At 68.8% G+C, this 115343-nt stretch carries 95 protein-coding genes and 3 pseudogenes (1 of these 98 cut by a window edge); 43 read left to right on the top strand and 55 right to left on the bottom strand.

What is annotated here, in order from left to right:
- From ACZ5ZX_RS23365 to ACZ5ZX_RS23355, 3 genes are all read right to left on the bottom strand, one after another.
- Positions 1-179, bottom strand: the 5' portion of a protein-coding gene (locus ACZ5ZX_RS23365) for a hypothetical protein (RefSeq protein ID WP_044850563.1). The gene continues 118 nt to the left of window position 1, outside the view; the window shows 179 of its 297 coding nt (coding positions 1-179); its start codon is at positions 177-179; the stop codon falls past the left edge of the window.
- Complete coding sequence (locus ACZ5ZX_RS23360; protein ID WP_037305788.1) at positions 176-646, bottom strand: Asp23/Gls24 family envelope stress response protein; 471 nt, start codon at positions 644-646, stop codon at positions 176-178. The genes ACZ5ZX_RS23365 and ACZ5ZX_RS23360 overlap by 4 nt, the downstream gene beginning before the upstream one ends.
- 142 nt (positions 647-788) lie before the next feature.
- The gene (locus ACZ5ZX_RS23355; protein WP_465504109.1) at positions 789-1115 is read right to left on the bottom strand and encodes a WGxxGxxG family protein; all 327 of its coding nucleotides are present in this window, start codon (positions 1113-1115) and stop codon (positions 789-791) included.
- A gap of 170 nt (positions 1116-1285) precedes the next feature.
- Here ACZ5ZX_RS23355 and ACZ5ZX_RS23350 point away from each other — a divergent pair, with 170 nt between their 5' ends.
- Positions 1286-1837, top strand: a complete 552-nt coding sequence (locus ACZ5ZX_RS23350) for a hypothetical protein (protein WP_465504108.1) — start codon at positions 1286-1288, stop codon at positions 1835-1837.
- 120 nt (positions 1838-1957) lie between these two features.
- On the opposite strand, the gene ACZ5ZX_RS23345 is transcribed toward ACZ5ZX_RS23350, so the two are convergent.
- From ACZ5ZX_RS23345 to ACZ5ZX_RS23325, 5 genes are all read right to left on the bottom strand, one after another.
- On the bottom strand, positions 1958-3556 hold the full coding sequence (locus ACZ5ZX_RS23345; protein ID WP_465504107.1) for an ABC transporter substrate-binding protein: 1599 nt from the start codon (positions 3554-3556) through the stop codon (positions 1958-1960).
- Positions 3557-3566: 10 nt separating this feature from the next.
- On the bottom strand, positions 3567-4469 hold the full coding sequence (locus ACZ5ZX_RS23340; protein ID WP_465504106.1) for a serine hydrolase: 903 nt from the start codon (positions 4467-4469) through the stop codon (positions 3567-3569).
- Positions 4466-5854 carry a serine hydrolase gene (locus tag ACZ5ZX_RS23335; protein WP_465504105.1) on the bottom strand — a complete coding sequence of 463 codons (1389 nt, stop codon included), beginning with the start codon at positions 5852-5854 and terminating at the stop codon, positions 4466-4468. Before ACZ5ZX_RS23335 ends, ACZ5ZX_RS23340 begins: the two co-directional genes overlap by 4 nt.
- A 121-nt stretch (positions 5855-5975) precedes the next feature.
- Positions 5976-7610, bottom strand: a complete 1635-nt coding sequence (locus ACZ5ZX_RS23330; protein ID WP_465504104.1) for a PucR family transcriptional regulator — start codon at positions 7608-7610, stop codon at positions 5976-5978.
- A gap of 173 nt (positions 7611-7783) precedes the next feature.
- A complete protein-coding gene (locus tag ACZ5ZX_RS23325) occupies positions 7784-9343 on the bottom strand; it encodes a sigma-70 family RNA polymerase sigma factor (protein WP_465504103.1) in 1560 nt (519 codons plus the stop codon).
- A gap of 368 nt (positions 9344-9711) precedes the next feature.
- On the opposite strand from ACZ5ZX_RS23325, the gene ACZ5ZX_RS23320 reads away from it, so the two are divergent.
- The 6 genes and pseudogenes from ACZ5ZX_RS23320 (at position 9712) to ACZ5ZX_RS23295 (ending at position 14844) form a co-directional block, all read left to right on the top strand.
- Positions 9712-10590 carry a VOC family protein gene (locus ACZ5ZX_RS23320; protein ID WP_465504102.1) on the top strand — a complete coding sequence of 293 codons (879 nt, stop codon included), beginning with the start codon at positions 9712-9714 and terminating at the stop codon, positions 10588-10590.
- 3 nt (positions 10591-10593) lie between these two features.
- Positions 10594-11004 (top strand): annotated as a pseudogene (locus tag ACZ5ZX_RS23315) (carboxylesterase family protein); the annotation flags it as partial.
- 67 nt (positions 11005-11071) lie between these two features.
- A complete protein-coding gene (locus tag ACZ5ZX_RS23310) occupies positions 11072-11830 on the top strand; it encodes a carboxylesterase family protein (protein ID WP_465504101.1) in 759 nt (252 codons plus the stop codon).
- A 20-nt stretch (positions 11831-11850) separates the two neighbouring features.
- Positions 11851-12834: an Lrp/AsnC family transcriptional regulator gene (locus tag ACZ5ZX_RS23305; RefSeq protein WP_465504193.1), complete on the top strand. Its 984-nt coding sequence runs from the start codon at positions 11851-11853 to the stop codon at positions 12832-12834.
- A 199-nt stretch (positions 12835-13033) separates the two neighbouring features.
- Complete coding sequence (locus tag ACZ5ZX_RS23300; protein WP_465504100.1) at positions 13034-13483, top strand: hypothetical protein; 450 nt, start codon at positions 13034-13036, stop codon at positions 13481-13483.
- A 188-nt stretch (positions 13484-13671) separates the two neighbouring features.
- Complete coding sequence (locus ACZ5ZX_RS23295) at positions 13672-14844, top strand: hypothetical protein (protein ID WP_465504099.1); 1173 nt, start codon at positions 13672-13674, stop codon at positions 14842-14844.
- A 185-nt stretch (positions 14845-15029) separates the two neighbouring features.
- Here the strand turns inward: ACZ5ZX_RS23295 and ACZ5ZX_RS23290 are convergent, their stop codons facing one another.
- Positions 15030-15302, bottom strand: a complete 273-nt coding sequence (locus ACZ5ZX_RS23290) for a GlsB/YeaQ/YmgE family stress response membrane protein (protein WP_037305678.1) — start codon at positions 15300-15302, stop codon at positions 15030-15032.
- A 296-nt stretch (positions 15303-15598) separates the two neighbouring features.
- On the opposite strand from ACZ5ZX_RS23290, the gene ACZ5ZX_RS23285 reads away from it, so the two are divergent.
- Together ACZ5ZX_RS23285 and ACZ5ZX_RS23280 are read left to right on the top strand one after the other, a co-directional pair.
- Positions 15599-15844, top strand: a complete 246-nt coding sequence (locus ACZ5ZX_RS23285) for a hypothetical protein (protein WP_465504098.1) — start codon at positions 15599-15601, stop codon at positions 15842-15844.
- A 212-nt stretch (positions 15845-16056) separates the two neighbouring features.
- Positions 16057-16296, top strand: a complete 240-nt coding sequence (locus ACZ5ZX_RS23280; protein ID WP_465504097.1) for a beta-ketoacyl synthase N-terminal-like domain-containing protein — start codon at positions 16057-16059, stop codon at positions 16294-16296.
- A gap of 38 nt (positions 16297-16334) precedes the next feature.
- Here ACZ5ZX_RS23280 and ACZ5ZX_RS23275 read toward each other — a convergent pair whose 3' ends face one another.
- Both ACZ5ZX_RS23275 and ACZ5ZX_RS23270 read right to left on the bottom strand, forming a co-directional pair.
- Positions 16335-16556 (bottom strand): hypothetical protein, encoded by a 222-nt coding sequence (locus tag ACZ5ZX_RS23275; protein WP_465504096.1) that lies wholly within the window; start codon positions 16554-16556, stop codon positions 16335-16337.
- A 118-nt stretch (positions 16557-16674) separates the two neighbouring features.
- The gene (locus ACZ5ZX_RS23270) at positions 16675-17274 is read right to left on the bottom strand and encodes a hypothetical protein (protein ID WP_465504095.1); all 600 of its coding nucleotides are present in this window, start codon (positions 17272-17274) and stop codon (positions 16675-16677) included.
- Between the two features lie 683 nt (positions 17275-17957).
- Here ACZ5ZX_RS23270 and ACZ5ZX_RS23265 point away from each other — a divergent pair.
- Positions 17958-18290 (top strand): ankyrin repeat domain-containing protein, encoded by a 333-nt coding sequence (locus ACZ5ZX_RS23265; RefSeq protein ID WP_465504094.1) that lies wholly within the window; start codon positions 17958-17960, stop codon positions 18288-18290.
- Between the two features lie 242 nt (positions 18291-18532).
- The gene (locus ACZ5ZX_RS23260) at positions 18533-18934 is read left to right on the top strand and encodes a nuclear transport factor 2 family protein (protein ID WP_465504093.1); all 402 of its coding nucleotides are present in this window, start codon (positions 18533-18535) and stop codon (positions 18932-18934) included.
- Between the two features lie 131 nt (positions 18935-19065).
- On the opposite strand, the gene ACZ5ZX_RS23255 is transcribed toward ACZ5ZX_RS23260, so the two are convergent.
- Positions 19066-30021: a hypothetical protein gene (locus ACZ5ZX_RS23255; RefSeq protein WP_465504092.1), complete on the bottom strand. Its 10956-nt coding sequence runs from the start codon at positions 30019-30021 to the stop codon at positions 19066-19068.
- 119 nt (positions 30022-30140) lie between these two features.
- The gene (locus ACZ5ZX_RS23250) at positions 30141-30806 is read right to left on the bottom strand and encodes a helix-turn-helix domain-containing protein (protein ID WP_465504091.1); all 666 of its coding nucleotides are present in this window, start codon (positions 30804-30806) and stop codon (positions 30141-30143) included.
- 306 nt (positions 30807-31112) lie between these two features.
- Here ACZ5ZX_RS23250 and ACZ5ZX_RS23245 point away from each other — a divergent pair, with 306 nt between their 5' ends.
- The 3 genes from ACZ5ZX_RS23245 (at position 31113) to ACZ5ZX_RS23235 (ending at position 34808) form a co-directional block, all read left to right on the top strand.
- The gene (locus tag ACZ5ZX_RS23245; protein ID WP_465504090.1) at positions 31113-31379 is read left to right on the top strand and encodes a hypothetical protein; all 267 of its coding nucleotides are present in this window, start codon (positions 31113-31115) and stop codon (positions 31377-31379) included.
- Positions 31380-31559: 180 nt separating this feature from the next.
- Positions 31560-32951 carry a protein kinase domain-containing protein gene (locus ACZ5ZX_RS23240; RefSeq protein ID WP_465504089.1) on the top strand — a complete coding sequence of 464 codons (1392 nt, stop codon included), beginning with the start codon at positions 31560-31562 and terminating at the stop codon, positions 32949-32951.
- Between the two features lie 174 nt (positions 32952-33125).
- Positions 33126-34808, top strand: coding sequence for a hypothetical protein (locus ACZ5ZX_RS23235; RefSeq protein WP_465504088.1), 1683 nt, complete (start codon positions 33126-33128; stop codon positions 34806-34808).
- Positions 34809-34964: 156 nt separating this feature from the next.
- Here ACZ5ZX_RS23235 and ACZ5ZX_RS23230 read toward each other — a convergent pair whose 3' ends face one another.
- The gene (locus tag ACZ5ZX_RS23230; RefSeq protein WP_465504087.1) at positions 34965-35423 is read right to left on the bottom strand and encodes a tetratricopeptide repeat protein; all 459 of its coding nucleotides are present in this window, start codon (positions 35421-35423) and stop codon (positions 34965-34967) included.
- 439 nt (positions 35424-35862) lie between these two features.
- Complete coding sequence (locus ACZ5ZX_RS23225; protein WP_465504192.1) at positions 35863-37074, bottom strand: MFS transporter; 1212 nt, start codon at positions 37072-37074, stop codon at positions 35863-35865.
- A gap of 349 nt (positions 37075-37423) precedes the next feature.
- Between ACZ5ZX_RS23225 and ACZ5ZX_RS23220 the strand changes: the two genes are divergently transcribed.
- From ACZ5ZX_RS23220 to narI, 4 genes are read left to right on the top strand one after another with little or no spacing between them, the layout of a single operon-like run.
- Positions 37424-41125, top strand: coding sequence for a nitrate reductase subunit alpha (locus tag ACZ5ZX_RS23220; protein WP_465504086.1), 3702 nt, complete (start codon positions 37424-37426; stop codon positions 41123-41125).
- Position 41126: 1 nt separating this feature from the next.
- Positions 41127-42752 (top strand): nitrate reductase subunit beta, encoded by a 1626-nt coding sequence (gene narH / locus ACZ5ZX_RS23215; RefSeq protein ID WP_465504085.1) that lies wholly within the window; start codon positions 41127-41129, stop codon positions 42750-42752.
- Positions 42749-43468 carry a nitrate reductase molybdenum cofactor assembly chaperone gene (gene narJ, locus ACZ5ZX_RS23210; protein ID WP_465504084.1) on the top strand — a complete coding sequence of 240 codons (720 nt, stop codon included), beginning with the start codon at positions 42749-42751 and terminating at the stop codon, positions 43466-43468. The genes narH and narJ overlap by 4 nt, the downstream gene beginning before the upstream one ends.
- Positions 43465-44205, top strand: coding sequence for a respiratory nitrate reductase subunit gamma (gene narI, locus ACZ5ZX_RS23205; protein ID WP_465504083.1), 741 nt, complete (start codon positions 43465-43467; stop codon positions 44203-44205). The genes narJ and narI overlap by 4 nt, the downstream gene beginning before the upstream one ends.
- An 84-nt stretch (positions 44206-44289) precedes the next feature.
- Here narI and ACZ5ZX_RS23200 read toward each other — a convergent pair whose 3' ends face one another.
- Both ACZ5ZX_RS23200 and ACZ5ZX_RS23195 read right to left on the bottom strand, forming a co-directional pair.
- Positions 44290-44460 carry a hypothetical protein gene (locus tag ACZ5ZX_RS23200; RefSeq protein ID WP_465504082.1) on the bottom strand — a complete coding sequence of 57 codons (171 nt, stop codon included), beginning with the start codon at positions 44458-44460 and terminating at the stop codon, positions 44290-44292.
- A gap of 697 nt (positions 44461-45157) precedes the next feature.
- On the bottom strand, positions 45158-46354 hold the full coding sequence (locus tag ACZ5ZX_RS23195) for a globin domain-containing protein (RefSeq protein WP_465504081.1): 1197 nt from the start codon (positions 46352-46354) through the stop codon (positions 45158-45160).
- 443 nt (positions 46355-46797) lie between these two features.
- Between ACZ5ZX_RS23195 and ACZ5ZX_RS23190 the strand changes: the two genes are divergently transcribed.
- The 4 genes and pseudogenes from ACZ5ZX_RS23190 to ACZ5ZX_RS23175 all read left to right on the top strand — a co-directional run.
- Positions 46798-47817, top strand: coding sequence for an Acg family FMN-binding oxidoreductase (locus tag ACZ5ZX_RS23190; protein WP_465504080.1), 1020 nt, complete (start codon positions 46798-46800; stop codon positions 47815-47817).
- 17 nt (positions 47818-47834) lie between these two features.
- Positions 47835-48086, top strand: coding sequence for an SHOCT domain-containing protein (locus tag ACZ5ZX_RS23185; protein WP_465504079.1), 252 nt, complete (start codon positions 47835-47837; stop codon positions 48084-48086).
- Positions 48087-48125: 39 nt separating this feature from the next.
- Positions 48126-48530, top strand: a pseudogene (locus ACZ5ZX_RS23180) (wax ester/triacylglycerol synthase domain-containing protein); the annotation flags it as partial.
- 10 nt (positions 48531-48540) lie between these two features.
- A pseudogene (locus ACZ5ZX_RS23175) lies at positions 48541-49215 on the top strand (wax ester/triacylglycerol synthase domain-containing protein); the annotation flags it as partial.
- Between the two features lie 78 nt (positions 49216-49293).
- On the opposite strand, the gene ACZ5ZX_RS23170 reads toward ACZ5ZX_RS23175, so the two are convergent.
- On the bottom strand, positions 49294-51834 hold the full coding sequence (locus ACZ5ZX_RS23170; protein WP_465504078.1) for a cation-translocating P-type ATPase: 2541 nt from the start codon (positions 51832-51834) through the stop codon (positions 49294-49296).
- A complete protein-coding gene (locus ACZ5ZX_RS23165; protein WP_465504077.1) occupies positions 51831-52733 on the bottom strand; it encodes a universal stress protein in 903 nt (300 codons plus the stop codon). The genes ACZ5ZX_RS23170 and ACZ5ZX_RS23165 overlap by 4 nt, the downstream gene beginning before the upstream one ends.
- A 973-nt stretch (positions 52734-53706) precedes the next feature.
- On the opposite strand from ACZ5ZX_RS23165, the gene ACZ5ZX_RS23160 reads away from it, so the two are divergent.
- Genes ACZ5ZX_RS23160 through ACZ5ZX_RS23145 form a run of 4 tightly spaced genes read left to right on the top strand, consistent with a single transcriptional unit; the run spans position 53707 to position 56677 of the window.
- Positions 53707-54021, top strand: coding sequence for a hypothetical protein (locus ACZ5ZX_RS23160; RefSeq protein WP_465504076.1), 315 nt, complete (start codon positions 53707-53709; stop codon positions 54019-54021).
- On the top strand, positions 54021-55715 hold the full coding sequence (locus ACZ5ZX_RS23155) for an alpha/beta hydrolase (RefSeq protein WP_465504075.1): 1695 nt from the start codon (positions 54021-54023) through the stop codon (positions 55713-55715). Before ACZ5ZX_RS23160 ends, ACZ5ZX_RS23155 begins: the two co-directional genes overlap by 1 nt.
- Positions 55716-55754: 39 nt before the next feature.
- A complete protein-coding gene (locus ACZ5ZX_RS23150) occupies positions 55755-56333 on the top strand; it encodes an LppA family lipoprotein (protein WP_465504074.1) in 579 nt (192 codons plus the stop codon).
- Positions 56330-56677, top strand: coding sequence for a hypothetical protein (locus tag ACZ5ZX_RS23145; RefSeq protein ID WP_465504073.1), 348 nt, complete (start codon positions 56330-56332; stop codon positions 56675-56677). The genes ACZ5ZX_RS23150 and ACZ5ZX_RS23145 overlap by 4 nt, the downstream gene beginning before the upstream one ends.
- A 273-nt stretch (positions 56678-56950) precedes the next feature.
- Here the strand turns inward: ACZ5ZX_RS23145 and ACZ5ZX_RS23140 are convergent, their stop codons facing one another.
- Positions 56951-58324, bottom strand: coding sequence for an MBL fold metallo-hydrolase RNA specificity domain-containing protein (locus ACZ5ZX_RS23140; RefSeq protein WP_465504072.1), 1374 nt, complete (start codon positions 58322-58324; stop codon positions 56951-56953).
- A 24-nt stretch (positions 58325-58348) separates the two neighbouring features.
- Positions 58349-59329 carry an Acg family FMN-binding oxidoreductase gene (locus tag ACZ5ZX_RS23135; RefSeq protein WP_465504071.1) on the bottom strand — a complete coding sequence of 327 codons (981 nt, stop codon included), beginning with the start codon at positions 59327-59329 and terminating at the stop codon, positions 58349-58351.
- Between the two features lie 220 nt (positions 59330-59549).
- Here ACZ5ZX_RS23135 and ACZ5ZX_RS23130 point away from each other — a divergent pair, with 220 nt between their 5' ends.
- Positions 59550-60212 (top strand): response regulator transcription factor, encoded by a 663-nt coding sequence (locus ACZ5ZX_RS23130; RefSeq protein WP_465504070.1) that lies wholly within the window; start codon positions 59550-59552, stop codon positions 60210-60212.
- Here ACZ5ZX_RS23130 and ACZ5ZX_RS23125 read toward each other — a convergent pair.
- From ACZ5ZX_RS23125 to ACZ5ZX_RS23110, 4 genes are all read right to left on the bottom strand, one after another.
- A complete protein-coding gene (locus tag ACZ5ZX_RS23125; RefSeq protein WP_465504069.1) occupies positions 60209-61930 on the bottom strand; it encodes a sensor histidine kinase in 1722 nt (573 codons plus the stop codon). The genes ACZ5ZX_RS23130 and ACZ5ZX_RS23125 overlap by 4 nt on opposite strands.
- A 98-nt stretch (positions 61931-62028) precedes the next feature.
- Positions 62029-62973, bottom strand: coding sequence for a nitroreductase family protein (locus ACZ5ZX_RS23120; RefSeq protein ID WP_465504068.1), 945 nt, complete (start codon positions 62971-62973; stop codon positions 62029-62031).
- Complete coding sequence (locus ACZ5ZX_RS23115) at positions 62957-64564, bottom strand: SulP family inorganic anion transporter (protein ID WP_465504067.1); 1608 nt, start codon at positions 64562-64564, stop codon at positions 62957-62959. The genes ACZ5ZX_RS23120 and ACZ5ZX_RS23115 overlap by 17 nt, the downstream gene beginning before the upstream one ends.
- Positions 64561-65685, bottom strand: coding sequence for a lycopene cyclase family protein (locus ACZ5ZX_RS23110; protein ID WP_465504066.1), 1125 nt, complete (start codon positions 65683-65685; stop codon positions 64561-64563). Before ACZ5ZX_RS23110 ends, ACZ5ZX_RS23115 begins: the two co-directional genes overlap by 4 nt.
- Before the next feature lie 147 nt (positions 65686-65832).
- On the opposite strand from ACZ5ZX_RS23110, the gene ACZ5ZX_RS23105 reads away from it, so the two are divergent.
- The 3 genes from ACZ5ZX_RS23105 to ACZ5ZX_RS23095 all read left to right on the top strand — a co-directional run bounded on the left by ACZ5ZX_RS23105 (position 65833) and on the right by ACZ5ZX_RS23095 (position 68056).
- A complete protein-coding gene (locus ACZ5ZX_RS23105; RefSeq protein WP_465504065.1) occupies positions 65833-66498 on the top strand; it encodes a universal stress protein in 666 nt (221 codons plus the stop codon).
- A 17-nt stretch (positions 66499-66515) separates the two neighbouring features.
- On the top strand, positions 66516-67181 hold the full coding sequence (locus ACZ5ZX_RS23100) for a CBS domain-containing protein (RefSeq protein ID WP_465504064.1): 666 nt from the start codon (positions 66516-66518) through the stop codon (positions 67179-67181).
- A gap of 293 nt (positions 67182-67474) precedes the next feature.
- Positions 67475-68056 (top strand): hypothetical protein, encoded by a 582-nt coding sequence (locus tag ACZ5ZX_RS23095; protein WP_465504063.1) that lies wholly within the window; start codon positions 67475-67477, stop codon positions 68054-68056.
- A 495-nt stretch (positions 68057-68551) separates the two neighbouring features.
- Here ACZ5ZX_RS23095 and ACZ5ZX_RS23090 read toward each other — a convergent pair whose 3' ends face one another.
- The 5 genes from ACZ5ZX_RS23090 to ACZ5ZX_RS23070 all read right to left on the bottom strand — a co-directional run bounded on the left by ACZ5ZX_RS23090 (position 68552) and on the right by ACZ5ZX_RS23070 (position 71923).
- On the bottom strand, positions 68552-69127 hold the full coding sequence (locus tag ACZ5ZX_RS23090) for a CBS domain-containing protein (protein ID WP_465504062.1): 576 nt from the start codon (positions 69125-69127) through the stop codon (positions 68552-68554).
- Between the two features lie 26 nt (positions 69128-69153).
- Entirely contained in the window at positions 69154-69531 is a 378-nt protein-coding gene (locus tag ACZ5ZX_RS23085; RefSeq protein WP_465504061.1) for a hypothetical protein, read from the bottom strand.
- A gap of 12 nt (positions 69532-69543) precedes the next feature.
- Positions 69544-70143: an Rv1733c family protein gene (locus tag ACZ5ZX_RS23080; RefSeq protein ID WP_465504060.1), complete on the bottom strand. Its 600-nt coding sequence runs from the start codon at positions 70141-70143 to the stop codon at positions 69544-69546.
- Positions 70144-70274: 131 nt separating this feature from the next.
- The gene (locus ACZ5ZX_RS23075; RefSeq protein ID WP_465504059.1) at positions 70275-71243 is read right to left on the bottom strand and encodes an Acg family FMN-binding oxidoreductase; all 969 of its coding nucleotides are present in this window, start codon (positions 71241-71243) and stop codon (positions 70275-70277) included.
- A gap of 95 nt (positions 71244-71338) precedes the next feature.
- Positions 71339-71923, bottom strand: coding sequence for an Rv1733c family protein (locus ACZ5ZX_RS23070; protein ID WP_465504058.1), 585 nt, complete (start codon positions 71921-71923; stop codon positions 71339-71341).
- Between the two features lie 143 nt (positions 71924-72066).
- On the opposite strand from ACZ5ZX_RS23070, the gene ACZ5ZX_RS23065 reads away from it, so the two are divergent.
- Positions 72067-72480 (top strand): CBS domain-containing protein, encoded by a 414-nt coding sequence (locus ACZ5ZX_RS23065; RefSeq protein ID WP_465504057.1) that lies wholly within the window; start codon positions 72067-72069, stop codon positions 72478-72480.
- Positions 72477-72953 (top strand): universal stress protein, encoded by a 477-nt coding sequence (locus tag ACZ5ZX_RS23060; protein WP_465504056.1) that lies wholly within the window; start codon positions 72477-72479, stop codon positions 72951-72953. The genes ACZ5ZX_RS23065 and ACZ5ZX_RS23060 overlap by 4 nt, the downstream gene beginning before the upstream one ends.
- Positions 72954-73235: 282 nt before the next feature.
- Here ACZ5ZX_RS23060 and ACZ5ZX_RS23055 read toward each other — a convergent pair whose 3' ends face one another.
- From ACZ5ZX_RS23055 to ACZ5ZX_RS23020, 8 genes are all read right to left on the bottom strand, one after another.
- A complete protein-coding gene (locus tag ACZ5ZX_RS23055) occupies positions 73236-74318 on the bottom strand; it encodes an acetate/propionate family kinase (protein ID WP_465504055.1) in 1083 nt (360 codons plus the stop codon).
- A 76-nt stretch (positions 74319-74394) separates the two neighbouring features.
- Positions 74395-74802 (bottom strand): Hsp20/alpha crystallin family protein, encoded by a 408-nt coding sequence (locus tag ACZ5ZX_RS23050; RefSeq protein WP_465504054.1) that lies wholly within the window; start codon positions 74800-74802, stop codon positions 74395-74397.
- Positions 74803-74831: 29 nt separating this feature from the next.
- The gene (locus ACZ5ZX_RS23045; RefSeq protein WP_465504053.1) at positions 74832-77219 is read right to left on the bottom strand and encodes a phosphoketolase family protein; all 2388 of its coding nucleotides are present in this window, start codon (positions 77217-77219) and stop codon (positions 74832-74834) included.
- Positions 77216-78115 (bottom strand): universal stress protein, encoded by a 900-nt coding sequence (locus ACZ5ZX_RS23040; protein WP_465504052.1) that lies wholly within the window; start codon positions 78113-78115, stop codon positions 77216-77218. Before ACZ5ZX_RS23040 ends, ACZ5ZX_RS23045 begins: the two co-directional genes overlap by 4 nt.
- Entirely contained in the window at positions 78112-78717 is a 606-nt protein-coding gene (locus ACZ5ZX_RS23035) for a CBS domain-containing protein (protein WP_465504051.1), read from the bottom strand. The genes ACZ5ZX_RS23040 and ACZ5ZX_RS23035 overlap by 4 nt, the downstream gene beginning before the upstream one ends.
- Positions 78718-78722: 5 nt before the next feature.
- Complete coding sequence (locus tag ACZ5ZX_RS23030; RefSeq protein WP_465504050.1) at positions 78723-79637, bottom strand: universal stress protein; 915 nt, start codon at positions 79635-79637, stop codon at positions 78723-78725.
- A complete protein-coding gene (locus tag ACZ5ZX_RS23025; RefSeq protein ID WP_465504049.1) occupies positions 79621-80157 on the bottom strand; it encodes a flavodoxin domain-containing protein in 537 nt (178 codons plus the stop codon). Before ACZ5ZX_RS23025 ends, ACZ5ZX_RS23030 begins: the two co-directional genes overlap by 17 nt.
- Positions 80158-80472: 315 nt before the next feature.
- Positions 80473-81153 (bottom strand): TetR/AcrR family transcriptional regulator, encoded by a 681-nt coding sequence (locus tag ACZ5ZX_RS23020; protein WP_465504048.1) that lies wholly within the window; start codon positions 81151-81153, stop codon positions 80473-80475.
- Between the two features lie 114 nt (positions 81154-81267).
- On the opposite strand from ACZ5ZX_RS23020, the gene ACZ5ZX_RS23015 reads away from it, so the two are divergent.
- From ACZ5ZX_RS23015 to ACZ5ZX_RS22995, 5 genes are all read left to right on the top strand, one after another.
- The gene (locus ACZ5ZX_RS23015; protein WP_465504047.1) at positions 81268-82005 is read left to right on the top strand and encodes a DUF4386 domain-containing protein; all 738 of its coding nucleotides are present in this window, start codon (positions 81268-81270) and stop codon (positions 82003-82005) included.
- A 741-nt stretch (positions 82006-82746) separates the two neighbouring features.
- Positions 82747-83532: an ArsR/SmtB family transcription factor gene (locus ACZ5ZX_RS23010; RefSeq protein WP_465504046.1), complete on the top strand. Its 786-nt coding sequence runs from the start codon at positions 82747-82749 to the stop codon at positions 83530-83532.
- A 44-nt stretch (positions 83533-83576) separates the two neighbouring features.
- Entirely contained in the window at positions 83577-84884 is a 1308-nt protein-coding gene (locus ACZ5ZX_RS23005; RefSeq protein ID WP_465504045.1) for an MFS transporter, read from the top strand.
- Between the two features lie 81 nt (positions 84885-84965).
- Positions 84966-85826, top strand: a complete 861-nt coding sequence (locus ACZ5ZX_RS23000) for a sensor histidine kinase (protein WP_465504044.1) — start codon at positions 84966-84968, stop codon at positions 85824-85826.
- Entirely contained in the window at positions 85823-86500 is a 678-nt protein-coding gene (locus tag ACZ5ZX_RS22995) for a response regulator (protein ID WP_465504043.1), read from the top strand. The genes ACZ5ZX_RS23000 and ACZ5ZX_RS22995 overlap by 4 nt, the downstream gene beginning before the upstream one ends.
- 9 nt (positions 86501-86509) lie before the next feature.
- Here the strand turns inward: ACZ5ZX_RS22995 and ACZ5ZX_RS22990 are convergent, their stop codons facing one another.
- From ACZ5ZX_RS22990 to ACZ5ZX_RS22980, 3 genes are read right to left on the bottom strand one after another with little or no spacing between them, the layout of a single operon-like run.
- Positions 86510-87157 (bottom strand): hypothetical protein, encoded by a 648-nt coding sequence (locus ACZ5ZX_RS22990; protein WP_465504042.1) that lies wholly within the window; start codon positions 87155-87157, stop codon positions 86510-86512.
- The gene (locus ACZ5ZX_RS22985; protein WP_465504041.1) at positions 87154-87891 is read right to left on the bottom strand and encodes an ABC transporter permease; all 738 of its coding nucleotides are present in this window, start codon (positions 87889-87891) and stop codon (positions 87154-87156) included. Before ACZ5ZX_RS22985 ends, ACZ5ZX_RS22990 begins: the two co-directional genes overlap by 4 nt.
- Positions 87888-88592 carry an ABC transporter ATP-binding protein gene (locus ACZ5ZX_RS22980; protein WP_465504040.1) on the bottom strand — a complete coding sequence of 235 codons (705 nt, stop codon included), beginning with the start codon at positions 88590-88592 and terminating at the stop codon, positions 87888-87890. The genes ACZ5ZX_RS22985 and ACZ5ZX_RS22980 overlap by 4 nt, the downstream gene beginning before the upstream one ends.
- Before the next feature lie 497 nt (positions 88593-89089).
- On the opposite strand from ACZ5ZX_RS22980, the gene ACZ5ZX_RS22975 reads away from it, so the two are divergent.
- Positions 89090-90151, top strand: coding sequence for a hypothetical protein (locus tag ACZ5ZX_RS22975; RefSeq protein WP_465504039.1), 1062 nt, complete (start codon positions 89090-89092; stop codon positions 90149-90151).
- Positions 90152-90645: 494 nt separating this feature from the next.
- Here ACZ5ZX_RS22975 and ACZ5ZX_RS22970 read toward each other — a convergent pair whose 3' ends face one another.
- The gene (locus ACZ5ZX_RS22970; RefSeq protein ID WP_465504038.1) at positions 90646-91434 is read right to left on the bottom strand and encodes an LLM class flavin-dependent oxidoreductase; all 789 of its coding nucleotides are present in this window, start codon (positions 91432-91434) and stop codon (positions 90646-90648) included.
- A gap of 150 nt (positions 91435-91584) precedes the next feature.
- Here ACZ5ZX_RS22970 and ACZ5ZX_RS22965 point away from each other — a divergent pair, with 150 nt between their 5' ends.
- Together ACZ5ZX_RS22965 and ACZ5ZX_RS22960 are read left to right on the top strand one after the other, a co-directional pair.
- On the top strand, positions 91585-91896 hold the full coding sequence (locus ACZ5ZX_RS22965) for a hypothetical protein (protein ID WP_465504037.1): 312 nt from the start codon (positions 91585-91587) through the stop codon (positions 91894-91896).
- A gap of 176 nt (positions 91897-92072) precedes the next feature.
- Positions 92073-92405: a hypothetical protein gene (locus tag ACZ5ZX_RS22960; RefSeq protein WP_465504036.1), complete on the top strand. Its 333-nt coding sequence runs from the start codon at positions 92073-92075 to the stop codon at positions 92403-92405.
- Positions 92406-92512: 107 nt separating this feature from the next.
- Here the strand turns inward: ACZ5ZX_RS22960 and ACZ5ZX_RS22955 are convergent, their stop codons facing one another.
- Together ACZ5ZX_RS22955 and ACZ5ZX_RS22950 are read right to left on the bottom strand one after the other, a co-directional pair.
- A complete protein-coding gene (locus ACZ5ZX_RS22955) occupies positions 92513-93976 on the bottom strand; it encodes a HEAT repeat domain-containing protein (protein ID WP_465504035.1) in 1464 nt (487 codons plus the stop codon).
- Positions 93977-94062: 86 nt separating this feature from the next.
- On the bottom strand, positions 94063-94506 hold the full coding sequence (locus tag ACZ5ZX_RS22950) for a histone-like nucleoid-structuring protein Lsr2 (protein ID WP_465504034.1): 444 nt from the start codon (positions 94504-94506) through the stop codon (positions 94063-94065).
- A gap of 179 nt (positions 94507-94685) precedes the next feature.
- Here ACZ5ZX_RS22950 and ACZ5ZX_RS22945 point away from each other — a divergent pair, with 179 nt between their 5' ends.
- Entirely contained in the window at positions 94686-95294 is a 609-nt protein-coding gene (locus tag ACZ5ZX_RS22945; RefSeq protein WP_465504033.1) for an SMI1/KNR4 family protein, read from the top strand.
- A 12-nt stretch (positions 95295-95306) separates the two neighbouring features.
- Here ACZ5ZX_RS22945 and ACZ5ZX_RS22940 read toward each other — a convergent pair whose 3' ends face one another.
- Entirely contained in the window at positions 95307-95723 is a 417-nt protein-coding gene (locus ACZ5ZX_RS22940; RefSeq protein ID WP_465504032.1) for a winged helix-turn-helix transcriptional regulator, read from the bottom strand.
- Positions 95724-95821: 98 nt separating this feature from the next.
- Here ACZ5ZX_RS22940 and ACZ5ZX_RS22935 point away from each other — a divergent pair, with 98 nt between their 5' ends.
- The gene (locus tag ACZ5ZX_RS22935) at positions 95822-96712 is read left to right on the top strand and encodes an alpha/beta fold hydrolase (protein WP_465504031.1); all 891 of its coding nucleotides are present in this window, start codon (positions 95822-95824) and stop codon (positions 96710-96712) included.
- A gap of 17 nt (positions 96713-96729) precedes the next feature.
- On the opposite strand, the gene ACZ5ZX_RS22930 is transcribed toward ACZ5ZX_RS22935, so the two are convergent.
- The 5 genes from ACZ5ZX_RS22930 to ACZ5ZX_RS22910 all read right to left on the bottom strand — a co-directional run bounded on the left by ACZ5ZX_RS22930 (position 96730) and on the right by ACZ5ZX_RS22910 (position 101773).
- Positions 96730-97122: a GNAT family N-acetyltransferase gene (locus tag ACZ5ZX_RS22930; protein WP_465504030.1), complete on the bottom strand. Its 393-nt coding sequence runs from the start codon at positions 97120-97122 to the stop codon at positions 96730-96732.
- A 92-nt stretch (positions 97123-97214) separates the two neighbouring features.
- Complete coding sequence (locus ACZ5ZX_RS22925; protein WP_465504029.1) at positions 97215-98189, bottom strand: glycine betaine ABC transporter substrate-binding protein; 975 nt, start codon at positions 98187-98189, stop codon at positions 97215-97217.
- Positions 98190-98216: 27 nt separating this feature from the next.
- Positions 98217-100625, bottom strand: a complete 2409-nt coding sequence (locus ACZ5ZX_RS22920; protein WP_465504028.1) for an ABC transporter permease subunit — start codon at positions 100623-100625, stop codon at positions 98217-98219.
- 282 nt (positions 100626-100907) lie between these two features.
- The gene (locus ACZ5ZX_RS22915; RefSeq protein WP_465504027.1) at positions 100908-101258 is read right to left on the bottom strand and encodes a hypothetical protein; all 351 of its coding nucleotides are present in this window, start codon (positions 101256-101258) and stop codon (positions 100908-100910) included.
- A 14-nt stretch (positions 101259-101272) separates the two neighbouring features.
- Positions 101273-101773: a TetR/AcrR family transcriptional regulator gene (locus ACZ5ZX_RS22910; protein WP_465504026.1), complete on the bottom strand. Its 501-nt coding sequence runs from the start codon at positions 101771-101773 to the stop codon at positions 101273-101275.
- Positions 101774-102254: 481 nt separating this feature from the next.
- Here ACZ5ZX_RS22910 and ACZ5ZX_RS22905 point away from each other — a divergent pair, with 481 nt between their 5' ends.
- On the top strand, positions 102255-102677 hold the full coding sequence (locus tag ACZ5ZX_RS22905; protein WP_465504025.1) for a hypothetical protein: 423 nt from the start codon (positions 102255-102257) through the stop codon (positions 102675-102677).
- Between the two features lie 484 nt (positions 102678-103161).
- Here ACZ5ZX_RS22905 and ACZ5ZX_RS22900 read toward each other — a convergent pair whose 3' ends face one another.
- From ACZ5ZX_RS22900 to ACZ5ZX_RS22880, 5 genes are read right to left on the bottom strand one after another with little or no spacing between them, the layout of a single operon-like run.
- A complete protein-coding gene (locus ACZ5ZX_RS22900) occupies positions 103162-104097 on the bottom strand; it encodes a TauD/TfdA family dioxygenase (protein WP_465504024.1) in 936 nt (311 codons plus the stop codon).
- Complete coding sequence (locus tag ACZ5ZX_RS22895; RefSeq protein ID WP_465504023.1) at positions 104094-105371, bottom strand: ATP-grasp domain-containing protein; 1278 nt, start codon at positions 105369-105371, stop codon at positions 104094-104096. The genes ACZ5ZX_RS22900 and ACZ5ZX_RS22895 overlap by 4 nt, the downstream gene beginning before the upstream one ends.
- Positions 105368-106639, bottom strand: a complete 1272-nt coding sequence (locus tag ACZ5ZX_RS22890; protein WP_465504022.1) for an ATP-grasp domain-containing protein — start codon at positions 106637-106639, stop codon at positions 105368-105370. The genes ACZ5ZX_RS22895 and ACZ5ZX_RS22890 overlap by 4 nt, the downstream gene beginning before the upstream one ends.
- Entirely contained in the window at positions 106636-112077 is a 5442-nt protein-coding gene (locus ACZ5ZX_RS22885; RefSeq protein ID WP_465504021.1) for a non-ribosomal peptide synthetase/MFS transporter, read from the bottom strand. Before ACZ5ZX_RS22885 ends, ACZ5ZX_RS22890 begins: the two co-directional genes overlap by 4 nt.
- Positions 112074-115112, bottom strand: a complete 3039-nt coding sequence (locus ACZ5ZX_RS22880) for a non-ribosomal peptide synthetase (RefSeq protein ID WP_465504020.1) — start codon at positions 115110-115112, stop codon at positions 112074-112076. The genes ACZ5ZX_RS22885 and ACZ5ZX_RS22880 overlap by 4 nt, the downstream gene beginning before the upstream one ends.
- Positions 115113-115343 lie beyond the last annotated feature (231 nt).

Genomic DNA, 115343 nt, shown 5'->3' with positions numbered 1-115343 from the left:
TAACGGCCGGTGACACCGATGGTGATCTCGTCGTCGCGGATACGGATCCCCGCGATCCGGCGCCCGCGCAGGAGGGTGGCGATCTCGCCGAACCGGCCGCTGTGCAGGCCCGCGACATGGGGTTGGGCCTGCACAGCGGCGGCGATGCGGTCGGCGTCGATCTCGACGCCGGGGGTCACTGGACGCGGCCGGTGTCGCTCTTGGCGTCCTCGTCCTCGTCGTCGCCGGGGATGTGCACGTCGGACACGTTGATGTTGACCTCGACGACCTCGAGCCCGGTGATCTGCTCGACCGCGCCGATGACGTTCCTGCGCACCGCGCGGGACAGATCGGCGATGGACACCCCGTATTCGACGAGGATCTGCAGGTCGACAGCGGCCTGCTTCTCGCCGACCTCGACCGACACACCCTGGCTCGCCGAGGCCGTGGCACCGGGGATGCGCTCACGGATCGCGCTGAACGCCCGGGCCGCACCGCCGCCCAGGTCGTACACGCCGGAGATCTCCCGAGTGGCCAGCCCGGCGACCTTCGCCACGACGGTATCGGCGATGGTGGTGGCACCCTTGCTCGACTCCAACGCGCCCGTGCCGGCCTTCTCGACCTGGGACGACTGGCTGGGGACCTTGGTGGCAGTCGAATTCGTCATGACTTCTCCTCGGGTCGGTTCTAGCGGTCTCGATGGAAGTTCACGCTCGCTCCATCCTTACTTCCACACCACTAGGACCCCGCCCTGAGAAGATCGTCACGACCCCATCGTGTGACACCCGTCGCTCGCGTACCGGCGGCGCTCAGGCACCCGGCGGGTTCCGGCGTGGTTCGGCGGGCGGATACGTGTTCGCCGGCGGCGCCCCCGGACCCGCGGCCGGATATCCCGCCATCGCGCCCGGTTTCGGCCCACGGCGGACCAGCCCGGCGAGGCCCAGGAGGCCGAGCAGACCCAACAGGCCCCATGAACCGTTGTCCCCGTCGGAGTCGTTCCGGTCGTTGCCGGCCTGCTGTCCTGCCTGCGTCGCGACCGCGGACGCGGATACCGCGTCCGCCGGAACCGTTCCGGTCAAGGCGATGGCTGCCGACGCCGCACATACGGAAATCAATTTCGCTGTTTTGTGGCGCATTCGAAGATCCTTCCCTCCGGTGCCGATGAGTGATCGGTCCGTGCGTACCCGCGCGGAACCCGCTCACACCCAGGATCACCCGGATTTGTCACCCACACGGGGCTTTTCGGATTAGACGGCGGCCCACCGGTCATCCGGTTTCCAGCGGCACGAGGAAAGGGAGGAAGGCAATGACGGCGGCGTTGTGGGGTCTGCTCGGACTATTCGGCCTTCTGGGCGTCTACGGGCTCGTCCGAGTCCGGCAGCGAACGGACAGCCAGGCCCGGCCTCCGGCGGCGGACGTCCTCGCCCGGTATCCCGCGCTTCGTGAACCGGCGGTGCCGAACGCCGATACCGCGCACACGCCGCTCATGATCCCGGCGGTCACCCCGGAGATGATCCTCGGCCCCGGCCGCAGGCGGGTTTCCCGGCCAGGCGGGGTCCACGCTCCCGGCTGGCCTCGCTCGCCGATGCCCCGGCCGAACCTCGCCGGAACGCGGTCCGTCGCCGCGCCGGTCTCCGACCCCGGCACTGTTCCGGCCCAGGCGGGTCCGCGGTTCGAATCCGCGGTCCCTGAAGCGACCGCCGTGGCGGAGCCGGCCGAAGCTCCGCCACGGGCGAAGCCCGCCGAGGTTTCCTCGCGAAAACAGCACAGGTTCGGGCCGCGCGATCTGCTCGATCCGGTCGTCCGCAAGGCCAAGAGGGTCAAGGAAGATCTCCGCCGGAAACGGCCGAGCCGGTGAGGTCGGACCCGGTCGCGTCCGATGTAGACGTTCCTTGAGGACCAGCACTCCCCAGAACCGGGAGTTCCCACGGAAATCCAGTACCCGATTCCGGCTGCCGGATCTGTGTCGACGCGTCGGTCAGTCGTACATCCGGATCGACGACGGCTGGAGGAAAGTGTTCGAGATCTCGAACCTCGCCTTGTTCCCGAAGGTCGGGAGCACCGAGTTCGCGAACTGGGCGACGTCCTGGCGTTCGAACAACGCCGTCTCCGCGGCCAGCCAGTCCGGGCAGCCCGCGTCCCCCGCCTGGGTGGCCGCCTTGGCGACCAGCGCGTCGTACCGCGGATTGTCGATGTGCGCGAAGTTCGTGCCCTCCGGGGGACGGCTGCCGGATACGAACGGGATCAGCTGGCTCGGCAGATTCAGGCTGACCGGTGCCATCGAGAGGTCCCAGTCGCCGGTGGCGAACATCGTCTGGCTGATCGAAGGGCTGTCCAGGCCCCTGAGCGTGACGTCGACGCCTGCCTCCTTCCAGCCCCGCTGCATCAGCTCGGCGGCCGGTGTCATGGTCGCGCCGATCTGCGTGCCGTAGATGGCGGTCAGCGCGAGACGCTTGCCCTCCCGCACCCGGATGCCGTCCTGGCCCGGTTTCCAGCCTGCCGCGTCGAGCGCGGCCTTGGCCGCGGTGAGATCGAAGCCGGGGATGTGCCCGGTGGCGGAGTCGCCGGTGCACGCCGGGGGTTCCATGGTGATCAGGCTCCGGACCGGGGCGCCGGTGTCCCGGGTCAGCACCTTGGCGACCGGGGCGAGGTCGAGTGCCTGCACCAGTGCGCGGCGCATCGCCTGGTCCGCGCCGAACCGGCCGGGCGCCTGGTTGAACCACAATTCGCCGAACGCCACGGTCGTGTCGGCGTGGAACAACCCGCGCGCCCGCAGCCGCTGCTGGTCCGGCCCGATCACCTGGGCGGCGTTGAGTTCGCCGGACAGCAGCAGGTTCGCGACGGTCGTCATGTTCGGGATGACCCGGATGACCACCTTGTCCGGCAAGCCTTTCTGCCGGGAATCGAAGGTACCCGGGCCCCAGTCGTAGTCCTTGCGCCGGGTCAGCGTGTAGTGGTCGTTCGGGACGATCTCGGACACGGTGAACATACCGGTTCCGTGCTCGCCCTTGGCCAGCGTCTTGCGGTCGGCGAGGCCCTTCGCGCAGACGATCGGGACGTTGCCGACGTTGCGCAGCAGGAACGCGTCCGGTGCCCCGCTGGTGACCCGCACGGTGCCCGCGGAATCGTCGGCGACCGCCTTCGTGCCCACCTGCACCGTGTTGCCCGCGATCGGCGACTTGTTCGCCGGGTCGCCGACGAAGTTGATGTTCGCCGCGACGTCCTTCGCGGTGAGCGGGCTCCCGTCGGGACAGGTGATGCCCTTGCGCAGCGTGAAGGACGCGGTGGTCGTGGTGGCCTCCCACCGCGCCGCGAGCCCGGCCTCGGGCTGCCCCTTGCCGTCCATGCCGAGCAACCCGTCATAGAGGTAGCGATCGATCTCGCCGGCGACCGAGAGCACGGTGAGCGCCGGGTCGAGCGTTCCCGGATCAGAAGCGACCGAATAGGTGAAAGTCTTGCCGTCGGCCAGTTTCCGGTTCGCGGCCGGATCCGTCCCGGAGGGCGCCGGGGCCGTGCACGCGCTCATGGTCAAAGCCACCACGACTGCCGTCACGGCGGTGTGCCGAGCAGTTTTCATGGGAGTTCTCCTACGGTGTCGCGTTTTCGGCGAGAAGGTGGTCGACGGCCAACCGGGCGGCGGCACCGATCGACGCGTCGACCTCGGGAAGGCGGTCGTCGAGGGAATGGGCGCGCGTGAACACCGCGACCGCGAATCGGCGGCCCTCGGGCAAGGTCACCACTCCCGCTTCGTTGCGGATGCCCGGCAGCGTCCCGGTTTTCGCGGCTATCCGCACCCCGGACGGGAATCCGGAGGACAACCGGTGCGGCCAGATCTGCTGGGCCATGATCGTCCGGACGCGTTCGCAGGCTTCGGGTTCGCCTGCCCGGTCGGTCCAGATCGCGTCGAGGAGTGCGGTCGTCTCGCGCGGCGTCGACGAGGTTTCCCTTTCCGGGTCACACATCGACAGGTTCCGCACCTGTTCTTCGGTGGCTTCGGCCAGCAGCGCGTCGATCTCGGCGAGATCGGTCCCGCCGAGTTCGGCGACCCCGATCCGGAACGAATCCTCGCAGGAGCCGATCAGGCGGGTGCGACTCAGCCCGAGATCGGCGACCGCCCGACAGATCGTCTCCTGGCCGAGCCGGTTCCAGATCAGGTCGGTCGCCGCGTTGTCGCTCATCGTGAGCATGAACCAGGCGAGGTCACGCCAGGTCATCTCGACGTCGTCGGCACAGCCCGCGGTGCCGATGCCGCCGATCCGGTACCGCGCGGTCACCTTCGTGTATTCGGTCTCGTCGAGTCGTCCCGCCACCACTTCCTTGGCATAGGCGAGCGCGATCGGGATCTTGAACACCGAGGCGAGGACCACCTGATCATCGGCGCCGGCCGACACCTCGGCACCGTCCGGCACGCCGACCTCCCTCGCGTGCAGCGACCCTTCGGCACCCGCCGCGGCGAACACGGCTTCGATCCGTTCGCGGATGTCGTTCACCGTGACACCCGCCGGTCCGCGCGTCCATTGTGGAGGAACCGCGCACGGCCGGTGCCGTCGTCGCCGACGAACTCGTGGGCCACATAGGCGCCGGGGACTTCCGGGATGACGGCGACGAAGGTTTCGCCGTGCCACGGCAGCAGTTCGACCTTGCCCGAGGGCTCGTCGAGTTCGGCGAACTCCCCCTCCGGCGTACGCCGCAGCCAGAGCCTCCCGCCCTCGGCGGTGACGACGGTGGAGACGACCCGCGACGAGTACTCCCCCACGTACCGGGAGAGATCGGCCGGGGCAGGCGCGGGATCCGGTTCGGGCAGTCGCGGGACCGTGACCCCGGCGAGTTCACTCATCAGCTTGGTGGCGATCTCGTGGTAGACCTTCAGCGTGGCCCCGCCGTTGGTCATCAACGCGAACGCGACGCCGCGCTCCACCGCGATCCGCAGGAAGGCCGACTGGCCGATCGTGCCGCCGTCGTGGCCGATCACGGTGCCGCCCTGCCAGCCGAAGTCGACCCAGCCAAGTCCCCAGTGCGTGCCCATGATGCCGAGATCCGGCACGGCGACCTGCCGCTCGCGCATCGCGCGCACCGACTCCGGCGACAGCACCTGGACGCCGTTGTCGGCCTTGCCCTCGTTCAAATGCAGGCGGGCGAAGGTCAGCAGATCGCGCGGGCGCATGATCAGCGTCGCACCGGCGGGCGCGTTGGAGCGGGCGAGCGACCAGACCTTCGTGGGCACCGGTTCGCCGCCCGGTTCCGGCAGGCTGTGGCCGACCGCGGCACGATGACGGATGGCGTCCTCGGCGCCGCAACCGGCGTGGGTCAGGCCGAGCGGGCCGATCAGCCGCTCGCGTACGCAGTCGTCCCAGCACCGGCCTCGCAGCACCTCGACGATGCGGCCGAGCACGCAGTAGCCGGCGTTGCTGTAGGAGAACCGCTCCCCCGGCGGGAACAGCTGCGGCACGTCCGACAGCAACGGGATGAGCTTCGCCACCGCGCCCTCGCCGGTCCCGGTGTCGGCGAAGACGTCGCCTTCGAACCCGCCGGTGTGACACGCCAGCTGCCGGACGGTGATCGTGGCCGCGGCGCGGGCGTCGGCGACCCGGAACTCGGGCAGGTAGTCGCGCACCGGACGGTCGAGGTCGACCAGGCCCTCGTCGACCAGCTGCATGATCAGCGTGATCGTCCAGATCTTCGAGATCGACCCGATCTGGAACACCGAGTCCGTTGTGGACTCCACCCCGGTGTTGGTGTTCACGACACCCGACGCGTGCTCGACGATCTCGCCGTCGGCGAACACCGCGATCGCGGCACCGGGAACCCGGTGCCGGCGCAGCAGGCCGGCGAAATTCTCGCGGAGCCAGGTATCGATTTCCGAAATTCTCGACATGCGCACCTCTTGTCCGGTGTGGATGGTCCGGCGTTGCGGGAATGCTAGGTCCCGGCGGGCGGTCCTTTGTTCGTCCGGACCGAGGAGAGCGGAGGGGAAAGTTCATCCGCGCGGACGGGACTCAGGCTTCTCCGGGCCGCATGCCATGAAGCAGCAAATGCAGCTGCACCATCGCCGCGAACCGGTCCCGGGGGTCGTCGAGGTCGATTCCGCCCACCTCGGCCAGCCGGCGCAACCGGTAGCGGAAGGTGCTCGGATGCACGTATGCCGCCGCCGACGCGGCGTTGGTGTCCCCGAACGAATCGAGCCAGCACCGCAACGTGTGCACGAACTGGGACTGGTGTTCGCGATCGTAGGCCAGCAGCCTCGCGATCGGCCCGGTCGCGACATCGCCGCGGGCCGCGGACAGGTCCGCCAGCTCGAGCATCAACGCGTCGACGTGCGCGTCCTCGGCCGTGAGCACCCGGTTGGAGCCGCCGTCGGCGAGCAGCACCCGCAACGCCCGGTCCGCCCCGCTGCGGGAGTCGTACAGGCCCGCACCCTCGAAGGCCGGCGGTCCGACGCCGATCACCGCCGAGACCCGGTGCCCGATTCGTTCCAGGAACGCGGTCGCGACGCGCACCGAGCGTTCCTGATGATCGCCGTGGTTTCGGGGCACCGGCACGATTCCGTACACGACGTCGCCGATGAGCGCGACCGCCGAGCGTGGCTGGACCGCGCTCAGATGCATGGCGAGCGCGTCGGCGACCCGTTGGCGTTCGGTGGCGAGCCAGGGATCGTCGCCTGCCGGGTCGAGCAAACCCATCGCGAGTACGACGGCGGGTTGCCCCAGCAGGCCCAGGCGTGCGACGGCCTCCGGGGCCTGGCGTCCGCCTTCGAGCGCGGTGCTCACCAGATCGGCTCGCAGCCGGCGTTCGACATCGGATCCGGCGCGCAGGCGGAGCAGATGCAACGCCACGACCTTCGAAGCGTCCACAAGCGCCGCCGCACGTTCCTCGCTCAGCGCGTGATCGACCACGGCCCAGATCGAGCCGAGCACCTCATCGCCTGCCCGGACGGCGACCACCACCCGGGGACGGTTCTCGCCATCGTCGTCGTCCGGATGGAAATAGACCGGTCCCGTCTCGCTGTAGAGGCGGTCGAAGAAGCCACTCTTTTCCAGGCCACGGGTGTAGCGCTCCGGCACCTGGCGGCCGAGGATCGTTTCGACCCGCGGCGGATCGGTTTCGTCCTGGCGGCCGGAGAACGCGAGCACCCGCGAGTCACGGTCCTCGATGGTGATCGGCGCGTCGAGCAGCGCGGCGATCGCGTTGGCGAGCGCGAACAGGTCGCCGGCCGGGATTCCGCCGAGTGCCTGCGGGGAGACGTCGCCGACGTCGCCCTCGGCCAGCAACGTGCGGAGCATCGCGGCCAGCTGGGTCCACGACGCCCTGTTCGCCAGCCCGAGCAACGCGACGCCGGAGGACGCCGCCGCCCGCGCCGGCCCGGTCGAAGCGGAGACCGGCGCACGCACGACCAGCGCGGACGCGCCGCGTTCGCCGAGTTCGTGCAGCAGCTCGACGATCTCCTCGGGATCGCGCACCCCGACCCCGAGCACCACGGCCCGCTCGGGGAACTCGGCGTCGTCGTACGGGTCGTGGATCACCACGCCGCCGAGGTGGCGACGGGCGGCCCTGCCGACCGCGATCGGCTCGAGGAGCACGTCCCCGAGTGCTTCGATGACGCGGCTCAGACTCGTATGCGGTTTGCTCGGCACCGGTGTCCGCACTCCCGAAGGTCGATCCGGCCTCGCCCGGACCGGCTGGTGAGGACCCTAGGAGGATTCGGGGGCGCCCCGTTCGTCCCGCCGGACGAATCCCGGGCGGAAGTTCCTCCGGGAGAACCAACCGGGAAGAGCTGCCCGCCGCACGGTCGACGAGGGGAACGGCGTCATTTCTTTCCCTTGACGGTCAGGGGTACGTCCACCCGGACCGCGCCGGTGGTGGCCGTGAGGGTGCCGTCGGCGGCTTTCGGTCCGGCGAGCAGGCGGAAGACGAACGTCACCGAAGCGCCCGGCGGGAGCTGCTGCCTCGCGGTGCAGGTCACCGTGCCGCTGCCCGCGGGGCAGCCGATCGATCCGGCCGGAGGGTCGCCCGGTCCGACCGCCTTCACGCCGTCCGGCAGGGTCAGGGTCACCGTCATGGGCGCGGCGGGCGCCGAACCGGTGTTGCGGACGGTGATCGGGAAGTCGGCGGGCGGCCCGCCGGTGGACATCGTGAACCCGCTGGGCCCCTCCGCGACCAGCGAGGGCGCGGTGGCCGCCGTGGTCGGCGTGGTGGTCACCGGCGTGGTGGCGCTCGGCTGGCCGCCGGTCGTGGACGGCGTCGTAGCGCCGACGGTCGAAGTCGGCGCGGACGCCCCGCCCGGTGGCGGCGTGGTCGGAGTAGCCGCGGTGCTGCTGGACGCGGGTGGTGCGGCGGCGGTCGCGGGAGCCCCCGCCCGAGGCGGCGGGCCGAGCGTCCCGATCCCCACGGCGACGGCGAACACGACAGCCGAAGCCGCCGCGCCGAGCAGCACGGGCGCCGTGACGGCGGACACGGACGCACTCGCTTTGGCCGTCGCGGCCAGATAACCGGCGGCGCCCGCACCGAGCACGATCGGAGCGACGATGCCCCGCAACGCGCCGTTGACGTCGGCCAGTTCGGTGGCGACGGCCTGGCAGGCGGCGCACTCGTCCAAATGGGCGTTGAGCTGGATGGATTCACGCCGGGACAGGCCGCCACGAGTCCACGCGCCCAGTTTGCCGACCGCCGCCTGGCACCGTTCGGCGGGCTCGCCCGTGACATGGGCCTGGAGATACGCCTTCCGCAGGCCCTCGCGGGCCCGGTAAGCAAGCGCGGCGACGCCGTTGGGGGTGAGCCCGAACGTCGACGCGAGTTCGTCCGGCGATCGATTCTCGATCGCGGTATGCCACAACACGTTCTGCCAGCGCTCGGGAAGGTCGGCGAACGCCCTGGTGATCAGCGCGCGTTCCAGGCCCGCGACCGCCGGGTCGCGGAAGGGCAGGCTGGTGACCCGCTCGACGCCCGGAACCGCTTCCAGGTCGTCGGCCAGTTCGAGCCGGCGCTGCTGCCGGAAACGGTCGTAGGCGGCGTAGCGCACTGTCGTGAGCAGATAGGGGCGGAACGCGGAGCCGGGCCCGCCGCCCGCGCGCAGGGTGATGAGTACCTTCGCGAAGGCATCCGACACCAGGTCTTCGGCGTCGGCCGACGACTTCGCCAGCTGAATAGCCAGATTCCGGGCGGCATGGACGTGGCGGGCATAGAGGCTGCCGTACGCCTGAACGGTCCCGCCGCGCACGGCCTCGATCAGTTCGGCATCGGAGAGCGGGCTCGGCTGCTCTCCGATGCCGAGTGCGTCGTCGAGGTCGGCGCGCATCGCGTTCGCGTCACCGGCACGCCACCGCTCCACGTCGCGTTCGTCGAGGTGCCCGAGCACAGGCGTCGCCACTTTCCGGATGCCAAGGATGATGTGCGTTCCACTCGGCCCTGTCCAGGGCTCCGCTCACCTTGCCACGCCCTTCACCACCGGTCATCAGGCCGATACCGCACTGGGCGATGTGCGGGCACCCGGTTAGGCCGTCCGGAGCAGGATGGTGCCCGCAGTCGCGCAAGGGCCGGTGGACTGCGGCGGTTGGATCATCGATCCTGGCCGGTAGTTCAGCAGCGGACCCGGCATGACCTTCACCACCTGGCCGCCGGTGAGGGACTTCTTGAGCCGGAGACGGATTCCACCACCTCGCCTCGGTCTCTGTCGGGATCCACCAGTTGAGCCCTGGCAGCTGGAAGCACCTGGATTGCGGCAGCAGCCTGTGGGTCATGACCGATCATGACATCGACAGGATCGACCACTCCGTCCTTTACACCACCGACCTGGATGCCACCGCGGCGACATATGAGGCGCTCGGCTTCACCCTCAGCCCGTTGTCCATGCATAGGGGCTCCGATCGCCCCGGCGGCGAGCGTAAGCCGATGGGCGCCGGCAATCGGTGTGCGCTGTTCGGCCGGACTTACCTGGAACTGCTCGGCCTTTTCGGGGACGGCTCGGTCGACCCGTGGAACATCCGACCGCTGATCGCCCAGTACGAGGGCCTGCACGGCTGCTCATTCGGTTGTGAGGACGCCGTGGCGGTCGAGAAGAGACTGCGCGAGGCGGGGCTTTCGTCGTCCGGGGTGCTGCCGCTGCAACGAGACGTGGAGACCGCCGACGGGGTGGCGACCGCGCGGTTCCAGGCGGTTCACCTCGACCGCGCGAGCACTCCCGAAGGGTTGATCCACATCGCGCGCCACCTGACGCCCGAGCTGATCCACCAGCCTCGCTACCTGGGCCACGCCAACGGCGCCGTCCATCTGCACAGCGTGTTGCTGGTGGTGGACGACGCCGAACTGGAGGCGACGGTCGGCCGCTACGCCCGCACGCTGGGCACCGAACCAGTGGCCGAGGGGCCACTGCGGGTCCTTCCCCTCCCGGCAGGGCGAATGGAGATCGTCGCCGTCTCCGCTTTCGGGGAGGTTCTGCCCGGTGAGCCGGTACCCGCGCTGCCTTATCTCGCGGGGCAGGCCGTCGCCGTCAAGGACGTCAGTGTGGCCCGGACGTTGGTGGCAGGCAACGGATTCACCGTCCGCGACATGCCGGGCGGGTTCTTCGTCGGCGCCGGTGAGGCGCGCGGTGCGGCCATCGCCTTCCTGGAGGCCTGACAAATGACGAACCTCGTCCACCTGCCCGGCGGCGCACTGCGCGGTGTTTCCACCGGCTCGGCCATGGCCTTTCTCGGTATTCCGTACGGCAGCGCGGAACGCTTCGCCGCGCCCCGGCCTGCCCCCGCCTGGGAAGGGGTGCGGGTCGCCGACCGCCTGGGACCGGCGGCCCCGCAGCCGCCCTCCCGGCTGGAACGGGTCATGGGACCGGACAGTGCCCTGGCCCAGGCCGAGGACTGCCTGTTCTTGAATGTCTGGACTCCGGGCGGTACCGGACTGCCGGTGCTGGTCTGGCTGCACGGCGGCGGCTTCTCCAGCGGTTCGGGCGCGGAGGCCTGGTATGACGGGGCGCTCCTGGCCGAACGCGGCCGGATGGTGGTCGTCACGGTCAACTACCGGTTGGGCGCCTTGGGGTATTCGTACCTGTCACCGGAGTTCGCTCCGGCCAATCCCGGCCTGCTCGATCAGCTCGCTCGCCGCGTTGGGCTGGGTACGGGACAACATCGGCGCGTTCGGCGGCGACCCGGACCGCGTCACGCTGGCCGGCCAATCCGCCGGTGCGCTGTCGACGCTCGCCTTACTGGGCCACCCCGCCGGTCCTGGCCTGTTCCACCAGGTCATCCTGCAGAGCACGCCGACCGGAGTCGCACCCTTCAGCCCACCGGAAGCAGCCAGGAACGGCTGCCAACTGCTGGACATTCTCGGCCTGTCCCCCGACGAGGCAGAACAGCTGCGGACCGTGCCGGTCCCCCGCCTGCTGGCCGCCCAGCGGGAGCTCGCGCGGCGCATGGCCGCGCCGCTCACCGTGACCCCACCGTTCCAGCTGGTCGCCGAGGGCGGCGTACCCGCCGACCTGCTCGCCGGCGTCCCCGGCGACCTTCCGGCACTGATCGGCACCACCCGCGACGAGGCCTGGGCATTCTTCCCCGGCGCGCCCGCGGACCTGACCACGCGGCTCTTCGCCGACGGCAGCCGGAAACTGGCCCGGCAGGCCGGTCCGGCGTTCGCCTTCCAATTCGACTGGGCACCACCCGGCAGTCCCTTCGGCGCCTGCCACTGCATCGAGCTGCCGTTCGTGTTCGGCGGCTTGGACGCCTGGCATGCGGCGCCGATGCTGGCCGGCGCCGATCCCGCCGATCTACGGCGGCTGGTGGACCAGGTGCAGCGCGCCTGGACGGGTTTCGTCCACACCGGCTCACCCGGCTGGCCATCGTTCCCGTACGTCAGGCGCTTCGCTTAGGCCCAACTACCGTGACACTGGTGAGTTATCCGGTACTGGACGAGCTTGACCGCTCGATCGTCCACGCGCTGCACATCGACGGGCGCGCACCCTTCAACCACATCGCTTCAGTGCTCGGTGTGTCGGACCAGACGGTCGCGCGGCGCTACCGCAGGCTTCGGTCCGCCGGATCGCTCAGGGTGATCGGTCTGCCGAACGCCCGGCGACTGGGCTGGGTGGAATGGTTCGTCCGAGTGCAGGTGACACCCGACGCGGCGGTGCCCGTCGCCGACGCGCTGGCTCGTCGGCCGGACACTTCCTGGGTCTGCCTCACCTCCGGCGGGACGCAGATCTGCTGCGTCACGCGGGTGCGCAGCTCGCGGGAACGCGACGCGCTGCTGCTCGGGCAACTGCCCAGGACCCCGCGGGTCACCGGCGTTACGGCGCACTGCCTGCTGCGCGTCTTCACCGGTGGCCCGTCCGGCTGGCACGGCAGAGCCGACTCGCTGACGCCCGAGCAGGTCAGTGCTCTCACGCCCGAACCACCCGACGAACGACAAGGGCGGGTCGCGCTGCAGGACGGCGATGAGCGGATACTGGCCGCCCTGGCCCGCGACGGCCGCACGACGTATCCCGATCTCAGCAAGGCGACCGGCTGGTCGGAGATGACGGCCAAACGCAGACTCGCGCAACTGCGGCGACGCGGCGCACTGTTCTTCGACGTGGACATCGATCCGCTGCTGCTGGGAGTCGAGACCCTCGCCATCCTCTGGCTGACCGTCGATCCAGCCCGGATGCGCTCGACGGCCGAGGCCATCGCCGCGCATCCCGAGGTTCCCTTCACCGCCGCCACCACCGGCCCGACCAACCTGCTGGTCTTCGCGGCCTGCCGCGACGTGGACTCCCTGTACGACTTCCTCGAACGCGGAATAGGAAAGCTGCCAGGGATCCGCCAACTGGAGAGTGCACCGGTCATCCGGAACAGCAAGCGTGTCGGTGAGACCCAGGCACCCGGTTCACAGTGAGGGGTCATGAGGCAGCCGCGGCCCGGCTTCCGCAAGCCAGTCCGGATCGCCTGCGTCAACCCGTCGACAGTCCTATGTGGACATCTTTCCGCCGGTGACGTGGCCCGCGGGCATTACCCGCCGGGTAATCGACGGTGTTCCTCTTCGGCGGCAGAATCGGTTTTGCTCACGAACGCCCGGTTCAACGAAGGAGAACAGCATGACTTCCCCTGCCATCACCGACAAAGACGTCACCGCTCCGGCCACCTTCCTGCGGCGAGCACTCATGCTGGACGCGCTCGTGACCAGCGGGAACGGCCTCCTGTACCTGCTCGCGTCCGAACCGATCGCCGAGTTCTTCGATATGCGGACCACCCCACTGCTCGTTGTCGGCGCATTCCTGGTGGCGTACGGAATCATGGTCGCCGCGACAGCGAGGCCATCGCGGCCGGCACCGTGGCCCACCAGGCTGGTGATCGAGGCGAACATCGGCTGGGCACTGGTCAGTGTCGTCGCTGCCGTGTTCGGCTGGCTCGGGACGAACCCGATCGGCACCGCATGGACGGTGGCGCAGGCGTGCGTGGTCGCCGGCTTCGCCGCGCTGCAGTGGGTCGGCCTGAAAAAACTGCAGGCGCGGACGGGCGGTCAGCCGTGGATCAACGGGCGGTAAGGACTCCTTCCTAACCTACTGGGCAAGCGACCAGCCGAGGGGGTTGCCGACCATGCCGGATTTCGAAGTGGAGCTGACCGACCTGCATCAAGCGGCCATCAATCTCGAGAAAGGAGGCGACGCCGTCCTGCGCGGTCCCGGACGAACAGCGAAAGGCGACCTTGTCTTCGGATCGGTAGATTCTTCGCATGGCTGCCAGATCGTTCTCCTCGCCGCCGCGGCCCATCGTGGTCGGCGACGTTGTCGCGGCGTACTCCGACCCGCTGGGGGCATGGACCGCCGGGCAGATCACCGGCATCGACGGGGACTGGAAGAAGGTGGATGTGCTGGATCTGGACTGGTCGGGCCCAGAGCCGACGTCGCTGCTGGACCTGGGCGATCTCACACCCTTGCGTCTGACCCATCACAGCTGGGAAGGCAAGTTGTCTCATTGCCATTTCAACTGGGTTCTTCCGCGCAGCCACAAGGTGATCGGCAATCAGCCGCTGCTGCGAACGGAAGGTTCCACCAGCTACGGCTCCGCGTGGCAGCTCGGGCTGCAACTGGCTGCGCAGCGCTCCTGGGATGGCGGCAATCACGATTCCTGGGTGGACCCGGGTGCCCGAACGTTCAGCAGTGAGGACTTCCTCCACGAGGTCGGCGGTCGTCCAGGCACCGATGGGGGCGTATATGACGTGGAGATCACCGTCGTGGACACCCTCGACTGCTCCCGTCTGGTCGCTGCCTATCCCGGCCTGAAACGGCTGACTCTGCGCGGGAAGCTCGGCACGCTGACCAATGCCGAGAGCCTCAACCGGCTCGCCGCGCTTCAGCGGCTCTCCATTTCGGACCTCTTCGGCATGACCAGCGCGGACCGCCTCACACCGGAGCGTGTTCCACACCTGGAGACGCTGTTCCTGTCCAGCGTGCCTGCCGAATACGCCACCGCCATGCGAGCGACCTGGCGCGCGGAGATCCCCAACGGAACTGACGTGGACATCCACGCGCCACGAAAGCCGGACTGGGTCGCGGAGAATCGAGACAACCCGCTGCGTGACTGGGATGGGCGCGAGCACATCGGTACCGCTCGCTTCAAGAAAGCCGTCGCCCAGTACAAGGCCACGCGACGTGCCGTGCTGGCCGAACTTCGTGCCCCAGACACGGCTGATCAACCATCAAGGCTGTTCTCGCTCGGGCGCGAATACGGCGAAGCCTTCAACCACATGGATCGTCGGAATCCCTTCATCGAAACAGTCGAACGTGAAGACCTCTTCGACGCACTGGCCGGCATCGTGAAGGCCGCCGAGGAGGAACTCGGTCGCGATCTCGCCTGGGCAGGCGAACACCTCGTCAAAGGTCTCGAATCCATCCGTGACTGGTAGACCAACCCGCAACGTCCGCTCATGCCGCGAGTCGCGAGGCACCGCCTGCCCGCGAGCCAAGGAGCCCCGTATGGGAATCACGGTGGTGAGGCCGAACGGACGTGACCGAACCCACCAATCTCACGAAGTGTCATCCACCAACCAGTGGACAGCGTTCCGATCTGATCCGGACGCGTTGTGGGGTATCAGGCGCCGCGGTGGCTTTTGCGGCCCGTCACCTTGTTGTAGATGACCAGAACGATGACCGCGCCGATGACCGACCCGATCCACCCGGCAGGCTGAAAGCCGCGGATACCGACCGTGAGCAGGCCGAACAACAGGCCACCCACGACCGAGCCGACAACGCCCAGCACGATCGTCCGTAGCAGGCCGATGTCGTCCTTGCCGGGGACCAGGGCTCTGGCCAGGAATCCGGCGATCAGACCGAACAGGATCCAGCCCAGGATGGTCCAGAACATCGTCTCTCCTCATGTCAGTCGGACAGAAGATCACAGTACGACGGAACACTGTCTGTCCGCCAAACGGCGATCATCAGGCGAGCGAGTTCCTGCCGGTGATGGGTTTTGACGGTCATCCGGTGGCAGGGAGCCGGTTCCCGACCTCGTGCGCGGTGACGCGGGTCGTCGAGAACATCGGGTGAGCGCAAGGCGAATGCCGGTGTGCCCGGCGGGGAGTTCGAGCGCTCGGCGGCACCTGGGCCCAACCGGCCGACATCGGCACCACTCTCGCCAATCTCTCCGCGGCCACGACCGCGATGAACCGCATGCTCGCCGGCCTCGGGATGAAGCTTCTCACCACCGATACGACCACCGAATTCGCTTCGGTCGAAGGCCCTTTCAGCGGCGACGCCACCCAGGCGGTACGAACCGCGGGGCTGTGGCTCACCCGGGCCGTGGACACCTGCGCACACCTCAGCACCTATCTCGACAACGCCCACATCGCCGTCGGAGGCCTCGCCGAACCCGCACCGACCGTCCAGCGCCGCAGCCCAGATATCTGAGGCTCGATCTTCGGCGACTCGGTGGGGTGCGAGATGTTCCCGACTGACCACCGGATCACCTCTTAGGTTGGAGATCCGTGTGAATCGCCGTCACAACGGCTCGACGGGTCGCGTGTGACAGCACCATGGCCGGGTGCCTGACAAGATCGCGATCGTGGGGGGTGGCCTGCCGGTTCCCCGGTGGAGTCGATGACCTGGACAGCTTGTGGTCCTTGCTGTCCGATGGCCGTGAGGCGGTGGGAGCCCCGCCCGCGGACCGGTTCGACCTGGACCGGTATCACGACGTCAACCAGATGCGGCCGGGCAAGTCGTACACGTTCGACGGCGGGTACCTGGCGGACGTGGCCGGGTTCGACGCGGAGTTCTTCGGGATCAGCCCGCGTGAGTGCCAGGTTGCCCAGCAGCTCGGTCTGGACCGCTCCGGAGTCAGCCGGATGATCGCCGCAGCGTAGTGGCGTTGACAACTGCCGGACAGGACCTGCTCAACCAATCACACCAGTGGCAGCGAGCGAAGTTCGTCGAACTCACTGCCGATTGGAGTTCCTCCGACCGAACCACCTTCGCCCGTTATCTCGAGCGCCTTGCACGCGATGTCGAAGCTTGCCTCGCCCACCGGAAGACCCTTGACGCTCCACCGGAGCAGCGTCCACATCGCCGCCGAGCGATACCGCGGCACCGGCACCGCCTGGAAGTACCGAGAACGGACGAGCATCGCCCCCTTCGCGAGTACCGCGCAGCGCCGTCCTCGCTCCCACAACGTACGTCGAAAAGGGCGCCCGCCGACAGCACGAGTTGAGCGGATCCAAGTGTGGAGAAAGAGGCCTCGCGGATTACAGTCGCTCTCCCAAAAGTTTCGCCACCTGGATGTAGCCGTCTTTCTTCCGGAGCTGCGGGAGATGGAGATTCAGCATCCTGGTCTCTCCATGTACGCGCTTGGCGACGGCGAGCGTGGCCCAGTAATCATCCAGGTCGCAGTACATCGCAGCGTCTCCGACCCCGGGGATCGGCGTGTTCGGGCCAGGACAGTTCTCGGCCGTCGTGAAGACCGGAGTGTTGGGGTTGGCTTTGGCGAAGGCGAAATAGTAGAGCCTTGGCGTCGTTTCGGACCGCTGATCGTCGGTTGCGTAAGCGCAGGTGTACTCAGGCGCCGTCTTGGTCGCTCCGGGTGGTTCTTCCGTGGCGACGATACCTACAATGCCGATGATCGGGGCGAGTTCTCCGGCCCCGAGGAACGGGCAGGCGGCGGTCACCTTCGCCGGGGAGATCGCAGGGGTGAAGGCAGGCGGTGTGCTGCTGGGGGCAGATTTGCTCGGGGTCGGCTTGCTCGACGACGACGACGGAGGAGGTGTGAGACTTTCGTCCGGACCGCCGCAGGCTGAAGCCGCAAGCAGCAGGCTTACCGTGGCGAGAACAACCCAGGATCTGTTCATTGGAAAAATCCGCTCCTGGCCTCGGACGAGGTGGCACTGTAGTTGCCCAGCACGATCGACAACGACACCGTCATACCCGGCACCACCCCCGGGGATCGAGGTTCACCGAGGTGCCCGGACACACCGTGCAGGCCGTCGGCGGGACAACGGTCAGCCTCGCCGCGCCAACCGCGGCGTCCAGGACAATGGCGTCCTTTCACCTTCGTTGAAATTGACATTATCATCGTCCTTTTCCCGCAAAAATATGTCCACGAACCGATACCGGAAAATTGGTCCGGCTTGTGGCGCCGTACGAAACCGAGGTGAGCCCTGATCCGGATATTGACGCGACGCGCACTCGTCACACACCGACCTCAGCACCGCGTACGGATTGCCACCTTCGACACGACCCCCAATACGCCGCCCTGATCCGATCACAACTGTGACATCACACTGCGACCTGTCACATGAGCTTGGCAGGAGATCGCCGCCTCGTCAAGACACCAGTGCCCGGGGCCCTGTCGCGTCGGCGGACGAGCCAAGAGGCTGATCTGGCAGGTTGGGAACATGCGCGTCCATCGAGCCCGGGTACGTCACCCTGCTGGTGCCCGTGATCATGGTGCCGTGCGGGCAATCGCGCTCGGCGGAGCCCCGGCGCGAGCGGTCCGTCTTCCAGCCGACGGCGAAAGGGACAAGAGCCCCTTATGAACTGGTCGCCAGCTCACCAAGCAGTCGAACTTCACAACCTGTCTCAGCTTCGGGATCTGCTCGACGCCGGTCACGACGTCGAGGACGACAATGGAGACGGCTGGACCCTGCTGCGCCATGCCGTCGATGTCGAGCACGACGGTCACGTCCAGACCGGCGAACCTCTCCACGCCGACATCACCGCGTTCCTGCTCGCCCGCGGAGCCGATCCCCTCCGGCGCCGCAACGGAATCCCAGTCGTGGAGGAGGCGGAGATCCTCGGACACTGGCTCGCCGCCGACATCATGCGCCACTGGATCAACCGCGGACACCAGACGCCCTGGTCGTAGCCGCACTTGCGAGCCGCGGCTCCGAGTGTCCACAAGAGACACTTTTCTGAAGATACGTGTCCGACTTGGACTGTTCGCATGGTTTCGCGAGGTGGTCCCACGCCACTCGCCAGGTAGTGAAGGCCTCCTTCGCTACCGTGAGGGTAGGTAAGGGGACCTTCACGGCAGCGGGCCGTGACGTACTCTCCCGCTCCCCCGATACCGTGTCGCCGACCAGAAACGAAAAGTGAACAGGAGCGGGTATGACCGACGACGTGGCCGGCCAAGTGATCAAGGCGGAGCAGGATCGGATCCAATGCCTCCTCGACGTGGATCGCGGCACCTACGACCGCTTGCACGCCGCGGAGTACCGGCTGTGCAACCCGACCGGCACCGTGTGGACGAAGGCCGAATACCTGGATCTCCTCACCACCGGGCGGGTCGTCTACCGGGACTTGAGGCTGACCGGCGACGTGGACGCCATCGTCGGCACCGACGTCGTCGTCCTCCGCTATCGGTGCGTCATCGAACTCACCGTCGACGGCGCGGACATCCCGCGGCACGATGCCTGGCACACCGACGTCTACACCCATGCCGGTGGCACGTGGCGTTGTGTCTGGTCGCAAGCCACCGGCATCATGGACCTTCCGTCGGCCGCATCCTGACCCAGCCTGAGGAAAGGCGCGTCGCCGGTACTGTCCCGGATCGGAAGAGCGCTTGAACCCCGACCCGGGCCACACTCACCGGTGACGATTCCGCCTACCCGCCGTCCTCCTCACCGTGAGTCGTCGCGCCCTCATGGCGCGCACGCGTTCGGGTTGTCGAAGTGACCCGGGGTGGTCGGGAACGCCGGCCCCGTACCGTGGTCGTTCATATCCGGTTGATACACCAGGGCGAGTTCGTCGTAGGCCGACGTGCCCGCCGCGGTCACGTCCCCGGCGACCTGACCGGCGCCCAGCGAGTACGCCCACCGCTGCAGGAAGTCCTGATGCGTCGGGCTGTGCTGCCGGACGTCGTTGTAGCCGCCATAGGCCGCGTTGCAGTGCGTGTAGAGGTTGTACGCACCGCCCCAATCGAGCAGCCGGTCCCCGAGGTTCGGCCCGTTGTCGGCGACGTCGGCCTGCAGCACGTCGCGGTCCCAGCCGCCGTAGATCCAGTCGATGCCCTGGTGGTGCTGATTGTCCGCGACGTCGGCGTTGTCGATGTTCGTCATCTCGAACCACGAGCACGGGTCGACCGTGACCGCGTTCTTGCCGTTGCCGAACGTCTGCGGCCACGGGTTCGCGGTGCAGGTCGTCTGCCCCGGTGCGCCGTAGGTGCCACGCGGGCGCCAGTCGAGGATGTCCGAACCCAGCGCGCCGGTGTCCGGGTCGACCGACGGTCCGGACGTGGCGCCCTTGCCGCCGACGAGGTGATCGACGAGCGAGTCGTTGACACCCCGGTCGTTCGGGTTGGCCGGGTCGGTACCGCCCTTGCCACCCCACAGCACGTCCGCGCCGTCGTCGCCGAAGACGATGTCCCCGCCCGAATCCCCGTTGGCCAGATCGTCGCCGAAGCCGCCGTGGATCGAGTCGTGGTCGTCGCCGCCGCGGATGCGGTCGTCACCGCCTTCGAGGTCGCCGCGGTGCGGCATCGCCGGAGCGTCGCCGGGTGCGGCGAAGGTGTCGCCGTTGACGTCGTGCTGCAGGTCGACCTGCCGCGTGACCGAACCGGCCAGGAAACCCTCGTAGTGGATCGCGGGCACCTGGGGATTGTCGATCACGAACTTGTTCGACCCGTTCTGGAACACGTCCACGACGCCGCCGCGGTCACCGACCATGGCGTCTTCGCCGCCGGTGCCCCACATCCGGTCTCCGCCCAGCTCTCCGTACATGTCGTCGGCGCCGTCACCCGGAGCCGTCGTCGTGCCGGTGTCGCCGTACATCAGGTCGTCGCCGTCCTGTCCGTACTGGGTGTCCTCCCCCGCGTCGCCCCACAGGTTGTCGCCGCCGGAGGCGCCGATCGCCTCGCAGGTCGCCTGTGTGGTGGTGCAGAAGCGCGTCGGGGCACCGTTGACGCCGTGGCGCACGAACGCCGCGCCCTGCGGGAGGTTCTGCGGGTCGTAACGCTTCGCGTAGATCCGGTTCGTCAGCGGCAGCGAAACCTTCGTGAGGTCGTCGCCGAGCGCCACCGGTTTGCCGGTCTGGTCCACGATGTCCCGCATCGCGGTGCCGTTGTCACCGAGGATGAAGTCGGCGGCCCCGTCACCGTGCACGTCGTCGGCCGTGTCGCGGAAGACCGCCAGCGAGCTGCCGCCGATCAGGTCGTCCTGACCGTTCGGCGCGGAGACGTCGCCGAGGTCGTCCGACGCCGCGCCCGGCCACGCCGGCACGGGTGGGCTGATCGCGATCCCGGCCTCCGCGAGGGTGCGGTCGCCGAACATCGTGTCGTGCCCGCCGTTGCCCTCGGCGTAGTCGTCGTGCGCGCCGCCGGACATCTGGTCGTCGCCGTCCTGGCCGAACATCACGTCGACGCCGCCACCGCCGGAGAGCTGGTCCCCGCCCGCCACGGCACGGGCCGGCGCGCCGAGGAATCCGTTGCTCCACGAGAGATCCAGCAGCCGCAGGGAACGTTGCGTCTCGAACGTCCCGTTGCTGCCCACGCGGAGCAGGTACGGCGACGGCGGCGCGATCCGGTCTGTGATCGCGTTGTCGCCGAGGATCACGTCGTCGCCCGAGCCACCGAAGACGACGTCCGCGGTGTCCGGCTGGCCCTGCGTGGTCAGCGCGGTGTCGCCGCCGTGGATCGTCGAGCTGCCACCGACGAGGTCGTCGTCGCCGTTGTTTCCTTCGATCCAGTCCCGGCCGGGGCCGCCTTCGGCGTGGTCGCCGTCGTTGCCGCCCTTGATCCGGTCGTTGCCGGACTGGCCGAGGATCGCGTCGCAGCCGTTGTCACCGGTGATGTCGTCACCGCCGGAGGTGTTCGGCACCGGCGTGTCACCGAGGTCGTACAGCTGGATGCTGCGGTGCGTCATCGGGACCGCGCCGGGCAGGTCCGTGTCGAAGCGGCCCTGGGTGATCGGGCTCTTCGGAATGCCCGCGTCCCTGGTCACCAGCGCGTTGTCGCCGGTGATCACGTCCGCGTCCTCGCCACCGGAGATGGTGTCCCCGGTGTCGAGCTGACCGACGGTGCCCTGGCCACCGCCCATCTCCACGGCGGACGAACCACCGAGGAGATCGTCCTGCCCGGAGTCGCCGAACAGTTTGTCGGCGTCCTGGTCACCCTCGACGTAGTCGTCACCGGCGTCGCCGTGCACGGTGTCCGTTCCGGCCTGCGCGTAGACGACGTCCGTGGCGTTGCCACCGGAAATGGTGTCACCGCCGGAGTTCGCCGCGTTCGCGGTGAAGCCGAGGTCGAACAACACCACGTGCCTGCCCGCCGACAGCCCGCGTCCCCGGGTGACCGGGTCGCCGGTGTCGCCACCACCCGTACCGGTGATCGTGGCGTTGTCACCGGTGATCACGTCGTCGGCGTCGCCGCCGGAGATCGTGTCACCCGCGTCCGGGTAACCGGCCGCGTTCTTCGCCGCGGGGTCGCCGGGCGTCTGATGGCTGCCGCCGATGATGTCGTCGGCCTCGGTCTCCCCGTTCAGCGTGTCGGCGCCGGGGTTTCCTTCGATACGGTCCGGATCCTTCCCGCCGGAGACGGTGTCGTTCTCCAACCCGCCGTAGAGCGCGTCGGTGTCCATGCCGCCGCCGATGGTGTCGTCGCCGCCCAGCGTGGCGTCCGCGCTACTGGCCAGATCGAACACCGGTCCCCCGGGCGCCGCCGGATCGCCGTTGTCGCCGATGATCGTGTCGGTGCCGCCGTCGCCGAACAGTTTGTCGGCGTCGTCGGGCTGCCCGGCCGCCCGGGTGCCGCCCACGATCACGTCACCGGACAGGCCACCGGAGATCCAGTCCTTGCCGTTGTTGCCCTCGATGGTGTCCGGGTCGTCGCCGCCGAACATCGTGTCGACGCCGTCGTTGCCGTACAAGGTGTCCGCGCCGGTGTCGCCGTAGACGGAGTCGTCGTCCGAGCCGCCCCAGACCTGGTCCGCGTCGCGGCCGCCGCGCAGGACGTCCTTGCCCTTCTCACCGCACACGAGGTCTTCGTTCGCCTCGGCGTCGACATTGTCGTCACCGCCGCCTGCCCGCACGTTCTCCACACCGGCGCCGCCGAGCACGCGGTCGTTGCCGTCGAGCGCGTCGTTCACCGTCTCGTCGACCGGGGTCGACGGGAGCGGCGCACCGGCCTTGCACGGTGTCGTCTGCTTGTCGCCGTACACGTCCGCGCCACCGTCGCCGCCGATGATGTGGTCCCGGCCGAGGCCGCCGACCAGCGTCTTGTGCGACGGGCTCACCCCCTGCGGAAGCGGGGTGTGCGTGACGAAGTAGAGCGGCCCGTAGTCGTCGGTCTTCGCCGGATCCGGGAAGTCCAAAGTGGACGGCTCGGCGATGACGTAGTCGTCGTCCGGCCCGCCGTAGAGGGTGTCCGCCCCGTACCCGCCGAACAGGATGTCGTTGCCGCCGCCACCGCGGAAGTCGTCCTTCTGCGTCTTCGCCGAGTGGCCGGTGACCCGGTCCTGTCCCTTGCCGCCGAACACCTTGTCGTCACCGGAGCCGGTGTCGACGGTGTTGATCGGCCCGCCAGCCGGGCCGCCCGTGGTGTTGGCGTCGTCCGAGCCGTAGCCGTCGATGCCGGGGTCGACCTTGCCCGCGGTGTAGATCTCGTCCGGCCCGGTGCCGCCGGCGAACCGGTCGCTGCCGTCACCGCCGATGAGGATCGCGCCCGGTGAGACGAAGAGCGCCTGCGGAAGCGTCGGCACGTCCTTCAGCGGATCGTCGGCCGCGACACCGAGGGTGTCGTCGCCGCCGTTGCCGAACGCGGTCGACTTGGCGAAGCCGACCTTGATCGTGTCGCCTCCGTCGCCGGTCCCGGTCCCGCCGGCCGGATCGGGCAGGATCGCCCAGTTCGGCACGGAGACGGTCGGACCGCCGGCGCCGTCCGCGATCGGGTCGCCACCGTCGCGGCCGTCGTTCTTCAGTTCCTTCAAGCCGACCGAGGTCACCGGAGGCGCGCCGAGGCTCGAGTCGCCCGCGACGACGTCCTCGCCGTTGCCGACGGTGATGCTGTCGACGCCCGGGCCTCCAGCGACGCGCGCCTTCGCTCCATTTTGGACATAGCTCTTCCTGTCCGCGGCGAGCACGGTGCGGTCGCCGGTGACGATGGTGTCGTCACCCTTGCCGCCATCGACCCACGAGTTGCCGATACCGGTCTTGATCTGGTCGTTCTTGTCGCCGCCGAACACGATCGCGTCGCGGTCGAACTGCGCTGTCGGCGGCGGTGGGCCGTCCTTCGCGGTGTCGAGCTTGGCGTCCCCGATGAACGTCACGCTCATCGGCTTGGCGTAACCGCGGCCGTCCACGACCACCCGCTCGATGTTCGCGTTCCGGAACTCACGCCGGATCCCGAGCATGTCCACGGCCACGCCGGTGAACGCCGGGCTCGCCGGGTTCGCGTAGTCGTGCAGCGACGTGATCTTGACGGTGTCCTTCTCCTGCTTGTCCGACTCGTACGGGTCGCCGGCGCCGCCACCGCGCTGGGCGGTGTGGCCGAGCGCGGCCGCGTACACCACGAGCGTCTTCCCGTCACCGCTGAGCCCGCCGAGTTTCGGCGGTGGTGGCGTGCAGTTCGGTGTCGCGGTGAAGTCGAGCAGCGTGACGTCGACGATCGTGAAGCTGAACGACACCGAGAACGGGCCGAAGCCGACAGTCACGTAGAGCTTGAGGAAGACATAGAGGCGCCCTGAAACGGTGAACAGGCATATCGGATTGTTCAGCGCCGTTTGCAGGAACTCCGTGATCCGGAACTTCCCGTCGTGGTTGGGATCGTTCCACAGGAACGAGACCGTGAGCCCGACGCCGCCTTCGATGCCGACGGTGATGACCACGGCCGTGACCGCCGCCCCGGCGGCGAGTTCACCGGTGAACGACACCACCGGGATCGGTTTGCCGTTTTCCGTGGTGTAGAAGAACAGGCTCTGCAGGAAGGCCTGCCCCACGGTCGCGAGGTCGAGTTCTCCCGCACGAGCCGCTTCGAACGCCTTGCGGATACCGAAGGTGTCGAAGCCCGCGACGATGCGCAGCGTCACCGACGCGGAACCGTGCAACGTGATCACCACCGGCGGCGGCGCGTACACCGGCCCGAACTGCTGACGCCAGTCGAAGCCGAGGCGCAGCGGTCCGGAGTCGAACTTGACCAGGTCCACGTCACCGCCGAGCAGGACGTTGAACAGCGACGCGGGCTTCTCGAACACGGGGAAGCTGAACCCGGCCGTCGCGGCCTTGGTGGTCATCGGGTTGGCCGACTCCGGGTCGTTGTTCTGGTTCTTGCCGTTGATCGTGCCGAGGATCGGGGTGAAGGCGTTGCCGCCACCGGCGTCCTTCTTCGCGCTGATCAGGCTCTCGGTGTTGTCCGGCGTGACCGTGGTGTCGAGCGCCTTCTGGCCACCGAGTTCGAACGAGCCGAGCGGGATGAGACATGAGGTCGTGCAGGTCGGGAAGTGGTTGATGAAGTTGACGACCCCCGCGATGGTGTCGACGAACTTCAGGTCCGGGCCACCGGCGACCGTGCTGAAGGCCTTGCCGATGGACACGATCGTGACGTCTCCGCCACCTGCCAGATGGGACAGGTCCGAGAGGACCGGAATCGGCGCGTACAGCGTCTTGATCACCGGGTCGAGCGGTCCGGTGACCTGCTTGATCTTGTTCACGATCGGGCCGAGGATCTTGCCGAAGATCTCGCCGCTGTCGATGGCCACCTTGTCGAAGGCCAGCGTCAGCGGGGAGTTGCCGCCGTCGGCGCTGTTGGTCCCCGGTTTGACGTTGTTCCACGCCCAGTGCAGCCGGAAGTCGGCCTGGATGCCGGGGAAGCCGGCGTCCTCCCCCGGCCGTGCCTTGAGCAGCCAGTTGATGTCCGCGCTCGCGTGCAGTTTGACGTCGGCGAGCCGGTCCAGTCCGGCGTTCTGCAGATCGGTCAGATGCAGCCTGCCGTTGGTCGGATCGTCCGGCGCCACCAGGTCGATCTTGAACGCGCCACCGAACAACGGCAGGACTCCCGCGTCGTTCGCCGGGGCCGCCGCGTGGTCGCAGTCGTCCTGGCTCTTCTGCTTCGTGCAGTTCTCCGCGGTGATGTTGATGAACGCGAGCTGCGCGTTGATCTTCTTCGGCAGTGTGACGTTCAGCCCGACCGCGAACTCGGGTTGCGCGGAATCCTTGGTGCTGATGAAGAACCCCTCGCTGCGGCTGATGCCCATGGCCAGGTGCAGCCGCCAGCCGAGCTGGACCTCGGGACCCGCGCCGCCGTCGGCCTTCAGCGAGAAGCCGGGGATGCCCAGGTCCAGTGGCACGGTCTTCTTGAGGCATTCGTGGCCGGATGGCAACCCGGCGCAGTTCAGCAGGTCGCCACTGAAGTCGCCCTGGCTGACGTTCAGGCTGATCGTGACCGCGTCGAGGTCGTTGTACGAGCAATCGTGCGGCCGCGGGTTCTCGGGCGGGTTCTCCGGCGCCCCGCCGATCGAAGCGGTACCGACGTCGGTGAGCTTGGCGTCGGTGACGTCCGCGATCAGCTTGAAGGCGCCGCCCTCCTCGCGGAACACCAGGTACCCGGCCGCGTTGGTGACCGGCTCCCAGGCGATGTCGAGCGAGTCCGTTGTGGACAGTGCGGCCGGGCCGGTGGTGATCTGGCCGGGATCGCTGGCCTTGGCCTGTTTCTTCTCACCGTTGACGGTCACATAGGACGCGACGACGTAGCGGTAGGTCTTGTCCGCCGCCGTGGCGCCTTCGTGCAGTTTGACCGTGGGTGTGCCGACAGTGCCCAGCGGCGTCTTGCAGAGGGTGTCCACGGTGACGGTGTCCGGGTTGAGGCCCGCTCCGGCGAGCTTGCCGCCGAGCTGGTCGTTGACCCAGCCGCGTACCGCGGCCATGTCGGTGAAATGACCGTTCGCGGGCAACTGGTCCAGCGCGGTGTGGATCGCCGTGCGCAGTTTCCCGATGAAGTCCGCGCCCTGCTGGAGGTCGTCACCGAGCAACGGCAGCTTGCCGCCGAAGCTGGCGGTGTTGAGGGCCTGCTCCACGAGGTTGAGGTAGCTGTCGAGGCCGTCGAGCCTGCCGAAGTCGATCAGCTTGGCCGCGAGCGCGTCCGCCAGCAAGGCCGGATCCGGTGTCTCCAAGCGCGGATGCCCGTCGATGGGCACCCCGCCGAGGTTGAAGTAGTCGTCGACAGCGGTCGATTTGGGCAGCCGCAAGGCGAAGTTGTTCGACTTGGCGGCGTCGGCGATCACCTTGCTGTAGGTCGCGCCGCCGTCCTCGCTGATGTACAGCGGCAACTTGGCACACAGGGCCAGCGGCGTACCGCCGTCGAGGCCGCAGCCGACCGCGGTGCTCCCGGCGTTGATCGTCGGCCCGACGGCGCCGAGGAAGTCGGTGAAGCTGACCGGCGTGCCGGTGCCACCGCCCTTGGCGAGGTCGATCGAGTAGGACGCCTTCGCGGTCGCCTTGTCCGCCGACTTCGGGTCGCCGAGCGAAACGCTCAACGGGCCCAAGGTGGTCGCGATGGTGGCGTTCTCCACGGTGGCGTCGAGTTTCACGCCGATCTTGGAATCGTCGAGCACCCGCAGCGCGTTCGCGTCGGCCGGGCCCGCACCGGGCTGCAGCGGGACGACCAGGCCCATCTTGACCTGACCGCCGACGCCGAGCGAGACCGAGCCGTCGCCCTGCACCCCGGCGACCCGCTGACCGCCGGTCGGCAGGCTGAAGTCGAACTGCACCGGCGTACTGGTGTGATAGGCGCGTTTCCAGTCCAGCCGGATGATCAGCGACGGTGTCCCGCCGGGTTCGGCGTATTCGAAGGTGACCGGGACGCTGTCCTTGAAGCGCGTGTTGATGGTCTGGACGAGGCGCTGCAGGTTGTCGGACGGCGCCGCCTCCAGCATCGAGATCACGTCGTCCAATTCGGACCGGACCACATAGGACGTGGCCGGTGAAGGCTGGCTTGCCCAGGGCCCGGCCAGCACGAGCGTGTCCGGCGTGACGCTGCCGACGACGCCCACCTGGGTGCCCGCGACGACCGTGCGGCCGACGAGCGAGGGCGGGAACGCGTTGCCCTTCTCGACGGTGCGCGCGATGTCCTTCACGGAGTTCGTGCCGTAGCTCACGGTCGGGCCGGAGCCGGATTGGTCGGCCCGCAAAAGGTCCTTCAGCGAACGGCCGACGAGGGGGATCTTCGTGCCGAACACCGCGGCCCCCGACGGCGAGGCGTCGCCGAGCGACGCGTTGAGGGTCTGCAGTGTCTTGAGGATGATCGAGAAGAGCGCCTTCGGGTTGGCCGGATCGAAGTCGAAGTTCGCCAGTTCGGACAGGTCGCTCGCGCTGAACTGCGGCCCGTCGGGACCGGTCGGCTTGGTCAGGTCGTTCCAGGTGAATCCCGCGTGCGCGGTGGCACCCTTCAGGAAGTCGCCCGTACCCGGCGCGCTGGCGTCGACGCCACCCGCGCCGCGGACCCGCACCTGGAAGTCGAGCAGCGCTCCCGGATCGTGCAGCAGTTTGTCGACGACAGCACCGAAGGTCAGGTCGCCTGAGTCCTTGAGTTTCACCTGCACCATGTGGTCGTCCGCGCCCGGCGTGCCGGCGCAGTCCGCGCCCGCGTTCGGATGGCAGACGTGTGCCGCGCCCTTCAGTTGCACCTGGAGGAATCCGGCGTTGGCGAAGAGGTCGATGCCCGCGTCCATCGGGAAGTCGGCGGTGAACAGCGAGGGAGCCCCCGAGGTGCGCAGCAGCACCCGGTCCGGGCCGGTCGGTGTCGCGCCGACCAGTGTCGTGCTGCCGTCGGGGTTCTTCTGTTCGATCGGCGGGTTGTGCACGGTCGGGTTCCGGAGGTCGAGTACGAGCGTGACAGCGGCGTCGTAGCTGGGCTTGACCTTCGCGGTGGCGTTGACGGCGTTGGCCTCGCCGACACCGCGGCCGCCGGTCTTCAGGTCGTTGCCGAGCTGGACGACGCCGACGTCGCCCTGCATCCCGGAGATCGTGTACGGCGCGTTGGCGGCCGGGATCACCGGCGTCCAGCCGGGTGCCTGCAGGAAGAGCGTGTTCCCGTCGTTGTTCTCGATGGTCGCGCCCGCCGCGCCGGCGACGACGCGCCGTCCCGCGAACTCCCCCGGCTTCCAGGTCTGGTTCTCGTCCTTGAGGGTGGTCTGCGTGTAGCTCGTCTTGGCCGGGGTGCCAGCCGGTCCCGACGCCGCCGCCGCGGCCGCGTTGAGGTCCACGGCCGTCGACGGTGCCTTGCGGGACAACGTGATCTTGAAGTCGAGTTTGGCCGAACCCGGTGGGAAGTGGACGTCGGAGATGCCGATCTTGCCGCCGCCGGGCAGGTTCGCCGCGGTGTTGAGTTTGTCGAGCATCTGCTGCAGCGACGCGAACAGCGGTTCGCCTGCCTGCGTCGGGTCCGCCGCGGTCTTCGTGTTGTCCTGCAGGAACTTCTTGATCGACTCGTTGAGCTGGATCGCGTCGGCGAGGGTGCCCTTGAGGAACGGCAGGTCGAGGTTGCCGATCGGGTTCGCCGCGTCGCCCCACTTCGCGCGCTGCATCGAGGTCAGCGTCGTCGCCAGCTGCGCTAGACCGGTGGCCAGGTCGCGCGGGGTCATGTTGAGGAACGGGCCGACGGTGCCGATGCCCTCCGGCGTGATCTGCGGGGAGCCGGTGGCGATATCCGGCCAGCCGATGCCGATCTTGGCGTCGACCGCGGGCAGCGCCAGCGAGAAGGAGGCGGCGGGCGCCGCCGCGAGGTGCAGGGAACCGTTCAGCGAACCCGCCGGGCTGGCGAAGCCGAAGCTGACGAGACCTGCCAGCGAACCGTTCTGGGCCAGCTCCCCCGCGGTGCCGTCGTTGTTGAGGAACGCCAGCCGCCCGTCGTTGTCCGGGTCATTGATCGTGGCGGCGAAATGCGCCTTGAGATCCAGTGAGGTGTCCGTCTCGACGAGTTTCACCCCGAGGACACCGATGGCCGCGTTGACGGCCTTGATGGCGTTCGCGTCGGGGAAGTCCGCCGAAGCGTCGACGGTCAGCGACGGCGTCGTACCGTCGTTGAGGATGTAGGCCTTGTCGTGCGCCTTGTCCCAGATCAGGGTCAGTTTCACCGTGGTGCCGACGGTGAGCCGCACGCCGCCGGTGGAGGAGAACGCGGACTGCGGGGCGTTGCTGCCCTCCCCGAGCGGGACCGGGATGTTCAGCGCCTGGTTCTGCAGTACGCGGGACACGGTCAGCGTGAGGTCGAGTTTCTTGTCCTCCCCGACGGTGCTCAAGGTGGTCTTGAGCGTCCCCGCCCGGTCGGCCGACAGCGTGATCGGCTGGTCGATCTCCAGATCGGCGTCGTCGACCGCGGCGGACAGCTTCTTGGTGCCCGCGTTGAACGCCTCCTGGGCCAGGGTGTCGAACCCGAGAGCGGCACCGGGGCTGGTCTGCACGGCGGGCAAGGCCTTGGCCAGCTGCCCGATCGCGCCGAGCCCCTTGCTCCAGGTGGCGAAGCTGTTCGAGGGCCCGGCCAACGCGTTGACCAGCGTGCCGACGCCCGGGCTCGCCGCCCGCGCCGGTGGCGGGGTGACCACCACGCCCATCCCGATCGAGACGACGAACGCCGTCGTCAGCGCGAGCCACCGGGAACCGGCACGTGAGCCCATCGGGCACCTCCCCGTCCACGGGCGCGCGACGACGCGCCGTTCACTCGGAGAAGGCTGACCAGTTGTGAAATCCACGTGAAGAGGTCGGTCCACTCAGCGGACTGGTGATTTCCCGGCCATCAGTGGGCGGATTCGGCCAACTCGTGACCGGCTTCCAGCGCGGCGGCGTCGACCAGTTGCCGCATCAGCTGGAGATCACTCGCCGGGGTGGTCAGCAAACCGATCGCGGCCACGGCCCGGCCTTCCGGGCACCGGATCGGCGCGGCCGCACCACGGGCGACCCCGCCGAGAAGGACCACGGCCACCGCGGCCGAAGACGGCAGCATCGTGCCCGGAGAGACGGCGGGCACTCTCGCGGAATGCCCCGAGACCGCCGCGACGACCACGACCTCGGACCCCGCCAATACGCAGACCACGACGTCGGCCCTGGTCAGTTTCGCCAGCCGGATCGCCGGTCTCCCCACCGCGGCGCGGATCCTCGCGTGCAGCCGCCCGCGCCCCTGGACCAGCCTGCCCGCCAGGGGGCCGACGACGTAACCGCGGAACAGCCGCTCGACCGCGCCGATCCCGCACATCTGCTCGAGCAGCCGATGGGCTGTCGATTTCGGCAGACCCGCCCGCTGAGCCGCCTCTGTGAGGCCGAGACCCGCGCCGGCGTCGGCCGCGGCGAGTACCTCCAGCAACGCGAACGCACCCTCGAGCACCGAGCGACCGGGCGCGCGCGTCATGCCCATCGGCATGCCTCCGCCGGTGCCGGCCACCCCGCTCAGATCATCCGTAAGCATCAGTGCCCTCCACCGCGGTCGCACTCACCGAACGGCTCTTCGTGCCTGGGTTGTTGTCGTCCGCTCCCGACCGGCCGTTACGGCGAACGGCCCTATCGACGGGCTTTCAGCGCTGGCAAGGCGTTGTCCGGGAATCCGGACAACGTGCCGGACAGGGCCGCTGACCAGGCAGTACAAATCCGGACAGTCCGGGACAGCGGGTTCGTATTGCCCAAGGATCCGGGCAGGCGAAAAGCTTCGGCCGACCCTCACGACGCTCGGTTTTCGAACGAGCGCGTTCGAGATTCACCACGGATCGGAGAAACCATGACGGGCAAGCGAGTGGCAGCCGGGCTGGTGGCGGCGGCGATCGGCCTGACCCTCGGCGCGGGCACGGCGAGCGCCGAAACCACCGCCGCGAACACCGGTAAGGCACCGGTCGTGGCGGCCGGGACTTGGCATTACTTCAACGAGTACCGGACCGCGGACGCCTGCCTCACCACCGGAGACCGGGGGTTGGGCGAGGGCCGCTGGCAGGCGTTCCGGTGCCCGAGGAAGTCGACCGGCACCTACCTGCTCTACGTCTGGTACTGACCGGGCGCACGGCAGCGGCGGGAACCACCTCCGGCCTCGGGGCGGTTCCCGCCATCGGTGGGACCGCGACATCGGCACAACCGGATGTCGTCCCGCCAGTCCCGACCAGAACGGAGGGAACCCACACGAGTGCCGCTCCCCCTAAGCTGCGCGACGAGTTCGGCGGCGGAAGGGCGCGGGATGACGAACGAAGTGCTCCAGGACCGGTACACCTTGGTCCGGGAACTCGGCCGCGGCGCGATGGGGGTCGTGTGGCTCGCCCACGACCAGGTCTTGGAGCGTCTGGTCGCGATCAAACAGCTCCACACGCTCGACGGTGGTCACGTCGCGTCCTTGCGCTTCATCCGGGAGGCACGACTCGCGGGCCAGCTCAGCCATCCCAACATCGTCACCGTCTACGACGTTTTCCATCACGACGGCGTCTCGCACGTGGTGATGGAACTGCTGGACGGCACCGATCTCGCCGAGCACGTCGAACAGGTCGGTCCGCTGCCCGGGCACCGCGTCGCCCAGATCGGGCTCGACCTGCTCTCGGCACTGACCGCCGCCCACGCCGCCGGGATCGTCCACCGAGACGTCAAGCCCGCGAACGTGGTGCTCACCTCGGACTCGGCGAAGCTGACCGATTTCGGCATCGCCCACTCGGCGGACGACACCCGGCTGACCGGCACCGGCCTGCTGATCGGCTCGCCCGCCTACATGGCACCCGAACGCCTCAACGGCGATGACGCCACGGCCGCGTCCGACCTGTGGGCGCTCGGCGCCACCCTGTTCTACGCGGCCGAAGGACGGCCGGCGTTCCAGCGAGCCAACCTCGAAGCCACCATGGCCGCCGTTCTCACCGAGAAACCCGTCCTCGGCCGCACCCGAGGACCTCTCGCCGATGTCATCACCGGCCTGCTCGCCCCCGCGAAGAACCGGCTGGACGCCGAGTCCGTCCGCCCCCTCCTCGAGCACGCTCGTGACGACCTCGCCGTGGAACGCCGACGTCGGGCACCCCTGCTCAGGATCGCCACGATCACCGCCATCGCGATAGTGGTCGTCGCGGTAGCGGTCTTGTGGCCCAGAGGCGACGACCAGCGGACCGCCGCACCTGACCCCACGACACCACCCGCATCGGCCACGAAGTCCTCGACGTCATCAACCGTCCAGGCCCCCTGTCCCATCGACCGGATCGAGATCTCCGGCTCGGCCGGTCAACGGCCCAGTATCACCATTCCTCGCGACTGCGCACCGCCCGCCTCGCTTGCCGTCAACGACATCACTACGGGTAAACGCGGCAAACCAGTGCCTGAACAGGATGACGACCAGCTCCAGCTCACCATCCGAACCGAAGCGCTGTCCTGGTCCGGGAAACTGGTCTGGTCCACCTGGAACCTACAGACCGCACCACAGGTCTTGCGGGGTCACCGCGCCGGTGACGGTCTCGCCGGAATGCGACCCGGTGGCCGGCGCACCATCGTCGTCCCACCCCACCACCCGTACTGGTCCACCCTGCACAACTCCCCGCCGGACACCTCGACCTGGCCCGGTGACGACACCGTCGTTTTGGTCGTCGACCTCATCAGCTGAACGGCAAGCGGTAGTCCGGCGAGAAAGAACTTCGAAGACAGCAGACCTTCGTGCGCCCACGATGATCACGCGCGCTCGCCTTGCTGCTCCGGCTACGGCGTTGGCGGTACGACTCGGTACCGCACTGGGTGGATGCGCCAGGCCGGGGCCCCCGGTCAAGGTGATCGTCAGGCCGTGGACGACACCGGCACGGCGAATCCGGAAGCGAGGATGCCCTTGACCACCAGAATCCTTTTCTCCGTCGGCGCCCCTGGCCGTCGACGATGGGCAGTGCTGACGTCGGCTCTCGTGCTGCTCTCGACCTCGGCGGTGTTGTCAGCGCAATCGGCGAACGCCGACCCGGCTTCGCCCGCCCAGGTGTCCGTGGACTTCGCCACGAACCAGGGGCCCCTCCGGCACAGCGAGCGGTACAACAACTTCACGTCGGCCACGAACTGGCAAAACCCGCGAACGACCGACGTGGCCTACTTGAACGACGTGGGTCTGCACGGCTCGGTGTACCGGGCGTGGGCCAAGGTGAACTGGTGCGGAGGGTCGGCCACGTCGTGCACGCTCTCTTCCGACCCCGCCTCTCCGACCGGCGATATCAACGGCTATCTCACCAACGCCGCCACCGTATCGGATTCGATCCTGCTGAACCTCGACGTCAGCCCGCTGATCGAACAGGGGATATCGCCGACGCAGGCCAAGCCGCTGCTCAAGCAGATCGTCAAGACGGTCAAGGCGAAGTACCCGAAGGTGACCTACCTCGAGGCGTTCAATGAGCCGGACGCACCGGACAAGCGCGGATTCATGAACCCGGCTCTCGTCTACCCCTACTACGTGGATTTCTACCAGATCACGAACGAGGTCAACGACGAGCTGAAGCCGTCGAACCGGCTGAGGGTCGGAGGACCGGCGTTCTTCGAGTTCGACCCGGTGTGGATCGGGAAGTTCCTCGACGACTACGCCGCGGACCCGGACCGGAAGAAGCGGCTCGACTTCTTCTCCTACCACGGTTACGTCGAATTCGGCGACATGGCGACCCTGCAGAACCCGCGGTTCTACAAGGACAACCCGCGGCTGGTGGAAGGCCAGCGCGCCGAACTCCAGGCCATGCTGGCCGCGCGCCATCTCGATCGCGGCGTGCCGGCCTTCATCACCGAGTCGGGTGTCTATCCGGGCCCGCTGTGTGACGACTGCACCGACATGGCACCCACGACCACCGCCACTCCGTGGTACACGACCGACTACGTCCGGCAGGCCGCGGGTCAGGCGTCAGTGCTGTACTGGTACGAGAACCAGCCCGGGACGTACGCGTTCAACTGGGTCACCCGGCATTCCGGCAACGAGCGCAAGGATCAGTTCGTCACGCGGGGTCCCGGGTGCACCAGCGTCACCGGCGCGGGCGGCACCGGCACCACGACGACGTGCCCCGACGGGCCGGCCACCAACGCCTTCACACCCTACGGCAACTCGCTGCTGATGCAGTCGAAGATGAAAAAGAACAGGGTGTCTGCCACGTCGGACAGCCTGGACGCCAAGGGCATCGGTGTCTACGCGCTCGCAGCCAAGGACGCCGGCGGCGCGTCGGTAATGGTGTGGAACTACCAGGGCACCGGCACAAAAGCCTTCCACACCACTATCGACATGGCGAACCTGCCGCCGGACCTCGGTGACGGATGTCCCGTCCGCGTGCAGGTCTACCGGGTCGACCAGAACACCAGCAACTACTACTCGGCACCGGACAACACCGATCTTGCCAAAGCCGCGCTGCAGCAGGTCGACGAACGGACTGTGATCCCCGGCGAGGGCTACACCTACCGGGCGGACCTGCAGCCCAACGCGATCTACCTGATCCTGCTCTCGCGAGCGTAGCCGCGAACGAGGAGGCGCAGTGGGCCACCGCGCCGCGCCGCTCGCGGGTGTGCGGCACGGTGGCCCACGATCCACTCTCAGCGGTGCCCGGTTGGCCGCGGAAGGGGAACCGCCGAGCCCGCTAATGAAGGGTTCGTCCGTGTCCGGTTCGGCGGCTCAGCGACGGTTCAGATCGTCCAAGAGTTCCCCAGCAGCAAGGTCGCCCCAGACCAGCCCGCGTTCGAGAACGGCACGAGCCTCGTCGACACGTCCTTGGCTGAGAAGGAATTCGCCCAAGGCGGAGCTCCAACCCTCTTCATCGTGATTGAACGCTTCCCAAAATTCTTCTTCGGCGGCTTTGAGATCCGCGCGGTGGTGCCAGAGGAATCGTGCGTACCGCTGATGAATCCGCGGCGATTCCAGGTCGATTGACTGCTGGAACAGGCTTTCGGCCTCACCCATGCGCCCGAGACGGGCATAGACAGCGGCAAGAGCCGCATAGACGCCCGGAGCTCGTGGACCCAGGTACTTTTCCCCGACTTCGACCGCGGCCGCGAGATCATCGAGATCTTCCGAATACAGGACGACGAGATTTCCGGGAGCGAGTGCGTCACCGAGCTCGGCGGACCGCTCCAAGACTTCCCGGGCCTCGCCGAATCGTTCCTCGTCTTGAAGAAAAACAGCGTAGTCGTTGAGCGCTTCGACATCGCCTTTCGCGATAGCCGTCCGGATTTGATGGCACGCTTGAGCACCTTGATGGATTCCCGCGACCGGCCGGTACCCAGCAGGGCGTAGGCAAGCTCCCTGGGAGCGTCGGGTTCTCCCGCGGCAACCGCTTCGCGAAGTGTCCGCACAGCCTCGTCGTGCCGGTCTTCGTGCCGCAGCTCCACGCCGCGGCGCGTCAACTCGTGGTCGCTCATGGTGGTCACCAAGCTCATTCTCACAGGTACGACGTGCTCCAGGGAGCCTAGCCCCATGCGCTGTCCAGTGCCGACGACCGGACTCGAGGGGTGGCCATCAACCGTCCACAATGGCCTCTACGACTCTGCTGGTCGCCACCGTGACCGGAGTGGGACTACGGGCCGGTGATCGCACGACGGACAACGGTCGTGGTGAAGGCCAACGCGGCGGCGGCGACGGCGGCCAGTGCGGCCAGGCCCAACGCGTAGGAGCCCAATGCGCCATACAGGGCGCCCATCACCAGCGGCGGCACGAATCCGCCCAGACCGCCCGCGGCGCCGACGATCCCGGTGACCGAGCCGACTTTGTTCCCCGGTGCCAGAAGCGCGACGAGTGCGAACACCGCGCCGCTGCCGGCGCCGAGTGCGGCGGCCATGGACAGGAAGGTGACCGTGCCGACCGGCATCAAGGGCGGGGTGAACGCCGTGACCGCGGCCGCGGCGGTGACCACTGCGAAGACTCCGGCCAGCACCCGCACCGGACCGAAACGGTCGGACAGCCACCCGCCCGCGGGGCGCATCAGCACGGCCAGGAGCACGAAGCCCGCCATCCGGTTCGCCGCGTCGGCCTGAGTCAGCCCGTAGGCCGCCTTCAAGTAGGCGGGAAGGTAGACGGAAAACGCGACGTAACCGCCGAAGGCGACCGCGTACAAGGCCGAAGCCTGCCACGTGATGGGCAGACGAGCCGTGTCGGCCAAGCGGCGGATGGCGGGTTCGGTCGGCACCGTCCGGCCCGGCGCGTCCCGCAGCAAGAGGAACGCGATGACGGCGTAGAGAGCCAGTACCACAGCGGTGAGCACGAACGGCGTCGCCGCTCCGCCCGCGTCCACGAGCTGCACGGTGGTCAAGGCGCTGATCGCCGTGCCACCCATGCCCGCCCCGAACACGCCGATCGCCAGGCCGCGCCGCTGTGGCGGGAACCAGGCGTTGACGAACGGCACCCCCACGGCGAACGCGGTGCCGCCGATGCCGAGGAAGAAGCCACCGATCAGCAGGGCCGCCAGCGAGGAATTCCCAGCCAGGCCAAGGAAAAGCACCGGCACGATCGTCGCGGCGGAGATCAGCGGGAACATCACGCGCCCGCCGTACCGATCGGTCAACGCACCCACGGGAACGCGCCCGACCGAGCCGACCACGACCGGTACGGCGACCAGCAGCGCCAGCTGGAACGCGCTCAGCCCGAGGTCCTCTTTGAACAGTGGGCCGAGTGGGCTCAGCAAGGCCCACGCCCAGAAGTTCACCGCGAAGCCCACGGTCGCGATCGCCAGCATGAGCGTCCGCCGTCCGGGCGACGGCGGTCCGCCGTCTTTCTCGTCCTTGTTGCCCATGGCCGGATGCGGTCCCGGCGTTGTCACGTGCGTCGTCATGTCGCCTCGGACGTTCTCGTCGTAAGTAGTGGACAGCTCAAGGATGCGAACCGGACCGGCGGATCGACAGAGATCGACGGTCCCGTCCTCGCGGGCCGAACGTCCCTTCCGGCGGAATCGCCGTCCGGCTTTCCTTGATCCGCCCGGCCTGCCCGCCGCCGGACGGCCCGGGAGGACGGGACCGAAGGTCCCTCGGTGCGGGACGTTCGCCTGGTGATCGGCGGGCGGCTTTCGCCGAACATAGGTCATGCCTTACCGGCCACCCGCCATCTCTCCCGGTGTCCGGATCACCCGAAGGAGCCGCGTTCCCGTGTCTTCCCATCCTGCCCCTGCGAACGACCGAATTCCCGGCCACGGGGCGCTCCTCGGTGCCCGTCGTTTCCTGACCAAGGAGACGGTCGGTGACCACGGACGGACTCTGCACCAGATCGATTCCGGCGCCTGGGAATCGATCTACCGCGACCGCTGGAGTTACGACCGGGTCGTGCGTTCGACCCACGGCGTCAACTGCACCGGTTCGTGCTCGTGGAACGTGTTCGTCAAGGACGATCTGATCACCTGGGAGCATCAGGCGACCGACTACCCGACCACGGGCCCGGACAGCCCCGACTACGAACCCCGGGGTTGTCCGCGCGGCGCGTCGTTTTCCTGGTACGAGTATTCGCCTTCCCGTGTCCGGCATCCCTACGTGCGAGGGTCGCTGATCACGATGTTCCGGGCCGGACTGCGGCGATTCGGCGATCCGGTCGATGCTTGGGCCGACATCGTCGAGGACCCGCGCAAGGCGTCCGTCTACAAAGGACAGCGCGGTCGCGGTGGTTTCGTGCGCGCTTCGTGGGACGAGGTGACCACCATGGTCGCCGCCGCACACGTGTACACCACCAAGACCTACGGACCCGACCGCGTGGTCGGATTCTCGCCGATCCCGGCGATGTCCATGGCCTCCTTCGCGGCGGGCACCCGTTACCACGCGTTGCTGGGCGGCACGCTGCTGTCGTTCTACGACTGGTACGCCGACCTGCCGATCGCCTCGCCCCAGGTGTGGGGCGACCAGACCGACGTCCCCGAGGCCGCCGACTGGTGGAATTCCACCTACCTGGTCATGTGGGGCTCCAACATCCCGGTCACCCGCACCCCGGACGCCCACTTCCTCGCCGAGGCCCGCTACCGCGGCACCAAGGTCGTCGCGGTCAGCCCCGACTACGCCGACAACGTGAAGTTCGCCGACGACTGGCTCGCCCCGCGGCCGGGTACCGACGGGGCCCTGGCGATGGCCATGGGCCACGTGATGCTCACCGAGTTCTTCCGCGACCGCCAGGTCCCCTACTTCGCCGACTACGTACGGTCCTACACCGACCTGCCCTTCCTGGTGACGCTTCGCGAACGGGAACCGGGCGTCTATGTCGCCGACCGCTTCCTCACCGCCGCCGACCTCGGCGACGAAGACCCGGGCGCACAGCACAAGACCGTTCTGCTCGACGACGCGTCCGGCGCCCCGGTGGTGCCGGGCGGATCGCTGGGATTCCGCTACGGCCCCGAGGGCGAAGGCCGGTGGAACCTCGACCTCGGCGACGTCGTGCCCGCGCTCGGCGTGCTCGATCACGCGACCGGACAGGTCCCCGTGGACCTCGCCCGGTTCGACGTCGGCGAGACCGAGGGCGGTACCACCATGCGCCGCGGTGTCCCGGTCACGCGCGTGGGCGACCACCTCGTCACCGGCGTCTTCGACCTCGTCATGGCCCAGTACGGCGTCCGTCGCGGCGACCTGCCCGGCGACTGGCCCACCGGGTACGACGACGCCGGCGCCCCGCACACGCCCGCCTGGCAGGAGCGGATCACCGGCGTTCCCGCCGCGATGGCGACCAAGATCGGGCGCGAATTCGCCCGCAACGCCGAGCGCAGCCGTGGCCGGTCCCTGATCGCGCTGGGCGCGGGCACGAACCAGTGGTTCCACTCGGACATGACCTATCGCGCGTTCATCGCGCTGGTCACCCTCACCGGTTGCCAGGGCGTCAACGGCGGCGGCTGGGCGCACTACGTCGGCCAGGAGAAGGCGCGGCCGATCACCGGGCAGCAGCACCTGAGCTTCGCTTTCGACTGGCAGCGCCCGACGCGGCATCAGGCGAGCACCCCGTTCTGGTACCTGCACACCGACCAGTGGCGCTACGAGAAGGTGCCCGCCGATGAGTTGGCTTCCCCGCTGGGACAGGGACGGTTCGCGGGCATGGCCTTCGCCGACACCGTCGCGGCCGCCCAGCGCATGGGCTGGTCGCCCGGCCACCCGGCGTTCGACCGCAACCCGCTCGACCTCACCGACGAGGCCGCGGCCGCGGGCGTGAGCACGAGCGAGCACATCGTCGCCGAACTCCGCGCCGGACGGCTCAAGGCCGTCGCCGACGACCCCGACGACCCCGCGAACTTCCCCCGCTGCCTGACCTTGTGGCGGGCGAACCTGCTCGGCTCCTCCGGCAAGGGCAACGAGTTCTTCATGAAGCACCTGCTCGGCGCGGATTCCTTGGCATCTGCCGACGAGTGCGGTTCCGGTGAACGGCCCCGCGACGTGGCGTGGCGGGACGAAGCGCCCACCGGCAAGCTCGACCTGCTCACCGCGATCGACTTCCGGATGACCAACACCGGCCTGCACTCCGACGTCGTCCTGCCCGCCGCCACCTGGTACGAGAAGCACGACATCTCGACCACCGACATGCACCCGTTCGTGCACGCGTTCTCCCCCGCCGTCGCCCCGCCGGGTGAGGTGCACACCGACTACGACGCCTTCCTCTCCATCGCCGACAAGGTCAGTGAGCTGGCGGTCACCCACCTCGGTACCCGCCGCGACGTGCTCGCCGCGCCGCTGCAGCACGACACCCCGGACGAGCTCGCCACGCCGTCCGGCCGGGTCCGGGACTGGAAACGCGGCGAATGCGAGCCGGTGCCGGGTGTGACGATGCCGAAGCTGGTCGAGATCGAGCGCGACTACACCCTCATCGGCGCGAAGATGCGGGCCGTCGGCCCGTTGCTGGACAAGCTCGGCACCACGACCAAGGGCATCACCGTCGACGTCACCACCGAGCTGGAGTACCTGCGCCGCCAGAACGGTGTCGTACCCGACGGCCCGTTCGCCGGTCGCCCGTCACTGTCCACAGCGGACCGGATGTGCGAGGCGATCCTCGCGCTGTCCGGCACGACCAACGGCCGGGTGGCGCATGAAGGCTTCCAGCAACTGGAAAAGCGGACCGGGCATCAGTTCACCGACCTGATCGAGGGCCACGAAACCGATCACGTCACCTACGCCTCCACTCAGGAGGCGCCGCAGCCGGTGTTCACCAGTCCGGAGTGGTCCGGTTCGGAGAAGGGCGGGCGCCGGTACTCGCCGTTCACCATCAATGTCGAGCGGCGCAAGCCGTGGCACACCCTCACCGGCAGGCAGCATTTCTTCGTCGAGCACGACTGGGTCGCCGAACTGGGCGAGCATCTGCCCGGCTACCGGCCGCCGTTGAACATGGCCCGGCACTTCGGCAAGCCCGGCGAACTCGCCGACGGCGGGGTCACCGTCCGGTTCCTCACCCCGCACGCGAAATGGTCGATCCACTCGATGTACCACGACAACGAACTCATGCTCGCGCTCTCTCGCGGTGGACCGGTGATCTGGATGAGTGTCGAGGACGCCGCCAAGATCGGCGTCGCCGACAACGACTGGGTCGAGGCCGTCAACCGCAACGGCGTGATCGTGGCCCGCGCGGTCGTCAGCCACCGGATGCCCGAGGGCACGGTGTTCCAGTACCACTCGCCCGAACGCACCGTGAACGTCCCGAAGACCGAGAAAGCCGGCAAAGGCAAGGGAAAACGCGGCGGCTACCACAACTCGATGACCCGGCTGCTCATCAAGCCGACCCATCTCGCGGGCGGCCACGCCCAGCTGACCTACGCCTTCAACTACTACGGCCCCATCGGCAGCCAGCGCGACGAGATCACCGTGATCCGCCGCCGCGGCCAGGAAGTGGAGTACTGACATGCGCATCCGCGCCCAGGTCGCGATGGTGATGAACCTCGACAAATGCATCGGCTGTCACACCTGTTCCGTGACCTGCAAACAGACCTGGACCAACCGCGAAGGCACCGAATACGTCTGGTTCAACAACGTCGAGACGAAACCCGGTATCGGCTACCCCAAGCACTACGAAGACCAGGACCGCTGGAACGGCGGCTGGAAGCTCGACAAGAAGGGGCGGCTGGTCCTGCGCTCCGGCGGCCGCGCGAAGCGGCTTTCGCGCATCTTCGCCAACCCCGACCTTCCGGCACTCGACGACTACTACGAGCCCGCGACCTTCGACAAGGACGTCCTCGTCAACGCTCCCGCCGGACTCACCGACACCCCGGTCAAGCAGCCGCGCTCAGCCCTCACCGGGGAACCGATGAGCCTCGAATGGGGCGCGAACTGGGAGGACAGCCTCGGTGGCGCGCACGAGCGCGCCGGTACCGACCCCAACATCACCGCGATGGCCCCGGACGCGGCGGCACGGGTGAAGTTCGAATTCGAGAAGACCTTCATGTTCCACCTGCCGCGGATCTGCGAGCACTGTCTCAACCCCGCCTGCGTCTCGGCCTGCCCGTCGGGCGCGATGTACAAACGCGAGGAGGACGGCATCGTCCTGGTCGACCAGGACCGCTGCCGCGGCTGGCGGATGTGCGTGAGCGCCTGTCCCTACAAGAAGGTCTACGTCAACCACGCCACCGGCAAGGCCGAGAAGTGCACCTTCTGTTTCCCGCGCATCGAAGCCGGTCAGCCCACCATTTGTTCGGAGACCTGTGTCGGCAGGCTCCGCTATCTGGGCCTGGTCTTCTACGACGAGGACGCGGTGCTCGCCGCCGCTTCGGTCGAAGACGAGCAGGAACTGCTGGCCGCGCAACGAGCGGTGTTCCTGGACCCGCGCGATCCCGAGACGGTGCGTCTGGCGACCGAGGCGGGCCTGCCCGAGGAGTGGGTGCTCGCCGCGCAGGCCTCGCCGGTGTGGAAGCTGATCAGCGAGTACCGGATCGCGCTGCCACTGCACCCGGAATACCGCACCCTGCCGATGGTCTGGTACGTCCCGCCGCTCTCCCCCGTGCTGGACGCCGTCAACGCCGCGGGGCGTGACGACACCGACGCCGACGACGTCTTCCACACCATCCGTGAGCTGCGGATCCCCGTGGAATACCTCGCCGAACTGTTCACCGCGGGTGACGCCGACGCGGTGGCCGGGGTGCTGATGAAGCTCGCCGCGATGCGGTCCTACATGCGCGCCCGCACCCTCGACGGCACCGTCGCCGAGGAACTCTGCGAGGCCGTCGGCATGTCCGGCGAGGAGATGGAGGCGATGTACCGGCTGCTCGCGATCGCCAAATACGACGAGCGCTACGTCATCCCCGCCGCCTACGCCAAGGACGCCGCCGCGCTCGAAGCACAGGCGGTGTCCACTTCGGACTGTTCGCTGGACTGCGACGGCGGTCCCGGGATGACCGAACCGGCCGCGACCGCGGAGCGGTTCCATCTCGTGACCGAAGACCGGCAAGTCCGTCCGGGCCGCCGGAGCCTGTTCGCCCGCCGCGGCGACGGCAGGCTCGGCCTGACCATCGATCCCGCCGGAGGCCGCTCATGACCGCGCCCGGACGGTCCTTTGTGGAGGGTTCCGACCGAACCCGGCTGTTCGAACTCGCCTCGGTGCTGCTCACCTACCCCGACACCGCACTGATCGGGGCGGGAAAGGAACTGTCCGCCGCCGTCAGCGAGATCACCCACGACGAGGTACGGGAACAGCTCACCGCGTTCCTCGACTGGTTCCTTGCCGCCGACGTGCTGGAGGTCGAGACCCACTACGTGCGCACGTTCGACCTGCGCCGCCGCTCGGGGCTGTACCTGACCTACTACCTGCACGGCGACACCCGCAAACGCGGCATCGCCCTGCTCACCCTCAAACAGCGCTACCGCGCCCACGGCCTGCGCCTGACCCCCGGCGAGCTGCCCGATCTGCTTCCAGTGGTCCTCGAGTTCGCCGCGATCGCCGGCCGGGGCGACGGCGAGGCGCCGCTGCGCCAGCACCGCCGGGGCCTGGAGCTCCTGCGCTCCACTTTGGACGAAAGCGGATCGCGCTACCGGCACCTGCTCGAAGCGGTCGTCACCGCGTTGCCGCCCCTGACCGAGGCCGACCGCGACACGATCCGGGCGCTCGCCGGAGACGGCCCGCCCGTGGAATCGGTCGGGCTGGCGCCCTACGGAACCGATGTCGACGCCGTCGGCTTCGGTCCCGATCTCAGCACCGAGGCGTGTGCCCACGCACACCCCTTCACCAGTCGTTCGATGGAGAGTGTCCCGTGAGCACGTTCGTCTGGATCGTCATCCCCTACGCCTGTCTGGCGGTGTTCGTGCTCGGCCACGTGTGGCGGTGGCGGCATGACCAGTTCGGCTGGACCACCCACACCAGCCAACTGCTCGAGAGCCGCATCCTGCGCTGGGGTTCGCCGCTGTTCCACCTCGGAGCGTTCGGCGTCATCGCCGGTCACGCCATGGGCCTCCTGATGCCCGCTTCGGTGACGGCGACGATCGGGATCTCCGAGCACGTCTACCACGCCACCGCCGTCTGGGGCGGCACCGTCACCGGCGTCATGCTCGTGGCGGGCCTCGCCTTGCTGATCGCCCGCCGCTTCGTCAACCGCCGCGTCCGCCGGGTCACCACCACGATGGACAAGGTGCTCTACGCCGCGCTGGCCGCGATGGTGGTACTCGGGATGACCGCCACGATCGGGACCAACCTCCTCGGCGAGGGCTACGACTACCGCGAGACGATCGCCATCTGGTTCCGCGGCGTCTTCTGGTTCTCTCCAGAGCCTCAGCTGATGAGCGGGGCGCCGCTGGTGTACCAGCTGCACGCGGTCGGCGGGTTCCTGTTCCTCGCGCTGTGGCCTTTCACGCGGCTGGTCCACGTCTGGTCGGCACCGCTGGCCTATCTGTGGCGCCCCTATGTCGTCTACCGCGCCCGCCGGGGAAAGCCCGCCACTCCTGCCCCGGCACCGGCCACCGTGCGGAACCGGACCCTGCACGACACCCGGCACTGAGAAGGACGGACCGTGCCTGTCTCCGCTCCGCCCGACCTCATCGGCAAGACCGTCGGCGACATACTGGTGCGACAGCCCAAAACGTCACCCGTGGACATCTCTGTCGATCAGGCCCGGGTCTGCTTCGCCGACGACCACGTCCACATGCTCCTGCTCACCGAGGCCGGACGCCTCATCGGTACCCTCATCCGAACCGACCTGCCCGCGGACCTGGACGGCGCCGACCTCGCGCTGCCCACGCCGACTCCTCCTCACGCGCGGACAGCGGCGTCTCGCCGTGGTCGGCCACGACGGGTCCATCGTGGGCCTGCTCTGCCTCAAACGCCGTCTGACCGGGGTTCTGCAGCGACGCCGACGTCTCCGCACGCTCCGCCTTACCCTCTTATTTGATGGGTAAGGCAAATATGGCGCGGTCAGCGCCCGCTGCCCGTGTCGCGAAAGGGGCTTTCGCGACAGGCGCGAACACCGCAGCCCCAGCGTCGAAGCGTGATGTCCTGAAGGTCCCCTTTGAGACCTTCAACGTCTCAAAGGGGAACCCGCATTTGTGTACCTACGCCTGACCTGGACGAGGGTGGTTCCGCGCGCATCGTCGCCCGGCCTCACCTCTTGATCAACGGAAGATTCGGGACACTCAACGTCCCTGATCTTCCGTTGATCAAGCTCGTGGTCGAGCACGACCGGTGGACCGGCGACCGAGCGGGGAAGATTCCGGACGCTCAACGTCCGGAATCTTCCCCACCCGGACCACCCCGGCAACCCGCACAAGCTCCACACCAGTAGGTAGACAAATACGAGTTCTCCAAGGGGACCTTCAGGACACGTCACACCCTCGCCACCGTCGCCCAAGCCATCTGCACCCAGCTCCGCCGCACCTGACAAAGAACTACTAGGTACATGAAGGCCCCCCTTGCTTGCGCTAGGCGCAAGCAAGGGGGCCTTCATGTACGACGGGTCAGTCTCGGTCAAGCATTCCAGGGCCGAAGACCTCGTAACGGATCCGCTCGGTGGCCAGGCCGCGACGGACCAGCCCGGCACGGATCCCGTGCATGAACGGCAAGGGGCCGCAGAGATACGCGGTGGTGCCCGGAGGCAGCGGTAGCGCGTCGACGTCCATGAGACCGGGCCTCGAGCTGTCGTCGTGGTCGTTCTCGTACCAGTACAACTCTTCGACCTCTCCCAAACCCGTTGCGGTCTGGGCACATTCGCGGCGGAGCGCGTGGTGGGCGGGTGAACGATCGGCGTGGGCGAGGATGATCCGCCGGGTCGGCTGGGTACGGGCGAGGTGATCCAGCATGGCGGCCATCGGGGTGATCCCGATACCGGCGCTGACCAGGAGCACCGGGCCGTCACCGGTGTCGAGGGTCGTCTCGCCCGCGGGCGGCCCGAGCAGCAAGATGTCGTCTTCGGTCACGTGATCGTGCAGGTGATTGGACACCGCGCCGTCCGGGGCGCCGTCGCGGCCGCGAACCCGGCGGACGGTGATCCGCAGCGAGCCCCGCCCGGGGCCCTGCGACAGGGAGTACTGGCGAGGCTGGCGACGGCCGCCGGGCAGGTCGACAGCGACCGAAACGTACTGGCCCGGCAGGAAGTCCGGGACGGCCGCGCCGTCATCGGGCACCAGGGTGAACGACACCACGTCGACGGCCTCATCGAGACGTTTGGCCACCCGCCAGCGTCGCCAGAGGTCTGCGGGATCGAGGTCGCCACGTTCGTAGAGGCGGGCTTCGGCCGCGATCAGCCGGCAGGCGAGCAACCAGTAGACCTCGTGCCACGCCGCGAAGACTTCAGGGGTGACCGCGGCGCCGAGGACCGTGCCGACGGCGGTGAGCAAATAGTGACCGACGACCGGGTACTGCTCGGCCCGGATGCCCAGCGACACGTGCTTGTGCGCGATTCGCTCGGCGACACGGTCGAATGGCGCGGCATCGCGACCGGGCTCGGCCAGCAGATGTTCGGCGAAGCCCGCGACGGCTGAGGCCAGCGCGAGCTTCTGACGGCCGTCGGCCTGGTTGCCCTGGTTGAACAGGTCGAGCAGGTCCGGATGCGCGGCGAACATCGACGAGTAGAACTCACCGGTGATTTCCACGGCGTGCGCGCGCACGACGGGCAAGGTGGCGCGAACCACCGCGGCGGATGCTGGGGACAGCAAGGAATTCTCCTTCTTCGGGGAGCAGGACCACGGCCTCGCAAAGTCGCCGGTGCGGTCTCTTTCCCCGATCCTGCCGGGAACGGGATGCGCTACCAAGGGATCTTCGGCGTACTCGGCTGGGGACCTTGGTCCCGGCGGAACTCGGCTGATGGCACTGGAGCCGGAACCGAGGAACAGCAAGGGGTGGCGTACTCGAACCGGCGCCTCGTGCGAGGTCGCTTGCGGGACTCAGGCTCGATCCGGTACGGCGCCTCGACGCGGACAGCGGAGCTCATGGGACGCCTCCTTGCGGGAAGCGGACCCTTTCGACGATCCCGCGCGCCCGCACGGGAGAACAGAAACGAACGGCCCGGCGAACCGGGCCCTCTGGCCCTCCACGACCCGGAGCGTCCGGAGAACCATGAAACGCGGCCCCTTCACCCTTGAGCAGAGGCAGGTTTCCGATGGACCACGGCCTTCCCGACGACTACACGGTCGAAACCGCGGTGGCCCTGGCCGACCGCGCCCCTTCGGTGCACAACTCCCAGCCCTGGCAATGGCGCGTCGGAGATCGCACCGTCCACTTGTACGCGGACCGGGCCCGGCAGCTGACCGGGACCGATCCCGACGGCCGTGACCTGATGCTCAGCTGTGGCGCGGCGTTGCACCACCTCCGGGTCGGCTTCGCGGCCTTGGGCTGGCGGGCCGAGGTGCACCGGTTGCCCAACCCGGCGGAGCCGGACCACCTGGCTTCCATCGAACTGCACCGGCACGAGCCCACCCAAGAGGACATCACGCTCGCCGCCGCCATCCCCCGGCGCCGGACCGACCGGCGCAGGCACAGCTCCTGGACCGTGCCAGCCGGGCACCTCGAGACCCTGGCCCGGCGCGCGGCCGACGAAGGAGCCATTCTGCGTCCGGCCCTCGACGCCGCCCGCTACCACCTCGCCCGCGCCGTCTCCGAAGCCGCCGGGATCCACGCGGCGGACCCGGCGTACCGCACCGAACTCGCCGCCTGGAGCGGTAGGAACACCGCTCCCGACGGCGTCCCGTCGGCGAACGTACCCGCACAGGACGACACCCCCGGCGCCCTGCCCGCGCGTGCGTTCGCCGATCCCCGGCTCGACCAGCCCGAAGGCTCGACCGGCGAAGCGGACGAGACTGTGCTCCTCGTGTTGAGCACGGCTTCGGACGACGCCATGTCACGACTCCGCGCCGGCGAGGCCACCAGCGCGGTCCTGCTCGCCGCGACCAGCCTCGGCCTGGCCACCTCGCCACTCACCGAACCGCTGGAAATCGCGGACACCCGGACGAAAGTGCGTGAACTGGTCACCGGCGGAACCTTCCCGCAGATGGTGCTGCGGACCGGCTGGGCGCCCGTCAACGCCGACCCGCTTCCCGCGCCCCCGCGCCGGAACCTCGACGAGGTGCTCGCACCGCTCGGGACACCGGTGACCCGCGAAGTGCACTACCAGAGCCACTGAATCGAACGGAGAAGACCATGCCTTACTGGCACCACTCCGAAGGTGGCTGGATCGGCATGCTGCTCATGCTGATCACCGTGGTCATCCTGATCGGCGGGCTCATCACCGTCGCGGTGATCCTGGTGCGCCACACCACCAAGACCTCGTCCGGACACGACGACGCGATCAAGATCCTGAACGAACGCTTCGCCCGCGGTGAGATCGACAAGGACGAATTCGAAGCACGGCGTGCCGCCCTCCGGTCCGATTCTGCCCGCGGGCCCGCCTGAACCCTCACCCCGGCGCTTGCCGGTGACGCTGCTCTTGTGATGGGCCGAGAGGTCGCCCTGCTGCTCCGTGCGGCCGAAGACCGGGCCGTCGGTGTCCTGCGCGAGCACCGGGAGGCACTGATGGACCATCTCAGCCCGCTCGACGCGGCGTTCCTGGAGCTGGAAGACGGGGATCCCAAAGCCTCGCTGTCCATCGCGTCGGTGGCGGTGATCGAGGGCCCGCCGCCATCGCACGCGGACTTCGTCGGATCGATCACCGCCCGGCTGCCGCTGATTCCCCGATACCGGCAGAAGATCCATCGGGTGCCGCTCGATCTGGGTTCGCCGGTCTGGGTCGACGACGACCGGTTCGACGCGGCCCGGCACTTCCACCGGATCGCCGTTCCCTCCCCTGGCGGGGAGAAGGAGCTGTGCGAACTGGTCGCCCTGCTGATGGGGGAACGCCTCGACCGGGATCATCCGCTGTGGGAATTCTGGGTCATGGAGGGACTTTCCGGCGGTCGCCGCGGCCGCCGAACCAGTCCCCGACCTCGGCACCGCGGACCTGCTCAAGGACGCCGCACGCAGACTTCTGCTGACTCCCGCCGAACTGCTTCGCTCCATGGCAGGACTGGTTCTCTCACCTTCACGGGCGGTGCGCGGCATCGCGGACGCCGTCACGGGCCTGACGGCGTTCGCCTCCGCGCTCGTCCCCGCGGTGAGGTCGTCGCTCTCCGGCCCCATCGGCCCGGACCGGCGCTACGAGGTCGCGCACACCTCCCTCGACGACGTCCACGCTGTCTGCCGTGCCTTCGAAGTCACGATCAACGACGTGGCACTCGCGGCCGTCACGGACGCGATACGTGCTCTCGTGTCGGTCTCCGTCCGCGGGAACCACGACACCGTCGACAACGAAGTCTCGCTGATGCTGCCCTTGCTCCCCGTCGACGTCCCCGATCCCGCCGGACGGCTGCTCGCCGTTCATCGGCGTTCGGCCGCGTTGAAGGCGAGCAAGGAAGCGGAAGCCGGCGCCGGTTTGGCCGGCGTCGCGGCCTCCGCGCCGTTCGCCCCGGTCGCCTTGCGGCTACGGATCGGCGTGGCCGTTTTCTCCTATCGCGACAAGCTCAATTTCGGAATCACCCTGGACTTCGCGAGTGCGCCGGATGCCGGTTTCCTTGCCAAGGCCATCGAGAACGAGCTCTCGGCCTTGGCGAGGATCGCACGTCGGTCACGTCCGGGCACGGACGGCCTTGTGGACGGTGTCGGCGAGCAGGACGACCGGAACGGTGGCGAAGACCAGCACCCAGCCGAGCGGGCTCGGCACGGTACCGCCGAGAAGGCCGGGCAACGGCGGCATCAAGACGAACGCGGCCAGCATCGCGAGTTCGAAGACGATCGCGAACCACAGCAGCGGATTTCCCCGCAAGCCGATCCTGCCGATCCAGCGTGACTCGCTCCGGCAGGCGAAGGCGTTCGCGAGCTGGCCGAAGACGATCGCGGCGAAGGCCGTTCCGGACGCCGTCGCGAGTAGCGCGGCGTCCGGAGTCTCGCCGAACCACCAGCCACCGCCGAGCAGCACGACCAGGAACGCCGCCATGGACGCGAGTGCCTCGGCGGGGCCGAGCACTCCGAAGGCGCGGCGCACCAGCCTGCCGTCGATCAAGGAACCGCCCTTGGCGGGTCCCTCCATCGTGCGCCGGTTGGGCGGTTCCGCGCCGAGCGCGACCGCCGGGAGGAGATCGGTGCCGATGTCGAGCGCCAGCACCTGCAGAACCGTGATGGCCAACGGGATCTGCCCGCCCGCGAGCGCCCATACGACGAACGGCGTGAGTTCGGCGACGTTGTCGGTCAGGTGATAGGTGAGGAAGCGCCGGATGTTCACGAACGTCGCGCGCCCGAGTTCCACGGCGGCCACGATGGTGCCGAAATGATCGTCGAGGAGAACGAGGTCGGCCGCCTCCCTGGCGACGTCGCTGCCCGAAGCGCCCATGGCGACACCGATGTCGGCCGTGCGCAGGGCCGGGCCGTCGTTGACGCCGTCGCCGGTCATCGCCACGACGTGTCCTCGTGCCTGGAGGACCTTCGCGATCCGGAGTTTCTCCTCCGGGGCGACCCTGGCGATCACCACGCCGTCGACGTCGAGCAGCTTGCCGAGTTCATCGTCGGCGGCGGGCAAATCCTTGCCTTCCAGCACAAGGCGGTCCGGCCCGAGCAGCCCGACTTCAGCGGCGATGGCCGCGGCCGTTCCCGGATGGTCGCCGGTCACCATCGCCAGCCGGATCCCGGCGCGACGGCAGGACGCGATCGCGGCGCCGACGTCGGCCCGGGGCGGGTCCTCCAGCCCGACGAGGCCGAGCAGCGTCAGCCCGCCCTGCTCCTCCTGTGTGGACGATTCGGCGTGATGCGCCACCGCGAGCACCCGCAGACCCGCCCGGCTGAACGCGGCGATGGCTTCGTCCGCACCGGAAACCTCTCCGCACAGCGGCAGAACGGTGTCCGGCGCGCCTGAGACGTGGAGGCCGTCGTCGTCCGTGACGGACGAACGGCGCCGACGCGGATCGAACGGCCGCCGCCCGGCAGGCGGCGCGGCGGCGGTGACTCCGGCTCGTGCGGCGAGGACGTGCAGCGCCACCTCCATCGGATCGCCCACCGGCCGCCACCCGTTCGCCTCTTCGACGGCGTGCGCGTCCGGAGAGCATCGCGCCGCGGAGTCCGCGAGGGTCGCCGCCGCCCGCACCGCCGCCGCAGTGCCGGTCAGCTCGCCGGTGGGACGGTAGCCCTCGCCGGTGACCTCGACCGTTCCGGCGGGCGTCCACACCCGGACGACGGACATCTCGTTACGGGTCAGCGTGCCGGTCTTGTCGGTGCAGATAAAGGTGGTCGCGCCCAGCGTCTCCACGGATTCGAGCCTGCGCACTAGGGCGTGGCGGCCCGCCATCTTCTGCGCCGCCCGCGCCAGCGACAGCGTCACGGTCGGCAGCAGCCCTTCCGGGACAAGTGCGACCGTCACGCCGATCGCGAGCAAGAAGCTTTCCGTTCCCGCCCGTCCGAGGCCGAGGGCGGCGGCGAAGAACACGCAGCCGACCGCGACCGCGATCAGCGCCACCAGCCGGACCACGCGGTGCAACTGCGTGGCCAGCGGACTCCTCGGCCGCACCGCGCTCGCGGTCACCGCGGAGATCCCGGCCAGGCGGGAACCGGCTCCCGTGGCGGTCACGATCGCGACGCCGTGTCCTTCGGTGACATAGGTACCGGCGAAGACGGATCCGCCCACCTCCGGCCGCACGGGTCGGCTCTCACCGGTCAGCATCGACTCGTCCACCGACAGCGACCCGGATTCGGCGAGTTCCCCGTCGGCGCACACCCGGTCCCCCGCTTCGAGCAGGACCACGTCGCCCACGACCAGGTCCGCCGCGTCCACGACGATCGCACGCCCGTCCCGGCGTACCGTCGCGCGCACCGGCAGCAGATCCCGCAGCCGTTCCGCGGCCCGGTCCGCGCGGTACTCCTGAGCGAACGAGAAGACACCGTTGAGCACCACGACCACGGCGATCGCGATCGACAGCGCCGGCATACCCGCGAGCAAGGCCAGGCCCGCCGCCGCCCACAGCATCAGCGCGAAGAAGTGGACCATCTGCCCGGCCAGCGTCAGCAACGGATTCCGCTGTTTCGTCGCGGGCAGGATATTCGGCCCGTCCCGGCGAAGCGCGGCCGCCGCTTCGGCCGCCGTGAGACCCGCCCGTTCCCGGACCACGCCCGGACCGGTCACCGGTCCCCTGCCTCGCGGGCCACGATCACCGGGCACAGCGCGTAGGACATCACCGCTTGACTGGTCGAACCGAGCAGCATTCCGGCGATCCCGCCGCGTCCGCGGCTGCCCACGACCAGCAACTGCGCCCGGTCCGCGCGCTTGAGCAGTTCGTCCGCCGGGCGGCCCCGCACGACCTCACGGTGAACACGCACGTCGGGATACTTCTCCTGCCAGCCCGCGAGGCGTTCGGCGAGAACCTCGTTCGCGCCTTCCTCGATCTCGGACCGCTCCAGGCTCCAGTGCGTCTCCTCGAACACCGCCGAAAGGAACACGTCGTCCCAGCAATGCAGGGCGACCAGTCCGGTCCGCCGCCAGGACGCTTCTTCGAAAGCGAGCCCGAGGGCCGCTTCGCTGGTCCTTGTCCCGTCGACGCCCACGACGACCGGTCCGTCGTGCGGTGCTTCGGCTTCCGCGACGTGCGGGCGGATCAACGCGACAGGGCACGCCGCGCGCGCCGCCAGCGCGATGGACACCGATCCGACCAGCACCCGGCCCAAGGGACGCAGCCCTTCGGTCCCCAGCACGAGCAGGTCCGCGTTCTCGGCCGCGTCTTTCAGCGCCTGCACCGGGCGCTCGTGCCGCAGATCGAGCGAGACGTGGACATCCGGAGCGACCTCCCTGACGACATCACGGGCTTCCCGCAGGAGCCGATGTCCGCGCATCCTGATCATGCCCGCGAGATCTTCCCGGGTCGGCATCGGCCTCGGATGACTCAGTGACTCGTCGTCGATCGCGTGCACCAGCGTGAGCTCGGCGTGGCGGCGTCGCGCCTGATCCGCCGCCCAGCGGACGGCCCTGCTCGCGGACTCCGAGCCGTCCACACCGACGACGACCCTGTGGCCCGAATTCTCCGGCATAACGGTTCACCCCATCCTGATTTCGGCAACTGCCTTGGACATTAGGAACTGAACCGCGAGGAAGGCAGCGGCGTTCGTAATCAGGAGACGGGACCTTCGACCTACCAGTCCACTGTGGAGGGTGGGACGGCGGGCGCATCATGGGGTACGTGAGACCGTCCGTGATCAGCCGTAACGTCGATCGAAATCGAGCCCGGTCAGATACGCCAGTAGTCGCGGTGTCGCCTTCGGCGTCGATCCAGGTGAGCGCTATCGCGGCTTCTTCCTGGAAGCGGCGCGAGACATGAACGAAGTATTTCTTGACCTTGTGCTTGACGAGGCGGAACGCAGAAAAATTGTTACACCGAAGCAGAGTGCGGCTATTCGCGAGGTTGACATCCAGGCCCCTGAGGCACTGGGTCATAGCGCGAACCGCAGATAGCTGTGACGCGGGCGTTGAACAGGGCCTATGTCAGCGGAGATGGCCGCGAGACAGTGGTCGGATAATTTCGGCGGTCGATAGGTTGCCTGGTATGCGAGGTAGCGATCTTCCTTTTCATTGGATTCGATCTAGTGTTTCAGGGTCGGGTCTGACGACAAAGGAGCTTGGGTGTGGCGGGTCGAACGACCGAGGAGGATTCTCGCGACCAGCAGTCGGCCAGAGCGGCCGAAGCTCGTGACTCCGCGGCACGGGCCCCCGGGAGGCGGCCGCGATCTTGGGGAAGGCGATTGCGGACGGGAGTGCCCCGGCGAATGTCCGGGAGTTGGTCGACCGGCTCGCTCAGACCACCGCGCGCACTTCCGTGGGCGAGCAACCTTCGGATTCCGGCGATCGAGCAGCTGGCGCTCAGGATTGAGTAGTCCTACCTACCTGGGCGTGGGTAGATCGACTCGAAACATTGTTTTCGCTGTTCACTGGTGTTCTGACGGGTTGAGTGGGTACGCGTCGCTGTCGTAGGGTGACAACTGGTTACCGACGACCGGGGAGGCGTTTGTGACGGGTTTTCAGGTGGTGGTCGACAGGATTCGCGGCACGAGTCAGGCTGCCGGGCGGGTCGTCGACGGGTTACGCAGTGCTGGCTGTCCGGCCGCGGTACCGGCGGGTGATCTCGGTATGCCGGGGTCGAGGGCGGCGTTGGCGATGGCTCGGGTCAAGCACGTGTTGGTGTCTCGGCAGGCGAGCTTCGAATCCCGGCTCGGTACCCACGCCGGGAACATGGCGAAGGCCGCGGACTTGTATTCGGGCCAGGAAGCGGCCGCGGCGGCGGACATCACGGTGCCCGCGCCTGGGCCGGTGAAGGCCAGCTGATGGTCACTTGGGGTGAGGCGAAGCGCTGGAATCCTGCCGTGTTGCAGGAGGCTGTCGAGGCGATCAACGCCGCCTACAACAAGCTGGTGGCATGTTCGGATGATCTGCGCGACATCAACACGCCTGAGGGATGGCATGGTGACGCGGCCGGCGCGGCGGCGACTGAGGTGAATCAGATCATCGATGGCCTGGAGGAGTACGCCGCGGACATCGCGGCGCTGCGCCGAGCGGCCGGGGATACCGGGGACGCGATCACCGGTGTGCAGAACGGGGTGCGGGAAGCCGAGACGATCGCCTTGGGCAACCATTTCACCATCACGGCCGATGGCGCGGTCGTCGACAACGGCGCGCCGGACGTGCCGCCTGAGCAGGCGCAGCTGGTCGCTGAGGAACGCGCCCGGCTCGCCGAGGAGTTGAAGGACCGGGTCGAGCAGGTCTTGCGGCAAGCCACCGACATTGACGACGACTTGTGCGCGGTGTTGGGGCGAATCGAAGCCGGGAACGTCATCGACGCCACGGGGAACGACAACCAGAACACCAGCCTGGCTGCGGCCGGCAACTCGGGAGCAGTCAACGGCGCCTTGTCGGTTTTGGCTCCACCGCCGGTGAGCGCGGATCCGTCGACGAACGCCGCGTGGTGGGCTGCGCTGTCCGAATCGCAGCGCAAGCAGCTGATCGCGCAGCACCCCGATTGGGTCGGTAACCGGGACGGGGTGAAAGCCTCCGACCGCAGCCGCGCGAACCTGAACCTGCTCGAGCAGCAGAAACGCGGCTTCGCCGCGGAGTTGGAGCGGCTGCGCCGGGAGGATGGCGATTCGGATGAGATTACGCGCCTCGAGGAACGGGTGAAGGCGATCGACTCCATCACCGGGATGATGCACAACCCGGACGGCAGCCTGAACCCGAACCGGCAGCTGATGTCGCTGGATCTGACCGGCGACCATCCGAAGGCTGCGATCGCCAACGGCAATCTCGACACCGCCGAGCATGTCGCCGTGTTCACCCCGGGCATGAACTCCACTGTCGACGGGAACATGCGCGGCTACGTTGATGACATGGATGGTGTCGCGCGCAGTGCTGAGCGGATGCTCGCCACCCAGGGCGGCGGGTCGGTGGCCACGGTCACCTGGATCGGCTACGAACCGTCCACCTTCGATGATCCAGCGTCGTTGATGGGGTTGGCGACCGCAGAGAACGTGGACGTGGGCGGGGACAAACTCGCGAAGTTCGATCAGGGCATCAACGCCTCGCGCCCGACAGATCCGCATCTGACCGCGTTGGGGCATTCGCAAGGGTCGATCGTGACCGGGATCAGCCTCACCCACGCGGGTACTGGGGTGGATGATGCGGTGGTGTTCGGCAGCCCTGGTGTGGCGAACAATTTCGGAACCGACAACACCGCCCACGATCTGAAGGTGCCTGAGGGACACGCCTACAACATCAAGGCCGAGGGCGACGCGGTCGCCCAGTATGTGCCGGAGACGTGGCGGTATGGCCGGGCGCCGTATGCGATGGAGGGGATGAATCAGCTGTCGGCTGATGCCGCGGTGGGCACCGACGGAGCCCCGTTGGCCGCGTCGCATGGGCACAGCGAGTACACCAAGACGATGCCCGGTGGAGCTGATTCGACCAGCAAGCACAACATCGCCGCTGTCGTTGCGGGTATGCCGCAGCTGGCTGTCGCCGCACGCTAGGAAGACGTGTTTCTCATGCCGAGCCGAACCTCTTATGCCGTGATCCTGACCGCGAGCCTGCTGCTGCCGGTGGCCGCGTGCAGTGATAGCGGGCAGTACCTTGGAACACCAGCTTCGGAGAAGTCGATGCCCAGTCAGGATCAATACGCCGAGCTCTCCCGTAGGCCGTCGATCGATGAGGCGGTCGCGCACTACGAGAAGCTCCGCCAGGCCCTGCAGGCGAGACTGTCCACGGAACTTGGGGTGACGGGTTGGGCGGACAAGCAGGACGGGCGCCAGTCGGGGTGCGCGAACGAGTTCCCCGGGGTGGACAGCCAGGACGCGGTCCGGATGTTCTTGAGCTTCTTGATCGCGCCGAAGCCGGTCACGGGCGAGCAGTGGCCGACGGCGACGCGGATCGTGACCGAGATCGGCGCGGAACATGGGTTCGCCAAGCCGGGACTCCAAGTGAACAAGCCGCCCGCGTTCGAATTCGAACTGAAAGACCAATACCAGGCGAGCCTGACGCTGTCGACGGACAAGACCACGGTGATCTCGATCGAGACTGGTTGTCACTTGACGACCGCGGCCAAGCAACGCGCCGGCGGTGCTCCTGCTTCGAAAACCTCTCGGAGGTGAACGTGCTGGACAGTTCGGAATCGTCGGCGCGCCACGGGCCGCTGGCGGCGGTGGCCGTGCTGTTGGTGCTTGCGGGCGGGCTGGTCGCGTTCACGCTCGGTGTGGGTGGGGCGATGAGCAGTGATTCGTGTCGACCGGGGGACGGGTCGTTCTTGTGCACCGGCACTGGCCAGAACGTCGCGTTCTGGCTTCCGCTGGCTGGTTGGATAGCCTCGATCGTTCTCGGCGGGTTGTGTGTCACGCGTCTTGATCGGCGACGCCGGTCACCGTGGCTCGGCGTCGTGGTGGGCGCGGCGGTGTTCTCGCTCATCGTCGTGATTGACTGGTTGATCATCGCCAGGTGACGGCTGCGGTCGAAGTACCAGATCGACTGAACCGGGCTACGGGCGGGACTCGGGGGTTGATGCTGACGCGCAGGCCGTTGGTGAGGGTGGAATGTCGAGCCAGAAGAGGCTGGCGCGAACGTGCGTTAGCTGTATGAGACGTCATACGACTCGCCGACTGGTGCGTCGGGTGTGACGGTGTAGGTCGTGGTGGTGATGGTCCGAGCTGGGTGAGGGGAACTTTGAGGGACTCTGAGTCCTTCACGGCCCGGCCGTGTCGCCTACGCATAGCCGTCAGATCAGCACCCGCTCCCGATCACGCGGAACGACAGCCTGCCAGTCCTTTTCGGCCCGAAGCCGTTCGGCGACCGCCTCCGACGCCTCGGGCTCGCCGTGCACGAGATAGGTGGTCTTCGGCGGCGCCCCGGCGGTGGCCCACCGCACCAGCTCGTCCGCGTCGGCATGGGCGCTGAAGGCGTCGAGCTGGGCCACATCGGCGCGGACCGTGGTGTAGCGGCCGTGGATCTTGATCTGCCTGGCTCCGTTCGCGAGGCTGCGAGCACGGGTGCCAGGGGCGGCGTAGCCGACTATGAGCACGGTGTGCCGGTGGTCGGGCAGCATGTGTTCCAGGTGATGCAGTACCCGGCCTCCGCTCGCCATCCCCGACGCGGAGATGATGATCGAAGGCATCCTCGGTGCGTTGACCCGCATGGATTCCTCCACGGTCCGCAGTTCGGTCAACGAAGGCGGAGTCAGCGGATCGTGCCCGGCCGGTTCGGGCCGGATCTCCGGCCAGTGGTCGCGGAACGCCTCGCGGTATACCCGCAGCGCCGCCAAGGCCATCGGGCTGTCGACGTAGACCGGCAGCTCGGGGATGGAATGTGACCGCATCAGTTTCGCGAGCGCGGCCAGTACCACTTCGGTCCGGTCGACGGCGAACGCCGGGATGAGCACACTGCCGCCGCGCCTGGCCGTCCGCCTGATGACATCGCCGAGCTGGTCCATGGCACCGGTGTCGTGGTGGACGCGGGAGCCGTAGGTCGATTCGAGTACCAGCGCGTCGCAAGGGGGTCGCGGCGACGGCGGCCGCAGGAGACTGTGCGCCGGACGGCCGAGATCGCCGCCGAACACGACATCACGCCCCTCGGACCGCAGCTGTGCCCACGCCGAGCCGAGGATGTGACCGGCTTGCCCGAAACGCAGCGCCATGTCCTTGCCCACCATCGTCTCGGCGCCGTACTCGAGTTCTTCGAGAAGTCCGATCGCTTTCTGCGCGTCACCGGCGTCATAGAGCGGCAACGCGGGCCGGTGTTTCGACCAGCCGTACTTGTTGGCGTGCGCGGCCTCCTCGGCCATGAGGTGGGCGCTGTCCTGAAGCACGATCGGAACGAGCGCCGCAGTGCCCGGCGTCGCGTACACCGGTCCGCGCCAGCCGGACCGCACCAGAACGGGCAGGTACCCGCAGTGGTCCAGATGGGCGTGGGTGATCACCACGGCGTCGATATCGGTCAGGGCACGCGGCAGTGGCGCCCAGTTCCGACGGCGCAGATCGGCGAGCCCCTGGAAAAGCCCGCAGTCGACCAGAACGCGGGACTCGGGGGTTTCCAGCAGGTACTTGCTGCCGGTGACGGTTCCGGCCCCGCCATGGAAGGTCAGCGCGACGGTCACGATGACACCTTTCTCGTGAGGAGCTCAGAAGCCGTTTCCGAGGATTTCGTCGACGGCACGGCGGGGGCTCGGCGGCACCGGGCCGGCGGGATAGCCGAAGCGCATGACGGCTTGCGGAAATCCGGGAAGCTCCAGATCCTCGGCCAGCGCGGACCGGACTTCGGGCAGGTGCAAGGGCTGGGTCAGGACCGAACCGGCCAGACCGTCGTCGACCGCTTCGAGCCAGGTGTCCTGGAGCGCGTGTCCCGCGTGCAGGTGGTCATGCCGGCCATCGTCGACGGTGAGGAAGACGAGCAGGGTCTCACCGGCGAGGCGGCGCTGAAGGACCCGGCGATCGGGGAGAGCCGTCCCTGGCCGGACCAGTCCCGCCCACGGAAGCGATCCGGTGGGAAGCGTGCTCGCGGCCAGTCCGACGCCATGGCGGTGATAGTGCTCGTCGTGGATCGTCCACAGGGCCAGTTCGCGCTGGTACGCCAGATCGTGCTGATACGCCTCGGCGGCGAATTCGAGCAGATCCGCGACCCGGGAGAGTTCCAGCTCGTCGTGGATCGGCCTGGCTTCGACCCCGCTCTCGGTCGCGGCGGCGATCAGGTCGCCGATCTTCTCCCGTGAGACTCGCCTGCCGGAGAAGGGGTGGCGGTAGCTTCCTCGCCGGGCTATCGCCGAGTACCGGTGCAGGTCGACATCGGACGGCGCCGAACGCCCCGTGGTCTCGATCGCGGCGACGATGTCCGGCTCACCGTCCTCCGGGAACATCCGGGTGGTCAGGTCATAGCCGAGAACGCGGACCCCGAGTTCCACATTGGCGAGGGCGGCACCGCACGAGATGAGCCGGTCACGGCCTCGGCTGTCGTGTTCGGGCAGCGCCAGGTCGCGCCGCTCACGCAGGAGAAGCCGGTCTCCGTCGAGGTCCAGTCGCCACGGCTGGATGTTGTGCACGGAGGGCGCCCGCAGCAACGTCCTCGCCAGCACCTCGGTCTCGGCCCTGGTCCACTCGTTCGCCATGTGTCCCCTCCTCAGTCGTCACTCGATCGAGTTCCACGGTGCCCCTGTCTCGCGGGGCTGGAGCAGGTACCGAGGGCACCGATCGCCGGGACCAAATACCCGGTGATCGGCCCACTAGGGCCCAAGGTCCCGGTTCCTCAGGACGTCCAGGTGGCTGTGTCTGCCGACGTGCACGGGTACCGTCGGTCGAGAAGCCGTGACCCCGCAGGAGGAACGAGAGATGGCGATCAAGGTTTTCCTCGTGGACGACCACGAGATCGTCCGGCGAGGGCTGGCGGACCTGCTCGGGAACGAACCCGACATCGAGATCGCCGGCGAAGCCGCGTCCGTCTCCGAAGCACTCGCCCGCGTCCCGCAAAGCGACGTGGACATCGCCGTGCTCGACGTGCGCCTCCCCGACGGGACGGGCATCGAACTCTGCCGGGACCTCCTGTCCACCGAGAAGGACCTGCGGTGCCTGATGCTCACGTCGTACGCCGACGACGAGGCGCTTTTCACCGCCATCATGGCCGGGGCTTCGGGATTCGTGCTCAAGCAGGTACTGGGGAACGACCTCGTGTCGGCGATCCGCACCATCGCGGGAGGCGGCTCGCTGCTCGACAGCCGGACCACCGCCGCGCTGATGAACCGCATCCGGCGCGAACGGGACCAGAACGATCCGACCGCCGCCCTGTCCGAGCAGGAACGAACCGTGTTCGACCTGATCGGCGAAGGGCTGACCAACCGCGAGATCGGTGAGCGGATGTTCCTCGCCGAAAAGACCGTGAAGAACTACGTCTCCCGGATCCTGTCGAAGCTCGGTATCCAGCGCCGGACCCAGGCCGCGGTCCTCGCGACCGAACTCAAACGGACCGCGACGCCCCCGGTGTTCGGCGACCGCTAGGTCAGCGGAACGCGCCAGAGCACCAGTGCGCCGCCACCGTCACGGTCACCGAACTCGGCTTCACCGCCGCACCGCTCCGCTCGGTCGGCGAGGTTCGACAGTCCGCTTCGCCGTCCCTCTCGCGGGATACCGATGCCGTTGTCGGCGACCTCGATGATCAGCTCGCGGCCGGCCTCGACACTGATCGTGATCTCGTCGGCGCCGGAATGCCGGACGGCGTTGCTCAGCGCCTCACGGACCACCGCCTCGGCGTGTTCGTGCAGCGTCTGCGGCACGAGCGTGTCGACTGCCCCGGCGATCCGGACCGAAGGGGTGAGCGTGCTCTCGGTCGTCAGTTCCGTGACGGCGTCGAGGAGCCGTCGGCGCAGGCTCGTCGAAACGTCCGAGCCCGAGGTGTGCAGATTGAAGATGGACGTCCTGATCTCACGAACCGTGCGATCCAGCTGTTCCACCGCCTGCGTCACCCTGTCCCGCGCGAACGCGTCGGGTACCCGGGGCACGATGCTCTGCAGGCTCATCCCGGTGGCGAACATCCGCTGGATCACGTGGTCGTGCAGGTCCTGAGCGATCCTGTCCCGATCGGCGAGCACGTCCAGGAGCCGCTGATTGCGCTGTTTCTCGCCGAATTCCAGCGCGACCGCGGCCTGGTCGGCGAACGACGACAGCATGGGGAGCTGATCGGCCTTGTACTGCGCGGAGCCCTTGTCCCTCCCCGCGACGAGGACCCCGCCGACACCGGAAGCGCTGTTCAACGGGATCACCGCGGCCGGTCCGAGGCCGTCGAAAACGGGTTCGGCCTGCCCAGGGGAGACCGTACCCAGGTCCGGGACGAGAATGGGCTGACCGGAAGCGAGCACCTGGTCGATGGCCGGATGCCCGCCCGCCATCGACGTACCTTCCCGCCGGGTCATCCGCTCCCCCGCGAAGACGCTCACCGTCAACGGTTGTCCGCTGTCCGCGGCGAGGAGGATCAACACCTGATCGGCCGCGGAGAGTTCGCGAACCCTGGCGGCGATCAGGTTCAGCGTGTCGATGATCGAAGTGCCGCCCAGCAGTTCGCCGTTGACCTCCGCGACCGCTTCGAGCCAGCGCTCCCGCGTCCGTGATCGTTCGAACAGCCGGGCGTTGTCGATGGCGACACCGGCGGCCGCGGCGAGCGCCTGCAGGACGACCTCGTCATCGGCGGTGAATTCGCCGGCACCTCGCTTCTCCGTCATGTACAGGTTGCCGAAAACCTCGTCCCGGACGCGGACCGGGACACCCAGGAAGCTGTGCATCGGCGGATGGTTCGCCGGGAACCCGACCGAAGCCGGGTGCAGACTCAGATCCGGCACCCGGACGGGATGGGGCTCCGCGATGAGCAACCCGAGCAGGCCCCGGCCTTCAGGCAAGTGCCCCATATGAGACCTGGTTTCGGCATCGATGCCCACGTGGACGAACTCCGAGAGTCCGTCCTCGTCGCCGAGCACGCCGAGTGCGCCGTACCGGGCGTCGACCAGCTCGACCGCCGCCTCCACGATCCGCTGCAGGGTCGAATCGAGCTCCAGCCCGGTGGCCACGGCCAGCACCGCGTCGAGCAGGCCTTGCAGCCGATCCCGGGTCTTGACGATCTCCGACAGCCGCTCTTGGACCTCGTGCAGCAGCTCGTCGAGCCGTAGCCCGGTCAACACCGCCGCGCTCGGTGGCGTCTCGTCGGCCGAACCTCGCTCCGGCGGCATTCGGTTACTCCTCCTGGGTCGGCATGGCGACCTGTCTTAGTCGCTCGATCGGCTCCAGCGTTTCACCACCGGCCGCTCCATGCCAAGCCGCGCGGCCGTCAGGAAGGCGGCGTGGTGAACCGGCCGTCCGGATAACCGAGCCGCATGATGAGCCGAGGGTGCCCCGGCAGGTTCAGTTCCGCGGTCATGCGCTTCCGGACGGCTTCCTCGTGCAGCAGCTGGGTCAGCACCGACGCGGCCAGCCCTCCGTCGACGGCCGCGAGCCACGAGCGCTGCATGGCCACGCCCGTCGCGACGTGGCCGGCACGATCGTCCTCCTTCGCCCAGAAGATCAAGACGTTTTCCGCGGCCAGCCTCCGCGCGAGGGTCCGGACGTCCGGGATCAGGCTGGTCCGGCGGACCAGCCCCGCCCACGGAAGACCCGCCTTGTCGTAGCCGAGCCGGACCAGGCCGTCACCGACACCGTCGGCCCGCCACTCCCCTGTCCACTCCTCAAGTTCTCGCTGGAGGCCTTCGCGGCCCTGAATCGTTTGAGAAGCCTGTTCGAGCAGTACCGCGAGGAGGTCTTCGTCACCGGTGCGCAGGACCCGGCAGCCGACGTCGCGTGGCAGCTGCCCGGTGACCGAGGCGAGCAACGACGGCGCGACCGGGATCGTGGCGAACGGACGACGGTGACTCCGCCTCCGCGAGAGGGCGGCATACGCGTGCAGCTCGCGGTCGGACGGTGGCTCGCGGCCGGAGGTCGTCACGATGGCGACCAGCGGCCCACGTCCGGGGGACATCTCCACTTCGGTGGCCCATCCCAGCACCCGGACGGCCAGCACAAGGTTCTCCAGAGCCGCTCCGCAGGAGATGAGCCTGTCGCGGCCGGTGGGGTCGTGTTCGGGAAGGGAGAGATCGGTCCGCTCGCTCAGTTCCGCGCGCATACCGGGCAGGGTCAGCGACCACGGCTGGATGTTGTGCACGGACGGCGCTCGGAGAACCGCCCGTGCCAGGACCTCGATCTCACCGTCGGACCACATGCGCTCACCCGGATTCGGCATGAGCCTTCCTCCTCTCACGGAACGCGTCGACGACGCTGGGCAGCGTCGGGTACAGCGAGCCGGAGCCGATGAGCCGGAGAAGGCCCGCGGCTTCGAGATCTTCGCGTAGCTCCTGTTTCACCCTGGCGAGCGCGAACGTGATGCCGCGGCGGCGCAGCTCCTCGCAGATCCCGCGCAAGGCGTCAGCCGCGGTGATGTCGAGTTCGAGGGCTCGGCGCCGGAAGTCGTCGGCGTTGGCGAAACAGAGCGGTGCGTCGTAGCGGTAGATCACCAGGCCCGGTTCGGTGGTCGCGTCGGGATAGTCGCCGACGTCGTGCATGCCGGGCACGCCGGGAACGAAACCGAGTACCGCGCCGTGCGGCCGCGCCAGCCTGCGCAGGAGATCCAAAATGGACAGTCCGACGGCGGCCAGTACGCCGTACAGGACACCCAGCGCGACGACCGCGAGCAAGGTCGACAGTGCCAGCACGAACTCACTGCGGCGAAACCGCGCGATACGCCGGAACTCCTTGAGATCGATCAGCTTCAATGCCGCGTAGACGACTATCGCCGCCAACGCCGCCTTGGGGAAGCCGGCCAGCAACGGTGCCCCGAAAAGGACCGTCAGCACGACCGTCGCGAGCGCGGTAAGGGAGTACAGCTGGGTCCGGGCGCCCATCGCGGAGGCCAGAGCGGTCCGGCTGCCGCTCGAACTGACCGGGAATCCATGAAGGAGTCCCGCCGAGAGATTCGACGCGGCCAGCGCCCGCAACTCGCGAGTGGAATCGACCTGCTCGCCGTGCCTGCCCGCGAAGGCGCGGGCCGTCAGGACGTTGTCGGAGAAGCCGACAAGGGCGATCCCCAGCGCGGGCAGCAGCAGGTTCGCCAGATCCGCACCGTTCACCACGGAAACCCCGGGTACCGGCAGGGTGTCCGGGACCGGTCCGATCACCCGGATCCCCTTCTCGGTGAGGGAAAAGCCGGCGACGACGGCCGCCGACACCAGCATGACGGCCAGCGGTCCGGGAAAACGCGGAAGCCAGTGCTGCGACGTCAGCAGGCAAGCCAGGACGAGACCGCCGAGGATCAAGGTCGGCCAGTGCGGGTGCCCGATGTTCACCAGGAACGAACCGAATTCCGCGATCATCCCGTCGCCCGTGGCGGGGACGCCGGTCAGCTTGCCCAGCTGGCTCACGATCATCAGCACGGCGATCCCTGCCAGGTAGCCGGTCAGTACCGGTTTCGACAGCAGATCCGCCAGCACGCCGAGCCGGGCCAAGGCTCCCAGCAGGCACAAGCCCCCTACCAAAACCGCGAGCATGGCCGCGAGCATCCCGTAACGGGCGGGATCCCCCGCGGCGAGCGGTCCGAGCGCGACGGCCGTCATCAAGGCGGTCGTCGACTCCGGGCCCACCGAAAGCAGCTTCGACGAGCCCAGCACCGCGTAGACCGCCAAAGGCCCGATCACCGCCCACAGCCCGACCTCCGGAGGCAGTCCCGCGACCTCCGCGTACGCCATCACCTGCGGCACCAGATACGCGGCGACCGTCACCCCCGCCAGCAGGTCACCGCGTAGCCAAGAACGCCGATAGCGGGCGAAGGAGAGCTTCATCGATGCCTCCGGCTTACCGCTGAGTACAACGAAGGCGGCAAACGCGCGAACAGCTTTCCCTCCTGTGGCAGGGAGCTTTCCTCGTCGAGGAAGCGCAGGACCGGCTCGGCCGACGATCGGTCGAACAGCGCCGCGAAGACCCGTTCGAGCTGAACCGGGTCCCGTGCCACGACATCGAGGAGCGTGGCGTCGAACAGCAGATGCCGAGGCTTGGGTTTCGGCAGATCGAAAGGATGACCGTGGACCGCCAACGATCTCGCGATCGCCGCGCTGTCGGCTTGGACGCGTTGGAAGGCGTAGCCGGTCGAGGCCTTGACCAGCCCGGCTTTGATTCCGATGGCGAGGATCGAACCGCGTCTGCGGTCGACGGCCGAAGCGGACAGCGGCAGGGAAGCGGCTTCCTCACGGGTGACCGCGTACTCCCGGACGCCGAGAACACTGGCGAGGTACGCGCGCAAAGCGTCTCGTTGTTCCTCGGGATACGCCACACCCCGCGAATGGGGCGGCGCGAAGGACGTGTACTCGACCAGGGCTTCTCGCGGACCTCGTGGCAGGACATAGACGAAGCTCGCGGCGCGACCCTGGGACGTACGGAAGTCGAAGAAGGTGGGCACGGCCGAATCGAACGCCGGGGCAGCCGTGCGCACGTACCAGCCGCGGAAGGTCAGCCAGCCGTCCACCCTGGACGGGCCAGGCCACGACACACTGTCGAAAACCCAGTCCGCGCTCAGTGCTTCACCGTCCACAATGGCTTCCGCGCCCCGGCCGGCCTGCCTGATGTCGGTGATCCGCCCGAGGCGGAAGACGACATCACCGCTTCTCTCCGCGGCTTTGCCGACCGCCGCCGCCAGATCATCGCCACGGACGAAGCGGTACTTGTACCGGCCGAGGCCGACGATCCGGCTACGCCCGGCCGCGTGCACGTGGAACCGATCGAACGTGCGCGACACCGCCTCGTCGAGAAGTCCCGGCTCGGCGGACCAGGATGCCCACCCCGCGGTCGCGAGCGCCCGGCTGCCGTCGTCCACGACGACGATCGGCCCCAGGGATTCCGGTCGTGCCACCAGATGTGCCACGAGGCTGAGGCCGCTGAGTCCTCCGCCGGCGATGAGGATCGTCATCACCCGAGTAAACGACTCCGCGCGCACGTGTACCAGTGACCAGAGGCGCACCCGAGGTCCCGGGAATCCGGGACCAACGGCACCGGACCACGCACGTCCGCCCGCTTAACTTTGCCCATGTAGGGCCGTAGCGACTGGAAAGAGCCGATGATGAATCGAACCCTCCGGCTGACCGGGCCGATCGTGGTCGGCGCCGACGGATCCACGGGCGCCCGCGCCGCGGCAACCTGGGGTATGCAGGCCGCCGACCGCCACGAGACCTCCCTCGAACTCTGGCACGCGCTGGGAATCCCGGACTACTACCTCGGTAGCGTGCCACCCACCGATGAACTCCTGCACAAGGTCAAGAACCGCGGAGAAGCGATTCTTCGCGAAGCAGCGGACACCGTCGGACACGCGTACGGACCCGTCGTCAGGACCCACCTCTCCGACGACTCCGCGGCCCCAGCGCTGATCGAGGCTTCCGGCACCGCCCGGCTGATCGTCCTCGGTTCCACCGAGCACAGCCGCTTCACCGCCCTGTTCGGCGGATCGGTGACGACCGCGCTCGCCGCGGCGTTCGACGAGGCCTGCGTCCGAGGAGCCGATCTAGTCGCGGTACACGCGTGGGAGGACGTCTCGGCTTCCCGCTCCTTCGGTGATCCCGCGGGCAACTACGGCTGGGGTGCCTTCACGGAGTCCGCTCGACGGATGTTGACCGAGCAGGTGTCGAAGTTCCGTGACAGCTATCCCGACGTCGAAGTGCACCAGGTGGTCGTGCTGATCCACCACGCCGCCTGCCCGGTACTGATCGCCCGCACCACGGATTCCTGACAGCGAAGGAGCGACCCATGTGCACCACCGTTTCCGAGGTCATGACCGGCAACCCGATCGCGGTCGCGCCGGACACCGGGTACAAGCGGATCGCCGCTTTGCTGGCGAGGCATCGCATCAGCGCCGTGCCCGTCGTCGGTGATTCCGGGGCGCCGATCGGCGTGGTCTCCGAGGCCGATCTCCTGGCCCGGTTCCGCGATCCCCATCCTGTCTTGTTCGCCGGTCACCACGCCAAGGACGAGACCCGTAAAGCGAAAGCCCTGCTCTCCAGGGATCTGATGACCGCGCCCGTGGTGACGATCGAAGCAGGCGCCTCCCTCGGCGCCGCGGCGATCCGGCTGGCCAGGAAGGACGTGCGACGGCTGTTCGTCGTCGAGGACGCGAAGCTGGTCGGTGTCGTGTCGCGCCGGGATCTGCTGTCCACATTCCGGCGGCCCGATGAGGAGATCCGTGGCGAGATCGAACACGACATCCTCACCGGCACCCTGTGGGTGGCACCCGGACAGGCGTCCGTCACCGTCGCCGACGGGGTGGTGACGCTTCTCGGCAGGCTGGACAACCGCGGCGCGGTCGAACGCGCGGGCACCCTGTCGAGCGAGGTCCCCGGCGTGGTCCACGTCCGGAACCGGCTCGACTTCGTCTGGGACGACGACGTCATCCGCCCCGCTTCCCTCGGCATCTGAGCGGGGAGGACCTTCGGCCTGCTCTCGAAGGGATCAGGGCGGACCGAAGGGCCACTTCGCCCGGGGCGTCCGCCTCTCCTGTGTCTCCTGCGAGCCGAGCACGATGGGAGTACAGGCAGCAACCCGCGGATCGGAAGCGAGGACCCTCCCATGTCGGCGGGCAGCTGATTCGCGCAAGCTTCCCCGCGGCGCATGACGATGGCCTCCTGTACCCGGGCCTTTCGGCCCCAGAGCCGCGTGCCGTGTCGTAACACACTCGAATCGACCCGAAATGCCAACCAGAGGAGAATTCCATGGCCACCACCGAAAGCGGGCAGCGGCGCAGCGTTCCCGTCCAGCAGGAAGTCCATGATGGACGGTCGTCCGGAGCCAAGAGCCTCGCCGTCCTCCGTGTCGCCACCGGTCTGTTGTTCCTGTGGGCGTTCTTCGACAAGGCCTTCGGTCTCGGCTACGCCACCGCTTCCCAGAACGCCTGGATCAACGGCGGTTCGCCGACGAAGGGCTTCTTGAGCCGGGTCGACGTCGGCCCGTTCGCCGACACCCTGCGCTCCTGGGGCGGCACCTGGTGGGCGGACTGGCTGTTCATGGCGGGCTTGCTCGGCATCGGTCTCGCCGTCACCGTCGGCGTGGGTATGCGGCTCTCCGCCATCGCCGGCACCGTGATGATGCTGCTGATGTGGGTCGCCGAGTGGCCGCCCGCCCGCACGAACGGCGCGGGTAAGCCGACCATGTCGACCAACCCGATCATCGACTACCACCTGATCTACGCGCTGGTGCTCATCGCGCTCGCCGCGACGGCCGCCGGGAACATCTGGGGGCTGGGAGAGCACTGGCGTCGACTGTCCTTCGTGGACCGTAACCCTTGGCTCCGATGACCCGCTGCGAAGGCCCGTCCCGGCACCGTTCACCCGGTGCCGGGACTTCGTTTTCTCACAGTCGGCGAAGGTGGTGATCGGTCCATGGCCGCTGCCGGACAAGTACCCGGACGGCGCCCGCGATCACCGAACCGGCGCCGGGTCGCCGTCGCGAGATCGATACCGGAGAGATCGGGCCTGCTGCCCTCCCCCGCCTCGAGCCAGCGGGTCCGTTCGGACAGCTTCGCCAAAACGGCCGCGGCCTCCTCGACATCGGCGTAGCAAGGAATCCCACGGTGCGGGGCGACGGACTCCAGTTGGCCGCCGGTCGGCACGCCGCCGGAGCGCGTCCGTGGTCTTCCGGCTCAGCTCGGGCAGGAGCAGACCGTTGCGAACGCAGCAGTCCGAGGACTTCGGTCACGCTGATGCAGGCTCAGGACGGCGTCGAAGTCCTCCGCACGCAACCGGCGGACGGTGACCATGTCCCGTCCGCCGGCAAAGCGCTCGTCCCGGCCGTCATGTCACCGCCGGATTCCGGGAATCCAGTACGACGGCGGCCACTCCCGGCACCGTCCTGGCGAGCGCGTCGAGCACCCGCCGTTCGGCTTCGTCCCGGAACTCGCCTGCGATGTTCACGTAACCGCCGTCGACCTTGACAGTCCATTTCGGACGATGTCCGGCGTAGTCGGTGATCAGGCCGTGCACCTGTGCGGCGATCGCGTCGTCGGGCCGGACGAGCGGACGGAGCAGATCACGCCTGCTCACCACACCGACCAGGACACCCTCCTCGACGACCGGCAGGCACCGCAGCCGATCGGCCAGCATCCGCCTGCCGATCTCGGTGACCTCGGTGGACGGCGAAACCACCTCCACCGGCGTGGACATCAACGCGCCGACCGTGATCCCGTCACCGCCTGCCCGGATTCCCCGCAGCGCGTCGAATTCGGTGAAGGTCCCCAGCACCCGGCCTTCGTGATCGACGACCGGAAGGCCGGCGAATCCCTTCTCGGTCAGCACGGCCACCGCCTCGCGAAGGGGTGTCGCGGGCGTGGTCGCCACCGCCGGACTGGTCATGATCTCCGAAGCACGCATCGGAGCCTCCTTGTGATCGTTCTGGGTCAAGCACGTGAGCGCAGGAAACCTCTGCACGCTTCGAAGAGGTCCTCCGGCGGGCAAGCCGTGACTCGGTGTTCGAGACCCGGCGGGACGACGGGGCCGCCGGTGTCCCCGGCCGTGGTCATCACGACGGGGACCCTCTCCCGGAGCGCGCACACCACCCCGAATTCCCGTGAGGTCAAGCCGGGCTCGGCACCGCGGACGTCGACGGCGAGATCCGGCCGGTCGTCCTCGTCCAGCGGGCAGGTTCCACCGGGTGCGAGAGCGCGGCACACTCCGGATCGGAGATGGCACGGGCTGACCCGGCAACCCAGGTCCCGCAACTCGGCCGCGATCTCGCGGGACGCGTCGAAGCCGGCCTCTGTCAGCAGGATTCTCATCCTTGTCTCCTTTCAGGCCGTGGGCCGGTCCTGGGCCATCCGCCGCCATTCGCGCGCCCACTCGGCGGCGCGCCTGCGACCGAGCGCCACCCGGCAGGCCAGGAAGGCCGTCCCGACCAGGGCGACCCAGCCCAGCCACAGCCCCGTGCCGACACCGATGCCTTGACTCAGGGCGTCATCGGTGGTGACCGGCGCCTCGACGGGATGGCCGCGCGCGTCGAGCCAGATCCGCACCTCGTTCCCGGTCACCATCCCGGGATCGACGGTCACCACGCCTTCGCGGATCAGCCCACCAGGCCCCGTCCAGCGGGCAGCGGCCTCGACCTTCTCGTCCAGCGGCACACCGTCGAGGCGCACGTGCAAGGGCGGGGCGTCGGCGAGCAGCACGACGGTCGTCTCCTGACCGTTCGCCGCCTGTTCGGCCGCGCGCTCCAGCCCTTCGGCGTAGGCCCCGGAACCCGCGGCCGCGGCGAAGGGAATCGCCAGCAGTGCCAGCAGGACGGCGCCGATCATCAGCGCGGCTTCGAGCCGGTCGGACCGCCGGAGGAGCGGATTTCGCGTGAACCAGGGGAACCGCGTGATCACGGTGATGTTTTCGGGCCGCGCTTTCATGGCTTTCTCCTGTGTCCGGGTTCGCTCAGAGGATCGGACCGGGCAGGTCGCGTGCCGCAGTGCCGTCTTGCACAGGCCCGCCCCTGTCCCGCGCCCTGTGCTTGTTCGGGGGATCCCGGTGACAAGAGTCGTCATGACCGCTCCCCCTCGTTCCTGTCGCGGGTGACCGCTTCGACCGGACGGCGTGGCGTCTTCACGCCCGGATAGCCGTGACCGAGCCTGAACAAGGTCTGGGGATGGCCGGCACCACGGAGCAGGTCCCGCAGTTCGGCGCGGACGGCGGTGATCTCGATCGGCTGGGAATAGAACGAAGCGCTCAGTCCGGCGTCCGTGGCGGTGAGCAGCACCCGCTGCATCGCGCACCCGGCGCGGACCTGGGAGATCGGCGCGTCGTTCGGCATCGTCAGCACCGCGACCAGCGGGTCCCGCTCGAAGACGCGAGGAGCGCCGCCCTCGTTGACGTACCGTCCCGGGAGCAGCCCGCCGGCAGAACGAGGCCCGCCTGCGTAGGTGGGGACACCGTCATCCTCGGCGGTTTGCCGGGTCCAGGCCCGGAGTTCTCGCTGGAAGGCCGCGTCCAGGCCTTGGACGTGGTCGGCACGGCGGATGAGTCCCGCGGTCGCCTCCAGCAGCCCGGCTTCATCGAGCAGGATCAGCCGTGCCCCCTCCTCACGGGCCGCCTCGCATACCGCGGTCCGCACGCGGAGTGACACCGGCTCGTCCGTGAACGGGCGGCGGTTGCTGTATCGCCGGGGAATCGCGGCGGAGAGACGTCGTTCGGTCGCGGTGGGACGGTGACGGGGACCCAGCGTGACCCGCGCCAGCAGGGAAGGCCTCTCCCGTTCGGGGGCCAGCTCGACTTCGCTGACTCGGCCCGCGGCGGCGATGGCGAGCCGCAGGTTCAGCAACGCCGCGCCGCAGGCCAGTCGCGCCTCTCGCGCTTCCGGATCGCAGGCACCGAGGATCCGGCTTTCGTCAAGCACCAGGTCGACCGTTTCCGGCGCCAGCTCGAAGATCCACGGCTGGGTGTTGTGCGGTGACGGCGCGCGCACCGCGGCGCGCAGGGCGTCCGTGACGACCGGAGAACGAGTAAGGACCATCGTGCTGCACCTGCCTTTCGACGATCTCAGCGTCTCGCGTGGCGGACGAGGACGGCAGTGGCCGTGGGCCCGGTGTGCCGGGACCTTCGGCACCGCTAGTGCGACGCGAACTCGCGCCATTCCTCCTGCCACCGCGCCCATCGAGCCCGGTCGAGCAGGATCCGGCCGCAGCGCTGACCGAGCAGCACAACCACGATGAAGGCCAGCCAGAGGCCTGCTCCCGTCCCGACGCCGAGAAGACGGGCGTCGAGAACGGTGAGGGGTGCGGCGACCGCGTTCCCGGACTCGTCGAGCCAGACCGGGACCTTCGCGCCGGCCAGGGCCCCTCGCGTCGCCGGGACCTCGCCGACTCGGCTGTCCCCGGCACGAGTGACCCACCTGGCCTTGGCGGGCGAGGTGTCTTGGACGGCACCCGCCCGGCCCCCGATGGCGATGGGCGCGCCGTCTTCGAGCAGGGTCGCTTCCCCGCGATATCTGGTGGCCTGCTCGGTCGCCGCCTGTTCGGCGCGGGCCGCGAAGACACCGGAAGCCACCGCCGCGGCGATCGGCAGGGCGATCACCACGAGGGCGATCGCGAGAAGCACCGTGAACGCCTCGATGCGATCTTCGCGCCGAGCGAGTGGGTTTCGCCCGGGATGGACCAGGTGCCAGGCTCGCGACCAGCGAGACGACGTGCTCATGAGCTGGACCTCCGCGGTGGATCGCCGGAACGTGTCGTCGCCACGATCACCCTGCGATGCCGCCCGGTAAGAGAGGCGACGGTCCCGCCCGGTCGGGACCTCCAGCCGTATTCCCGGCCCACCGCCGGATCGAGACTGGCTTCATGCGAGTACGTGATGTCATGACCACCCCGGTGGTCGCGGTGACGCCCGCGGCCACGATCGGCGAAGCGATCGCCGTGCTGACCGGCAAGGGAATCACCTCGCTACCGGTCGTCGGCGACACCGGTGAGCTGCTCGGCGTGCTGGCCGAAGAGGACCTGCTCCGGGCGCGTTACCTTCCCGGCGGCGACCCGGACAGCGGCGTCATGCTCGGCGGGCACACCAAGGTGAGCGCGCTGATGCGGCGACCAGCGGCCGGCGCCCATCCCGATGGCGACCTGACCGACCTGACGGCGAAGATGCTGGAGCGCCGGCTCCGCTCCGTCCCGGTCCTCGAACACGGCCGCGTGATCGGTGTCATCACCTGGCAGGACCTGCTCCGTGCCGGGCCATCCGCGCAAAGGAATGAACCATGAACACGAATCCCGAAAACACCCGCCACCTTCTCGTGGGCGCCGACGGCTCGGCCGACAGCGAGGAAGCGATCCGGTGGGCCATCACCGAAGCCACCGCCGTCGGCGACAACGTCGAGGTCCTGATGATTCTGCCAAGGGAAGAACTCCTTCCCGGCACGTCGTTCGCCCTCCAGCCGCACGGCAGGGTCCCGGTGCGGAAGAGCTACTCGCTCGACGACGCGGTCGCCCGGATCCAGCGTGAGCTTGACACGGACGTCGAGGTGAAGACCTCGCTGCGGCAAGGGAATCCGACGTCGGAATTGCTCGCGGCGGCACACGACGCGGATATGCTCGTGCTGGGCACGGGCGCGAAGAGCGCGGTCGGCAGGCTCGTCTTCGGCAGTGTTTCCACCGCCTGCGTCAGGCACGCGACGTGTCCCGTCGTACTGGTGTCGGCGCAGGCGGTCCACCGGTTCAGCCCGGCCGCCTCCTGACAAGTCCGTGAAGGCCTCCTTGAGGGACTCTGATTCCCTCAAGGAGGCGTGGTCTTGTGTACCTACGTCTGACCAGCAGATGAGCAGTGATCCGGCGGGCCGTCGAGCGTGTCTGTGAAGGATTTGGGACGTTGAGTGTCCCAAATCCTTCATAGACAGCGGGGATCGCCACCGGTTCGGAGGCTGATCAAGGGCACCTCACTCAGGTCCCCGGTACGGGTGCGAGACCTCCACCAGTAGGTCAACAAATCAGTGATCGCCAAGGAGGCCTTCACGGACTTGTCATACGTGTTCCACCGCGAGAACCGCCTCGGCGTCCCGTGCCAGTTCGACGTCCTCACCCGTTCCCATGGCGTAGACGGTCACCGGCGCGTCGTCCGGGCTGAGCACCCGGTCGCCGTCTCCGAGACACCGGGCCGGATCGACCGAGATCCCGAATACGCCCAGTCCTCGGGCCAGTCGCGCGATCAGCTCCGGCTGATGCTCGGTGACCCCGCCGGTGAACACGACGGCGTCGATCCGGTCGAGACTCGCCGCCATCGCGCCGATCTCGCGGCGGATCCTATGCAGGTAAACGGCGACGGCCGACATCGCGTCGGGATCCCCGGCCGCTTCGCGCGCCAGGACAGCTCGAAGGTCTCCGTTCGTCCCGCTCATCCCGGCGAGACCGGAACGGTGATAGAGCGCGTCTTCCATCTCGTCGACCGACATCGGCGCCGTCCGCAGGACGTGCAGCAGCAGCCCCGGATCCACCGAGCCGGACCTCGTAGCCATGGCCGCCCCGTCCAGCGGGGTGAAACCCATGCTCGTGTCCATGCTCCGGCCACCGCGGATCGCGGTCACCGAGACACCGGCGCCGAGGTGGCAGCACAGGATCCGTGGTTCGGCGGCGCCCAGCAGCTCCGCCACCCGACGCGCCGCGTGACGGCACGAAAGACCGTGGAAACCGTAGCGCCGCAAACGCCCTTGAGCGGTCCATTCCCGTGGCAGCGCGTACCTCGACGCCTCTTCGGGGAGGCGGGAGTGGAAGGCCGTGTCGAACGACGCGATCACCGGCAGGCCAGGACGCAATCGAAACATCTCTCGTGCCAGCCGGACCGCCTGCGGCTGGTGAAGCGGCGCGAACGGGCTGAGCTTTTCGAGCGCCTCCACGACATCCGGGGTGAGCCGGACCGGACCGGTCTTGGAGCCGCCGTGCACGAACCTGACGGCCACGACGTCCACTGTGGACCACCGGTCGAGAGCCTGTTTCGCGGCGTCGTGGGCGTCGTCCAGGCTCATGGCGGCCCATCCGACCGGCTTCCCGTCGACGACCAAGGACGATTTGAGGCTCGAAGAGCCGGGATTCAACGTCAGGACACGCATGGAGACTCCTTCGGGCACAGGGGCGCCGGGCGGGCGCGCGCTGGGGGTCGGCGCGCCCGCCCGGCCGGGGGGATGGTCAGCCCTTGCCGACCTCGATCTTGACCTGTTTCTCGTGCGGCTTGTCCTCGACCGGCATGGAGATCTCCAGGATTCCGTCCTTGTAGGCCGCGGTGATCTTCGCCGTCTTCGCACCCGCGGGCAGGGAGACGGTCCGGCTGAACTTGCCGTAGTAGAACTCACTGCGACCGTGCTCCGCGGTCCTCGCCTCACGCTCGGCGGTGATCGTCAGCAGATCCTCGTGTGCGGTGACCGAGATGTTCTTCTCCGGGTCGAAACCGGGAAGCTCGGCCCGGACGAGGTACTTGCCGTCCTCGACGGACTCTTCGATCCGCACCGGATTGTGTTCGGCGAACGGCCACGGATTCTCCAGCCAGGCCGCGATACTGGGCAGGGTCATCCGGGAACCGGGTACGAGAGTTGTCATGTCCGTACTTCCTTTCCTTTGCCGATCCGTCATGCTTCCCATGTCCAGTCGCGGATTTCGGGAAGATCCTCACCGTGTTCGACGATCCACCGGCGGTGCCGTTCACGCGCGTCCGCCATCCGTTGCCGGACGGCGCCGGCCCTGGCGAGCAGTCCGGGCACCCGGTCGATCACGTCGGTCACGAGCTGGAAGCGGTCCATGTTGTTGCGCACCAGCATGTCGAACGGTGTCGTCGTGGTTCCGTGCTCGATGTACCCACGCACGTGCATGCCGTCATGGTTCGTGCGCCGGTACGCCAGCCGGTGGATCAGCCAGGGGTAACCGTGATACGCGAAGATCACCGGGCGGTCGGCGGTGAACAGCGCGTCGAACTCGCGGTCGGTCATGCCGTGCGGGTGTTCCGCGGCGGGTTGCAGGCGCATGAGGTCGACCACGTTCACCACCCGGACCGCCAGTTCGGGCAGGTATTCCCGCAGCAGCTTGGCCGCCGCGAGCACCTCGACCGTCGGCGCGTCACCGGCACAGGCGAGTACCACTTCGGGTTCCCGATCCTGATGGGTGCCCGCCCACTCCCAGATCCCGGCGCCGCGCGCGCAGTGCACCGCGGCCTCTTCTTCGTCGAGCCAGACGGGGCTGTCGTTCTTCCCCGCGACGATCACGTTGACGTAGTCCCGGCTGCGCAGGCAGTGGTCCGCGACCCACAGCAGGGTGTTCGCGTCCGGTGGCAGGTAGACCCGGACGACTTCCGGGCTCTTGTTGGCCACGTGGTCGACGAAACCCGGATCCTGGTGGGAGAACCCGTTGTGGTCCTGCCGCCAGACGTGTGAGGTCAACAGATACGTCAGCGACGCGACCGGCCGCCGCCACGGGATCTCACGATGCACCTTGAGCCACTTGACGTGCTGGTTGAGCATCGAGTCGACGATGTGCACGAAGGCTTCGTAACAGGAAAAGAGCCCGTGTCTGCCCGACAACAGATAGCCTTCGAGCCAACCTTGGCAGAGGTGTTCCGAGAGCACCTCCATGACCCGGCCGTCCGCGGCGAGGTTCTCGTCGACGGGTTCGATCTCGCACAGCCAGGTCTTGGCCGTCACCTCGAACACCGCGTCGAGCCGGTTGGACGCGGTCTCGTCCGGTCCGAACAGCCGGAAGTTCGCCGCCTGCCGGTTCAGCGCGAACACGTCCCGCAGCCAGCGCCCGAGTACGCGCGTCGGTTCGGCGACCGCGCCGCCCGGCCGGTCGAGCGGGATCGTATGCGGCGGCACCTCCGGCAGTTCCAGGGGCCGCAACACGAGACCGCCGTTGGCGTGCGGTGACGAACCCATCCGCAGATCGCCGTGCGGGATCAGCGCGGTGACCTCGGACGTCGGCCTGCCGTCCTCGTCGAAGAGCAGCTCCGGCCGATAAGAACGCAGCCATTCCTCCAACTGGCGCAGATGCTCGGGATTCCCCCGCGCGTTCGGGACGGGGACCTGGTGCGAGCGCCAGGTGCCTTCGACCGGTTTCCCATCCACAAAGGACGGTCCGGTCCAGCCCTTGGGGCTGCGGAGTACGATCATCGGCCAGCGCACCGGTCCCGTCGGCACGCCGAGGGAACGGGCGCGCACCTGGATTCCGTCGATCTCGTCCAGCGCGCCGTCCAGCGCCGCGGCCATGGTCTGATGCATGACGGCCGGATCGTCGCCCTCGACGTAGTGCGGGGCATATCCGTACCCGCGAAGCAGTTCGTCGAGTTCGGTGCCACTGATCCGCGAGAGCACGGTGGGGTTGGCGATCTTGTACCCGTTCAGATGCAGGATGGGCAGCACCGCGCCGTCACGGACGGGGTTGAGGAATTTACCCGAATGCCAGCTGGTGGCCAGTGGCCCCGTTTCCGCCTCACCGTCGCCTACGACGCAGCCGACGACGAGGTGCGGGTTGTCGAACGCGGCACCGAAGGCGTGCGCGAGGGAGTAGCCGAGTTCGCCGCCCTCGTGAATCGACCCCGGTACCTGCGGCGCGACATGGCTGGGGACTCCGCCGGGGAAGGAGAATTGCCGGAACAGCGTTCGCAGACCGCTCTTGTCGTAAGGGACCTCCGGCCACGCCTCCGAGTAGCTGCCTTCCAGCCAGGTGTTCGCGTACAGAGCAGGGCCACCGTGACCGGGTCCGGTCACGAACATCGCGTTCAGGTTCCGCCGCACGATGGCCCGGTTGAGGTGGGCGTAGACGAAATTCAGCCCCGGAGACGTCCCCCAGTGCCCGAGCAGACGCGGTTTCACGTGCTCGGGTTTCAGCGGCGATTCCAGCAGTGGATTGTCCATCAGGTAGATCTGGCAGGCGGCGAGGTAATTCGCCGCCCGCCACTGAGCGTCCACTTGGGACAACTCCGCAGGGGTCAGCACCGCGGGCGCGGGGGGAGCACCGAGAACGGTCACCGCGACTTCTCCGGCCGGACCACCATCACCGGGCATTCCGCGTGGTGCGCGAGCGCCTGGCTGGTCGAGCCGAGCAATTGACCGGTGAATCCGCCGCGGCCCCGGCTACCCACGACCACCAGCTGAGCCTTGGCACTCCACTCCAGCAGGGCATGCCGCGGCCGGTCCTGGACGAGAACCCGCTCGACCTTGACGTCCGGGTACTTCTCCTGCCAGCCCGCGAGCCGCTGCGCCAGCAGCCGTCGTTCCTCGTCCTCGATCGACTCCCACTGCACGACAAGCCGTGCCATCCCGTAGGCGTCGTCATAGGTGACGTCCCGCCACGCGTGGACCACGACCAGGTCGGCACGCCGCCACGCGGCCTCTTCGAAAGCGATCTCCAGTGCGCGCTCGCTCAGCGGGCTGCCGTCGAGTCCCACCACGATCGGTCCCTCGGCCGGGTACGCGGTCGTGTTCTTCCGGCCCCGCATGACCACCACGGGGCAGTGGGCGTGGGCGACGACCGCCGACGCCGTCGAACCGATCGTCATCTCGCCGAAGAAGCCCTTCCCGGTCCCGCCGACCACCACCATCGCGGCCGACTTCGACGCGTCGATCAGGGTGGGCACCGGGGAGTCCGCCGGCATCCGCGTGTCCACGTCCACTCCCGGTGCCACCGAGCGGACTTGCCCGACGGCCTCCTCCAGCACCCGCTGACCTTCCTCGGCGAGGAGGTCGTACCAGGGTGCGGGGCCGGCCAATCCGGCGCCGTAGGCCAGTTTGTCGACCCGCAGTGCGTGCACGATGAGCATCTTCAGCCGTCGCTCCTCGGCGACGGCGGCGGCCCACCGGACGGCCGCCCGTCCCGGCTCCGCCCCGTCCACTCCAACGACGATCTTCCGCTCCGCCGCGTTCATCGCTCGTCCTCCTGATAGGTCACTTTCGCTTCCACGACACCGGGAACCGCCTCGGCCAGCAGTTTGGCCACATGACGATCGGTGTCACTGTCGTAGGCGTCGCCGACCCGCACGACACCGTCGCGCGCCTCGACCGTCCACCGGCCCGGCCCGCCGTAGATCGCCAAGTGATGGCGGACGTCCGCCGCGATCGCCTCGTCGGAACGGGCGAAGGCACGCACGAAGTCACCTCGCGTGAGGATCCCGACCACCTTCGAACCGTCCACAATGGGCATCGCACGGATACGTCCGTCGAGCAGCGCCCTGCCGACGTCGGCGGCGTCCGCACCGGTACTCATCCCCGTGGCCGGTGTCGTCATCACCTGAGCGACGGTCAGCCCCGGCCTCGGACGCGTCTCGTGGTCCGGGCCGGAGCGAACGTCGTGCGGGAACCGGTTCCTGATCAGGTCGGCCTCGGTCACGATGCCGACCAGCCGGTCGTCCTCGTCGACTACCGGCAACGCGGTGAAACCCTTCTCCGCCAGCAGTTCGGCCGCGTGCTTGGCCGTGGTACCGGGCGTCACCGTGACGACCGGGGCGGACATCAAATCCCGTGCGCGCATGATCCTCACTCGCTTCCTTGTCCGGTCAAAGCCGGACGTACGACCGCCACCGGGCATTCCGAATGCGCGACGAGGGCCTGACTCGTGGAGCCGAGCAACATCCCCTGGAACCCGCCGCGGCCTCGCGACCCGACGACGAGCAGCTGGGCACGTTCGCCGAACCCGAGCAGCGCGCGGACCGGACGGCCGCGTACGACCACCGTCTCCACCTGCGGCTCCGGGAACTTGGCCCGCCAAGGCGCGACTTGGTCCTCCAACGCTTGCCGCTCCGCCGACTCGACCGCGTCCGGGTCCACCGTCAAGGCGTGCACCCTGGCCGATTCGTGGTCGGTGACCTCGTTCCACACCCTGACCACGACCAGATCCGTGCCGCGGAGCGACGCTTCGTCGAACGCGAAGGCCAAGGCCGCGTCGCTCGATTCGGAACCGTCCGTGCCCACGACGACGGGGCCGGTCTCCGGTGGAACGTCTTCCGGGCGCTTCCCTCGCGCGACGACGATCGGGCAATGCCCGTGCTGCGCCAACGCCACCGCCGTCGAGCCGACCAGCAGACCGGTGAAGCCACCGAGGCCGCGGGAACCCAGCACGATCAAGCTCGCCGTCAGCGACTCCTGGATCAGTGCGGCCACCGGGGCCCATTCCCGCGCGGCGGACTCGACGATCAGCTCCGGGTAGCGCTCGGCCACCGCGTCACAGGCCTCGGCGAGCCATTGCGCTCCTCGCGCCTCGAACGCCGACCGGAGCGCCTCGGCGGACGACACCACCGCGGGCATCCTCACTTGAGGGACCGCGTACACGTGGACCAGCCGGAGCCGCTTCCCCCGCTTGACGGCCTCGGCGGCCGCCCACACCGCCGCCAGCCGGGCGGACGCCGAACCATCGATCCCCACGACGACCGCGCCTTCAGTCGCGCTCGGCATACCCGCTCACCTCTTTCGTCCTGGCAGGCTTCAAGGCGGCGGCGATTTCGCCCGCCCAGGCCCGCACCGCCTGCCGATCCCGGTAGTCACCGTCCTTGACCCGAAGCGCCGTCACGACCGCTCGTTCGGCGAACCGCAGCAGGCTCCGCTCGATCCGGCCCGGGAACACCACGTGCCCGCGGGCACCGGAGAGCGTCATCAGCCGGGCCACGTCCACCGGATCCTCCGCGGGCTTCGGCGGCGTCCCCACCGGGCCGCTGGAGAAGAGCCACACGCTTTTGGTCCGGAGAACTTCGGCGTACTCGACGACGACGTCTCTCGCCTGCTCGAGCCATTGCCCGAGGTACACGCCGCTGCCCACCAGAACGACGTCGAACTCCTCGACCGTCGTGACGTCCTCGGCCCGGGAGACCCGCACGACCGCGTATCCGCGCAGCTCCGAAGCGAGGGCTCGGCCGATCTCCTCCGCGATCTCCCAGGTCCCGCCGTGACGGCTGGCCGCCGCTACGAGGATCTTCATTTCGTTCTCCCGTCTGGTCAGTTCCCAGCTTCGACCAGCGAGGAGCCCAGGAGGAGAGACCGAAGTCCCGGCCGGCCGGGCCCACAGTCCTGGATGAGCAGGACTGCGGCGCTCGCCGATCCGGACGCGTCGAGAGCGACGCCGAAACCGCCTAGGCCGTGTCCTGTAAGTCTGTTCGATGGGCTTCGTGATCCAGGTGGTTCCTGGCGGTGCGGGCGGATCGGCCTCGTACCGGGTCGTACTCGGCCGCATCCACCCGTGCCGTCAGGGGCCGCCTGGGCGCGGAGACCGCGAACATGACTTGCAGGACACGGCCTAGGTCCCGGCGGAGCTCCACCCTTGCCGCCGGAGTCGCTCGAAACCGTCCAAAAGGAGATCAAGCGAGAACTCGAACTCGAACTGGTCGTCGCAGCCAGGGCCGACGACAGTATGTCCGTCATGGTCCGAGCCGGCCGCGATCTCCGCGATGTGCGGATACCTGGCCGACATCTCCCGGAGCGCGGCCGCCCGCGCTTCAGGATCGAGGTCGGGCGAAGGGTCGAACAGTTCCTGCGTGAACCCGAGTATGCGGCTTCCGAGCGCGTGCATCACATGATGGGTGAGGTCGGCCGACAATCCGCCCGCGCGGAACATCCCGATCATGGAATCCAGATAGGCCAACGTGATCGGCGTCGGAGTGGTGCGCGACTCGATCACGCGCGAGGCCCAGGGGTGGCGCAGCAGCGCTTGCCGCGCCGAGAGGATGCGTTGCCGGACGGCGGTTTTCCAGTCACGACCGGCATCCGGCGGGTCGATCTCGTCGACCACGACGTCGACCATGCCGTCCAGAAGTTCTTCCTTGTTCGCGACGTGCTTGTACAGCGCCATGGGCACGACGCCGAGTTCCTGCGACAGCTTGCGCATGCTGACCGCGTCGATCCCGGCGTGGTCGGCCAGGGCGACCGCGGTGCGCAACAGCCGGTCCCGGCTCAACGGCGTACGACGGCCGGCTTCCATCGGCTCACTCTCCACTCCGCGGCAACCACCGCCCTTGACAGGTGTACAGCGTACACCTAAAGTCCTTCGCCATCAGGTGTACGCCGTACACCTCAGCAGCGAGAGAAGGCCGGCATGGGCTCAATGAGAAAAACCGCGGTCACCGCAGGGGTGTTCTTCCTGCTCACGGAGATCGCCGCGGTGGCCGGACTCCTGCTGTACCAACCTGTTCTGCGCGATTCGAACTACGTGGCAGGCGACGGAGACGACAGCCGGGTGCTGCTCGGCGGGTTCCTCGAACTGATCCTCGTGGTCGCCGTCGTCGGCACCGCGACCACGCTGTATCCCGTCGTCAAAAGACAAAACAGCGGTATCGCCCTCGCCTACCTCTGCGGCCGCTTCATGGAAGCCGCCGTGATCGTCGTCGGCATTCTGAGCGTCCTGTCGGTCGTGACGCTGCGACAGGACCTCGCGGGAACACCCGGTACGGACAAGGCTTCGCTGGTCACCGCGGCCCGGGCGCTGGTCGCCATCCACGACTGGGCTTTCCTGTTCGGCCCCAACTTCTTCCTGGGAGCCAACAGCCTGCTGCTCGCTTTCCTGATGTACCGGTCCCGCCTCGTGCCGCGGCCCATCGCCGTACTGGGGCTCGCCGGAGGGCCGCTCATCTGCGTGTCCGCGGCCGCCGTGCTGTTCGGGCTCTACGACCAGCTCTCCCCTTGGGGCTCGGCCGCCGCGCTTCCCGTGTTCGCCTGGGAAGTAAGTTTGGCCGGGTACCTGATTCTCAAGGGGTTCAAGCACTCTCCCGCGAGCACGGAACCGCGTGCGGACACCCGTCCGCCGCTGGAGCGGGACAAGGCGACCGTGTCGTGATTGTGGGCGGCCTGTTCGCCGGGGTGGCGGGCAGAGCGAAGGCGTAACTCGCGTGCTCGGACACGTATTGAGAGGTAAGGCAAACGTGGCGTGTCGCATGTGGTCGTGAGTGGCGATTCGGGCTAGGGCGAACCTCTCTTAGGTGCCTACCTGTGGCTTGCGGGCCTGGCTCGTGGGGGAAGCGCGTGAAGGCCCCCTTCCCTCGGCTGTGGCGGTGCGCGGGGGGGATGGGGGGCGGGCCGGGGGGGTACGCGGTTCAGGCCCCCCTCCCCTCGGCTCAGCCGAGGGAAGGGGGCCTTCACGCGCAGCCGGTGTGACTGGTGGTGCTGTTGAGGCTCGTGATGGCCGTCCGCTACGGACCCATCACCGGGGGTGCACCCTCGGCCAGAACCCGAATCGCCACTCGCGACCCCGCACAGAACCGGACAGAGTGCCATCAGTCAGACGCCCAGTCGCCCGGGGGTGTCCCTTGTGGACACCCGGGACATGATTCGCTCGCCTGCCAGACTGGACCCGTGCCGAAGCCCCCCGGGAGTCAGCGAAGAGGACCTACGCAGCAACGGCTCGACAACGCCACGTTTGCCTTACGGATCAATAACTCGCGTGCCTGGATCACGCACTCGGTGTCCCGGCTCCAAGCACATGAGTTCCGGGTTCAAGCACGTGAGTTCCGGCTCTGCCTGACGGAACGACGCCCATGTTTCGTCCGGAAACGAAACGACAGCGTTCTACAGTGGACGTATGGCCAGGAAGCACGAGAACGTCCGGCACGGAGGGGAAGCGGATTTCACCGGTCCCGCCGAGCTGGTCGGGAATCCCGCCCGGTCGGCGATCCTGCTGGCGCTGCTGGACGGTCGCGCGTTGCCGATGTCCGTGCTGGCGGCGGAGGCCGGGGTGGCGCCGTCGACGGCGAGCGCTCATCTGGCCAAGCTGGCTGAAGGAGATCTCGTGCGGGTCCGCAGGCAGGGCCGCCACGCCTACTACGAACTGGCGTCCGCCCAGGTCGCCGAAGCGCTGGAAGCCCTGGCACGGCTGGCTCCGCCGCGGCCGGTCCGCTCGCTGCGCGGAGCAGGCCGGGCACGGACACTGCGCGCGGCGCGAACCTGTTACGACCACATGGCGGGCAAGCTCGGTGTCGAGGTGATGCGCTCGTTGCTCGCCAACGAAGCACTCGACGGCGGCGACGGCAGGCATCACCCGGAGACCGCGGGGAACGACCGGCTTTCCGCGCCTGGCAACGACTTCGAGTATCGAGTCACGGAGACCGGCTGGAAGTTCTTCGGCGAGTTGGGCGTGGTGGTCCCGGCGGGGCGGCGGAAGGTCGTGCGCTACTGCGTCGACTGGACCGAACAACGGCACCACCTGGCCGGTGCCCTGGGCGCGGCGTTGCTGACCAGGGTCGAACAACTGGGCTGGGTGACCCGTCGGGTGAACGGTATTCCCCGCACGCTGTGGGTGACGGACGAGGGTCGCGCGGGGTTCGCCGAGGTCTTCGGTTTCGACTTCGCGGCGCCGGCCACGGCGTGACACCCGGAAACGGAGGACGGGCGGCCTCGACGAGACCACGGCTGTTGCTGACCGTCATGTGCGTCGGGATGTTCCTGGTACAGCTGGACGTCACGATCGTCAACGTCGCGCTGCCGCAGATCGCCGAGGGCCTGCACACCGGGTTGCGAGGCCAGCAATGGGTGGTCGACGGCTACGCGGTGGTCCTCGCCAGCCTGCTGCTGGCTGGAGGCACGCTAGGTGACCGGTACGGCCACAAAAGGGTGGTCCTCAGCGGGCTCGCCTTGTTCGGGGTGGCGTCGCTGGTGTGCGGCGTCGCGCCCGGCGTCGCCACCCTGGTCGGAGGCCGGGCGTTGCAGGGTATCGGCGCGGCGATGCTCTTGCCCGGCACCCTCGCCGTCGTCACGCGGGCCTTTCCTGGACGGGCCGAGCAGGCTCGGGCGGTCGGTGTCTGGGCGGGTGTCTCGGCGCTCGCGCTGCCCGCGGGACCGCTGATCGGCGGCGCGCTGGTCTCAGGTGTGGGCTGGCGGGCCGTCTTCCTGATCAATCTGCCGATCGTCGTGGCCGCGATCCCGCTGACTCTGCGGCTGGTCGCCGAAAGCAGCGACGACCACCCGCGACGGCTCGACGTCCCCGGCATCCTCCTGGCGACGGCGGCCCTGGCCGCGACCGTATCCGCCGTCATCGCGGACGAACCCCTCGCCCTGGCCGCCGCCGTGCTCGCGCTCGCCGGATTCGGCCGGCGGGAACACCGAGCGGCCGAACCGCTGATCCCGCTGAACCTCTTGCGGGAACCCGCTTTCGCCGGGGCGAACCTGGTGGCGGCGGCGATGAACCTGGTGGGGATCGGGACGATCTTCGTCACGACGCTCTATCTGCAGACCGTGCAGCACCGGAGCGCCTTCACCGCCGGGCTGATGCTGCTGCCGTTGTTCGTCCCGCCGGCGGTGCTGGCCCCGGTCACCGGCCGCCTCGCCGGACGCCACGGTCCGCGGCTGCCGCTGACCTGCGGTCTCCTCGTGGGCGCGGCCGGTTCGCTGGCGATGGTGGGGCTTGAACCGGACAGCGGATATCTCCGGCTGCTTCCGGTCCTGCTCGGTCTCGGCGTCGGTATGGGCCTGATGACCGCCGCCGTGGTCGCCGCCGCGGTCCGCTCTGTCCCCGCCGACCGCGCCGGGCTCGCCAGCGGGGTCAACAACACATCCCGGCAGGCGGCCGGTGCCCTGGCCGTCGCCGTCTACGGGGCGGTCGTGGGTGCGCCGACCGACGGCGCCGGGTTCGTCTCGGGGCTCCACACGATCGGTGTGGTCGGCGCGGCCGTCTGGGTGGCCGCGCTGGGACTGACCTGGCTCACCGTCGCCGGCCGGGAATGACCGGACGCTGGGTCACGGCATCGGCGCCGGGTTTTTCGGAACGGCACGACGGCCAGCCGTCCGGTAATACGATGGACGACGATGACAACGCCGGACCGTCCCGTATGGCGATCACGCGCGTGGCTGGTCGCCGGTGCGGTGCTGGTCGTGGCCGCGTTCGCGCTGCTGGCCGTCGGGGCGAACGGGCCCGGCGCGGTCGTCGTGCCGATCCTCGTCGTGGCCACGGCCGTCGGGGTGACGACGTGGACACTGGTTCTCGCCCGGCGGCGGCGCCTCGACTTCGAAGCCCGGCTCACCGCTTGGGCGGCCGAGCACGCCGCGCATCACGAGCGGCTACGGATCGCCAGGGAACTCCACGACATCGTTTCCCACGGCCTCGGCGTGATCACGCTGCGCGCCAGTGCGGCGAGACGGATCCGAGGACAGGTCCGGGAAGCGGAGCGCGAGCAGGCGCTCGTCGACATCGAGCAGGCGAGCCGGGACGCGGTCACCGAACTCCGGCGCATGCTGGCCGTTCTGCGCGACCCTGACGAGCGCGGCGCACCTCTGCGGCCCGTGCGAGGCCTGTCGGATCTTCCGGCCATCGTCGAGAACGCTCGCTCACTGGGCCTCGAGCCGCGGCTGAACGTCGGCGAACTCGGCGACGTATCCCTTGGCGTGCAGGCGACCGTCTGCGAGATCGTCCGCGAAGCCGTCGCGAACGCCGCTCGGTACGCCGGGCCGACGACCACTCACGTGGATCTACGGCGAGAGGACGCCACCATCGTCGTGACCGTCGAGGACGACGGGCCGCGAGGTACCTGGTCGCCCGTCCACGGTGCCGGCCACGGCCTGCCGGGACTCCGGGAGCGGGTCGGCGTACTCGGCGGCGAGCTGCGCGCGGCTCCGGCCGGGACCGGATTCCGGCTCACCGCCCGGCTACCCGATGGAGCGCACCGGTGACGGATCCCGCACAGCCCCCGATCCGGGTCCTGCTCGCCGATGACCAACGGCTCTTACGGCACAGCCTGGCGATCATCATCGGCGCCACGCCGGACATGGTCGTCGTCGGACAAGCGGAGGACGGGGCGCGGGCGGTGGAGCTGGCGCGGCGGCTCCATCCGGACATCGTGCTGATGGACATCCGCATGCCCGGCCAGGACGGGATCGTGGCGGCCAAGGAGATCAGCGCCTCCCCCGGCCTGGCCGGGACCAGGATCCTCGTGCTGAGCATGTTCGAGCTGGACGAGTACGTCTACGGTGCGCTTCGCGCGGGAGCGAGCGGTTTCCTGCTCAAGGACACCGAACCCGACGAGCTCATCGACGCCGTCCGCCGGACGCACGCGGGCGAATCGCTGTTCGCGCCCGCGATCCTCACCCGGCTGATCGAGCACTACGTCACGGCGGCGCCGCACCGCGGCCCGCGGCGGCCGTCCGGCCTGACCCAGCGGGAGGTCGAGATCCTCACCTTCGTCGGCCGGGGGTTGTCCAACACCGAGATCGCCGAGACGCTGACCATCTCCATCAAGACGGTGAAGACCCATATCAGCAGGCTGCTGAGCAAATTACCGGCCCGCGACCGCGCGCATCTGGTGATCACGGCGTACGACCTGGGACTGGTGGTCCCGCGAGGCTGAGGCACGCGGTCAAGCGTCCCGCCGGTGGAACGACGCCGCGGAAATCCCCACCGCGACGAGCACCCACCCCAGCACCACGGCCGAACCATCGAGCACGCCCCGCGAACCGAGGTCGTGGCCAACGGAGTCCGGCAGATAGGCCGCGAATGCGGCTCCGTCGCGTAGCAGCGGGCCCACGATGAAGTAGTACCCCAGCAGTAGTGCCACCGCCGGGACGCTCCGCCGCAGGACCGTCGCGACGGCGGCGGCGATGACCGTGGTGAGCGCGAGATGGGCACTCGCCCCCGCCACGGTGAACCACGGTCCCCTGGCCACCATGACCGCGGCCAGCACGGTGAGGGTGGCTGAGGGCACGGCGACGATCAGGAGGGCGGTCAGCTTGGCCAGATGCTGCGCGATCCGGCGTGGCATGACGGCGAGGGTCACCTGGATCTGGCCGCCGCTGTACTCCGATGTCGCGGCCACGACGCCGAGGACGATGAACCCCGCCTGCGAGTAACCGACGGGTGACAGTCCCGCGTTCCCGCCCTGCCGCGAGGAGGTGAACGCGATCGCGAGGGCCACCGAAACGCCGAAGGTGCCCAGCAGGGTGAAATACGTCGACGGCAGGCTGAGCAGTTTGAGTGTCTCGGCCCTGATCGCCCGGACGCCCGTCACGCGTCCCTCCCGCGGAAGACGACGCAGCCCACGGTGAGGAGCGCGGCGACCCAGGCCGTCATCACCAGTCCACCGGTGATCGGTGAAAGCTGGACGGGTAGATCAATTCGCCTGATGAACAGCCGGATCCCGGCCAGATCTGGGAAGAACACGGCCAGTGGCGTGAGTTTCGTGAGCAGGTAGGTGACCGTGACCACCGACGTGTTCAGGATCAGCACGGTGAGCGGCAGGATCCCGTTACGGGTCACCAAGGTCAGGCCGATCGCGAGCAGGGCCGTCAACACCCAGTAGAGGACGACTCCCGCCAGTCGCGTGACGCCGCTCGTGCCGGCTCCGCCGCCGAGCAGCGCTTCGACGATCGACAGAGTGATGGCCGTCGAGACGGTCGCCAGGGCGGCGACCGCGGTGCTCACCGCGGCCAGCTTCGCGATCAGCAACCGGTGCCGGGACGGCACGACAGTGAGGCTCGTGGTGATCTGCCGCCCGCCACCGGCGTCTTCCCCTTTCGCGGTGTATTCGCTGCTCGCCGCGACGACACCCAGGACGATCGCGCCCACCACACCGAAGGCCAGTTCCTGGAACCCGATGTCCACAGTGACGCCGCGGTGGGCCGCGACCGCCGACTTCGCGTTGAGGAACGTGAGGGCGGCCGGGAGCAGGACCCCGGCCGCGACCGCCGCCCAGACCGACGGCAGGGAGATGAGCTTGCGCAGCTCGCTTCGGTAGGCCCTCATCGCACGGCCCCCTCGGTGAGCGCGAAGAAGGCGTCCTCCAGGCTCCGGTGCGCGCCGACGATCTCGGAGAGTGTTCCCTGCGCGACGATCCTGCCGCCGTGAATGATCACGACGTCGTCGACCGTCTCGGACAGTTCTCCCACGAAATGGCTCGACAGCAGGACGGTGCGCCCGGTCGCGGCCCGCTCGCGGAGGAAGCCGCGGATCCAGCGGATGCCCGCCGGATCGAGGCCGTTGACCGGTTCGTCGAGTACGAAGGCCTGGGGATCACCGAGCAGTGCCGCCGCCAGTGCCAGCCGCCGCCCCATCCCCAGCGAGTAGCCGCGCACGCGTTTGCCCGCGGCGTCGGACAGCCCGACCTCCGCCAGCACCTCGTCCACCCGGCCGCGCGGAACGCCACCCGCCGCGGCGACCCAGTTCAGATGCGCCCGGCCGGTGCGCGCGTGATGCGCCCCCGAACCGTCGAGGACGGCGCCGACCTTGCGCAGCGGATCCCGCAGCCTGGCGAACGGAACGCCGTCGACCAGCGCGGTTCCCGAGGTGGGACGGTCGAGGCCGAGCAGGATCCGCAGTGTCGACGACTTCCCGGCACCGTTGGGACCGAGGAAGCCGGTCACCCGGCCGGGGCGTACTTCGAAACTGACGTCGGACAGGATCGTCGCCGATCCCCGTCGTTTGGTGAGCCGGTCGAACTTGAGCATCAGGTCTTCTTCCCGTCGAGCATGATCGTGCCGCCCACCAGTCAATTCCGGCGGGGCACCCGCTCGCGTCGGGCCGGGGACCGATCATGACCGCGGCGCTAGGCCCTGGGTCTTACGCCGCGACAGGACTGAGCGCCGTTCCAGCGCGCACCACGTGCCTGCCCAAGACACCTGGTCAGGACGTAGCATGGTAATCAGGCAGCGGGCGTGACACTGTTGAGCGCACCGGCCGGGGCAAGCTCCCTGCCGCTGGTGCTCGCGGCGGTCGATCGGCCGGCGCTGTCGTCTTTCTTCGGTTCTCCTCATCTGCCAGTGCCGGTTCTGACCGGTCCGACTCACTCCACAGGAGACCCTCCATCACTGTTCCCGTCGTTCTGCCGCCCGCAGTCAGCGCCCCTCGTTCCCTCACCGACGTATACGGTCCCGGCATCGCCGTCTGCGCGCGCCCCGAACTGGCCGCCACCGAACCGGTGCACAGGCACCGCCACAGCCGCGACGTGGTCTCCGCGCGCCCGATCGCGGTCGCGGCTGACACGCCGGTGATCTGCAGCTCCGGTGGCACGGACCCGGATTTGCTGGCGCACCTGCGCGACAGCGGTCTGCCTGTCGGCACGGACCTGCGCGAGTTCCGCAGCGAAAGAGAATTCGCCGCTCGCGTGACCGAAGCGATGTCCGACGGCCTGCTGATGTCGATGGAGTACCCGCAGCCGACCACGCTGTGCCCGGACGAACGCGCGCTCAAAAGCGCGCAACTCGTCGGCTATTTGAACAACAAAGCCAGCATCACCACGTTGGTCGATCCCCGTTTCCAGGCGCACCGCAGCGTCGTGACGCGCGGGCAACTCGCGGAGGCGGCGCCGGCGGAGAAGTCGTGGGTGCTCAAGGCCGCGACCAACGACGCGCACGGCGGCAGCCTCGATGTCTATCTGCACCGGGCCGACGAGCAGATCACGCTGCCGGCGTTCGCCGAGGTGCTCACCGAGTTCGTCGTCGAGGAATACCTGCAGATCCTGCGTAACTGGGGCCTGCAGTTCTACGTGGGACCGGACGCGCGGGCTCGCCTGCTGGCGGTGACCGAACAACGTGTCGACGCGATCGGGGTCTACGCCGGTGGCAGATTCGGTGCGGTCACCACTCCTCCAGCCGAACTGCTCGCCGAATGCCTGGCGATCACCCAGCGCGCGGCCGACGTCGGTTACCGCGGCCTGTGCAGCCTCGACTGTGCCCAAACCCGGGACGGCCAGCAGGTCGTGCTCGACCTGAACTTCCGGATCACCAGTGGGTCGATCCCGTTGCTGGCGATGCAGTCCGTCCGCCCCGACGCCCTCGACCGCCCCGCCGAGTCCGTGAAGCTGACCGTCGTCGGCGCCCTCACCGACCTGCTCGCCGAGATACGCCCGGCGTTGGCCGCCGGTGGCCTGCTCATCGTCGCCGGTCATGACACCGGCCACACGGACGATCCGATCAGGCAAAGCACCTTGCAACTGCTGGTCCTCGGAGACGACCCCGACGAGGTGACCGCTCGACGCCGTGCGCTGGAAGAGAAAACCGGCCAGTAACGCTCGTCATGGAGCTTGTGCGGGTTGCGGGGCGGTCCGGGTGGGGAAGATTCCGGCCGCTGAACGTCCGGAATCTTCCCCGCTCGGTCGCCGGTCCACCGGTCGTGTTCGGGGCACGAGCTTGATCAGACCAGGCGACGATACCCGCGGAACCACCCTCATCCAGGTCAGGCGTAGGTACACAAATGCGGGCTCTCCTTGAGGGACTCTGAGTCCCTCAGGAGGCCTTCACGGATTTGTGTACCTCCGTCTGACCACCCTATGAGCAGTGATTCGGCGAGCCGTCGAGCGTGTCCATGAAGGGCACAACTCCACCAGTAGGTCGACAAATCAGTGCTCGTCGATGTCGAAGCCCGCGAACGTCAGCTCGCCGCGGTCGGCCCTTCGATCAAGCCGGAGCTGCCCCGTCCTTACCGCGATCCCGGCTCCTATTCCTTCCCGTCCGGCCGATGATCCGGCCTCGCGGTGATCACTCGTAGGACCGGAGGCGTCTCTCAGCGGGACAGTGCGGCGATGAGCGGGCCGGGATCGGGATGCTGCGACGTGCACTGCAGGATGACGGAGGTGGCGCCGGCGGCGGCCAGCTCGTCGATCAGCGCACGGGCGCGGTCGCCAAGGGCGGGTAGGTCCGGTTCGATCTCCGCGAAAACGATGATCTGTGGCGCCGGTCGGCCCGCGGCCTGCGCGGCCTCGGCGGCACGTGCGGCCTCCGAAGCGACGTACTCCGGGTTGACGAGCCCGGCGTCCAGGAGCACTCCGTCTCCCACCTCACCCGCCAGCGCGACGGTCTTCGGCCCCCGCCCGCCGATGATGAGCGGCGGGACCCGCACCGGTGGCCAGTCCAGCGTCACCGCGTCGAGGTTCACATAGCGCCCGGTCACGCTGACGGTCTCGCCGTGCAGCAGCCGCCGGACGGCGCCGGCATGCTCACGCAGCAACGTCATCGGCGACGCGGCACGGGCGCCCACCTGCGCCATCCAGTCGAGCACCCCGTGCCCGACGGCCGGGACGAACCGGCCGGGGAACATCCGCGCCAACGTCGCGATCTCCATGGCGGCCACGGCCGGATTGCGCAGCGGCACCGGCAACAGGCCGATCCCGACCGTGAGCCGCTCGCTCCACGCCAGCGCGGCCGCGGCGCTGGTGAGACCACCTTCGAGAAAGCAGTCCTCCCACAGCCACAACTCGTCGATACCGGCCTCGTCGGCCGCGACGACGGTCTCCCGCAGCTCCTCCGGCGGCGATTGCGGACGGAACACCACACCAACACGAACCTCGGCCATGGTCATCACGCTAGTCCCACCTCTGCTCTGCGCCGCAGGGTGATCAGCTCGCCGTCCCTGCTCGACGAAATCATCGAACCGCGGCGCAAGTGCGGCGAACACTGCCATGATCTAGCCGACATCGGATACCGAGTTCAAGGAGTTTCCCTGATGAACCGGACAATCAAGCTCTTGGGCGTGGGCTCGCTCCTCGTCGCGTGCGCCACTGTCGCGGCACCGGGGGTCGCGACCGCCGCGCCCACCGGATGCTCGTCGGTGTACATCACGAACGGGACCGGCGCGGAGGCCGGCTGCACCGGCGGCACCGGTACCTTCCGGATCAGAATCGACTGCCGGACGCCGGGACAATCCAACACCTATCCGCGCACCGGGAGCTGGGCGCACCCGGGGCTGCAGAAGAGCACCATCTGGTGCTATTCCGGCGACCTGGCGTCCGGCAAGACCATCAACTACAGCACCTGAGCCCGCCGCCGGGTTCCGGAAATAGCGGGAAGGTGTCATTCAGATCCTATCCGCACGCATCCGAACTCAGAAGAAACGGTTCCGGCCGTTCGGGTCCAAAGCCGCTCGGTGGTGACAGCGGTATGACAGCGGCGCTCTTTAATCTTCGGGTTCCGAACCGAAGAACGAGGAGAACAATGGGGAAATCCTTGCTCGCCCTGGCCGCGCTGCCCGTCGCCGGCGTGCTGGCCACCATGGGTGCTGGAGCCGCCTCCGCCACCACCAGCGTGGGCACCGGCCCGGAGGCCGCGGTTCACCAGATGGCGGACTGCGGTCCGATCGGACGGCTGAGCGACAGGGCCACGGGAGTCTGCTACGACGTCGCGTTCCGGGTCGGCGTCCGCTGCCAGTCGACTCGTGGTGATTGGCAGGTCTTCTTCAGCGACTGGACGCAGCCGGGTAACTGGGCGACCGCTTTCTGCCCGGCCGCTTGGGTGGCCGTCAGCGCCGACTACGACCTGCCCGACTGAGCACCGGGTACCTGAAGTGAAGGTGGCCTTTCCTCGTTCGAACGAGGAAAGGCCACCTTCACGACACCGTCTGACGCTCAGCGAGCACCCGGGTTCTGCGGGCCGAGCTAATCGTCCATAGAGGACAGTCGACGGGCGGTCGCTCGCAGTGCTGCGGCAGCGGCGGACCGGACGGCCGGGTGCGGGTCGGCCAAGGCGTCGGCGAGGAGAGAACTCAGGCTGTCGGGAGCGGTTCGGCCCAGAGCTGTCGCGGCGTTGGCGCGGACGCGCGGCCTGGGGTCGCGTAGGGCCTCGGTCAGCAGCGGGAGCGTCTTCTCGTGGGTGATCCGTCCGAGTGCCGCGGCGGCGCGGGACCGGACCACCTCGTCCTCGTCCTCGATCGCGTTGGTCAGCGCCCGGAGATGGCCCGGGTCGGCTTGCCTGCCCATCACCCAGACGAGGACGCGGCGGACGAGCGGGTCGGGATCGTAGTCGGGCAGGTAGTGCTGTGTGCCGATACGGGCGAGGATTCGTCCGGCGAGCTTGCGGACACGCCACTCATCGGTGGTCAGCAGCACCTGCACCACGGTGGGTGCGACCGTGTCGTCGGCCAAGCGAACCAAGCCGGTGAGGGCGGTGTGGACATGCCACCCGTCGCAGGCGGCGGCCAACCGGCCGAGAGCGCGGTGATCGCCGTGCTTGGCCAGCACCCGGAAGGCTCTGGCACGGACGGCGGGATGGACGTCGTCGGCGGCCTTGAGGGCGGCGGGCGTCGCCAGCGGCCCGCCGATCCGGTTCAGTGCCAGCAGAGCACCCTCGCGAACGTCGGGCGAACTGTGGTCGAGCAGCGGCACGATCGCCGGCGCGGCCTCCAGCGCTTCGAGCTTGCCCAGCGCTTCCATCACGGACAGCGCCTGGACGCCGTCGGACTCGCGCAGGACATCGATGAGCGGGCCGGTCGCCTCGGCGACGCGCAGGTTGCCGAGCACTTCCGCCGCCGCGAAGCGGCACGGGCGGCGGTGGCGGAGGTGCTCGATCAGCACCGGAGCGACCCGCGGGTCGCCGGCCCGGCTCAGTGCGCGGGTGATGTCGTGTGCCGCGCTATCAGGTATTCGTCCCAGGGCACCGGCCAGGACGTCCAGCCGTCTCGGGTCGCTGGACTCGGTGATGCGCCGGGCGATTTCGCGGACGGGCCAAGGCCAGTCGCGGTCCGTCTCGTTCAGCAGCGTGACCAGCAGGTCGAACGCCTCGTCCGAGGACTGCGCGGTGAGGCCTTCCAGTGCGGCGTGCACGACGTTGGAGGCGGGGTCGGACAGAGCCCGCACGAGGACGGGCTGATGGGCTGGATCGCGGCCGGAACCAAGGGCTCCGACCGCGATGGCGCGGACCGAGCTGTTCGGATGGGCCGCCAGGGTGGCCAGCCAGGCAGACCCGGCCGGGTCGGGCACAACCGCGTGCGCGTGCTGAGAGAGCGCCTCGTGCGCCTCGATGCGCGCCGCCGTCCGGCATTCTGGATCGGCCGGTTCGAGGTTGGCCAGCCGGGCGACCAACGCATTGCCACCGGCGGTGTCCGAATCTTGGTGCTCGTGCATGACTTTCAGTATGCCCAACGAAGAGCGCTGATCGGATCGATCAGCGCTCTTCGTCTTTTCTGCGGCGGAAAGGTCCGGAAGAGCTGTCAGCTATCCGTCTTCTTCTTTCGCGGCGCGCGCTTGCGTACCGGTTTTGCGGGTGTTTCCTCCACCTGTGCCGGTTCCGCGTCTTCGAGCGATCCGGCGTTGTCGAACGCTTCATAGATCTCGTTCGGGATACGCCCACGCTCGGCGATCGCGTAGCCATTCGCCGACGCCCAGGCCCGGACCTGCTGGTTACGCTCACGATCGGTCGATGTCGTCGCGCGGTTGTGCCCAGCCGTGGACTGGCCCGCCGCGACGCGGAGCTTACGTCCGCCCGTGCGGGTACCCGCTGCGATGTAACGCTCCAGCTCATCACGCAGCGCCTGAGCGTTCTCGTCGGAGAGGTCGATCTCGTATTGCACTCCGTCGAGCCCGAAGGGCACCGTCTGGGTCGCCTCACCGCCATCGAGGTCATCGATGATCTCGACACTGACTTTCTGAGCCATCAAACACAGCCTTTCAGCACCTCGAGCGACGCCCCTACGCGTCGCCGAACTTCCCGGAGCCTAACGGCTCGCCGCAGGAGACACAGTCGTCACCGCACGAGTTCGTTTGAGCGGCGCGGAATTCCGCCCGTAACCGTCCTTTCAGGGCAGCAGGCAGGCCGACCGTTATGGTTGCGCATATGCGGGCAGTGGACTGGAACGAGATACGGGATCGGACCGTCGCGTTGAGCAAGCGGCTCGGATTCGGCGGCCCGCGTTTCCCGGAGGTCTTGACCGAGACCCAGGTGCGCCAGGCCGAAGCACAGTTCGGTCTCGAATTCCCCGAGGACTATCGCCAGTACCTGCTGCGGGTCAGCGCGGGCGGCCGGGTGCGGACCCTGCGCTCCGACGGTTCGCGCTGGGATTGGGAAGGTGCGCGGTACAAGGACCACGACACGCTTCATATCCCTTTTCCGGCCCGCGACAGCGCACCGGTGATCATCGAGGAGGAGAACGACGAGCGGGTCCCTGGGGCCGTCTTTCTCAACGACAACGGCTGCGGCCTCTACACGCTGCTCGTGGTCAGCGGACCGCTGCGAGGAACCATGTGGTTCGACGGACGTGCGACGGCCGATCGCTTGAACCCGTTACTCAACGACGACCGCCGACCCGCGACGTTCACGGAGTGGTACCTGGACTGGCTCACCCACGAGGAGGCGTTGACGACGCCTGAACAGCGCCACGCCGCCTTCCGGCGTTGGGACGCGGGCGTGGACACGCCGATCTGGTATCGGTGGTACGACGCGTAATGCGCGACCACTTCACCGTCTTTCGGCGGGGCCGGCTTGGGCGTCGCTGATCGCGTTGGTGCGGTCGATCTGGGCCATATGGTCCTCGGCCCATGCTCGCAGCGCCGCCAGCGGGACCTCGAGCGACGAGCCCAGCTCGGTGAGCCGGTAATGCACGCGTGGCGGCACGGTGGGCTCCACCCGGCGGGCGACGAGGCCGTCGCGGGTCAAGCTGTGCAGGGTCACCGACAGCATCTTCTGTGAGACACCAGGCATCCGTCGCCGCAACTCGGCGAAACGCACCTCGTCCGGGGCCGCCTCCGCGAGGACCTTGACCGCCATCGACGTCCATTTCGTGCCGATGCGGTCCAGCAGACGGCGGGTCGGGCACTCGGGATCGAACAGATCACCGCGCCCGCTTTCCGCCGAGCGCACCGGCTGGGAGGTCACCTGGAGCTCACCACCTGTGGGAAAGGTGCCGTCTTGGCGGCACAACCGAAGTTACCTATCGTTTCCTGATAACCAATGGTAACCACCTCGGAGGCGACGTGCCCGGCACACCACCCGCGACCACTTCTCCACGGCACGAAGCCGACATCGTGCTCCGGCGGATCACCACCAACGGCATCCAAGCCAACGTCGCTGTCACCGGAACCGGGCCGGCGGTCCTGCTGCTGCACGGCTTCCCGCACACCTGGCGGCTCTGGACCGAGATCATCGGCCCGCTCGCCGAGCACCACCGGGTCATCGCCCCGGATCTGCGCGGGCTCGGGGCGAGCACGCGCGCGGCGGAGGGCTACGACGCGGGCACGCTGGCCGCCGACGCCGAAGGAATCCTCGACGCACTGGCCGAACCCACGGCGGCCGTCGTCGCCATCGACGCCGGCACCCCGGCCGCCTTCCTGCTCGCCATGCGGCGGCCGGACCTGGTGCGGCGACTCGTCGTGATGGAGTCCCTCCTGGGTCCGCTGCCCGGCGCCGAGGACTTCCTCGCCGACGGCCCGCCGTGGTGGTTCGGGTTCCACGCCGTTCCCGGTCTGGCCGAAACAGTCCTGATCGGACACGAGGCGGAGTACCTCGACTGGTTCCTCGCCGCAGGCACCCACGGTCGCGGTGTACCACCGGATATCCGCGACGCCTTCGCCCACGCCTACACCGGACACGACGCCCTGCGCTGCGCCTTCTCCCACTACCGCGCCCTACCGGCCAGCGCGCGTCAAATCAGCGAAGCCACGGCAGCTGACCGGCTCACCGTGCCCACCATGGCGATCGGCTCCCACCCGGTCGGCCGCGCGCTGGAACAACAGTTGCGCCCCGTCACCGACGACCTCACTGGTCACCTCGTCCAGGATTGCGGCCACATCATTCCGCTGGACCGGCCCCAGGAACTGCTCCGCCTCCTGACCCCTTTCCTTGCCACCGACCAGCCCGCCGGATGACGGGACCGGACACTTCCTCAAGCGCCGTCGTCAAAACGGACGAAGGAGCGCAGCGTGCCGGACCCGTAGTCGCGGATCTCGCGGTAGCCGAGGCTCTCGTAAAAGGCGCGTTGGCCCGGTTCGTCGTCGGTCAGCAGGACCTTCTGCCGCACCGTGCGATAGCGGTCCAGCACCGCGGTCACCAGAGCGCGGCCGATCCCCCGGCGTTGCTCGGCCGGGTGCACGAGCACGTCTTGCAGGTAGCAGATGGTCGCCCCGTCGGACAACGCGCGAGCGAGGCCGACCAGCCTCCCGCTCTGGCGCGCGGTCACCACGTAGGACGCTCCGGCCACCCCGGCCTGCAGCAGGCCGGGCGAGTCGGTGTAGACCGACCAGCCCACCGCCTCGTAGAGGGCCAGCAACTCGTCCACTGGTATCCCTGACTCCGGTCCGATCACAAGCTCGGTTTCGTCCACCCGACGATCCTGACACAGCGACCGCGGCCCGGCCGGAGCTGGACGGTTCAGCTGATGAAGCCCGCCGACTTGAGCCAGTCGCGGGCGACCGTGGCGGGCTTCTGGCCGTCGACGCTGACCTTCTTGTTCAGGTCCGTGAGCGTCGCGGTGTCGAGCTTCGCGGCGATCGGCGTGAAGACCTGCTCCAGCTGCGGATATTTCTGGGCGAGCGGGGTGGCGATCGTGATCGCGGGGTTGTACGTCGGGAAGAAGTGCTTGTCGTCCTCGAGCACGGTGAGGTGCTGCGCGGCCACCCGCCCGTCGGTGGAGGCGACCGAGCCGAAACCGCAGGGCTCTCCCTTGCCGACGCTCGGGTAGACGACGGCGTCGTTGAGCAGGTGCAGCTGCGGGTCGGGCAGGGCGAACCCGTAGGCCTTCGCCAAGCCGGGGAAACCGTCGTCCCGGCTCTTGAACTCCGGGCCCATACAGGTCGAGGCCGCGGCCGGATCCCGCTTCACCAGGGCCGCGTAGTCGGACAGCGTCTTGACACCGGTCCGGGCCAGTGTCGCCGGGTTGCCCGCGAGGGCGTAGGTGTCGTTGGCAGGCGAGCGTGCCCACCAGGTGACGCCGTTGGCGGTGTCGGCTTGTTTGACCGCGTCGTACTGTGCCTGCGGATCGCTGATCGGCTTGGTCTGGTTGAGGTAGCTGATCCACGCGGTGCCGGTGTATTCCCAATACAAATCGACCGCGCCGCTGGTGAGCGCTTGGCGGACGTTGCTCGAACCGGTGATGTTGGTCTTGTCCTGCGGGCTCGCCCCGGCCGCCTGCAGTGCGACAAGGGCGATCTGGCCGAGCAGCAGCTGCTCGTCGAACTCCTTGGAGCTGACCCGGATCTGGACACCGTTCAGCGCGTCGATCTTCTGGATGGATCCCGCCCCCACCTGGGCGCCGGTCTCGTCCTTGCCGATCGTGCAGCCTGCCGCGAGCACCGCTGCCGCGACGAACACGAGCGCGGCGGCGGTCGTGCGCTGGAGCATCCGCATGGTTGGTCCTCCTTGAAGTCGGTCGAGCTACGTTCCGCGCGGATGCAGGAACTCCTCGGCGACCAGCCCCAGCCAGTCGACGAAGAGCGCCAGCACGGCGACGATGATGCCGAAGGTCAAGCTCAGGATCGGGCGGTACAGCCCGATGCCGGCGACCAGCCCGCCACCGAGACCACCGCCGTCGATGAACGTCGCCAGTGTCGCGCTCGCGACGGTGAGTACCAGCGCGGTCCGGATCCCGGCGAGAATCACCGGGACCGCCAGCGGCAGTTCGATCCGCCACAGGATGGCCGTCTTGCCCATGCCCATACCGCGCGCGGCGTCGACGAGCGTCGGGTCGACGCCGTCGAGTCCGACGATCGTGTTGCGCAGCACCGGCAAGGTCGCGTAGACGACGAGTGCCGTCACCGCTGTCGCGGTGCCCGTGCCCATCCAGAGCGCGAGCAGCACGACGAGCCCGATCGACGGGATCGCCTGGCCGAGGTTGCCCAGTCCCAGGCCGATGGGCCGGGCCCAGCGGGCACCGGCGCGGGTGAGCAGGATGCCGAGCGGGAGGGCGATGGCGATGGTGCACGCCGTCGAGATCAGGGTGAGCCGCAGATGCGCGCCCAGTTCGGTGAAGATCTCGCCGGCGTTGAGAAAGCGCTGTTCGATCGAGTCGATCGGGTGCGCCCGCACGATCAGGAAAAGCGCCAGCAGGACGAGGGTCAGCAGAACCGGGCGCACCAGCAGCCCGAGCCGGCGGCGGTGCGGCCGCGCGGGCACCGTGACCGGCGCCTCCTCCGCGTCCGGGATCGCGGATGCGGGTGCCTCCCCGGCGGGCCCCTCTCCGGAAAGCCTGAGCGCCGCGAGGAGGCTGGGCACATCGCACACCCCCAGCGGCTGTGCGGTGCCGTCCTCGGTGACCATGACCGCGGTGCTGCCGGTCCGCACCATCACGTCCAAGACGTCCCGCAGGGTGGCGTCAGGCCGGACCGGAGGCAGGCCGTCCGGCCCGGCCGCTGACCGGAGGTCCAGGTCACCCACCCGGATCAGCGCGAGCCGCTTCAGGTTCCGCTTCGAGCCGACGAAACTCGCGACGTAGTCGTCCGCCGGCGCGGCGAGGATCGCCTGGGGCGTGTCGTACTGAGCGATCACCGACCGCGGCCGCAGCACGGCGATCCGGTCGCCGACCTTCAGCGCCTCGTCGAAGTCGTGCGTGACGAACACGATCGTCTTGCGCACTTCCCGTTGCAGGCGAAGCAATTCGTCCTGCAGCCGGGCGCGCGTGATCGGGTCGGTGGAGCCGAACGGCTCGTCCATCAGCATGACCGGCGGGTCCGCGGCCATCGCGCGCGCCACACCGGCGCGCTGCTGCTGGCCACCGGAAAGCTCACGCGGGTACCGGACGCCGTGCTCGCGGGTCAAGCCGACGACGTCGAGCAACTCGCGCACGCGGTCGGCGATGCGCCGCCGGGTCCAGCCGAGCAGCCTCGGCACCACGCCGATGTTGGCGTCCACTCGCAGATGCGGGAAAAGCCCGACCTGCTGGATGACGTAGCCGGTGTTGCGCCGGTGTTCGTCGAGATCGAGCGCCGACACGTCGGTGCCGCCGATCGTGACGACGCCCGCGGTGGGCTCGACGAGCCGGTTGATCATCCGCATGGTCGTCGTCTTGCCGCACCCCGACGGACCGGTCAGCACGACGATTTCACCCGCGGGGATGCGCATCGTCAGGTTTTCGACCGCCGGTACCGCTCGTCCGGGGTAGCGCTTGCTGACGTTGCGCAGCTCGATCGTCTCACCGCCCATTCCGGCCGCTCCCCCGGCCGTCGCCGGGGCCGCCGCTCGCCGGATGCGGGGACGCCGCCGTGTGGTCAGCTTGCCGATCACCACGAAGGCCAGGTCGAACAGCAGCGCCAGCACCATGATCCCGAGCGTTCCGGTGAGGACCTGGTTCAGCGAATTGACCGAGCCGAACCGGCCGAGCCCGTCGAAGATCTCGTTGCCGAGGCCGGGGCCCTTGACGTACGCGCCGATGGCCGCGATACCGATCGTGATCTGCGTCGAGACCCGGATGCCGGAAAGGATCACCGGCCAGGCGAGCGGCAGGCGCACGCGAAACAGCAGCCTCGCGCGGCCGAACCCCATCCCGCGCGCCGCGTCCACCACGGCCGGATCGACGCCACGGAGCCCGACGATCGTGTTGCGCGTGATCGGCAGAAGGGCGTAGAGCACCAGTGCGCACAGGACATTCGTCAACCCCAGCCCGAACGGGCCGATCAGGATGCCCAGCAGCGCGATCGACGGGATGGTCAGGAACGCCGCTGTCGTCGTGGTCGCCATCGCGCCGAGCCACCGGCGCCGGTAGGTGAGCAGACCGATCGCCATTCCGACCAGTACGGCCAGTGCCATCGCCGCCAGGGTGAGATCCACGTGCAGGATCGCGTCGTTCACGACGTCGATCCAGTTCTCTCGGAGGTACTCCGACAGGCTCAGGTTGCCGCTCCTCGACGTCGCAGGGCAGAAAACAGCCGATCCCGCCACTTCGGCCGTGTCTCAGCCCAACACGTCCGCGGGGCTCCTGTCCACAGCTCGGCGTAAAGATTCGGGTTGACTCGCCCCCGCGAACCGATGCAGGCGTCGGGCACGACCGGGGCGAGAGAATCCGGGTGGCCGACGTCGTTCGCGCCGTAGGTCCGCTCGGAAGTGAGCTGGGAGAATACCGGTTTGCCTCTTTCAGCGTAGGGCGTTCTCGACCAACGCGACGGTCGCGCGGGGGTCATCGACTTGGAGGACCAGGCGGGCGTAGCGCTCGTCGGCGAGTTCGATCACGACGGCCTTCGACGGATCCTTGACATCCCAGAAGATCTTCTCGCCGTCGAGGTGGAACGTGCCCGCCGTGATCACGCCGGGCAGATGGGCGCCCGGCGCCCGGATTCCCTTGGGATCGGCGGCGATGCCGGGGTCCTCGGTCGCGCCGCGGACGTTGGCCAGCGGGATGGTCAGGCTGCTCTTGAAAGCCCAGAGCTTGTCGAGACCCTCGATCACGACGACGAGGTCGTCGCCGTCGATGTGGACCAGTGCCATGTCGGTTTTCCTTTTCAGTCAAGAGGATCGAGTCGTCGGGTCAGCGCGGCGCCGACGCCGTCGGGGTTGCCGCGCAGGAGGATGCCCAGTGCGGCGGACGTGAGGGCGGCGGCCAGGGCGAGGGGAATGCCGAGCGCGTCGGCGATCGCCTGGTCGACGGAGGCGAACGCGGCGGCCACCTCGGCGGCCACCTCCTCGTCGACCGGTGCCCGTTCGACCGCCGCGAGCACCAGCAGCCCGAGGTCGGCCGAGGTGACCAGCCGCAGCGCGGTCGCGGCATCCGTCGCCGCGGCGAGCGCTTCGGCCAAGGGGCGGACGTCGTCGGCGAGATGGCGGCGCAGCGCGACCAGATAGAGGCCGCGCTTGCTGCCGAACGTCTTGTAGAGGCTGTTGCGGTGCACGCCGAGGTGGGTGACGAGGTCGTCGATGGACACCCCGTCGTACGCGCGGCCACCGAACAATCCCACGGCGGCGCGCACCGCCTTGTCCTCGTCGAACGCTCTTGGCCTGCCCATGACCCGACCGTAGAGCATTAAGGAACGATCAGTCAAGAACGACCGTTCCTTAACGGCCCTGACACCCCGTCATGCTGTCCACAGTCCTTGGGGGACAAGGCAAACGCGCCCGGATCCCGCACTCGGGTGTTCCGGCCCCGAGCACGTGAGTTCCGCCTTCAAGCACGCGAGTGCCGTGCCACGTCACCCAGAGCTTCAGACAGTGGGCGGATGCCGCGAAAGCACGACACGGCAGGAACACCGCTGCCCAGTCTCGATATCCAGCCCTTGACGAAGTGGATCTACCCTGCCAAGCTGATGTGACAGTTGCAGACGAAGTGTCACAGGCCGGTCCACTGGGGTTCACCGGCCGTGGCGAATCAGCATCCGGCGCCTGAAGAAACCGAAAGCGACCGGTGATCAAGGCTTCGATGGCGAGCTTCGAGACCGTCAGCACCGGATAACGCCTCACCAAAACGAGACCGATCAGCAGGGAGTGACAATGCAGAAAGTGAAGTCGAAAATGAGTACAGCAGTGCGGATCCGCAAGGTATTCGTGGGGGCGGCCATGGTGGCCGCGGCCTGCGGCGGCACTGTGCTCACGGCACCGGCGGCGTCCGCGCACGACGCGTCGGTGCCCGTGAACCATTGCGGGGTTTACCCCCAGTTGGCCTCGCAGTGCGGTTATGGAGGCGTCACGAACAACCACACCCGCGCCTACTCCTGCGACACCTACAGCGACGGGATCGGCGTCCGCACCGAGTTCACCCTTCGCAACGGCACGCCGGGGCACGTGGATGACGCGAACGGCACCGACAAGGGCTGCAGCGCCGTCATTCCGGGAACATCGTCCAATCCGATCGTCTCTTTCCGCGTCTGCCAGAAATCGAACGTGTGGTTCTGCACCCGCTGGAGCCCCGTGTGATCCGCTTTCACCGGAGATGAACAGAACCGCCGCGTTTTTCGTTGCGGGTCAAGCCTGAGCGGTCGGCCGAACGACGATCTCGCTCACGTCGACATCGGAGGGCTGGCCGATCGCAAAGGCGATGGCAGTGGCCACGGCGGCCGCGGGAATCGCGATCCGATCGCGGGTTTCCGTGATGTGCCGTCGGACTTGCTCGTTGGACGACGCCTCGGCGAACGCCGGTGTCGCCGCTGTGCCGCTACTGCTCTAGCCACAACCAAGCGGCCGAAGAACTGTTCCCCCACCTCACCACGGCCGGAAACCGGCGACCGAACTTCGCCCGCTGGGTCTTCACCGAACCGGTGGCCGAGTTCACCTAAACCGCGTTCGACGTCACCGGACAACCCGAGCAGACGCTCGTGATCTACGCGGACAGCGGGAAAATCGATGAGGCCCGGGACCGCGACGGCTAGCACTGGGCCGTCGCGGTCGAACCCGAGCCGGGTCACGTCATCGCGACCAGGGTCCGCCGTGTGCCCGTGAAGGGTTCGCGTCCGTGGGCCATCAGCATGTTGTTGATCACCATGATGTCACCCGGCTGCCACGGGAACGCGTAGCTGACCTCGTCGTAGGCCGCCTTGATCGTGGCCAGGTCCGCCAGTGGAATCGGTGAGCCGTCGGCGAAGTACGCGTTGCGGGGCAGGTCTTCCTCGGGGTACAGCTCCAGCAGCGCCTCGCTGACCTCCTCCCCCAGACTCGACACGTGGAACAGGTTGGCCTGGTTGAACCACACCGTCGCGCCGGTGTGCGGTTCCGCGACGAAGGACGGGCGGACGTGCCGCGTGCGCAGGCCCTCGTCGGTCCACTCGTAGGTCTGCCCGTTGCCGGTGCAGTAATCCGCCACCGCCTGACGGTCTTCGGTCTGGAACGCCTCCTGCCAGGTCAGCCCGAGTCCTTCGCGGAACGCCCTGGTGTAGGTGACGCCGCCCGCGAACCGCTCGCGCAGGTCCGCCGGCAGCAGGCGGTACATCGCGCGGCTGTCGGCGATCGGTGTCGCGCCGCCGGTCTCGGCCGCCTTGTCGCACAAGAAGAACAGGCGGTCCGGCCAGTGCGCCGAGTACGAGTTCTCGTTGTGCATCGGGATCGACTCGGCGGGCGGGTACTCCGTCGAGGTGTAGATGTTGCCCGACACCGCCGATCGCGGCGTCGACCGTTCCGTGTAGGTCAGCAGCGAGCCGCCGATCTCCTCGGTGACCTGGTTGAACACCGTCAGGTCGGCAGGCATGCCGCGCAGCAGGATCGCGCCGTGCTCGCGCAGCCTGTCCTGCAGCGCTTCCCGGTGCGCGCGCACCCAGTCCAGGCCGGTGGCCGCGTACACGGTGATCTTCGTGTGTTCGTTGCCCTCGACGGTGCCGGGGTTCGCCGCGAGTTCGGCGGTCATGACTCCTCCAGTTCGAATCGGATCAGCTTGGCGGCCTCGGCGTGCAGCGCGGCGAGGTCTTCGGTGTCGGCGAATCCCGCGGCGAGGACGTTCACCGCGTAGATCTCCTGGTCGTCGGTGAGCAGCTGGCCGGGGCGCACGATCGTGACGACCTCCAGGACCTCGGGCAGCTCGGCGACCTCGTCGGTGCCCTCGACGCGGACCAGCCGACCGGTGCCCTCGGCGTAGAAGATCAGGTAGCCCACCGGCACCGGCAGGCCCGCACCTCGCGCGGGCGGCGGTGTGCCCAGTGCGAGCGACACGGCCTCGGCGGTGACGTCGATGCCGGTCGCGAGCTTCAGCAGCACGGGCTGGGCGCCGCCTGCCGGGCGGCCCGCGTTCACCTCGACGATCACCGGGCCCAGCTCGGCGTCGTCGATCAGCTCCACATGCGCGCAGGTGCTGTCCAGGCCCAACGCGAGCACGGCCGCTGTGGCCGCCGCGAACAACCGCCCAGTGTCCTCTTCGGACAGTTCGAGTGGCGGGCAGACCATGCCCAGCTCGAATTTGCGCTCGTCGATCAGCGGCTTGTCCACCACGGCCACCGGCTCCGCGACGCCGTCGCGTACCAGGACGTCGACCGCGTACTCCGGCCCGCGCAGCAGACCTTCCACGAGGAACACCTTCAGCGGGTCGATCGGCGCCGGTCCGCCACCGACGGGCCGGTGGTACCGGGCATCCTCCGACAGCGGCAACCGCTCCGCCAGCAGCCGGTACGCCGCCGCCAGATCGTCCACAGTGGACACCGTGCGCACGAGGTTACTCGCCGCCCCGTTGACCGGTTTGACGATCGCCGGCAGCCCGACCGCCGAAGCCACCGACGCCGCCTCGTCCGCCGACGAGATCAGCGCGCAGCGCGGCCCCGGCAATCCGGCCGCGGCCAGCGCCTGCCGGACCGCGAACTTGTTGTGCGTCAGGGTGAACACCGACGCCGGGCAGCGCGCGACACCGAGCAGTTCGGCCGCGCGGGCGACGCTCGCGATGATCCCCTCGGCGGCGGTCACCACCCCGGCCGGACCGGCGTCCCGCGCCCGGATGGCCTCGGCGACGGCTTCGGCGTCACGGACGTCGTCGACGACGACGAAGCCGTCCACCAGGTCCGCCAGCTGTGCCTGCTCGGCCGGTTCCAGGGGCTGGGTGACCAGCTCGGCCCGCAACCCGCTCGCGCGCACGGCGGCCACGACGTCGGCGATCCACTGCCCGGCGGTCTCCCGGACCACGAACGCGGTGTTCACACGTCCTCCAGTTCCAGCCGGACGAGCTTGCTCGCTTCGGCGTGCAGGGCGGCGAGGTCGTCGTGATCGGCGAATCCGGCCACGACGAGGTTGACCGCGTAGGTCTCCTGTTCGTCGGTGAGCACCTCTCCCGGCGAGACGGTGGTGACGACGTCGATCACCTCGGGCAGTTCGGCGATCTCGTCGAGTCCGCCGATGCTTCTCAACCGGCCCGAACCGGCCGCGTAGAGGATCAGCATGCCCAGCGGGATCGGCAGTTTCGCGGGTTCCCGCACCGGCGGCGCAGCGCCCACGGCGAGTGCCGCCAGCTCGGCGAACACGTCGATGCCGGTGCGCAGCTTCGCCAGCAGCGGCATGATCGACCCAGCGGGCCTGCCCGCGTTGACCTCGACGATCGTCGGGCCGCGGTCGGCGTCGTCGATCAGCTCGACGTGGGCGCAGGTGCTGTCGAGCCCCAGTGCGGTCACCGCCGCGACCGCCGCCGCGGTGACCAGTCCGGCCCGGTCGCCGGTGAGCCCGGCGGGCGGGCACGACAGCGCCAGCTCGAACTTCCGCTCGTCGATCAGCGGTTTGTCGAGGATCTCGACCGGCTCGGCCACCCCGTCACGGATCAGCACGTCCACCGCGTACTCCGGACCGGACAGGAATCCTTCGACGAGGAACGTCGCCGAAGGATTCACTGTCCCCAGTGGACGGTGGTAGCGCGGATCCGCGGACTCGGGCAACCGCGCTGCCAGCAGTTCGTACGCGGCCGCCAGCTCGTCCACTGTGGACACGGTCCGGACGAGGTTGCTGCCCGCCCCGTTGACCGGTTTGACGATCGCCGGGAACCCGACCGCCGAAGCCACCGAAGCCGCCTCGTCCGCCGACGAGATCAGGGCATAGGCGGGTCCGGGCAGCCCGGCCGCGGCGAGGGCCTCCCGGACCGCGAACTTGTTCGCGCACAAGGCGAACACCGACGCCGGGCAGCGCGCCACCCCGAGCAGTTCCGCGGCGCGGGCGGTGCTCGCGATAGCGCCGTCGGAGCCGGTGAAGATCCCGGCCAGCGCACCGCCGTCGATCTCCCGGACCTTCGCCGCGACGGCTTCCGGGTCGTGGACGTCGTCGAGCGCGACGACGTCGTCCACCACTCCGTCCAGCGCCGCCCGCCCGGCCGCGTCCATCGGCGGGGCGAGCAGCACCACGCGGTGCCCGGCCGCCCGCATCGCCGGGGCGACCTCGCCGACCCAGTGCCCGCGGGCCTCCCTGACCAGCACTGCCGTACTCATGCGGCTTCCTTCCCGGCGAGCTTGCGCTCCCGTTCCTGCGCCCCGACCAGGTCGTCGGGCAGCGAATCGGGCACCTCGGTGTCGAACCGGCGCAGCAGCCGCAGCGAGAACCCGCCCACGTTGATCAGCAGCAGGATCAGCGCGAAGACGACGTAGGCGAGCCCGATGCCCCGGGTCTCGCCGGTGCCGAGCACGGCGCCGACCGACCCGGTCAGCGCGCCACCCGGCGCCAGCAGCGGCGAGAACCAGCCGACGGCCAGCGGCGCCAGCACGGCGAACCCGATCGGCAGTGTCGACCACGTGATCGTCTGGTTGATCGCGAACACCCGGCCGTGGAACCGTTGCGGCACCTTGACCTGCACCAGCGTGGCGTAGATGCCCTGTGACACCGACATCGCGGCGGCGAGGAGGAACACCCCGGCCGCGACGACGATCAGCGACGGCCGCAGGCCCATCACCAGGCTGCCGAGCGCGATCCCGACGTTGCCGACGAGCACGCCGACCATCCGCCGGTGCCGCGGGCCGCCCCACAGCGCCATCCCGATCCCGCCCACCACCGCGCCGACGGCCTCCGCGAGTGCCACCTGTGCGACATCGGTGACCGAACCGAACGACAGCACGAGCGGCGAGAGCAACACCAGCGCGGGGGCGAGGAAGACGTTCGCCAGCGCGAAGTACAGCAGCATCGTGCGGAAGCCCCGGTGGTTCCACGAGTACCGCAGCCCGCCCGCGATCGCGGTCAGCAGCGGTTCGCGCGGGCGCCAGCCCATCAGATCGGGGAAGCGCACCAGCAGCAGGCCCACGATCGCGAACGCGTAGCTCGCCATGTCCAGGATCAGGATGCCGGACAGCTGGATCGTCGCCAGCAGCCCGGCCGCGATCACCGGCATCAGCAGCTGGGCGAACCCGGTGGACAGCTGCGCCAGCCCCATCGCGTGCCCGAGGTACTGCTTCGGCACCAGCTGCGCCACCGACGACTGATAGGCGATGCGCTGGAACGAAGCGGCCACCGACCCGAGCGGGATCAGCACGTAGAACAACCACAGCTGGACGTGCCCGGTGATCAGCAGCAACGCCAAGAGCAGCTGGATCCCGCCCGCGACACCACTGGCCGCGATCATGATCCGCCGCCGGTCACCGCGGTCGACCAAGGCGCCCGCCACCGGCAGGACGAGCACGCCGAACAGCAGCGCGAGCGCCCACAACAGGCCGAGGTCGGCGACCGAGCCCGTGCGGGTGTAGAGCCAGATCGGTACCGCGAACGACGTCAGCGCCGAGCCGGTCGAGGACACCAGCTGCCCGATCGTGATCGTGACGAACCGGGCCATACTCGGCCGCACCGCGGGTTTTTCGTCCACAGAGGACTGGTGGGTCTCGTGCACCGCCCAGCCCGCGTCCTCGCCGCGGACCCGGACGTCGAGTTCGCCGGGATCGTCCAGCGCCGGGTGCACGCGCGTGACGATCTCCGCGAGTTCGTCGGCCCGGTAGCGCAGGAAGAAGTGCCCGGCCCGGTCGAGCACCACGAGCCCGGTGGTGTCGGTGAGGAACTCCCATTCCCGGTACCGCTCGGCGTAGTAGTCGGTGACCGGGTCTTCGGAGCCGACCACCGACACGATCGGCGCGCGCAGTTTGGCCACCCGGGCGTCGAGCAGGCCGCTGAAGTACTCCTCGGCGGCGCGGCTGTCGGCGCGCATGTTCGTGATGATCCGGTCGGCCTGCGCCGGGTCGAGGTCGTCGGTGTCGACGCCCATGCCCTTGAGCCAGTTCGAGTAGTACCGGTTGCTGCGCAGCTTCTCCAGCCGGGTGCGCAGCGCGCCCACCGGCCCCTTCATCCGGGCGAACGGGAAGATCGCGCCGATGTAGACGACCTCCAGCTCGCGGCCGCGCTCTTCGAGCAGCCGGGCGACGCCGACGGCGAGCGCGTTGCCGACCCCGCAGTGGCCGTAGATGGCCAGCGGGCCGTCGACGCGGTCGAGGATCTCGTCGGCCAGCCGTTCGACCAGGTCGTCGAAGGGCAGGGCCTCTTCGGTCAGTCCGACGTCGTGGCCGGGGATGGCGACCGAGTAGAGCGAGTAGCCCTCCGGAAGCGCGTCGGCCAGCGGCTGGTAGACGATCGCGCTGCCGCCGCCGTAAGGGAAGCAGACGTAGGTCAGCGTCCGTTGCTTTGCCGGCTTGGTCAGCTCGTACAGCAGATGACGCGGCCGGTCGGGGGTGTCGTCGTCCATGAAGGACGCCAGCTCGCGGATCGTGCGGTGCTGGAACAGGTCCATGACACCGACCTGGCCGGCGTCCGCCTTGCCGATCCGCGCCACCACCTGGGTGGCCAGCATCGAATGGCCGCCGAGGTCGAAGAAGTCGTCGTCGACGCCCAGTTCGTCCACTTTGAGCACGTCGCGCCAGATCTCGGCCAGCAGGATCTCGACCGGGGTCGACGGCGCGACCAGCTCCTTGGTCGCGTCCCGGGACGCGACCGGGGCGGGCAGTGCTTTGCGGTCGAGCTTGCCGTTCGGGGTGAGCGGCAGCTCGTCGAGCGCGACGAACGACGGCGGGACCATGTAGTCCGGGAGGCTCTGCTTGAGCGCCGTCCGCAGCGCGCCGGGCTCGGCGTCACCGACGACGTACCCGACCAGCCGCTTGTCCCCCGGCGTGTCCTCGCGGACGATCACGGCGGCGTCGCGCACCCCTGGCTGGGCGCGCAAGGTCGTCTCGATCTCCCCCAGCTCGATGCGCAGGCCGCGCAGCTTGACCTGGTGGTCGATCCGGCCGAGGAAGGCGATCGTCCCGTCCGGGCGCCAGTGCGCGAGGTCGCCGGTACGGTACATCCGTCCACTGTGGAACGGATCGGGCACGAACCGTTCGGCCGTCAGCTCCGGGCGGTTGTGGTATCCCAGGGCCAGGCCGACGCCGGCGATGTGCAGCTCACCGGGCACCCCGGCCGGACAAGGCCGCCCCGCGCGGTCGAGGACGTAGATCCGGATGTTCTGGATCGGCGCCCCGATCGGCACCGACGCGACCTCGGCGAGCGCGGCGGGCGTGCAGTGCCAGGAGGTGACGTCGATGGCGGCCTCGGTCGGGCCGTAGAGATTGTGCAGCTCGCAGTCCGGCAACCGCCGGGTGAACTCGCGAGCGGCGTCGAGCGGCAGTTCCTCACCGCTGCACACGACCCGTTGCAGCGCCGTGCAGGTCTCGACGCCTTGCTCGGCCAGGAAAAGCGTGAGCATCGACGGCACGAAATGCGCGGTGGTGATGCCTTCGGACGCCAGCAGCTCACGCAGGTAGGCCGCGTCCTTGTGACCGCCCGGTTCGGCGAGCACGAGCCGCGCGCCGGTGATCAGCGGCCAGAAGAACTCCCAGACCGACACGTCGAAACCGGCCGGAGTCTTCTGCAGCACCGAATCGGTGCCGTCGAGGCGGTACGCGCGCTGCATCCAGTCGAGCCGGTTGACGATGCCGCGGTGACCGTTGGGCACGCCCTTCGGCTGCCCCGTGGAGCCCGAGGTGTAGATGACGTACGCCGGGTCGTCCGGTCCGGCGAGCGGGTCGGGCGGAGTGCTCGGCTGTCCGGCCGTCTCGGCAAGGTCGTCAGGATTGTCTAGAACTATGACGGTCGCGTCACCCGGCGGCAGCGTTTCGCGCAACGCCGCCTGCGTCAGCACGACGGGCGCGGCCGCGTCCCGCAGCATGAACGCCAGCCGGTCGGCCGGGTACTCCGGGTCGAGCGGGACGTACGCGCCCCCGGCTTTCAGCACGCCGAGGAGCGCGACGACCAGCTCGAACGACCGCTCCGCGAACACCCCGGTGAGCACGCCCGGCCCGACGCCGAGGCCACGCAGCCGGTGCGCGAGGCGGTTGGCCCGTTCGTCCAGCTCGCGATAGGTCAGCGACGCGCCGCGGAAGGTCACCGCGGGCGCGTCCGGCGTCCGGGCGGCCTGCTCCTCGACGAGCGCGTGCAACGTGGTCTGCGGGAACTCGGCCGTCGTGGCGTTCCAGCGCTCCAGGACGAGTTCGCGCTGCGCCGCGTCGAGGATGTCCACTTCGGACAGCCGCCGGTCCGGGGCGGCGACGATCGAGCGCAGCAGCGTGACCAGCCGCCCGGCTATCCCGGCGACGGTGTCTCCGGTGAACAGCGCGGTGTTGTAGACGAGCTTGCCGATCAGCCCGCTTTCGATCTCGATCGCGTGGAACTCGAAGTCGAACCGGGTCGCGGGCAGGTCCATCGGCAGCCAGCGGAAGTCCACTTCGGACTTCCCCGCCGCGCCCATCCGGCCCATTTCGTAGTTCTGCAGCACGAACATCGCTTGGAACACTGGTGAGCGGCTGACGTCGCGGGGTACGCCGAGGGCGTTCACCAGCCGCTCGAACGGGACGTCGGCGTGGTCGAACGCGTCCAGCACATGCCGCCGGGTGCGGTCGAGCAGTTCGGCGAACGTCGGATCGCCCGCCAGCTGGGCACGCAGGGGCAGCATGTTGATGAACATGCCCGCCACGCCCTCCAGCTCGGGCAGGCCGCGCCCGGCCGACGACGAGCCGATCGCGAAGTCCTCCTGGCCCGAGTACCGCGCCAGCAGCACCTGGTAGGCGGCCAGCAGGGTCATGAAAAGCGTGACTCCGTGCCCCCGGCTCAGCTCGCCGAGAGCACGGGCGAGGTCGCGCTCGACGAAGAACTCGTGGATCGCGCCGTCGAAGCTCTGCTTGGCGGGCCGGGGCCGGTCGGTGGGCAGCTCCAGGGGCTCGACCCCGGCGAGCTGCGCCTTCCAGTGCTCCAGCTGCCGGTCGAGTTCGCCGCCGGTGAGCGTGCGGCGCTGCCAGTGCGCGAAGTCGCCGTAACCGATGCCCAAAGCGGGCAGCTCGGCCGTGCCGCCGGTGCTCAGGGCGTGGTACTGCGCGGCGAGGTCACGCAGCAGCAGGTCGACCGACCAGCCGTCGCCCACGATGTGGTGCGTGCAGAGGACGAGCAGGTGCTCCTCGTCGGACACCCGGGCCAGCGTCGCCCGCAGCAGCGGGCCCGTGGCCAGGTCGAACGTCTCGGCCGCGGCGGCGTCGACGGCGGCACGGGCGGCTTCCTCGCTTCCCGCGTCCACTATGGACAGAGGAACCTGGACCGTGGGTTCGATGTGGACGGTCGGCTGTCCGTCGTCTCCGGCGGGGAAACGCATCCGCAGTGCTTCGTGCCGCACCGGCAAGGTGTCCAATGCGGACTGAAGCGCGGCGGCGTCGAGCCTGCCGGTCAGCCGGATCGGCACCGGGATGTGGTACGACCCGGTGCCCGGCGCGAACTGCTCCATGAACCAGACGCGTTCCTGCTGATACGAGAGCGGGACGACGGCGTCGGCAGGGCGCGGTGTGATCGTCGCGGCCTTTTCCGTGCGCCGTCGCAGCCGCTGTTCGAGCAGGGCGCGACGCGCGGCCGCGCTGCTGGTCTCGTCGATCGTGGTCATGAGGGCTCGCTTTCGGCCAGTTGGCGCTGGACCTCTTCGTCGCTGAGCTGGTCGAGGTCTTCGGCGAGCCGCCGCTCGATCTCGGCGGCGAGCCCGGCGACGGTGGTGAGGGTGAACAGCCCCCGCACCGGGATGTCGACCTCGATCTGTTTGCGGAGCCGGGCCATCGCGCGGATCGCCAGCAGCGAGTTGCCGCCGCGAGCGAAGAAGTCGTCGTGCGCGCCGAGGTCGTCGACCCCGAGCAGCTCGCCGAGCACCTCGGCGACGAGTTCTTCGGCCGCGGTCCGAGGCGCGACGTACGCCGGCGCCTCGCCGGGTTCCGGATCCGGCAGCGCGGCCCGGTCGAGCTTGCCGCTGGCCGCCATCGGCAGCGCGTCGAGCGGCACGAACCTGGTCGGCACCAGGTAGTCCGGCAACGTCTTCCGCAGGGCCTCGGCCGCGCCTTCGGTGCTGCCGACGACGTAGCCGACGAGTGTGTCGCCGCGGACCGCCACGGCCGCGTCCCGCACCTCCGGCAGTTCGCGCAGCGCCGCTTCGACCTCGCCGGGTTCGATGCGGTAGCCGCGCAGCTTCACCTGCTCGTCGATACGGCCGAGGTAGTCGAGCGTGCCGTCGCGGCGCCAGCGGGCGAGGTCGCCGGTGGCGTACATCCGGCCGGACGGGCCATCCACGAACTTCTCGGCGGTCATCTCCGGCAGCCCGAGGTAGCCGCGAGCGAGCTGCGCTCCGGCGATGTACAGCTCGCCCGGGACGCCCGGCGGCACTGGCCGCCGCCGCTCGTCGAGGACGTACACGCGGGTGCCGGGCACCGGACGGCCGATCGGGACGGCTCCGGACGGCAACTGGTCCCCGGGTTCGATCCGGTGCACGACGCAGCCGACCGTGGCCTCGGTCGGGCCGTACTCGTTGACGACGAGCGTGCCGGGGTGCCGCTCCCGCCACGGTTGCACGGCCTCGGCCGTCAGCGCTTCGCCACCGAGGACCAGCTCACCCGTCGGGAACAGCTCCTCGGCGAGGACGGCGAGATGGGTCGGGGTCGCCTTGACGAACGTCGGGCGGCCGCCGTCGACCACCGCGCCTCCGGCGGTGAGGGTGCCAAGCAGGGTCGTCACGGTGAGGTCGAACGACGGCGACGTGTGCAGCAACGCCCGTCCGGCCAGACCGGGGTATGCCTCACGTGCCCACGCCAGGTAGGTGTCGACAGCGCGATGCTCGACCTCGACGCCCTTGGGCCGCCCGGTCGAGCCCGACGTGTAGATGACATAGGCGACGTCGCCCGGTCCGGCCGCCGGTTCCGGGTCCTCGGTGGCCGCGGTGGGCCACTCGGCCGGGTCGTCCAGGGCCAGCGTCTTGGTGTCCACTGTGGACTCTCCGGCGACCAGTACGTACGGGACCCCCGCGTCGGCGAGGATCAGCGCCTGCCGAGGGGCCGGGTTGGCCGGGTCGAGCGGGACGTAGGCCGCGCCGCTCTTCAGCACCCCGAGCACGCCGGTCAGCAGGTCCGCCGAGTTCGGCACGCAGACGCCGACGACGGTGCCGGGACCGGCGCCCAGCTCGCGCAGCCGGTGGGCGACGCGATTGGCTCGCGCGTTCAGCTCGGCGTAGGTGAGGCGGACCCCGCCGAAGTCGACGGCGGGCGCGTCCGGCGTCCGCCACACCTGGGCTTCGAACCGGGCGTGCACGGTGGTCACGTCCGAAGTGGACAGGTCCGTCGGGTTCCAGCCGGTCAGTACCAGCTCACGCTCGGCGTCCGACAGCAGTGGCAGGTCCGCGATCGGCTGGGCCGGATCGGCGACCGCCGCGGTCAGCAGCCGCACGTATCGCTCGGCGACGGCTTCGGCGGTCTCGCGGTCGAACAGGTCGGTGCGGTAGACGAGCCTGCCGTCCACGGTGGTCAGGTCGATCGCGATGTCGTCCTTCGCGGTGACCGAGCGGATCGGCTCCAGCCCCGAATCGGGCAGGAAGTTGAACCCGAGCTGATACAGCGCCTGCACGCCGGGGTCGCGCTCGGCCACGACCGCCTCGGCGACCGCCTGGAACGGCACCTGGCTGTGGTCGATCGCCTCCAGCAGCGTGGTCCGGACCCGGCCGACCAGCTCGGTGAACGCGGGCGCGCCCGAGCAGTCGACGCGCACGGCCATCTGGTTGACGAACATGCCGATCAGCTCGGCCAGCTCCGGCAGGTCACGGCCCGCGACCGGGACGCCGACGACGATGTCGTCCACTCTGGACAGTCGCGAAAGGAGTGCCGTGTAGCCGGCCAACAGCACCATGAACGGCGAAGCCGACAGTTCCCTGCTCAGCTCGCCGACCCGGTCGATCAGTCCGTCCGGGAGGGCGAAGTCCACCTGGTCACCGGCGAAGGTCAGCTCCGACGGCCGCGGCCGGTCGGTGGGCAGGCCGTGCACCGGCGGCAGCCCGGCGAGCTGCTTCCGCCAGTAGTCCAGCTGTTCGCTGGAGGCTTCGAGCTGACCGCGCTGCCAGGCCGAGTAGTCCGGGTACTGGATGGCCAGCTCGGGCAGCTTCGGCTCGCGGCCCTCGAACACGGCGTCGCACGCCTCGCTCAGCTCGGCCTGGAGCACCAGCACCGAGCCGGCGTCGAACACGGTGTGGTGCACGACGAACGTGAGCACCCACTCGTCGTCGGCCAGGCGGCACAGCTGTGCCCGCCACGGCGGCAGCGAGTCGAGCGGGATGGCGCCGCGAGAGACGGCGGCGACGAGTTCGGCGAGCCGGTCTGCGCGGACGTCGGCGGGCAGGTCCCGCAGGTCGTGCACCGCGGGCTCGATCGGCACCTCGGCGTGCACCACCTGCATGAGCGCGCCGCCGTCCATGCGGAACGACGTGCGCAGCGCCTCGTGCCGCCCGACGATGACGCCGAGCGCGGTACGCCACTGGTCGGCGGTCAGCGGGCGGTCCAGCCGGGCCTGGCAGTGCAGGTTGTACACCGGGGAGGCCGGGTCGAGCTGGCCGGACAGCCAGATCCGTTCCTGCCCGAACGAGGCCGGGAACGTCCATTCCTTCGTGTCGCTCATGATTTCCTGTTCTCAGTGTCTGGTGGTGAACCCGCGTCCGCGAGGGGTAAGGCAACGGTGGCGTGGCGGGGGATAGTGGCGGGGTGAAGGCTCCCTTCGCCGCGTCTGATGCGACGAAGGGAGCCTTCGGCCCAGGTTCCGGCGCACCGGTCGTGGGGTGGGGGTGTGGGTGGTGTGCGCCGAGGCCCACCACCGCCCCCCCGGCCCGCCGCGGGTTGGGGTAACGCACGA

This window comes from Amycolatopsis sp. NPDC033938, assembly GCF_055575975.1.
This window is presented reverse-complemented; position numbering and strand designations above follow the sequence as displayed.

Bases quoted from the DNA above. Each gene is read 5' to 3' on its own strand.
- ACZ5ZX_RS23075 (WP_465504059.1), bottom strand. From the start codon at position 71,243: ATGGTCCTTACTCGTTCTCCGGTCGTCACGGACGCCCTGCGCGCCGCG.
- ACZ5ZX_RS23055 (WP_465504055.1), bottom strand. From the start codon at position 74,318: ATGCGTGTCCTGACGTTGAATCCCGGCTCTTCGAGCCTCAAATCGTCC.
- ACZ5ZX_RS22890 (WP_465504022.1), bottom strand. From the start codon at position 106,639: ATGAGTACGGCAGTGCTGGTCAGGGAGGCCCGCGGGCACTGGGTCGGC.
- ACZ5ZX_RS22900 (WP_465504024.1), bottom strand. From the start codon at position 104,097: ATGACCGCCGAACTCGCGGCGAACCCCGGCACCGTCGAGGGCAACGAA.
- ACZ5ZX_RS23000 (WP_465504044.1), top strand. From the start codon at position 84,966: ATGACAACGCCGGACCGTCCCGTATGGCGATCACGCGCGTGGCTGGTC.
- ACZ5ZX_RS22970 (WP_465504038.1), bottom strand. From the start codon at position 91,434: ATGGCCGAGGTTCGTGTTGGTGTGGTGTTCCGTCCGCAATCGCCGCCG.
- ACZ5ZX_RS23050 (WP_465504054.1), bottom strand. From the start codon at position 74,802: ATGACAACTCTCGTACCCGGTTCCCGGATGACCCTGCCCAGTATCGCG.
- ACZ5ZX_RS23335 (WP_465504105.1), bottom strand. From the start codon at position 5,854: ATGTCGAGAATTTCGGAAATCGATACCTGGCTCCGCGAGAATTTCGCC.
- ACZ5ZX_RS23065 (WP_465504057.1), top strand. From the start codon at position 72,067: ATGCGAGTACGTGATGTCATGACCACCCCGGTGGTCGCGGTGACGCCC.
- ACZ5ZX_RS23245 (WP_465504090.1), top strand. From the start codon at position 31,113: ATGACGGGCAAGCGAGTGGCAGCCGGGCTGGTGGCGGCGGCGATCGGC.
- ACZ5ZX_RS23185 (WP_465504079.1), top strand. From the start codon at position 47,835: ATGCCTTACTGGCACCACTCCGAAGGTGGCTGGATCGGCATGCTGCTC.
- ACZ5ZX_RS23040 (WP_465504052.1), bottom strand. From the start codon at position 78,115: ATGAACGCGGCGGAGCGGAAGATCGTCGTTGGAGTGGACGGGGCGGAG.
- ACZ5ZX_RS23295 (WP_465504099.1), top strand. From the start codon at position 13,672: ATGGCTGCCAGATCGTTCTCCTCGCCGCCGCGGCCCATCGTGGTCGGC.
- ACZ5ZX_RS23355 (WP_465504109.1), bottom strand. From the start codon at position 1,115: ATGCGCCACAAAACAGCGAAATTGATTTCCGTATGTGCGGCGTCGGCA.
- ACZ5ZX_RS23115 (WP_465504067.1), bottom strand. From the start codon at position 64,564: ATGAAGCTCTCCTTCGCCCGCTATCGGCGTTCTTGGCTACGCGGTGAC.
- ACZ5ZX_RS23240 (WP_465504089.1), top strand. From the start codon at position 31,560: ATGACGAACGAAGTGCTCCAGGACCGGTACACCTTGGTCCGGGAACTC.
- ACZ5ZX_RS22955 (WP_465504035.1), bottom strand. From the start codon at position 93,976: ATGCACGAGCACCAAGATTCGGACACCGCCGGTGGCAATGCGTTGGTC.
- ACZ5ZX_RS23350 (WP_465504108.1), top strand. From the start codon at position 1,286: ATGACGGCGGCGTTGTGGGGTCTGCTCGGACTATTCGGCCTTCTGGGC.
- ACZ5ZX_RS23270 (WP_465504095.1), bottom strand. From the start codon at position 17,274: ATGAACAGATCCTGGGTTGTTCTCGCCACGGTAAGCCTGCTGCTTGCG.
- ACZ5ZX_RS23265 (WP_465504094.1), top strand. From the start codon at position 17,958: ATGAACTGGTCGCCAGCTCACCAAGCAGTCGAACTTCACAACCTGTCT.
- ACZ5ZX_RS22965 (WP_465504037.1), top strand. From the start codon at position 91,585: ATGAACCGGACAATCAAGCTCTTGGGCGTGGGCTCGCTCCTCGTCGCG.
- ACZ5ZX_RS23090 (WP_465504062.1), bottom strand. From the start codon at position 69,127: ATGCGTGCTTCGGAGATCATGACCAGTCCGGCGGTGGCGACCACGCCC.
- ACZ5ZX_RS23250 (WP_465504091.1), bottom strand. From the start codon at position 30,806: ATGCTTACGGATGATCTGAGCGGGGTGGCCGGCACCGGCGGAGGCATG.
- narH (WP_465504085.1), top strand. From the start codon at position 41,127: ATGCGCATCCGCGCCCAGGTCGCGATGGTGATGAACCTCGACAAATGC.
- ACZ5ZX_RS23035 (WP_465504051.1), bottom strand. From the start codon at position 78,717: ATGCGCGCACGGGATTTGATGTCCGCCCCGGTCGTCACGGTGACGCCC.
- ACZ5ZX_RS23290 (WP_037305678.1), bottom strand. From the start codon at position 15,302: ATGTTCTGGACCATCCTGGGCTGGATCCTGTTCGGTCTGATCGCCGGA.
- ACZ5ZX_RS23015 (WP_465504047.1), top strand. From the start codon at position 81,268: ATGGGCTCAATGAGAAAAACCGCGGTCACCGCAGGGGTGTTCTTCCTG.
- ACZ5ZX_RS23130 (WP_465504070.1), top strand. From the start codon at position 59,550: ATGGCGATCAAGGTTTTCCTCGTGGACGACCACGAGATCGTCCGGCGA.
- ACZ5ZX_RS23320 (WP_465504102.1), top strand. From the start codon at position 9,712: ATGACCGATCATGACATCGACAGGATCGACCACTCCGTCCTTTACACC.
- ACZ5ZX_RS23100 (WP_465504064.1), top strand. From the start codon at position 66,516: ATGTGCACCACCGTTTCCGAGGTCATGACCGGCAACCCGATCGCGGTC.
- ACZ5ZX_RS23300 (WP_465504100.1), top strand. From the start codon at position 13,034: ATGACTTCCCCTGCCATCACCGACAAAGACGTCACCGCTCCGGCCACC.
- ACZ5ZX_RS23125 (WP_465504069.1), bottom strand. From the start codon at position 61,930: ATGCCGCCGGAGCGAGGTTCGGCCGACGAGACGCCACCGAGCGCGGCG.
- ACZ5ZX_RS23105 (WP_465504065.1), top strand. From the start codon at position 65,833: ATGATGAATCGAACCCTCCGGCTGACCGGGCCGATCGTGGTCGGCGCC.
- ACZ5ZX_RS23110 (WP_465504066.1), bottom strand. From the start codon at position 65,685: ATGACGATCCTCATCGCCGGCGGAGGACTCAGCGGCCTCAGCCTCGTG.
- ACZ5ZX_RS22880 (WP_465504020.1), bottom strand. From the start codon at position 115,112: ATGAGCGACACGAAGGAATGGACGTTCCCGGCCTCGTTCGGGCAGGAA.
- ACZ5ZX_RS22980 (WP_465504040.1), bottom strand. From the start codon at position 88,592: ATGCTCAAGTTCGACCGGCTCACCAAACGACGGGGATCGGCGACGATC.
- ACZ5ZX_RS23070 (WP_465504058.1), bottom strand. From the start codon at position 71,923: ATGAGCACGTCGTCTCGCTGGTCGCGAGCCTGGCACCTGGTCCATCCC.
- ACZ5ZX_RS23010 (WP_465504046.1), top strand. From the start codon at position 82,747: ATGGCCAGGAAGCACGAGAACGTCCGGCACGGAGGGGAAGCGGATTTC.
- ACZ5ZX_RS23080 (WP_465504060.1), bottom strand. From the start codon at position 70,143: ATGAAAGCGCGGCCCGAAAACATCACCGTGATCACGCGGTTCCCCTGG.
- ACZ5ZX_RS23095 (WP_465504063.1), top strand. From the start codon at position 67,475: ATGGCCACCACCGAAAGCGGGCAGCGGCGCAGCGTTCCCGTCCAGCAG.
- ACZ5ZX_RS23285 (WP_465504098.1), top strand. From the start codon at position 15,599: ATGAACCGCATGCTCGCCGGCCTCGGGATGAAGCTTCTCACCACCGAT.
- ACZ5ZX_RS23345 (WP_465504107.1), bottom strand. From the start codon at position 3,556: ATGAAAACTGCTCGGCACACCGCCGTGACGGCAGTCGTGGTGGCTTTG.
- ACZ5ZX_RS23275 (WP_465504096.1), bottom strand. From the start codon at position 16,556: ATGCTCGTCCGTTCTCGGTACTTCCAGGCGGTGCCGGTGCCGCGGTAT.
- ACZ5ZX_RS22910 (WP_465504026.1), bottom strand. From the start codon at position 101,773: ATGGGCAGGCCAAGAGCGTTCGACGAGGACAAGGCGGTGCGCGCCGCC.
- ACZ5ZX_RS23120 (WP_465504068.1), bottom strand. From the start codon at position 62,973: ATGCCGAATCCGGGTGAGCGCATGTGGTCCGACGGTGAGATCGAGGTC.
- ACZ5ZX_RS23020 (WP_465504048.1), bottom strand. From the start codon at position 81,153: ATGGAAGCCGGCCGTCGTACGCCGTTGAGCCGGGACCGGCTGTTGCGC.
- ACZ5ZX_RS23225 (WP_465504192.1), bottom strand. From the start codon at position 37,074: ATGGGCAACAAGGACGAGAAAGACGGCGGACCGCCGTCGCCCGGACGG.
- ACZ5ZX_RS23135 (WP_465504071.1), bottom strand. From the start codon at position 59,329: ATGGCGAACGAGTGGACCAGGGCCGAGACCGAGGTGCTGGCGAGGACG.
- narJ (WP_465504084.1), top strand. From the start codon at position 42,749: ATGACCGCGCCCGGACGGTCCTTTGTGGAGGGTTCCGACCGAACCCGG.
- ACZ5ZX_RS23260 (WP_465504093.1), top strand. From the start codon at position 18,533: ATGACCGACGACGTGGCCGGCCAAGTGATCAAGGCGGAGCAGGATCGG.
- ACZ5ZX_RS23165 (WP_465504077.1), bottom strand. From the start codon at position 52,733: ATGCCGGAGAATTCGGGCCACAGGGTCGTCGTCGGTGTGGACGGCTCG.
- ACZ5ZX_RS23025 (WP_465504049.1), bottom strand. From the start codon at position 80,157: ATGAAGATCCTCGTAGCGGCGGCCAGCCGTCACGGCGGGACCTGGGAG.
- ACZ5ZX_RS23360 (WP_037305788.1), bottom strand. From the start codon at position 646: ATGACGAATTCGACTGCCACCAAGGTCCCCAGCCAGTCGTCCCAGGTC.
- ACZ5ZX_RS22905 (WP_465504025.1), top strand. From the start codon at position 102,255: ATGCAGAAAGTGAAGTCGAAAATGAGTACAGCAGTGCGGATCCGCAAG.
- ACZ5ZX_RS22960 (WP_465504036.1), top strand. From the start codon at position 92,073: ATGGGGAAATCCTTGCTCGCCCTGGCCGCGCTGCCCGTCGCCGGCGTG.
- ACZ5ZX_RS22885 (WP_465504021.1), bottom strand. From the start codon at position 112,077: ATGACCACGATCGACGAGACCAGCAGCGCGGCCGCGCGTCGCGCCCTG.
- ACZ5ZX_RS22925 (WP_465504029.1), bottom strand. From the start codon at position 98,189: ATGCGGATGCTCCAGCGCACGACCGCCGCCGCGCTCGTGTTCGTCGCG.
- ACZ5ZX_RS22945 (WP_465504033.1), top strand. From the start codon at position 94,686: ATGCGGGCAGTGGACTGGAACGAGATACGGGATCGGACCGTCGCGTTG.
- ACZ5ZX_RS22985 (WP_465504041.1), bottom strand. From the start codon at position 87,891: ATGAGGGCCTACCGAAGCGAGCTGCGCAAGCTCATCTCCCTGCCGTCG.
- ACZ5ZX_RS23190 (WP_465504080.1), top strand. From the start codon at position 46,798: ATGGACCACGGCCTTCCCGACGACTACACGGTCGAAACCGCGGTGGCC.
- ACZ5ZX_RS23085 (WP_465504061.1), bottom strand. From the start codon at position 69,531: ATGAGAATCCTGCTGACAGAGGCCGGCTTCGACGCGTCCCGCGAGATC.
- ACZ5ZX_RS22950 (WP_465504034.1), bottom strand. From the start codon at position 94,506: ATGGCTCAGAAAGTCAGTGTCGAGATCATCGATGACCTCGATGGCGGT.
- ACZ5ZX_RS23155 (WP_465504075.1), top strand. From the start codon at position 54,021: ATGGTCACTTGGGGTGAGGCGAAGCGCTGGAATCCTGCCGTGTTGCAG.
- ACZ5ZX_RS23255 (WP_465504092.1), bottom strand. From the start codon at position 30,021: ATGGGCTCACGTGCCGGTTCCCGGTGGCTCGCGCTGACGACGGCGTTC.
- ACZ5ZX_RS22915 (WP_465504027.1), bottom strand. From the start codon at position 101,258: ATGGCACTGGTCCACATCGACGGCGACGACCTCGTCGTCGTGATCGAG.
- ACZ5ZX_RS23030 (WP_465504050.1), bottom strand. From the start codon at position 79,637: ATGCCGAGCGCGACTGAAGGCGCGGTCGTCGTGGGGATCGATGGTTCG.
- ACZ5ZX_RS23060 (WP_465504056.1), top strand. From the start codon at position 72,477: ATGAACACGAATCCCGAAAACACCCGCCACCTTCTCGTGGGCGCCGAC.